Origin of the sequence: Trichocoleus sp. DQ-U1, assembly GCF_039961925.1 — a bacterium.
Lineage (GTDB): Bacteria > Cyanobacteriota > Cyanobacteriia > Cyanobacteriales > FACHB-T130 > FACHB-T130.
The window spans coordinates 57,672-173,014 of record NZ_JAMPKB010000002.1 but is presented as its reverse complement, the minus strand read 5'-3'; the positions used below and the strand labels follow the sequence as shown (position 1 = coordinate 173,014).

Here is a 115,343-nt window from a genome sequence, read left to right as displayed (position 1 = left end):
GCGGATTCGACTCGGTAGCCTTTAAGCCCCATACTTTCTGCCAATTTGACAAAATCGGGATTGCTAAAGTGGACAAACGCAGATTCGCCAAAGTGATTGTGTTGCTTCCACTCAATCAAGCCATAGCCCCCATCATTAAAGATTAAGGTGACAAAAGCAGTGCCGACGCGAAGGGCAGTTTCTAATTCCTGGCAATTCATCATAAAGCCGCCATCACCCGTGACGGCGATGACTTTTTTCTGGGGATAAACTAACTTGGCGGCTAACGCACCGGGAATGGCAATACCCATTGCAGCAAAGCCATTAGAGATGATGCAGGTATTCGGGCGATCGCAGTGATAGTGACGGGCGATCCACATTTTGTGCGCCCCGACATCTGAAATCACAATATCTTCTGGCCCCATAACTTGCCGCAAGTCATAAATTATTTTCTGCGGCTTAATCGGAAACCCATCATCATTGGCATACTCTTCATAATCCGCCCGGATATCTGCCCGTAATTGCAAGGCATAAGGATCGGGTTTGCCTTGCCGGTCAGCTCGGTTTAAGATTTCCCGTAGCGAGTCGGAAATATCCCCCACTACTTCTACTAGGGGAATATAGCTACTATCAATTTCTGCTGGCGTATCTCCAATGTGGATAATCGGAATTTCTCCGAGGGGATTCCACTTTTTCGGGGAATATTCAATCAAGTCGTAACCAATTGCAATTACCAAATCCGTTTGGTCAAACGCACAGCTGATATGGTCTCGCTGTTGCAATCCTACCGACCACAAGGCGAGGGGATGGGTGTAGGGAATGACTCCTTTGCCCATAAAGGTATTCACTACTGGAATATTCAACTTCGTGGCAAATTCGGTCAGTGCAAGGCTAGCGTCTGCACGAATCGCCCCATTTCCCACCATAATCAAAGGATTTTTTGCCTGGGAAATGGCTTCAGATGCCTGTTCAAGGCTATGGAAGGCAGCAAAGGTTTTTTCCCCACAATTCTTGTGTAGGGGCTTGCCAGTGGCTGTCATTTCCGCAATGTTTTCCGGCAAATCGATGTGAACTGCCCCTGGTTTTTCGCTCTGAGCAATTTTAAACGCTTTGCGGATAATTTCCGGTGTGTTGCTGGGACGAACAATCTGAGTATTCCATTTGGTGACTGGCTCAAACATCGCCACCAAATCCAGATATTGGTGGGATTCGATGTGCATCCGGTCTGTGCCGACCTGTCCGGTAATTGCCACCAGTGGCGCACCATCCAGGTTCGCATCGGCAACGCCAGTCATCAGGTTGGTGGCACCTGGTCCCAGCGTGGAGAGGCACACTCCGGCTTTTCCGGTCAGGCGTCCGTAGAGATCCGCCATGAAGGCAGCACCTTGTTCGTGGCGAGTAGTAATAAATTTAATCGAAGAGGTTTTTAGGGCTTCCAATATGTCTAGATTTTCTTCGCCAGGAAGCCCGAAAATGTATTCGACTCCTTCATTTTCCAGACATTTAACTAATAGTTCAGCAGTATTCATTTTTCTTACTCCCCTCTGTATGCTCTTGGCATCTGTAGTGGTTCGTTTCTGTGTAGGGGCCAGATGCGTGAATTGCCCCTATTTAGCCCAATACGGGCGGACAGCTGTGCGCCCGTATTGACATCCCCATCCCACTTGTGGGATGGGATTTAATTCATCGTTGGAATGCACCACCGCTTATTTCACCCACACGGTTTTGATGTTGACAAACTCGTGAATTCCCTCTTTGCTTAACTCGCGTCCGTATCCGGAACGCTTGATACCACCAAAGGGAAGACGCGGATCGGATTTAACCATGCCGTTAATAAACACGGCACCCGCTTCGAGTTCTTCAATCAAGCGATCGCGTTCTGCCTCTACTTGAGTCCAAGCACTAGCACCCAGTCCAAAGGGCGAGGCATTGGCAAGCGCGATCGCGGCGTTGATATCTGGCACTCGGAATAGCAGCGCTACGGGACCAAAAAATTCCTCCGCTTCGGCTGGGCTACCGGCTGGGATATCTGTCAAAATTGTGGGCAGATAAAAGTTACCCGGACGGTCAGATAAGGGCTGTCCACCTGTGAGAACTTTTGCTCCTAGTTTGGCGCTTTCCTGAACTTGCCAATCCAAATCTTTGAGAAGAGATGGGGTTGCTAGTGGTCCTATATCGGTTTCCGGATGCATCGGATCGCCGATTTTGAGTGCCTCAAACTTCTCAATCAGACCTTTTTCAAATTGGTCTGCGATCGCATCCACGACAATGAACCGTTTCGCAGCAATGCATGATTGACCGTTATTCAGCATTCTGGCACTCACTGCTGTCGCAATGGCTGCATCCAAATCGGCGCTTTCTAGGACAATATACGGGTCGCTTCCCCCCAATTCCAGAACGGTTTTCTTAATTTGTTTCCCGGCGGTGGCGGCGAGGCTCATCCCGGCAGGTTCGCTTCCGGTCAAGGTTGCGGCTTTCACTCGCTCGTCTGTTACAATTGCAGCGACTTTATCTGCTCCCACTAGCAAGGTTTGAAAGACACCTTCTGGGAATCCTGCTTTGTGGAAAATCTCCTCCAGAGCCAATGCACACTGAGGCACGTTAGAGGCGTGCTTGAGTAACCCGACATTTCCCGCCATCAGCGCTGGTGCGGCAAACCGAAACACTTGCCAGAAGGGGAAATTCCAAGGCATGACTGCCAAGATGACGCCTAAAGGCTGATAGCGCACAAAGCTGTGGCTGGCGTCGGTTTGGGCTGGAACATCCGCGAGGAATTCGGGGGCGCGTTCGGCGTAGAAGCGACAGACGAGGGCGCATTTTTCCACTTCTGCGATCGCTGATTTTAAAGTTTTCCCCATTTCTAGGGTCATGATTTTGCCAAAGCGTTCGCGATCGCTCTCTAAAATCTCAGCAGCGGCATTCAGCCAATCTGCCCTTTTTTGCATGGGTGTCTGCCGATACTGTTTAAAGCTTGATTGCGCTAGTGCTAGCTTCGTTTCAATCTCCGTATCTGTTAGTGCCTCAAACGTTTGAAGCGTTTCCCCAGTTGCTGGGTTAATCGTGGCTATACCCATTGCTTCAACCTCCAATGCCTAATTAGATCGGGGTAGCCCTCAAATCGTGAAGGCTGATTCACCCCATTCATCAACCCGCGCTTTTCTCAAATGCGAACTCCTAGCCGCATCTAAAACGGCATCTACTCTATAGGTCGCATCTGCTTAAAGTTAGTTTCCAGACGCAATTCCTCGCGTCTTATTGCTCCGGTTAATCCCGGGCTAACTCCGGATGATGTGGTACGACTACCAGTCTGCTATCTTGCTACTCCCGAAGATTTCTATTCTAGGTTGCCCTCTAGCCTATGTTTAGTAAGTGCTAAGCATACTTACAAGAATTGTATTTTCTTAACAAATTCTTTAGGTTATTGTAAATTTTATGTACAATAGCAATGTCAATGATAATAAGGCTCCTACTAACTTGGCTCGTCTTTTCCTCTAGCTCGAGCATCGGCTCTCCAACTTAGTAGGTTACACGCGAGCCATTCCATTGCAAGCGCTTCGCCACCGCTTAAGGAGTGCCTCGTCCACTCTTCTGGTGAGGGTGACTGCCAGTCTAGAAATTAGCTGGAAAAAGAGGATGGATGATTTGGAACTTTCCCACCGTACCCGTCAAAATTTTTTGAGCAGTAGCAATCAGTGTCTTACTGCCAAGTTGCCTGTGGTATTGGCAGTCGATGACGATGAAGACAACTTATTATTGCTTGCTTACGTTTTAGAGCCGTTAAATTGCTCAATCATCACAGCAATTGACGGTCATAGTGCTTTTGAAAAGGCACGAACCGAACAGCCAAACCTGATTTTGCTGGATATTATGTTGCCTGACTTAGATGGTCTTCAAATTGTCCGTCAACTCAGGGAAGATCCTGAAACCCGGACAATTCCTGTTATCGCCGTCACGGCGCTGGCAAGGGCGGAAGACAGAGATCGCATTCTCACGGCAGGCTGCAATGACTATATTAGCAAGCCTTACTTGCTGGAGGATCTAGAGGCTGTTGTCCGGCGCAACCTGAGATGGAATCCGTCTCAGGTCGATTCGGTGGAATTCAGTCTGGATTGCGCGTCGTAGGGGTTGCGGCTAAAATCGCAACGGTACTGGTACGACTTGTTTTTAGGGCGGAGTCGATCATCAGATCGATGACTGGGACTTTCACCACTTCCTCAATTAGCTGTTTAAGTTGCAGTTGTAGGACGTGGTTTATATTCTCTCGAACTCTCTGTGCCAGCCTTTGCTGACCGCTTTGTGCCAGAAGTTGTTCGGGTCGAGTAATAGAATCTTCGATAAGAATCGCAATTTTGTCACCCATAAATTGGCAAGTCACCTGACCAGGCTGGTGACTTAGTTGGGCGTGGTAGAAAGCCCGAATTTCCTGTGACAGGGTTCGTTCTAATTCACCACGAGTGGGTTTGATTGTGTCCTGCATAGCGATCGCTCTCAGGAAAGGTAAATTCTTTCACCTTTTTTATTAGACTGTAACAGTGCGAGCAATTTTCCGGACATCTCCTAAAGATAGATATCCACAACATTGGAAAATTTCAATATTTAGTATCTTGACAAGGTTAGTTGTTAAGCGCTAAATCCCTGATGAGGGTAGAGAGTGCCAATCTTACAAAGTAGGGATAGGGTTCAATTCCCCCAAGTATCCGAAACGGTTTTCAATATATTTGTGATGCTTTGCAGCTAACCAAGAAACGCCAAATGTATTCAAAAATTTAGTTTTTCAACGATTCTTAGCACAGAAGTGTGTATATATCTAGTGCTAAAAGTAACAATGAATATTAATGTTTAAGTTGTGCAGTTTTTTAACTAATTTTTTATAGAATCAGGGGACAAGCAACATCACCACTAGCTTGCTGTGTTCTCTTGCCAAGATGAACTTAAAAGATCAACCTAGTGGGGAAGCTACGAGCCAATCGATTCCAAGCGCCAAAAAATGCCGCCTGGGGAATGCCTCGTAATACCGTTTCACTTTTCCCGCAGCCGATCCCTAAACCCTTGTAAAACAAGGGGCAAACAGGGAATCATTTGTGTACCGTCAATCAAGTGAATGGGTATAACTTGGGCAATCCCTCGGTTGTCCACTTCTGGAGAGGATAGCTTCGTATTTTGATGAGTTCCCCCGAACAACGCTTAGATCTGCACTCTTTCTCAAAACCTGCCTCCCAGGCAAATATCGAATCGCCTCTCATTTTGGTTGTAGAAGACAATGAAGACAACTTGCTACTCATGAGCGAAGTGCTACTCGCTCTTGATTGCTCATTTATTACGACAAAGGAGGGTCGGGCAGCTTTATTTATGGCGCAACATTATCAGCCAAAGCTGATTTTGCTAGATATTCTCCTACCTGACATTCACGGCGTAGAAGTTGTGCGTTCTCTGAAACAGAATCCCCAAACAATGAAGATCCCCGTTGTTGCTGTGACGGCTTTGGCAAGAACAGAAGACAGGGAAGGTCTTTTGTTTGCAGGCTGCAATGACTACATTAGCAAGCCTTATGTCATTGATGAGTTAGAAGCTCTCATTGACCGCTATCTCAATTAATTTAAATGAATAATTCTAGGCTTATAGATTGAGTCATCAATTGATAAATGGTTATTTGGTAGTTGTTATAGAAATGGGATGCCGCGATCGCACAAGGGTCAGAAATACTTTAAAAACTGACAAAAGGTTGTTGAGTCGTGCAAACCATCCACATAAATCTATGCTGTGTTAGATGCTTAGCCGAAGTGAGGGATTAATTGCGAACTTTAGGAGCGTTGGCTAAGACAGCAATCGTACCAGTCCGACCTGTGTCTAGTTTGGCATCGCTGAGTAGGTCAATCACAGATACGCCAACCACTTCCTCAATAAGCGCTTTCAGTTGTGGCTCAAGTGCTTTTTCTAAATCTGTCCTTACTTGCTCAGCTAACTCTTCTTGACCGCTATTTGCTAGAAGTTGCTCTGGTGCCGTAATGGCATTTTCTAGAATAATCGCAATTTTTTCCTCAAAAATTTGACAGGTAATTTGACTAGGTTGATGCCCCAGTTGATCTCGGTACAAAGCTTGGATGCGCTGCGATAGAGTTCTTTCTAGCTGCCCACGAGTAGGAGAAGAGGTGTCCATAGTTTAAAAATTTCAAAATAATTCTATCATTAGATAGATGATAAATCTATCTGGTTGCTCTGTCAAAATCTTTAAACAAGGACTCCCTACAAAAGAGTGAAATGAAGACGAGACAGCTACTAAAATTACTCGGCTATTTGGGGATAGATGAGAATTTTGTAAGTTTCGGGGGTAGGTGCGATCGCTTGTTCCACAGCAGCGGCTAAATTTTGCAAGGGATAGCGATCGCTAATTAAGGCTTCCACATCAATTCGCTGGTTAAATACAATATCTGCTGCTAGATTTTGTATCCGGTATGAAGAACTATAGCTACCCATTAAATCAATTTCTCGGCGGTAGAGAATATTTGGATTAATCGGGATTTCTACTTCATCAGGAAACTCAGCAAAAAACAAAATTTTACCGCCCCGACGGGTACAATCAAGGGCTTGGAAAAAAGCTTTGTCACTGGGAACGGCAAGTAAAGTCGTATCCACTCCCAATCCGCCAGTAAGGGCTTTAATTTTAGTTGATAAATCTGGGTCGCGGGGATCGAATGCAGCTTCTGCCCCCACACTCAAAGCTTTCTCGATTCGAGAAGGAATTAAGTCGGTCGCGATCGCTCTGGCTCCGAAATACTTCACCAGCATGATAAACATTAGCCCAATTGGGCCAGCACCTGTAATCAAAACGGTTTGACCAGGAGCAACTTGGGCTTTTTTAACTGCTTTTAGACAGCAATTTGTCGGCTCCACAAAACTCGCTTGCTCAAAGCTGACATTATCCGGAATGGGAATTAATCCGCCGCTGCGGACAATGTGACCGGGCACTTTCACATAATCTGCAAAACCGCCGCCGCTGGGAGTAAATCCAGCCGTGGTCGTGACGTTTTTGTAAACATCGCACATCGAGAAGTTGTCGTTAAGGCAATAGTCGCAGCGCATACAAGGAATATGGTGCATGACCACAACTCGTTGCCCAATCTGCCAGCCAGTCACTTCGCTTCCCACAGAAGTAATTACTCCAGCAGTTTCATGACCAAAAATGCGCGGTGGCTGGTAGAGAGGATAGCGAATTTTCTTGATGTCAGACTGACACAATCCCACAACCTTTACTTGTACCAAGACTTCATCGGGTGCAATTTCCGGCGTCGGCACTTCTTCGTAACTGAGCTGATTGACGCCTCTGAATACTTGTGCTTTCATGCTTTTCCTTAAACGATGGACTTTATACTTTCGATAGCCGATTGTTTATAGCTAATTGTCTATTGTTCGCGATCGATTGTCTATTCTGAAACGGAATTGCTGATGAATGAATTAATAGAAGTAGATGTCTTGGTTGTGGGAGGCGGAACGGGAGGAACCGCAGCTGCGATACAAGCTGCCCGTCGCGGTGCCAAGACAATGCTGGTGAGTGAATTTACCTGGCTGGGGGGAATGCTCACCTCAGCGGGGGTTGCTGCCCCGGATGGTAATGAACTTGCTGCCTTTCAGACGGGGCTTTGGGGTGAGTTTTTAGGGGAATTGCGTTCTCGGCAAATGGGAGGCTTAAACAATAGTTGGGTGAGTCTGTTTAGTTACGATCCCCGGATTGGTGCCCAAATATTTGCTGATTGGGTACAAGAATTGCCAAATCTAGACTGGGTTGCGGGGCAAGTGCCCTTAGAGGTTTTGCGAACAGGCGATCGCATCCTTGGGGTTCGATTTGCCGATTTCACCGTTCAATCCAAAATCACCCTAGATGGCACCGAACTGGGAGACTTGTTGCCTCTAGCATCTGTGCCGTACCGCTGGGGATGGGAATTGCAATCGGAGTTTGGCGAACCTAGTGCGCCTGTTTCTCACAATGAATTGACTCAGCGATACCCAGTCCAAGCTCCCACCTGGGTGGCAATTCTGCAAGATTTTGGTGAGGAAGCAAGTGCGCCGGAAATTCCCCCTCCTCCTTCATCTTTTATCCTTCCTCCTTCATCCTTCCAAGGTAGCTGGGATCGCTACGGTTGGGAGCAGTTTCTCAATTATGGGCGTTTACCGGGGAATCTTTTCATGATCAATTGGCCCCTATGCGGCAATGACTATGGGGAAGGAGTGGGGCGTCTGATAGAGTCGGAGGCGGCGTGGCATCAATTTCTTCAAGAGAGTCTGTGGCACACTCAAAGCTTTGTCCGCTTTATTCAAACTAAGCTGGGGCGGCGTTACGGCTTAGCGACTCAAATCTTTCCCTCACGCTTGACTCCCAAACTCAATCAAAACTCAATCAAAACTCAAAACGCTCTCGGTGGAGGTGGTTATGCCCTACACCCTTACTATCGGGAAAGTAGACGCCTTGTGGGACTGGCGACCGTGCGAGAGCAGGATATCTTGCCAGTGGCGGGGGGAAAGGTTGCACCCCTACCTGTGGATACGGCTGGGGAGGTGAATGCGATCGCCTTCGGCAACTACCCCAACGACCACCATTACCCTAACTACAACTTTCTTGTTAAACCAAAATCAATTCGCTGGGGTGGACGCTGGACTGGCACTCCTTTCACCCTTCCCTACACTTGTCTAATTCCAGAGTCTGTGGATGGACTGCTGGTTTGCGAAAAAAATATCTCCGTCTCCCATATTGCCAACGGTTCCACCCGGTTACAGCCCATCGTCATGAATATTGGTCAGGCGGCGGGAATGGCGGCGGCGCTTTGCGTGCAGCGAAGTTGTCAACCCAGAGATTTACCTGTCCGAGTCCTGCAAGAAGCATTGTTACAAGATGAGCGATCGCCAGCAGCAATTTTCCCTCTGTTCAATTTACCGCGCGATCGCGCCGACTGGCTGCACAGGCAACGAGATTACTTGGATCGCCCTGACACCTATCCCTTCAATGGCAACTGCCCTTACCTGGAACCCCAGACGCCACAGGATTCAAAATATGTGGAAGTTCCCTCACCCTTTACGAAACACAGCGATGGGGAAGCGGTTGGCGGAAGCATTGAAAAATCCGCTTCAAACTCAGCACTCTTCTGTGGAGTGTTCCATCGCCATGCCGAGCAAGATTACACCTTCACTGTAAAGGAGCCAGCTGCTGGGGAAGAGCAAACCTGGATAGCGATCGCCTTGCGCCCAGAAGTAGACGGAGAACTCCAAACCTGCCTCGATCGGCAGATGCTCTCTGTGTGCGGATATCTCAATCAATCGGGCAAATGGTTGATTGTGGAAAAAATTATTGCTCCTGGGAGCGATCGCACTCATTTTTGAGCCTTAGGCATCGTACCTCTAACCTTAAACAAAAGCAGAACTCAATCGGAACCGACTAAGCTCTAACCGAAATTTTTCCTGGTTAACGATCAAGAACTCCGTATCAGGGACTATAACCCTGACACGGACATCTGCTATGCGCCCTTACACCTCTATCATGTTGTTGAGCTTACTATCAATCTCTTCAGGTAATTTCTTAGGGATCGAGTCCGCCTCTGCCAAGCAACTGCCATCCACGTCTTCCGAGCTAGCCGTATCGCTGAAACGTGGGAACGAACCGTCTCCGGATAAAGGAACCGGACGCCGAGATGCGTTTTCGCCCGAATATATCTCTATCGTCTAGAATTATCCTCTATTTAGCCAAATCTGAACAAGTCATCGATCCGCTTTTCACCTTGCGACTGAGGTCGATGAAAGCTCATTTGAAGGCAGCAAACTAAGCTCTAGCAGGTTTGTGCCAGTGTACTTGGGGCACTATTTGTCTAATTTTGCCTGTCACGGAGAATTTATTCCCTGACAAAAGCTATATATTAGGCCGTCCTTTTCTATAATTAGAGATTATTTACGTTCATGCTATCGGGGTGCTTAGAGTTCAATAGTTTCAGCGAGTGAATTGAACTCACTGCAAATGTGGAAACATAAGCTTTTCACCATTTTCACCAAGGAACCAGTGTTTTGTCCCCTTGCGATGCGATCACCCCTGATATGAGCAACGACCTGGATCTGATCAAAAGCCTTAGCCCCGGTGCGATGGATCAGATCATGTTTTATCTGGCCTTTAGTGCGATGAGAACCGGCGGGCACCGACACGGAGCCTTCCTGGATGCTGCTGCCACGGCAGCAAAGTGCGCGATTTACATGACTTATTTGGAGCAGGGTCAAAATATCCGGATGACGGGGCACCTGCACCACATTGAGCCGAAGCGAGTCAAAGTCATCGTCGAGGAAGTTCGGCAAGCGCTGACCGAAGGGAAACTGCTGAAGATGCTGGGTTCCCAAGAACCTCGGTATTTAATTCAGTTTCCCTATGTTTGGATGGAGCAGTTTCCGTGGCAACCGGGGCGATCGCGCATCTATAGCACCAACCTGACCGCTGACGAAAAGCGATACCTTGAGGAAAAACTGCCAAATAATCTGCCGGATGCCCAGCTAATCAACGCTTTTCAGTTTCTAGAATTAATTGAATTTCTCCACAGTCGTTCCCAGGAAGACTTGCCAGAAGAACGCCGCATTCCTCTAAGCGAAGCATTCGCCGAACACATCAAGCGGCGCTTAATCTATTCCGGCACGGTAACGCGAATTGATTCTCCTTGGGGATTGCCCTTCTACGCCCTCACTCGCGCTTCCTACTCACCCGCTGAGGACGAAGAACGCACTTATATCATGATTGAGGATACTGCCCGCTACTTCCGACTGATGAAAGATTGGGCAGACCGACAGCTAAATGTGATGCGGATACTAGAGGAACTCGATATTCCACCGGATCGCATTGAGGCAGCCATGCAAGAACTGGATATGGTCATCCGGGATTGGGCAGATAAATATCACCGCGCCGACGGTCAGCCAGTGCTTCTACAAATGGTTTTTGGCCCAAAAGAAGAATAAAACACTTAACTCACATTTTCGTTGAGCAGGGTGGGCAATGCCCACCCTGCTTCAGTTAGAAGCTACATCGGTAAAACTTTTGCCTGAAATCGGGGAAAAATTAACTTAGCCTTGTGTAGGCATTGCCCCAATAGTTTGATGCTGAATGCGGGGTTCTACAAACAAATTTGAAATGAGTATTGCTGCTAAATTGACCCACATTTGTATAAAGTTTTCACTCCTCATGCAAAAACACAATCGGGATCATTCGCACACTGCATAGCCAAACAGTTTAGTGTAACAATTTTTACAAACTTACTTTGAAATCTTTTATAGGACTAATTAAGAAGATTGTAAAAATAGGCGTTATAAAACTGCATGACCGGCAAAAAGAATCTTATTGTTATCGGCAACGGTATGGTAGGACACAAGTTTCTAGAACTGATGATCGCTAAAGGAGCGACGCAGGAATGGAACTTGATCGCATTTTGCGAAGAGCCTCGTGTTGCTTACGATCGGGTTAATTTGAGTGGTTTCTTTTCAGGCAAAACTGCGGCAGATTTATCGTTAGTTCAACCGGGTTTGTACCAAGAAAATGGAGTTGAAATCCATATCGGTGATAAGGCAGTTGCGATTAACCGGGAAGAAAAAACAGTTACATCAGCGAATGGGATAACAATTGCCTATGACAAAATTGTTCTAGCAACAGGCTCCTATCCTTTTGTACCGCCAATTAAAGGGAATGATGCGAAAGGTAATTTTGTCTACCGGACAATAGATGACCTTGAGGCAATGTCATCCTATGCGAAAAATTGCCAAACTGGTGTCGTTGTTGGGGGTGGATTATTAGGTTTGGAATGTGCGAACGCTCTCAAAAATATGGGTTTAAAAACCCATGTTGTTGAGTTCGCACCCAGATTAATGCCACTACAAATTGATGATGTCGGTGGCAACATCCTTCGCAACAAGATAGAAGAACTTGGGGTTTCAATTCATACCAGTAAATCTACAACAGAAATTGTCAGCATTGATGGCAAGGTTGCTAAAATGACCTTTGCTGATGGTGAAGAGTTAGAGACAGATATGATTGTCTTTTCTGCGGGAATTCGTCCTCGCGATGAAATCGCGAGAGGATGTGGATTAGCAGTAGGCGATCGCGGCGGGATCGTTATCAACGATTCTTGCCAAACTTCAGATCCAAATATTTATGCTATTGGAGAATGCGCCCTTTATCAAAATCGAATTTACGGCTTAGTCGCTCCTGGCTATACAATGGCAAGCGTAGCGGCAGATATCCTGAGCAAAACAGGGACGAGCAGCTTTACCGGCGCGGATATGTCCACCAAGCTCAAACTGTTGGGAGTGGATGTTGCCAGTTTCGGGGATGCCTTTGCCAAATCTCCCGGCGCTAAAGAAATTTCCGTTACTGATACCATCCAAGGTGTTTACAAAAAACTGGTTTTAAATGAAGATGGTAGCCATCTTTTAGGTGGAATTCTGGTAGGAGATGCTTCAGCTTACGGTACGCTGCTGCAATTTGTGCAGAATGCGATCGCGCTCCCGCCTCATCCAGAAGATTTGCTGATGCCACCCCGCGAAGGCAAGTCTGCCACAGTCGGTATGGGTGTGGAGAGTTTACCAGATACTGCCCAAATTTGCTCTTGCAATAATGTTAGCAAAGAGCAAATTTGTAGTGCCATCCAAGAAGGGCAACTCACTGATATTGCCAGTGTAAAGAAATGCACCCAAGCCGGCACAGGTTGCGGCGGTTGCGTGCCACTGGTAACTGATATCCTCAAAGCTGAGATGAAGAAAGCGGGGATAGAGGTAAAAAATCATCTCTGCGAACACTTCGCCTATTCCCGTCAGGAACTTTATCACTTGGTGCGTTCTCAAAAAATCCTGACTTTTGAAGATTTAATTCAAAAACATGGAAAAGGGAAGGGGTGTGAAATTTGTAAGCCTGCTGTAGCTTCTATTCTCGCTTCAACGTGGAACGAGTATATTTTAGAAATGCCGCATGTGGGGTTGCAGGATACCAATGATTATTACCTGGCAAACATTCAGAAGGATGGAACTTATTCAGTAATCCCCAGAGTTCCCGGTGGTGAACTAACACCAGATCAGCTGATTGTGTTGGGAGAAGTTGCTAAAGATTTTGGTCTTTATACCAAAATTACAGGTGGACAACGGATCGATTTATTAGGTGCGCGGGTAGATCAATTACCCCAAATTTGGCAGCGACTGATAGATGCTGGATTTGAATCGGGACACGCTTATGGGAAGGCACTCCGCACGGTCAAATCTTGTGTAGGTAGCACCTGGTGCCGCTTTGGGGTTCAGGATTCAACCACTTTGGCGATTGAGATCGAACTGCGATATCGAGGCTTGCGATTGCCCCACAAATTAAAATCAGCTGTATCGGGTTGTACCCGCGAATGTGCCGAGGCTCAAAGCAAGGACTTTGGCATTATCGCAACTGAAAATGGCTGGAATTTATATGTATGTGGCAACGGAGGAATGAAGCCACAACACGCAGTTTTGTTAGCAACAGATATTGACAAGGAAACGCTGATTAAATATTTGGATCGGTTCTTGATGTTCTATATTCGCACCGCGAATCGACTAGAACGCACTGCAACTTGGTTCAATAAGCTGGAAGGAGGCATCGAGTACCTGAAGCAGGTAGTTATTGAAGATTCTCTGGGCATTTGTGCTGAATTAGAATCAGAAATGCAGCATCTTGTCAATACCTATCAGTGTGAGTGGAAAGCCACAATTGAAGATCCAGAAAAAGTGAAGCGATTCCGTCACTTTGTCAATTCTGACCAACCCGATCCTGGTTTAGTTCATGTAGAGGAACGGGGGCAAAAACGTCCAGCTTATGACCACGAGAAGGTTTTAGTTGGTATTTCCGAATAAGCTGACTGTTGCTCTGGTGCATTACCTACAGTTTAAAAAAACTGATGTTATTTCAAGTAGGAAAAACATACACACGCTATCAAATTCATTCTGCATTGGGTGGAGAACTCCAAACTTATCTTCCTCAGCGTGCTGGAAAGATTGTGTGTGGATGTTTTAAGCCTACCCTGGACTCAAAAGCTCCTGATGAAGTTTTGGTAGAAGATTCACCAAAAGTAAAACAGAAAGCTGAGATACTCTGCCAACAAGGAGGTGCTATTCCAGTGTTCCTCAAGCTACATCGAGCTAGGTGGAAGTATATAGGAATGTTTCGTGTCAAGAAACATTCCGTTGACCTAGAAGAAATTAGGCGTAAGCAGCAGGAATCAGGCAGAAATAACATTGCAGCCGTGCTGTATTTGGAACCTGTGTTAAGCGAACTATGCAGTACGGTTAAAATAACCAAAGAGCGAGTTTTTGAGTTAGTTTGACTTGCTGCAATGTGTTGAATTTTTCAAGCTAGGCTACACCAATCCGTTAATCAATAGGAAAAGAAAATGGTTCAAGCATTACCGATTCGTCAGACAATTTCTACATGGGTTGATATTTGTCCGCTGTCAGTGATCGCGCCCAACACTGGAGTTTGCGCTTTAGTTGAAGATCAACAGGTGGCAATTTTCCGTGTGGGACAAGAAACTGATGTATTTGCGCTAGGCAATTACGATCCCTTTAGTAAAGCCTTTGTCCTATCGCGGGGAATTTTAGGCGATCGCAATGGCATTCCCAAAGTTGCATCCCCCATCTACAAGCAAAATTTTAACTTGCTCACCGGAGAATGCTTAGACGATGAAACCGTAAGCGTTCCTACTTTTCCTGTAAGAGTGGTGGAAGATAAAGTGCAGGTAGCTATTAGCGAATAACTACTGCTACATTTCATCAAAGAACCCGGTTTCAGAAGAGAAACCGGGTTCTTTAATAGGGATACTACTATATATACAGCTAATGAAAAGGAGTTCTCCTATGCAGCCTACGGTAACTAATGGAGTGCGTTGGGCTACTACAGATATCAACCTCTTACCTGAAAACGAAGGCACGCGCTATGAGATTATTGATGGAGAGTTGTTTATGACCAGAGCGCCCCACTGGAAGCATCAACGCACCTGCTTCAACATCTGTTGAGAAGTCGATGCTTGGTCTGTTTTTAGTGGTTTAGGGCAAGCCAGCATCACTCCGGGTGTGCTATTCAGCGAATCAGATAACGTCATACCAGATGTAGTGTGGGCTAGTAACGGAAGATTAGCTGTATTGCTAGACGAGGCGGGACATCTAACAGGCGCACCAGAATTAGTGGTGGAAGTGTTATCACCTGGTATAGAGAATGAACGCCAAGATAGAGAACCTAAACTCAAACTTTACGCATCACGGGGAGTCCAAGAGTATTGGATTGCTGATTGGCGCTTGCAACAAGTTGAAATCTACCACCGCGAAAATGCGACGCTAAAATTGATAGCAACGCTACTAAATAATGATGAGTTAAGTTCACCTCTATTGCCAGATTTTACCTGCACTGTGGCTCGGTTTTTTGTGTAGGAAAGTGGTAGGGAAAAAGGCGATCTCCACTAGCTGTGCTTACTTTTAGAAGCTGTTTTAAAAGTCTAATAAGTTGTTATTTTGCATCCTGAGTGGAGTGAAGCGCAACGCTCAAGGCGCGATTGCTTCCCTCATTCAGTGTCCCCACCCACCCCTAAAAAAATACATCTAGCCAGAGCAAAATTACTGGCTGACAACGGGGTCAAGATGCGATCGCACCCCATCTCACTCCATCAGCAAAGTGCGATCGCACTCAACTCGGACTAAGTCTTCAGACTGATGTAGAGCTGCAATAAAATTTCAACACTTATGGCATAACTAACAGAAAAAATCTGTAGTTATGAAATCTTATTTGTGCCTTATAACCGGAGGAAAAACAATGTTTTCAAATCAACCGAAGCACGTTGATGCCGTAGGCGCTGACAACACTGGCAGTGGGTTTCTCACCCCTGATGCTGGCCCCGATACCGCACGCGCCGATTATTCTGAGGGATCGGATCTGAATGACGCAAGTCATGATTATGACAACCTTGATGAACCTGTTCCTGGTACCTCTGTTGAGGAGTCTAGGGGTAACGTTGTCGATCGTCAAATGAGAATTATTGGACGCACTTCAGGATGACATCGCAAGTGTCATTCAAAAAATCAAAATCGGGATGACAGGATTTGAACCTGCGACCCCCTCGTCCCGAACGAGGTGCGCTACCAAGCTGCGCTACATCCCGTTGTCATAAGTGACAAACTAGATCCACAATATCACGCCAAATCCCAAATCACCAACCCACTCCACCAGAAATTAATTCACTGAGTCCGTTGCTTGCTACGATAAACTCTGTATGACTGAAAGTGGAAAAAGCGGGTTGTGGCTGTTAAACCAGATTGGTTGCGCGTCAAAGCGCCTCAGTGGGAGCGAGTCGGTAGTGTTAAAGAAATTTTGCGGGATTTGGGGCTGAATACCGTTTGTGAGGAAGCCTCTTGCCCCAACATCGGCGAGTGTTTCCAAGCCGGTACAGCGACATTCTTAATTATGGGGCCAGCCTGCACGCGGGCTTGCCCCTATTGCGATATCGACTTTGAGAAAAAGCCCAAAGCGCTTGACCCCACGGAACCAGAAAACTTGGCGGAGGCAGTTAGACGACTCCGACTCAATCATGTCGTAATTACCTCCGTGAACCGGGATGACTTGCCGGATGGCGGTGCGTCTCAGTTTGTCCGCTGCATTCAAGCGGTACGCGCCACCTCACCAAAGACGACAATTGAGGTATTGATTCCTGACTTGTGCGGCAACTGGGGGGCACTCGAAACAATCCTCCAGGCAGCGCCGGAAGTACTAAACCACAATACAGAAACGGTTCCCAGTCTTTACCGGCGGGTGCGTCCTCAAGGGAATTATCAGCGATCGCTCGAACTACTACATCGAACCCGCGAGTTAGCCCCTTGGGTTTACACAAAATCTGGTTTGATGGTAGGGCTGGGAGAAACTGACGCCGAAATCCGGCAGGTAATGCAAGATTTACGAGATGTCGATTGCGATATTTTGACGATTGGGCAATATCTCCAACCCTCCCAAAAACATTTGAAAGTCGATGGCTTTGTCACACCTGCTCAGTTTGATGCTTGGAGACAGTTTGGCGAGTCGCTGGGTTTCCTGCAAATCGTCTCCTCTCCCCTGACTCGGAGTTCTTATCATGCCGAACAGGTGCGGGAATTGATGGAACGCTATCCTCGATTCAAGAGTTATGAGTGACCAGAACTCCTCTAACTCAATCAAAACGATTCCCTTGAGGGAAGCGAAAGGTCAAAACTCAAAACTCACCATAGCGATTCTTGGATCGGGCGCTTGGGGTACGACCCTTGCCTCTCTCGCATCTCAGAACGGTCATCACGTCCGTGTGTGGTCGCGTCAGTCTTCCCTATGCTTAGAGGCGGTTCTAGAGAATGCTGAAATTGTTTTATCCGCCATCTCGATGAAAGGTGTCGGCGAGGTTGCGGCGAATGTACAAAAGGCTGTCTCTTCTAAGCCAATTTTCGTCACCGCTACCAAAGGATTAGATCCTGTCACTACCTGCACCCCTTCACAAATATGGCAGGCGGCATTTCCGACTCGCCCAGTGGTCGTTCTATCGGGGCCAAATCTTGCTAAAGAAATTCAACAAGGATTGCCAGCTGCTACGGTGGTAGCCAGCCGGGATGCTGCCGCTGCCTCGTCGGTGCAAGCGGTGTTTTCGTCCCCCAGTTTTCGGGTTTATACCAATGCTGATCCTTTGGGAGTGGAACTCGGCGGAACGCTAAAAAACGTGATGGCGATCGCTGCCGGTACTTGTGATGGGTTGCAATTGGGAACGAATGCCAAAGCCGCTTTGTTAACCCGTGGTCTTACTGAAATCATCCGCATCGGCAACTGCTGGGGGGCACAACCTGAAACGTTTTATGGATTGTCAGGACTTGGTGACTTACTCGCCACCTGCAACAGCAGTCTCAGTCGCAATTATCAGGTTGGTTACAGGTTGGCTCAAGGTAAGACACTCTCCGAAGTTTTAACCGAGCTGGAAGGAACCGCTGAAGGGGTCAACACCGCTTCCGTGCTGATTCAACGAGCGGATCGAGAAGAAATTTCAGTTCCGATTTCTTACCAAGTCTATCGCTTGCTCAAAGGGGAAGTTACCCCACTCGCAGCAGTTGAAGCACTCATGCTAAGAGACAGCAAACCTGAGTATAGCTAGGTTTTAGCCCTTAAAACCATCTATAGGGAACTCTTTGAGCCAATATTCTTTCTTAACCCTAGGGATTTTTCAGGAAATCCTTCAATTGGTGATGTAGATTAACTTGGCCTTTGACCCAAATCACTACTCTAAGATTGAGCGCTGCCTATACTACCCAAAGATAGAAATCTGAATCCTACTAGAGACAGGTTTTTCTGAATGTCACGTCGTCCCTACCTGCATAACCATCGATATCGATGAATTCAGTAAGTGTCATGCAGCTAGATGTAACAGAAAGTAACAGAAAGGTAAGCATTAGCTGTTTCGTCCTGGAGGGTGGGAATTCTAGCAATAAGTAGTGAAGTGATTAATTGAAAGACTATTCCGGACGCAATTGAGAGATCCCTATGCCAGCCACTCCTTTTTATGCAGAGACAGATACAGAATTTGACTCCGAGTTGCCAGATTACAACTTTGGGTCTGCCGTGTTGAACGACGATGCTCGACCCCCGGTGGATGATCTCGATAGCCCTGAGATGGAAGGTCTAGATGCAGAGTACGGGCGACTCGGCGAGGCATCTCTACGGGCAACTGCCAGCCGTCGTACTACCGATCTGGTTCGGTTATATCTTCAGGAAATTGGCCGGGTTCGGTTACTAGGGCGAGATGAGGAAGTCTCGGAAGCTCAAAAAGTCCAGCGTCATATGCGGTTGCTGGAGCTGAGAAATGATACTGCCAACCAGGCAGATCCAGTGATTCAGCCGTATGTGCATCTGATTGAAGTACACGATCGTCTAGCATCTCAGTTGGGGCACCGTCCTTCTTTGGAACGGTGGGCGACGGAAGCGGGTATTGAGCTGAGCAACCTGAAGCCTACATTAGCTGCTGGGAAGCGTCGCTGGGCAGAAGTAGCAGGTCTGGCAGTTGAAGAGCTAGAGCGGATTCAGGCCACTGGCATTCGCGCCAAAGAACACATGATCAAGGCCAACCTGCGTCTAGTGGTTTCTGTGGCGAAGAAGTATCAAAATCGCGGACTGGAATTGTTGGATTTAGTCCAGGAAGGAACCCTTGGGCTAGAACGGGCGGTTGAGAAGTTCGATCCGACCAAAGGTTATCGGTTTAGCACCTATGCTTACTGGTGGATTCGCCAAGGAATTACCAGAGCGATCGCAACTCAAAGTCGTACTATCCGCCTGCCGGTTCACATCACCGAAAAGCTCAACAAAATTAAGAAAGCTCAGCGCAAAATTTCTCAAGAAAAAGGTCGCACGGCAAGCATTGAGGATATCGGCGTTGAGTTAGAAATGACACCGGAGCAGGTACGGGAAGTTTTACTTCGGGTGCCTCGTTCTGTCTCTTTAGAAATTAAAGTAGGAAAGGAGAAAGACACAGAATTAGGCGACTTGCTGGAAACAGACAGCATATCTCCCGAAGAAGTGTTAATGCGAGAAGCTTTACACCGAGATTTGCAGCAGCTGCTTGCCGATCTCACCAGCCGCGAGCGAGATGTGATTCGGATGCGGTTTGGCTTAGGAGATGGTCATCCTTACTCCTTGGCAGAAATTGGTCGCGCTCTGGATTTATCTAGAGAACGAGTTCGTCAAATTGAAGCCAAAGCTTTACAAAAGTTGCGGCAACCCAAGCGCCGCAACCGTGTACGCGACTATCTGGAGTCCTTGGGCTAAGAAATAGTAATTTCATTTTCACAACTGCCCAATACTAATTTCTCAAAACCCCCCTTTTTAAGGAGGGTTTTGTGATTTCAAATATAGAAAGTCAGGGAGCGGCAAGCAGTGGTAAAAAGCGGTAAATACTGCACCCAGCAGGGACAAGGCATAAAACTAGATCCCACAAGTAACAACTGACACTCACAGCAGTGGTCAAAAGGAAAAAAGAAAAAAGCAAAAGATATAATTCTTAACTTATCTTGCTTCCTTTTTCCAGTTGCTTTCCCTATTTCTTCGCCTTGTTTCTTATTAAATATTATTCTCAATAAGCTTCGATTGTTGCAAATATTCTAGGAATTCGCTATTCTTCTCAATAGGGCTACTTTCTTGAGAAGGTCAACATGTCTTTCTACACAGCAACCTCACTCAAGGCTGAACTGAACGAGCGGGGCTGGCGTTTAACTCCCCAACGGGAAACCATCCTGAATGTCTTTCAACATCTTCCCAGAGGTCAGCATCTTAGTGCTGAAGACCTCCACGAGTTGTTGCACAGTGAAGGTGAGGACATAAGCTTATCCACCATTTACCGAACCTTAAAGTTAATGGCTCGGCTAGGCATTTTGCGCGAACTTGAACTAGCGGAAGGACATAAGCATTACGAACTCAATCAACCTTACCCGCATCACCATCACCATTTGATATGTGTTCGGTGTAACAAGACGATTGAATTCAAAAATGACTCGATTTTGAAAACCGGCACCCGAACAGCCAGAAAAGAAGGGTATCACCTGCTTGACTGTCAGATGACAATTCACGCTATCTGTCCGACTTGTCAGCGGGCCTTACTACCTATTTAAAAAGCGATCGAGTAGGGTTAGGGCGGGATGCACCACTTCCACCATAGCGATTAGCTAGTAGTATAGCTAATCGCTAATTGCTATGTTTGTTTAAAAACGTCCCTTGACGATGTCATCAGCGCTGAGACCATAAGCACGTTGGGCAGCTTCAACTGCTGCTTTGGTTTGCGCCTCGAAAACCCCATTTAAGGGTCCGCGATAAAAGCCGTTTTCTTTCAGACGCTTTTGTAAAGACAATACATTAAAGCGATCGCTTGTATTTTCCAGAGCCAATATAGTATCGGGTCTAGCGATTCCATCAGCTGTTAAACCTTGCGATTTCTGAAACTGAATCACGGCGTCTTTGGTGTCTTGATCGAAGTAGCCAGTCATGGCACCTTGAAAAATTCCCATCTGCCGCAACCGTCGCTGGAGTTCTACCACCTCCCGGTTGTTACTGCCTAACTGTAGGATCTGTCCGCTAGAAGCTGTATTAAAGCGATCTCTTGTATTTTTCAGAGCCAATATAGTATTGGGTCTAGCGATTCCATCAGCTGTTAAACCTTGCGATTTCTGAAACTGAATTACGGCATCTTTGGTGTCTTGATCAAAGTAGCCAGTCATGGCCCCTTGCAAAATTCCCAGTTTCCGCAACCGTCGCTGGAGTTCTACCACCTCCCGGTTGTTACTGCCTAATTGTAGGATCTGCCCACTAGAAGTGATATTTTTAGGCGGAGTCCGATCCTCTCCACCTCCCACACCTATCAAAGCTGCCTGGGTATCCGAACCGACAATGCCATCTACTGGCATTCCCGCCGCTTGCTGAAATCGGTTAACGGCTGCTTTTGTGATCGGGCCATAATAGCCAGTGATATTTGCTTGAAAATAGCCCTGTTTTTGCAACCGTTGCTGGAGGGATACTACCTCCGGACCGCTGTCTCCTTCCTGTAGGACTCCACTCCTCGGACGTTGGCTGACCTGAGAAGCCTTGCTGACCGGCTGAGTACGTTGCCTGACAGACTGGAAACGTGGGCGGCTGACCTGTCTGACCTGCCGAGATTGGCTGGCCTGCGCCTGGATTGGCTTGCCTCGCTTCTTCTGTAAGGCGGCTTCGGTTCGCGGCCCCACAATGCCATCCGGTTCCAGCCCATTAGCTTTCTGGAATTGGATCACAGCTTCCGTTGTAATCGGGCCAAAATTGCCTGTGATACCTGCTTTGAAATAGCCTAGCTGCTGCAAGCGCTGCTGGAGAGTGGCTACCTCCGCGCCGGTGTTTCCTGGCTCAAGTATTGCTAAAGCTTGAGACATTCCCAAGAGGCTCAGTGAGACAAAAAGCGATAGCAGAGACAAACTCGCTCTAGTAGACAGCTTTTGGCGGTTCAGTCCTTCAAAAATTTTTTGGCTATTCCAGACTATAGGAAACTCGCTGTTCGTAGATGCTTCGTAGGCCAGGGCAAGATGCAGGTAGGCAAGGGTTTCCATAATTTTACTGGCAAACTCTTGATAGACAGTTTAAGAAGGTCAATTTCATCAACTAGCTATACCATACCAGTGCCTAGGGGCGATATACCACCCGTGCATCTAGTCCGCGCGATCGCAGTAGCTCGGAGCGGCTTTCGGCAAGCTGCCGATTGGAAAATGCCCCTGCATTTACATAGGAACCTCGTTTCGATTTCGGCCCCAGATCCGCATTCGGTACATAGCGGAGGACTTTATTCAATGTTGTGTAATTCCCTGGTACGACTACCACGTAGCGATTCTCAGCAAAATTAATTCCTAATTCCTGTAGGGTTCGTGCATCTGCAATGCCGTCAGGGTATAAACGCCGAGCTTGCTGGAACCGCCTGACAGCTTGCTGGGTATTAAAACCATAAACCCCATCAATGCGACCAGGGTTGAAGCCTTGATCGCTCAATCGCCGTTGGAGATCCTCGACCTCGGAACCGCGATCGCCAGGTTGGAGACTTCTACGACTCCTGTCGTTCCGGTTGCTGTAGTCACTTAGTTGTTGACTTGGACGACCGGCAACGTAGTCGTCTAGTGCCCGCAGCGTTTCTGAATTAATCGTCCCGCTGGGGGATAAACCTACAGTTGTCTGGAACTCCCTGAGAGCTTGCGCCGTATTTCGACCAAATACTCCATCAATACGACCGGGGTTGAATCCTGCCTGTGCTAACTGTTCTTGGACAAGCCTAATGTCTGAATAGGTATTTTCTGAATAGGTATTTTCTGAATAGATATCTTCTGGATAGATATTTTCTGCTCTCAGTGTAGGGATGTTGGGAGCAGACAGTGTAGGGTCGTCCGGAAGCGAGTCCAGAGTTCTGTCCGGGGGTGGCAGCGTAAACGGGTCATTGTTGAAGCTTTGGCTTATAGTCGGTCTAACTTGATTAAATAATTCTGCCCTGGTTCCTCGACCGACAATCCCATCTGGTGTGAGCCGATTGGCTTGTTGGAATCGAATCACCGCATTTCTAGTTTGCGAGCCAAATTTGCCAGTGGCGGGTACATCAAAACCCCGCGTCTGTAACTGCTGTTGTAATGCGCGTACCTCAGAACCGCGAGCGCCTTGTTTCAGCGTTCTCTGTGCTAACGCCTGAGAAGCGATTCCGAGCATGGCTAAGGCAACGGCAATCGATAGAAAATGAATCGTTGCGTGGCTAGAAAGCTTTTTCCAATTCAATCCGATCGGAAATTCCTGGTTGTCCCCGACCGGAGAAACACCGACTTCTTGTACAGGTGTTTCGTACACTAAGGCTAGATGAAGATAGGCAAGGGTTTCCATTACTTTTTACAGCATAGATTTTAACGCCAGTCTAGCCGATTGATTGCATCAAATCGCACTCTCTATCGACGATATACCACTCGTGCATTCAGTCCTTGCGATCGCAACATCTCTGACTGACGTTCTGCCCCAGACTCAGTGGCAAATGCTCCTGCCTGAATATTTGAATCGCTACTGGAAGTATCCAGATAAGCATTCGGCACATACTGGCGCACTTGGCGCAGCGTTTCGGTAGTCTCAGCCATTACGATCACCGAGTAAGGAGAATTTGAAGTCGCAAGATACCCGACAGCAAACCAGGTTTCCCGCCCCATAATGCCGTCAATTTTTAAACCCCTCGCCACTTGAAAGCGCTTCACAGCTTGCTCTGTTTTCCAGCCAAATTTTCCATCAATAGAACCCGGATCAAAACCAGCCGCTTTCAGCCTTTGCTGAGCTTCGGTGACTTCCCGACCGCGATCGCCCAGTCGCAACCCGCGCTTACCAATGTTCATTGCACTCGTCTGCGGAGTGTTGTGCGACTTTTTACTTTTCTTGCTTTTGCTCTCCAGATATCGCTTTAATGCTTCTAGGGTCTCTGAACCCGCGATGCCGTCAGCATCTAAGTCACTGATCGCTTGGAAACGCCTCACCGCTGCCTCGGTCAACTTGCCGTAGTATCCAGTGACAGGTCCCTTATAGTAGTTGGCTGCCATCAAGTTTGTTTGCAAAGCCGTCACTTCAGCACCCCTATCCTCTATCTGTATTGCGCTAGCACTGTGGAGCAAACTGAGGAAAGCTAGATTTAGAGCCAGCGATAGTAGATAGCTTGTCGCGGTGCTAGAAAGCTTTTGCCGATTGAGATCCTTAAAAAGTTCTAACTTTTCTAGAACTGGAAAAGCCAGAGGATCTGTCGTTTCCTCGTAAGCTACTGCTACATAAAGATAGGCAAGCGTCTCCATTCTTGTCCTGCAAAACTCTTAGCAGCTAATCCACTCACTGAAGTTTTCAGCGAAGGTTTAACTGCTATTTTTGGCTTATTTTACGTTATTTTCACGTTTTTTGTTTACTAACTACAGAGAGAATACTTTAAGCTAGATGGTTTCTAGGTCTTGTTTTTGAGAAACTCTAGACGTTTTCAGCGATTAAACTAAACCTTAGCATCAAAAATTAAGGCAACTATCACCGCTACACCAGTAATGCCTAAAGCTACGAGCGGGTGTTGACCTTGACTTACAGCAAAAGAAGTAACGATACCAGCACCCAATGCCGCGATAACGGCAGATCCTAATAAATCTTGATGAGAGTTTTTATTGAACATTGTTGCGCTCCAGCAGCCAAGTTAAAAATAGCTGTGACTTACAGTTTTACAACCTACCACCAGACTTTAGTAGGTTGAAAAGTTGCTGGAATATTGCAATTAAGATTTAAATTAAGCTAATTTTCTTAACACGTCCCAAGGTTACAGAAACGGGGGAACTCTATGCTTGTACTGCAATCCCCCGCACTGAAATCTCTGTCAGATTTCGCCTATTGCTGTTGTTCTGTCTCAACTCGCTCAATGTTACCGGCTTTGATCCAGCCTTGTTGTTCGCCCTCTTCCAGACGGATCTGTTGCCATCTTTTATCATCGCTTTCTTTGATGACTACAATCCGCTGATTGTATCCGACCCCACCGACGCGGTTGGCTTCCAAAGTTGGTGCCTCTCGTAAGCTTAAACCTTCGCGCCAGGTAACGCGAGCGGTATACGCTCCAGGTTCTAGCACTTTAGCAGGAGCAGTGCTGGGCGTCGGCGTTGGGTTGGGTTGAGCGGAGGACGCCGATGTTGTCTTGACAGCGCCAGGAGAAGCTTTGGCTTTTACCTCTGGTTTATCATTTGCATAAACCGGCTTGGGCGGAGGAGCCGACAGTTTAGTTAAGAAGTAATAGGCGGTAGCACCACCACCCACAGCGAGGAGGACGATCGCTAGGAAGAAACCAATTATAAATTTTGCTAAACCCGACCAACTCATGCTTGTGATTCCGGTTGTTGCAGCTGATGAAAGCGACTACTCAAAGGGCTGTGTCTCGATGCCATACGGGCTTTACCGGCGGCTGCCCAATCTTGCAAAAACTGGATTTGCTCTTGGGCAGTCCGAGCTAAGGGCACAATCTGACTGGCGGCTTCTAAAATATCATCGGTAGTAAAGTCTCGATTCTGGCTAAAGCCAATGTGCATCGCTTCTATCAAGGTTTGCTCAATTTCTGCCCCAGAAAAATCGGGGGTTTCGTATGCGACCCGATCGAGATCGTAACTACTCAAGTTGTGAGGCCGCAGCCTGGATAAGTGTACCGCAAAAATGGCGCGGCGTTCCTCTTGTTCGGGCAAACCCACAAAAAAGATTTCATCAAATCTACCTTTGCGAAGCATTTCCGGAGGTAAAGCTTGAATATTGTTAGCAGTCGCCACGACGAATACAGGTGAAGTTTTTTCTGCCAGCCAAGTAATAAAGGTACCAAAGACGCGGCTGGTTGTTCCGGCATCGCTTTTGCCATCAATACCAGAGAAAGCTTTGTCAATTTCATCGATCCACAGCACGCAAGGAGCTAAAGCTTCTGCTAGTTGAATCATTTGCCGGGTGCGAGATTCCGATTCTCCCACCAATCCTCCAAAAAGACGCCCTACATCTAAGCGTAATAAAGGTAAGTGCCAGTGATGGGCGATCGCTTTTGCCGTCAGCGATTTTCCGGTTCCCTGAATTCCTACTAGGAGTAACCCTCTGGGATAAGGTAGACCATATTGCCTTGCGCGTTCTGAAAAGGAACCACCACGCCGTAGCAGCCAGTCTTTTAGGTTATCTAAGCCGCCAATATCAGAAATTTTCTCGCTACTCGAATAAAACTCTAATATTTGCGTCTGGCGAATGGTTTGACGCTTTTCTTCCAGCACCAGTTCCACGTCCTCAGGGCGCAATTCGCCGTGAGTCGCGATCGCGCGTGCCAAGACACGACGAATCCGTTCCATCGATAGCCCTTGGCAGGAACGCACCAGTTCATCCAAAATTTTGCTGGTGAGGGATTTACCTGTGGTACCGAGTAAGCGTTCCACTTCTGTCTTGATCTCAGCTGGCGCTGGCAACGGAAACTCCAGGATGGTTAAGACTTCACTCAAGTCCGTTGGAATGGCAATTTGCGGCGCGACGATGACAATATTTTTCGGCTGGGATTTCAGACGCCGTGACAGATTCCTCAGCTTGCGATAAACTGATATATCTTCTAAAAAACGGGAAAAATCCCGCAAAATAAAGATTCCTGGGGCAGATGCTGCCACTTTTTCTACAAATTCTAATGCTTGAACCGGATTGCGTCGTCCAAAACCGGCATCGTTGGGGTTGCCCTGATAGCCATCGACAAAATCCCAGATATAGACTGGGCGATCGCCTAACCGTTGAGCTACCTGCGCGATCGCTACTTCTACTCTCTCCTCTTCGGGAGTTGGAATATAAATTAATGGATATCGGGCGCGTAGCAGCAGTTCAAACTCTTCACTGAAGCTCATAGCTGTTAATAGGATGTCAGTTGGTAGAAGACTTGCGGTTGTCGCGTCTCCAGGTCAGTGGTCAGTTGGTAGGGCGCGAACAAAAATCTTGGCAACCCAAAACTCTCTCCATTTAACCCGCCCGTACAATCATTGTTGCTTGATTAGTTGCCAACTACTTGTAAAAACCAAGAAAAAGCATCTCGCCTTACGGTTCAGTTAGTATACGCAAGGGCGATGCTTGTTCCCTTAACTTGTTTGTTTCTTGCCGCTGACGCTAACCACTGACCGCTGACTATTTCGGAAATTGTTTTTTGAGTGCTTTTAAAGCTTCCCATCGGCGGTCAGATAAACTGTCCGAGCCATTCGTATTTGCTGGTTGAATCCCCGAACAATCTTTGTCACAAAGCTGCCTTGGGGGAATCGCCAAACACATTTGTTCGTATAGCCAAACATCAGGCTGAAAATGACCCTGCGGCGGCAGCATTTCCAACAAATCTTCGAGTGGTGTTTCTCGTTCTACAGGCCCTGTGTCTGGTTGATCAGCCCCTTCATCTAACCAAATCATTTCTGATGTGTTGATAGCTAGACGGTGATTATACTGTTGCAAGCAACGATGGCAAGTGAGAGTGACAATTGCTTCTGCTTTCACAGAAACATCCAGATAATTTCCTTGATGGGAAACTTTCATCTGTCCGCGCACGGGCGTCAAAGTTTCCAGCTCTGGTAAAAACTCATCAATTTGAATGACTTCTGAGCGCTCTGGCGCTTTCAGAAGCCCAGGAATATAAATCGCCTTCATAATGCTTCAGCCATCCTTCCAACCCGATTAAAAAAGGAAAATAAAAAATAAAAAATTATTTCTCATTTTCCTTTTTTAACTCTTAATTTTTTAATCGTACAACCAGACGCCGGTCTGGTTCTTGACCCCGACTATAGGTTTCTAAGTCGTCGCACTCTTGGAAAAAAGTATGAACTTGACGCCGCTCCGCTGAAGACAAGGATTTTATTTCAAATTCTTGTCCAGAAGAGCGAACTTGCTGAGCGGCATCCTCAGCAAGTTCCTGGAGTTCCGCTTGACGCCGAGCGCGATAGCCATCAAGTTCAATGGTGTAAGCTGTCTGCTCCTCACGCTCTTGACCCAAGTTCAAAATGGCATTGGCAAGGTACTGGATGGCATCGAGAGTCGCACCTTCAGAACCTACTAAGGCTTGAATTTGTGCGGATGTTAGTTTGGTTTCGTCGATTGTCAACCAGTAAGTTTCTAATTCTGCTTGGGAGGAGTCGCTGCTTTGTGGAATCGTTTGGATTGCGGTTTCTTTAACGCCGGTAGGAAATTTGGCTAGTTGCAGGAGTTGCTCTAGCCACTGCTGACCCCGCTGCATTCTGCGATCGCTCATAGCTAACTCGAAGCCTTTTTCTTAGAACGACCTGGTTCAAAGGGAAGTGCTTCTCTTTCCTTTGCTTTCGTTTCTTTTTCTTGAACTTCTACCATTTTCTGAAGGTTTTCTGGTAGGGGTTCGCGCGACAAAATAAACGTCTGAGCAGTTTGGAAAATGTTAGCAATGACCATGTACATCAACACCCCTGCTGGCAGCGGGAAGAACAAAAACATCCCAGAAAAGAGGATTGGGGTAATTTTGTTGACCGTAGCCTGCTGAGCGTTTGCATCGCTGGAATCGTTCTGTCCGGAGAGAACCTGGTTGAGATACAAACTGATGCCAAAGAATAGCACCATGCCGATGATATCCCAGTGAATGGTTCCGTCTTCATCAAAAGCGCCCACACGACCTAACGCATCAATAAAGAGAAATCCTTTATCTGCCGCTAGTCCTGGAACTGTTCCCTGAACTGTGACTTCCCCAGGCTGAAGAGCTTCCACGGTGCCATCTTCATTCACCTGTACCCGTTCTTCGCCTTTAGTGGCCTTCCAGCGGGGAATCAGCTTGGTTTCAGGATAGTCGGCGAGGAGTTCCCGAAGGGGTTTGCCCTCCACGGTTTGAAATTCAATTTTAGCTTTTTCCCCAACCGTCAGGCGGTTCCCTCCCGGCAGCAGTGCCGCAATCGGGGCATGAACGCCATCTGAAAAGTAAATGTTTTGTGGCGCTGTCACGAAAGCTTGCGGCTGAATCCGTTCAATTTGTTCTTGAGGAAAGATTTGCAAATTGACCGTGTAGTTCACATCCGAGAATGGCGATCCCCGCAAGGTGGCAAACAATGCAAAGAGAATCGGCATTTGCAGCAACACGGGGAAGCACCCGGCTAAGGGATTGCCAAATTCTTTGAACAGCTTGCTCATTTCCTCCTGCTGTTTTGCAGGATCGTCCTTGTAAAGCTTCTGAATTTCTTCTTGTCGCTTTTTCATCAGCGGTTGGGAAACTTTCATCCGCCGCATATTGCGAATGGAGCCAGCACTCAGGGGATAGAGAGCAAAGCGAATTACAAGTGTCAGCGCCACGATGGCGAGACCATAGCTAGGCACAATCCCGTAGAAGAAATCCAGGATTGGCAGCATGACATTATTGGAGAGAAACCCGATACCAAAGTCCATTCGTTCTGAGTTAGAGGGGGCGCTAGTAGCTTGTGGAGAATCTTAATCTAAGTTATCTAATGTTTGTGATTTTTGGGTTATAAAACACACAAAAGCCAGGGTAGAGTCGCTGGGGAATTTTAGATAAGCAATTGACAATTCAATTCGAGCATCTAAAATTTCTTGACTTTTGAGGCAATTCTATCGACTCGCGGAACCATCCGCTGGTTTGCCGGTTCTGGCTGCCATTTTCTCGTTGATGTAGTCATAAATTTCCCGGAATCGAGGTAAGGCTCTGAGTTCCAGGCGACTGCCATCTCGAAGAGTGACTACCATATCGCCCCAGAGACCAATTCCACGGGGAACCTTCACGACATTAACAATTTCTGAGTAGATAATGTCGGTGCGATCGCGTCCCATCCAACCACCCGTTACCGAGATACGACGAGTTGTAATCCGGTAGCGCAACCAAAGCGCTCTCACAATTGCCCCTACCGTCAGAGGTATACAGATGACTGTAAATCCCAGCAGGATATTAATAATCAAATCACCTATGTGGGGACCGCCTTCATAGAAGGTTTCCTCTTTGATGCCCATTGAGTACCTCTGCTTCTGCCAACAACTGCTCTAATTCTCGCAAAATTTGACCATAATCGCACTCCACTGCTATGGGTCGCACAACGATGACCAACCGCCAGCCAGGTGCAATGCGAGGTAACATCTGACGAATCGCTGCCCGAATCCGTCGCTTGATCCGGTTCCGGATGACTGCTCGCTTGCTGACTTTTTGGCTGATGGAGATGCCGATGCGGGTTGGCATCACTTCAGCAGTTTTCATGCCCTTCGCGCCGCTTGATTGCCTCAACGCTCTTAAAGCAAAGTGAGGGGCATTGCGACGCAGACCGCTCTGGTACACAGCGGTAAAATCTTGCCGGTGCCTGAGTCGATTTGCTCTGGATAATGCCACTAGAAACTCCGCCCTCCTGGGTGGCTTAAAAGAAGGATGAAGGCGAAATCAATTCATCCTTCATCCTTCTTTTGTTTCTAAACGGAAAGGCGATAACGTCCCTTTTTTCGGCGAGCTTTGATGACAGCCTGACCATTTTTGGTACGCATCCGTGCTCGAAAACCAGATGTTCTTTTTTGCTTACGATTAGTGCCGCCCAGAGTGCGCTGAGTCATCGGTTTTTACTCCAGATTTAGAATCGCCGCTATAGAAAAAGTCACGATTCTCCAGCATAGCATCACATTGCGCTCCTTTTACAAGCGCCCCTTGGCTGCACAGAAGCGGACGTGGACTGTGCCTTAATTAATACTCAAAATCCAGGTACCGAGATAACGGGGCAACGGTACGTCGCCGGGAGTAAGAATCGCACCCGTGAAATAATAAGTTCCACCAAAAGGCGGGTTTTTCACGTTAGACAAGATTAAATCTACGCTGTTACCAGCAGCCACTGGCTCCTGCATATAAATCAGAAGCTTGTAATTTTCTTTGTCCCAGACAACCTCTTTGAGGGGCAGCTTTTTCCCTTTGACACGGACTTCAACGTTTTTCGTGTCAAACTTGCCCTTATAGTAATCGGGATAAGTGATGACAAACTGAGCTGCCCCTAATTCCATTTTTTTGGCGGGAATCTTGAGCCGGTAGCGATCCCAAGCATCCGATTGACCGCCAAAATCTAACCGATAGCTCAGCTGATTTTGCCGTTCAACACCGCTAAAAATGGTTAAACCGGGTAGACTCTGTGCTTGGGTAAGGCTGGCAAAGCCCGTTAGCACGCAACCCGTCGCCGCTAGGGCAGAAATTAGGCGTCGCTTAGAGGATTTTGTTGACAACATAGGCTCTTGTATCTCAACTGTAGAGAATGGGCTAGAGAGTGGGCTTCGTTACTAAACTTTACTATTTTTGACTCAAGCGGGGATGTAGCCGCCCCGAATGAATCCTCCCCCGTGACGCGGGAAGCGAGAAGAAAGTGCCCCCAGATGCAAGCTTGGTGAGCTTTTGAGTCGAGCGATCGCTCAGGTTAGGGCAATGGAACCAGACCGGCTCATAAAGACAGTTGATTTTAAACTAGTTGCCGCTCGGCGCGATCGCGCTGCTCGGCATTTTTTATGTACTAATGTATATCATTATGTATTTTTTTGGTTATTTATTGAATAAATTTGAAAAAATCAGCCGGAAACAAACCCTTCAATTAATCTGAATTGACGCCAGAGATTATAGGCACCAGAGGGTTTAAGAGAAAGCTTTTTATCATTGGTTAAAGCTTTGAAAACGGGTTCTAGGTGATATCGTCTTAGGACGTGCGTGAGTGTGGAACTCTAAATTCATAAAACAAAGTTAAAGATACGGATCGGAATTTAGAAATCCGCCTAGGATGCAAAAGGATAGGATGCAGAAGGGTTTCGTAGAATTGATTGGGAGAGTTCATGAGAATTGCGGTTGCAAAGGAAGTTGAAGTTGGCGAACGTCGTGTGGCACTGGTGCCTGACACTGTAGGCAGGTTAGTAAAACAGGGTCTAGAAGTGTGGGTAGAGGCGGGTGCTGGTGAGCAAGCATTTTTCTTTGATGACGCCTATAAAGCAGCTGGTGCAACGATTGTCTCGGATACAGGTGCTTTGTGGCGCGAGGCGGATGTTTTATTAAAAGTTAATCCGCCGAAAGAGCATGAAATTCATCAGCTCAAGGAAGGAGGCGTGTTGATTGGGTTTCTAAATCCTTTGGGAAATCCAAACCTAATCCAGCGTTTAGCCGAGCGCCGAGTCACCGCCTTCAGTATGGAATTGATCCCCCGCACCAGTCGGGCGCAGAGCATGGATGCTTTGTCTTCTCAGGCGGGAGTGGCTGGATACAAGGCGGTACTGATTGCAGCGGCGGCTGTGCCGAAGTTCTTCCCGATGTTGACGACAGCAGCTGGGACAATTGCACCGGCAAAAGTATTTATCATGGGTGCAGGAGTAGCGGGACTGCAAGCGATCGCTACTGCTAGACGCCTAGGTGCCATCGTAGAAGCCTTTGATATTCGTCCTGCCGTGAAAGAAGAGGTGCAAAGCCTAGGGGCGAAATTTATCGAAGTGCAGCTGAATGAAGAAACTGTGGCAGCGGGCGGCTACGCGAAAGAAGTTTCTGAAGCCTCTAAGCAACGCACCCAGGAAGTCCTCACCGAGCATGTCAAGCAAGCCGATGTCGTCATTACCACAGCTCAGGTTCCGGGCAGAAAAGCGCCCATCCTGGTGACTGAGGAAATGGTAGCCCAGATGAAACCGGGTGCGGTCATTGTCGATTTGGCAGCTGAGCAAGGCGGCAACTGCGCCTGCACGGAACCTGGCAAGGATGTCCAGCGCAACGGAGTCACGATTATTGGCCCGATGAATTTACCTGCGTCTATGCCGGTTCACGCCAGTCAAATGTATGCCAAGAATGTTTTGACTTTGGTGCAATACCTGATTAAAGAGAGTGCATTGCAGCTGAATTTTGAGGATGACATCATTAGTAGTACCTGCGTCTCTAATAACGGTGAGATTCTCAATCAACGAGTCCGGGATGGTTTGACTCAGGTAAAGATTAACGCCTAGAAAAATGGTGGAGGAAACCCATTTTCTCTCTAGAAAACGGGTTTCTTAGCTATCAAATTAGGTATCCAATTTGAAGATTGTCGGTGGGCAGTGTCCACCTTGACCGCTGAATCAAGAAGGAGTATTGAGCTGAATGACAGAAACCTTAATTGGCGCTTTGTTTGTATTTGTATTAGCGTCTTTTATCGGATTTGAAGTAATTAACAAAGTGCCGCCGACACTCCATACTCCCCTCATGTCTGGGGCAAATGCAATTTCTGGAATTGCCGTGATCGGGGCGCTGATTGTCTGTGGACCGCGCGAGTCAAATCTCAGCGTCATTTTGGGCTTAATTGCCGTAGTGCTAGCAACCATCAACGTAGTAGGTGGTTTCTTAGTGACGGATCGGATGTTGCAAATGTTTAAGAAAAAGGTAAGCGGGTAATGGATAAGCTTTGAATTTTGAAAAGAAGAAATTTCTCACTCAAAATGCAAACCCGAACACTCAAAACTTTTCTGATTACCAATCACCAATTACCCATTACCGACGAACAAGTGATATGACGGAATTTCTGCCAACTGGGATACAGCTGACTTACTTAGTAGCAGCGTGTTTGTTTATTCTGGGATTGAAGAAGCTGGGTTCACCGGCGACAGCTCGCACAGGCAATCAGTGGGCAGCTGTCGGGATGCTACTGGCTATCGTGGCAACACTGCTAGATAGGCAGGTGTTGAACTACGAAATGATTTTGTTGGGTTTGCTGATTGGTTCAGTGTTGGGAGCGATCGCAGCCTATAAAGTAGAAATGACCGATATGCCCCAAATGGTGGGTCTACTCAACGGTTTGGGAGGCTTAGCTTCTGCCCTGGTCGCTGTAGGAGAATTTTGGCGGCTCTTGGGCACGCAGCAAGCAATTCCCTTCGACGCCAACCTCTCGATTATCAGTAGCGTATTTATCGGCGGCGTCACCTTCACTGGCAGTATGATGGCCTTTGCCAAATTGCAGGGACTCATTAGTGGTTCTCCCATTACTTTTCCCTTGCAACAACCCATCAACGCCCTCCTATTAGTAAGTTTTGTAGCAGCGAGTGCCTTCCTGCTAATTACCCCAGACAACTTACCTGTATTTCTAGCAATGGTAGGGATTTCCTTACTGCTGGGCGTGCTGTTCGTGATTCCGATTGGCGGCGGCGATATGCCTGTCGTAATTTCGCTGCTGAACTCGCTTTCTGGGGTCGCTGCGGCTGCTGCTGGTTTCGTGGTGATGAACAATATGCTGATCATCTCCGGAGCCTTGGTAGGCGCTTCAGGCTTAATCCTGACCGAAATCATGTGTAAGGCGATGAACCGTTCCCTTGCCAGCGTGCTGTTTGGTGCCTTCGGGAAAGCTGGGGCATCTGGTGGTACTGGTAGTGCAGAAGGGGGCGATAAAAATGTCCACAGCATCGATACCGAAGAAGGCGCGATGATGTTGGGCTATGCGCGTTCCGTCGTGATTGTTCCCGGCTATGGCATGGCAGTGGCTCAAGCACAACACGCTGTCCGCGAATTGGCTGACGGGCTAGAAAAACTAGGCGTTGAAGTGAAATATGCCATTCACCCAGTGGCGGGACGGATGCCAGGACACATGAACGTATTGCTAGCAGAGGCGAATGTGCCTTATCCGCAGCTATACGACATGGATGATATCAATCCGCAGTTAGAGCAGACGGATGTGGCGCTGGTGATTGGGGCGAATGATGTTGTGAATCCAGCGGCTCGTCACGATTCTGCTAGCCCGATTTACGGGATGCCGATTCTGGAAGTAGATAAGGCAAAACACACGATTGTGATTAAACGCGGGATGAGTGCGGGTTTTGCCGGTGTGGATAACGAGCTTTTCTACAAAGACAAAACGATGATGCTATTTGGCAGTGCGCGGGATGTCGTGGCGAAGCTGGTTGCTGAAGTGAAGCAGCTATAAACAAATTTTGAGTTTTAGATCATCACTCAAAATTGCGATCGCGATACGATACCAGTCTGCTTCAGGAGTTTAATACTCCTGAAGCTATCTTTTCTTTGGAATAAAAGATAGGTTAGGCTGGGCTTACCAGAGGCATCTGCTACATTCAGAAACCACGGCTATGTGATTTTGCATGAAAGCAGCATGAGACAATTCATCGCGGGTTTTACCGCCGCTTTAGTAGGTTTGGCGATCGCTTCGGTTGGTTCCGCTGTGGCTCGTGAACCTGGTATCTATTTTAGGAATTCCCGTGCGTTGTCAGACAAGGCAGATGCGATTGGGACTCCAAAGCCGATTTTAACCAGCCAAACCGCGTCCACCACTCCAAAACAACCAACAGAGGAACTTTCCGCACTTTTAGATACGGTGGTGGAGGGCAACAGCTCGTTTGCCCTCGATCTCTATAACCGTCTGCGGAAACAAGAAGGAAACCTATTCTTCTCCCCTTACAGCATTTCAACGGCACTCGCCATGACCTACGCTGGAGCTGGCGGACAAACGGCGACCGAGATGGCGAAAGTTCTCCACTTCACCTTAGAGCAAGAACGCCTACATCCGACTTTTGCCGCGCTCATGGCTGAGCTAAACGCCAGCGAACAGCAGGGATATCAAATTGCAGTTGCGAATCGGCTTTGGGGTCAAAAGGGCTATGGCTTTAGCGATCGCTTTTTGAAAACTACCCAAAACGACTACGGCGGGGGACTCCAAGAGGTGGACTTTGCCGGTGCGACTGAACAGACTCGCCGCACGATCAACAACTGGGTCGCAAAAAAAACTGAAGACAAAATTCAAGACCTGATTGCGCCAGGGACGATCTCTTCTAAGACCAAGCTGGTGCTGACAAATGCCATTTACTTTAAAGGTGCCTGGTTCAGCCCGTTCGATCGGCAAAAAACCAAAGATGAGCCGTTTTATGTCACTCCAACGCAGCAGGTTAGCGTGCCGATGATGTGCAAGACGGAGCAATACGGCTGGGCAGATATTGGCAGCTTGAAAGTGTTAGAGCTACCCTACGGTCAAGGCGAGGAGATATCCAAGGAATTATCGATGGTCATTCTCTTACCCAAGCAAGTGGATGGGTTGGCGAAGATGGAGCAGCAGCTGACGCCAAAAAACTTGGAACGGTGGCTATCGTCCCTCAAATACGAGCAGATGGTTGAAGTTTGGGTGCCTAAGTTCAACCTCACTTCAGAGTTTGACCTAAGCAAGGTACTGGCAAATATGGGGATGCCCGAAGCTTTCAGCGTTCAAGCTGACTTCTCGGCGATGACCGGCAAGAAAGGGTTGTTCATCTCCAAGGTGATTCACAAAGCCTTCGTGGAGGTAAATGAGGAGGGCACTGAGGCAGCTGCGTCTACAGGGGTTGGGATGACTAGGGGGGCAAACAAAGAGTTTCGAGCCGATCGCCCATTTGTGTTCCTGATTCGGGACAAGCAGTCGGGTAGCATTTTGTTCCTGGGTCGTGTGTTGAATCCGCTACAGTCAACAGCGGCTGTTGGGAAGTAAAGTTGATGCCGATCGCTTGGGAAATCGAGAAAATAGAAGATAGAGGGTTCCCAGCATTGATGCCTTTATCCTGAATTAGGAGTCTGCCAGCCGTGGTTGTACAAATATCTGATAGCACCTACGAAGTCAAGACCCAAGAAATTGCCAAACAACTGTTGGCAGCAACGAGAGAAAATCGCTCCTTTTTTGCCCAAATGCGCGACCAAATGCGCTGGGATGATAAATTACTTGCCTGGGCAATGGGCAACCCTGGTTTGCGGGTGCAGCTGTTTCGCTTCATTGACTGTCTGCCTGCGCTGCACAGTAAACCGGAAGTTGCTCGTCACTTGCAAGAGTACATGGCGGATGAGTCGGTTGAACTGCCGACGAGCCTGAAAGGGATGCTCAACTTTGCTTCTCCTGACTCGATGCCCGGTCAGGTAGCAGCGACAACGGTGAATACAGCAGTTGAAACCTTAGCGCATAAATATATCGCTGGGGAAAACATTAAACAGGTTATTAAGACGGTTGAGCGATTGCGTAAGGAGAAAATGGCTTTCACTATCGACCTGTTAGGGGAGGCGGTGATTACGGAAGCTGAGGCGCAATCGTATTTAGACAGATATTTAGAATTGATGCAGCAGCTAACGGACGCGGCGAAGACGTGGACGCGGGTGCCTGCAATTGACCAAGCAGATGGAGAAGAAATCCCCCAAATTCAAGTATCTGTCAAGCTGACAGCGTTTTATTCGCAGTTCGATCCGTTGGATGCGAAGGGAAGTGAGGAGCGAGTGAGCGATCGCATCCGGCTTCTATTACGTCGCGCCCAAGCCTTGGGGGCTGCTGTTCACTTTGATATGGAACAGTATGCCTACAAAGATTTGACGCTCTCCATCCTGAAACAGTTGTTGATGGAAGAGGAGTTCCGGAGTCGCACGGATCTCGGAATAACGCTGCAAGCTTATCTGCGCGACAGCGAACAAGATTTGCGCGGCTTGATTGACTGGGCGAAACAGCGTGGCTATCCTCTGACAGTGCGCTTGGTAAAAGGGGCGTACTGGGATCAAGAAACTATCAAGGCGATGCAGAAAGATTGGCCGGTGCCAGTTTACAGCGATAAAACTGCAACCGATGCCAATTTTGAGAAGATGACCCAGCTGTTGCTGGAAAATCATGAGTATTTGTACGCGGCAATTGGCAGTCATAACGTGCGATCGCAAGCACGGGCGATGGCGATCGCGGAAAGTTTGAAAATTCCCCGCCGTCGCTTTGAGATGCAAGTTTTGTACGGCATGGGGGATAAGCTGGCAAAAGCGCTCGTCGATAAAGGTTATCGGGTGCGGGTGTATTGTCCTTATGGGGATTTGCTACCGGGGATGGCTTATTTGATTCGCCGATTGCTGGAAAATACTGCCAATAGTTCGTTCTTGCGACAAAATCTGGAAGAGCGTCCGATTGAGGAATTGTTAGCGCCTCCCGTCGTAGAAAGTTCGGAGTCTTCAGTCAAAGCTCAAAACTCAAAACTCAAAACTCAAAACTTGCCTTTTCACAATGCAGCGGATACGGATTATGCAGAAGCTGAGGAAAGGAAGCGATCGCAACAAGCTTTGCAAACGGTACGCGAACAGTTAGGTAAAACCTATTTACCTCTGATTGACGGTGAATATGTAAACACATCCGACATCGTTGATTCAGTGAATCCTTCCAACCCCAGCGAGGTGGTTGGCAAAATCGGATTGATTAGCGTAGAACAAGCAGAACAGGCGATCCAAGCCGCAAAAGCAGCATTTGCCAGTTGGCGACAAACTCCAGTTCCAGAAAGGGCTGGAGTGTTGCGGAAAGCCGCAGATTTGATGGAAAAACGCCGCGCTGAATTATCCGCGTGCATGGTATTAGAAGTTGGGAAGCCAGTGCGGGAATGCGACGGTGAAGTTTCCGAGGCGATAGACTTCTGCCGTTACTACGCCGACGAAATGGAACGGCTGGATGCTGGGCACCATTATGACATCGCCGGGGAAACCAATCGCTATAACTATCAACCTCGAGGAATTTCCCTGATTATTTCCCCTTGGAATTTCCCCTTGGCGATTCCTACCGGCATGACAGTGGCGTCACTGGTTACTGGAAATTGTACGCTTCTCAAACCCGCTGAAGTTTCATCGGTGATTACAGCCAAACTCAGTGAAATTCTGGTAGAAGCAGGCATTCCTCGTGGGGTGTTCCAATACGTACCCGGAAAAGGTTCAACGGTTGGTGCTTATATGGTGAAGCATCCCGATGTCCACATGATTACTTTTACAGGTTCTCAGGAAGTCGGCTGTCGGATTTACGCCGATGCTGCGATTTTACAACCAGGGCAAAAACACCTGAAGCGGGTGATTGCCGAAATGGGTGGCAAGAATGCGATTATCGTCGATGAAAGTGCCGATCTCGATCAAGCTGTGCAAGGTGTGGTGCAGTCCGCCTTTGGTTACAGCGGACAGAAGTGTTCGGCGTGTTCTCGGGTAATTGTTCTAGAACCCATCTATGATGCTTTTGTAGAGCGTTTGGTGGAAGCAACGCGATCGCTCAATGTTGGCCCTGCGGAGGCACCCAGCACCCAAGTTGGCCCCGTGATTGATGCAAACGCACGCGATCGCATTTTGGAATATATCGAGAAAGGGCGTCAGGAAGCAAAAGTGGCGCTGGAAATGCCCGCACCTGACAACGGCTATTTTATTGGCCCGACGATTTTCTCAGAAGTCTCGCCAGAGGCGACGATTGCCCAAGAAGAAATTTTTGGTCCTGTCTTGGCAGTCATGCGGGTGAAGAATTTCAAGGAAGCGATCGCGGTTGGTAATAACACCAACTTCGCCTTGACTGGCGGTCTATATTCCCGTACACCTTCCCACATTCAACAAGCTGAAACCGAATTTGAAGTCGGCAACCTCTACATCAATCGCGGCATCACTGGCGCAATTGTAGCAAGACAACCCTTCGGCGGTTTCAAACTTTCTGGCGTCGGTTCTAAAGCAGGTGGCCCAGATTACTTGCTACAATTCCTCGAACCCCGCGTAGTGACAGAAAATATCCAACGCCAAGGATTTGCTCCGATTGAAGGAGTAGATTAGAAAGGCAAAAGTAAGAAGGCAAAAGTAAACAGAAAGAATTGTTTCTTTTACTTTTGTCTTTTTATTGGGGTAAGGTAATTGGGAGAAAATAATAGAGCGGTTCTCAATTTGATGCAATACAAAATGAGAAAGAAGTTAAAAGAACCTATCTGGATTCTGTGACCGATAAAGATAAAAGCACTAAGTTTAAGAATAGAAGTCTGCTAATTCTAGGAATCATTTGGCTGGTGGGGGCAGTTAGCGATCGCATTTGGTTTACGCTTGACCACTCCGTACCAGCTTGGGATCAGGCAGATTACTTGACGGGATCGTTGAACTACTGGAGGGCTTTGCAACAACCCCAGTGGTTTTCAGGCGAGTGGTGGACGAGTTTTTGGCTGTTGACCTCCAAAGTGCCGCCTTTTACCTACATTGCAGCTGCTATCGTCCAGCATCTCTTTGGGACGGGGGCGGATCAAGCCACGCTGGTTCTGTTGCTATTCAGTGCGATGCTTCTGGGTTCGGTTTATGGTTTGGGCGTCCAGCTATTTAGCATTGAAGTCGGTTTATGGGCGGCTGGGCTGTGCCAATTGTTACCGGGGATTTATCAATATCGCCTGGATTTTCTGCTGGATTATCCGCTGACCGCGGTTGTGACGTTGAGTTTCTTTTGCTTGACGGTTTGGCGGAATTGTCGAACCGCAGAGGCACAGAGGACGCAAAGAACAAGAGAATGGGTTTGGGCGGCGGCGTTTGGGCTTTCTTTGGGGCTGGCGCTGATGGTAAAGCAGACAGCGCTGTTCTTTCTGTTGACGCCGATTTTGTGGGTGGGGTTTGGGACGATTCGGCACCGGGCATGGGGACGCCTCGCGCAACTGGTTTCTGGGTTGCTGCTTTCGGTTTTGGTCTTTGGTCCTTGGTATCGCACCAATTGGCTGCTGATGCTGACGGCGGGAAAAAGGGCGACAGTGGATTCAGCGATCGCGGAGGGAGATCCCGCCCTCAATACTCTAGACGCTTGGACTTACTACTGGAAAATTCTTCCTTACCATGTGTCTTGGCCTTTGTTACTCATTCCAATTGTGGGATTGCTGATTTATTCAATTAAAAAAATAAAAACTCAACAAGAGAATTCTTCGACTTTTAATTTTTCATTTCTAAATTTTGATTCAATTGCTTGGCTTGCGGTATTTTGGCTGGGAGCTTATTTACTGGGTTCGCTGAATATTAATAAAGATTCTCGCTATGTCTTGCCTTACTTGCCAGTAGTGGCGCTGTTTTTGGCTTATGGTTTGACGCGCCAGACAGGACGCTGGAAACATCATATCCGTTGGGGAACCGTTGGTTTGGCGGTGCTGCTAATGTTTCTGAACCTGTTCCCCGTGGGAGGGATGTTTGCCAATTTCACGCAAGTCCTCAGTCCCTATGCCCAGCATCCCGTTTATCTGGGAGAAAAATGGCCTCATCAACAAGCGATCGCCCAAATTATTCAAACCGAACCTTATCTGCGTTCCACACTAGGAGTATTACCCTCAACCGCAAAAATTAACCAGCACAATTTCAATTATTACGGTGCGTTAGAAAATTTTCAGGTGTATGGGCGTCAGGTAGGAACCCGAAAGAAGTTTGTCCCTCAAGATGCGCGATCGCTTTCCTGGTTCCTCACGAAAAGTGGTAAGCAAGGATCGATTCCAGACGCGCAAGCAATCATCGTCCAAACTGTAGAACAAGGTTCGGATTTCCAATTGCAAAAGAGTTGGGATTTACCCGATGACAGCGTTTTGAAACTCTATCATCGCAAAACGCCACCCATCCAAGTACAACCCCTCACAGAACCCCGCACTCAAGTCAGCCTAGAACGGGTAAGTGTGCCTAATCAAGCCCCACCAGGGATTCCCGTACCGATTACCTACGAGTGGTCTGGTTCTTGGGAACAGTTGCAATCTGGGTTAGTGCTGCTGACTTGGCGAATGAGCGATCGCATTGTTGAAAATTCCACAGTTAACAATTCCAAAGTTGAAAATTCCAAATCTGAATGGCTGCACGATCACGGGATTGGCATGGGAGAATTGTATCCAAAAGTTCTTCCCTCTAAGCTTTCTGCGAATGGCTTTCGAGTTACCGAACAGATGGCGATGCTGCCGCCAGCAAATATATCGGCTGGAATTTACCGCCTAGAAGCGACTTACCTGAACCGGCAAACGGGTGAAACTTACCCGATACAGGTTCCCCCCGTGACACTGAAGATTGAACCCCTTGCCGCCGCCACACCCGCACCTGAATTGGATTTGCTGACTCAGTTGCGGACTCTAGCGGCTACCTTACCCCAAGGGACAGAAGCTCTAGAGTCGATATTTGAAGAAACTGGGCGCATCAACCAGTACGACCCGATTCAAGACTATCTGAATCAAACCTTGACGGCATTGGAATACCGACTGCAACGGGAACCGCAGAACCGGGATTGGGCATACACGCTGGCTTTGTCAAAGGCACTAAAGCGACAAGTCAAAGGTGCGATCGCTGCCTTAGAACGAGTCGTTGAGATCGACTCCCAAAATCCTTACGCTTATGCCTATCTCGCCTTTGTCCATCTGTACGATTGGCATCCCGCCGCCGCCCAGAAAGCTTTGAAACCGGCTCTTGCCATCAACCCGAACTTATCCGAACTTCAAGCCCTGAATGGCGTAGCAACGCTTCTGCAAGGCAATCTTGTCAAAGCTTGGCAAATTCTGAAAGAATTAAAAATTCCGAATTAGAAACAAAATTCTTGCTTTTGCCTTTTACTTTTTGCCTTCTTCAGAGATGTTTCATCAAAATTAGCTCCAACTGAGGAATGCCTATCGGCTTGCTGAGATAATCATTAGCACCAGCCTCTAGAAAACGGTCTCGATCTTCTGCCATTGTATTTACCGTCACCATTACCACTGGCAGTCTTTCCAGTTCCGGCTGCTGTTTTAAGTCTTTTAGTAAATCTAACCCGCTGTATCCACCGGGTAAATTTACATCCAACAAAATCAGATCGGGCTGGAAGTTTCGCACTCGCTGGAGGAAATCCGTCCCATTAAGCAAATGTTCGACGGTATGGCCTACGACTTGGAGATAGTCTTGCAACAGCAACCCACTATTTTCATCGTCTTCCACAATTAGAATTCGTCCTTTGCCAGGGATAGAAAAAGGGTTGGCGGCGGCTTTTAACTCGCCTTTTAACTCGCCATTGTTAACCCCAGAAGACAATAAAGAAGAATCGCCCCCCTCGCTTGGAAACTGATAGATGGAGACTGATTCATTGCTCATATCGGGCAGATATAGAGTAAACTCACTGCCTTTTCCTAGGGTTGAGGAAACCGTCACATCTCCACCATGAAGTCGGGCTAAACTGCGAGTCAGTGACAACCCCAAACCAGTGCCAGCAAACTGCCGGTTCAGTCCGCTGTCCAATTGGCGAAATGGCTCAAATAACAATGACAGCTTCTCAGGGGCAATACCAATGCCCGTATCCGCTACGGTAAACGCAATGCATCCAGGCTGCTTTTGCACAATTAGGGAAACTTGACCCGATGGTGTGAACTTAATTGCATTCGATAGCAGATTCAATAACATCTGCTTTAGACGTCGTTCATCGGCGACACAAACATCAATTTCTGGGTCAATTTGACTGGTGAGTTGTAGCCCTCGTTCGTAGGCTTGTTCCCTCATAATCGTAACGATGTATTCGCACAAATTCGGCACGATAATTGGCATCGGGCAGAGTTTCTCTTTGCCTGCTTCGACTTTAGAAAGGTCAAGAATATCGTTAATCAGCGATAGAAGATGTTCGCCACTGTTATTAATGCAGGTGACATACTCTTTCTGTTTCTCATTGATTGTGCCAAAAATTTCTTGCCGCAGGATGTGAGAGAGTCCTAAGATGGCGTTAAGGGGCGTTCGGAGTTCGTGGCTCATGGTGGCAAGGAATTCACTTTTTGCTCGACTTCCCGCTTCTGCCGCTTCCTTTGCTTCCCGCAGTTCGATTTCTTTGTTCATGCGATCGCTAATGTCATACACGACCGCTTGTAGCACTTTTCGGTTGTCCAGCTCGATTGCCGTTAGCGTCACCTCTGCCGGAAAATCTTTACCATCCAACTTCCGATGAATCCAATCAAAGCGACAGTTGCCTTCTGTTAGGGCAGTGGTAATGCGATCGCAAGCTAGACTCAGGGAATCTTGACCATCGGGCTGAGTTGGTGGTGAGAATGTGCTGGGATGTTTGCCGCAAAACTCTTCCAAGTCATTACAGCCAAATAGCTGTAGGGTGGCACTGTTGCAATCGAAAAATCCTTGTTCATCGAGTAGCATTACCGCCGCACTAGTTGATTCATAGAGCGTCCGGAACTTGGTTTCCGATTCCCGCAGTGCCTTTTCTGCTTGTTTGCGCTCGGTAATGTCTCGCGTCGTATTGACCGCCAGCAGGACTTTCCCCCTGTCATCGCGGATTGCCGCCCCATTGATACTCACCCACTTGCGCTCTCCATTGAGACCGTGTACCACCAGCTCCTGATCGGTAAAAACTTCCCCTTGAAGTGCCCTTGTTAGAGGTAACTCCGACCGACGAGGGCGGGAACCATCTGGGTTCCGGACTTTTAATTTAGTTAAAAAATTCTTGACGTGAGGCATAGAGCCTGGAGCGGAGGTAGGTGTAACACCATTCCCGACCAGACCATATATCTGCAATGCCGCCCGGTTTAACAGCACGATTTGACCATCGGGTTGAGTGACAGTAATTCCCTCTTGAATGGAATCAAGAATGGCTTCCAGCAGTGTTTTTTCCTGAGCGAGTTGCTGAGTGCGCTCCTGAACGAGGCTTTCTAGCTGTTCAAGCTCGTGGGCATTGTAGAGAGCGATCGCTGTCTGTCCAGCTAACTGTTGCAGCAGTTGGATTTCCCATTCTAAGAACGGCGGACGCGGCTTGATCGAGCCGACAACCAGATAGCCGTAGAATTGCTCTCTTACGAAGATAGGAGCCAAGAGCATCGTACTTGGTCTCGTTTCCGCGCAAAGCGCTTGGTAGGCTGGGGTCAACCAAAAGTCAGTAGTGTTTGCGATCGCTACCGGACGGTTTTCGAGCAACTCACTTCGCACCGTTTCCCAGCCTTCTACGGACAGGGTTGTCCCTTGTAGGGGCGATTGAGAAATCGGCTTTACGGCATCTGATAAATGGGGCCAATACTCCGCTTCAATGTAAACTCGGTTTGATTCCGACAAGTCTCGGACTACCATGCAGAAATCGCAGCTCATCGGGACTGCCGTCTGTCGGACAATTTCATCAACGACTGATTTTGGATCGAGATTAGAATTTAAGGCAGTCGTGATGCGGTTTACTAAGGCTTCTCGCTCCAGTTGTTGCTGCAAGGCTCGCTGGGTTTGTTGGAGTCGTATCTGCATCCGCTGACGCTCAATGGCATATCGCACGGTGCGGAGCAGCAGATGGCTGTCGGCATGACCTTTGACGAGATAGTCTTGCGCTCCTTCTTGTACAGCAGAAAGTGCGATCGCTTCATCGGCTAGCCCCGACATCACCACAATCGGCACTTCTGGTACAGCATTGCAGACTCGTCTGACGGTTTCTAAACCCTGAGCATCTGGCAGCGATAAATCTAACAAAATCACCCCGATCGATAGTGGGAGGCGATCGCCTTTCAGCTCAAAAGGTTGCTGGTTCGCTGGTTGGTTAAACCTTTCAATCTTCAACTTCTGAACGTTCAACCCTTCTGAACTGACGAGGCAATCCAGGGCTTCTGTGAGCGTTTGAACGTGGATCAGCGTTATCTGGGGAGCATTGACTTCCCGCAGCAGTTCCCGCACGAGACGGGCATCGCCAGGGTTATCCTCCACAAGCAATACGGCGATCGGTTCAGTCTGCATGGGTTGCACTCCAATTCTTTTACTGGAGGGTCTTCTTCCAGCATTTCCCCTCTCTTTCGGCAGCGTTACCATCTTTATGAGCTAAAACTTCCAGGGTTACTTTGAAAATTCTTAGGAACCAATCCACCTCTACTGGCTTGGTAATGTAATTGAGATGCTATGTATTGTAAATATTTTAATCTTTCATCAATGTTATCGGGATTACTTGCGGAGTCCCTCCAGTGTGCTGGTTTGGCTTGTTTTTTGCCCACACTCGATCAATATTTTTTTAGAATTCGTATCTACAAGCATGATGTCTGACCCTACCTACAGGGTGAATTTACTATACTTCGCCCCCTGAAATGCCACGTCTGAGAAGTTGGTTATGGCATCATCCCTCTGTACAGGCTTTCCGATTCGGGCGGCAATTTCTTAGGATTGGCGACAGTATCTTCTTGACCGAATAAATAACTCCTCGTAGTTGTTGATACGACTTTTAAAAAAATCTAAATCTTTAAAGATTGTAAAGCTAATAGCTGGTCATTTTTTTGCTTGAATAATTGCTAAAATTTATTTTTTTAAGAATTTCTAAATAAAAATAGATTTTGTATGTCTAATTTTTTTATTGAATTTTAAATTAGTGATATAGTAGCAATCTCATTTGAGCTGTAAGATGCTAGCACTTCAGATACCTGACTTCTTAGAGAAGTCGGGTATCTCGCCTTTAGAAACCATTTAGGCTGGCTATATATATTATTAAATTAAAAGAATTTTAGTTGACAAATGCACCTAAGCTAGGTTTATTTTTTAGCTAAAAAAACAGTAATTTGTCCTATATCTGAAGACTGATTTCTGATGAGGGATGTAATCAGAACTGGGATAGATGTGTAATAGAAAATATAAAACATCCTTAGAAGGCAAACAATAATTATGACTTGGTTAGAAAGGCAATTTGGACAACAGAAGACCAGCTCAGAAGGAGACAGCAAACATGACGCTCAGGCTGTCGAAGAACAAATGAGTCCAGGACTTACGGGTGAGTATGATTGGGAGTTGCGTGAGAAGGCTGGGATGCATAAACCTCCAACATTGCCAGAATACATGGGCTTTGAGGGGGAATACGATGCTAACGGATTAGCTAAGCGCGTTGCTGCTGCATTTGATCAAGAGCCGAACCTCAAAAATATTGACACTCTTGAAATCGCTCAAGACGGTGGCACGATTATCCTCACGGGTTCTGTACCCGATCAATCAATTTTGAGCCATGTCGAAGCGGTTGCTGCCAAAGTAGATGGCACCAAAGCAGTAGACCTTCACCAAGTGCAAATTAAAACCCACGAAGGTTCCGTCCGATAAAATTAGAAAGGTCTGCTGTTAGTGGGAGATAAAGATTGGCTCAGCTGCAACGATTAGCGATCGCTCCCTCTCAATTTCAAAACCAGCAAATTATCCTGACTGCCGAACAACAGCATTATCTCAGTCGGGTGTTGCGGTTGCGGGAGGGCGATCGCTTTATCGCAATGGATGGACAAGGGCACTGGTGGCTGGCGAAGCTGGAGGCGAATCAGGGGCAGCTTCTAGAGCCGATTTCCGTCCAAACTGAGTTGCCCTGCTCGATAACCCTAATGGTTGCGTTGCCAAAAAACGGCTTTGATGAAGTGGTGCGCTACAGTACCGAGCTAGGGGTGGTAGCGATCGCGCCCGTCGTGAGCGATCGCACCCTGCCCAATCCCAGTCCCCAGAAACTCGAACGCTGGCGGCGAATTGCCCAAGAAGCCGCAGAGCAATCAGAACGTCAAATCGTCCCCACAATTTTAGAACCCGTTTCCTTTTCTGCTGCTTTGTCTTCGCTCAAGAGTCATTGTTCTTCGATAAAAAACAAGGATAAAGACAAGAATTATATCTGCGTTGCTCGTGGAGATTCTCCCCATTTACTCGATTGCTTGATTCATCTATTCCCGCAAGAAACCTCTACCTCTCCCCCAACCCCTCCCCTTGTAGGGGAGGGGAGTCCGGCTCCCCTTTCCCTACAAGGGAAGGGCGCTGGGGAGTTAGGTTTTTCAGGTACAGCAGATGAACTGAAGAATCCAGGGCAAGGAACGATTGTCATCGCCATCGGGCCAGAGGGAGGCTGGACACCCGCAGAAGTTGAACAAGCGATCGCTGCTGACTTCCAACCCGTTTCTCTAGGGCGTCGTGTCCTGCGAGCCGTCACCGCCCCAATGGTCGCCTTATCTCTGGTAGCAGCAGCATGGGAATCAGAAATTAGAGAGATTTAAGCTACGGTTCAATGCACAATTAGAAATGAAGGATGCTTCAACTTTTAATTTTTAATTGTTATTTTTTTAATTACTGTAATGCTTGAACAACTTGCGGAAGCTTTCGAGCGCAAAGACTATAAAACCGTTGCCTGGTTACTCAACCATCTGGTAAAACAGATGCCGCAAAATCCTTTAGTACAGTTCTATGTGGGACGGCTGTACGAAGAAACGGGCAAGTTGGAGGCGGCAGAAAATGCCTATCGGCAGCTGTTACGGGAAACCACCAATCCCAAGATTATGACTCAAGCTCGTCAAGGATTGGGACGTATAGAAGCGATCGCCCAACAAAAAAGACGAGACGCGATCGCTCAAGCCACCGCCGCCCCAGAAGACACAGAAGCAGGCGTCTTAGTTCTAGAAGCCGTTAGCGCTGAAAAGAAACAGGTCGCCGCCCAACAGTTAGCTCGAATCGTGCAGATAGACCCTTACACCGCACGGCTACAACTTCCCAGTCGCGGCTGGCGGTTGTACCGAACTGGTCCGGTAGGAGAACTGCGATTCTACAGTCAACAGATGCAGCAAGCCGAAATTCCCAACTTCTGGGCAAACCTTGCAGATGTTCGGAAACTTAACGTTTTTCGCGTCAGCCATTTCCTTTCGGCTTCCCCACCTAGCGTCGTTTGCGAGAACGAACACGGTCAGACAGGTTCCCTGACCTTCAACTGGTCAGAAGTCAGACAACAAGTGCAAGGACTCTTACCAATCTTTGGCGAAGTCATCGACCAAGATGCTCGTCGCCAACTGCAATGGAAAACTCAAACCCAAGACTATGCCCAATTGATCGACTTGCATCTTCCTTCCAGACACAGTATTCTTCGCCTTTGCGATAGCAACTACCAGTTTGGGCAGGGGATTTCCTTCAATCCACAGCCGACTCAACCCAATCAGGCTACCAACCGCAGTCATTGGAACAATTTACTTCATTTTCTAGAAGGACATTTGGCTCAGACGCCGATTTGGGCAGATTTTACAGATTTTGCTCAAACTGCGCTAGATCGCACAGAAATGCTAAAAAGTCTCAAGTCTCATATCGACTTATTTCGGCGTGAAGAAACCCTCTGGGATCCAGCTTTCCAACTGTACAGTGGGCTGGTTTTCCTCAGAGGGTCAAAGAATTAAAAAGCAAATCAAAAATTAGACAACAAGCCTGCTAATTTTTAATTTTTAGTTTTTGATTATTTTTTCACCTGACGCGCCATGTCCATGAAGTTGCTCATGCTGGGACCGGGACGCCGACGAGTATTAGAGCTAGAAATTGGATTCAAGTATTTCGGAGCAAACGTGGTATCGGATTGGCTTTGACCCTTGCCGTTGATGGGTGCTGCTGGTTTCTCAGCAACTACTGCCTCAACACCTTCAGCCGTCTGAATTAGCTCTACTGGGGGCCGTTGAGCAATTTCTTTCGGTTCTGAGACTTCTTTAGAGTTTGATGAATTCTTGGATGCAGCCCCTACAAGTTCTGGGGTTGCTTGAGGCTTCGATGAATCTTTTTGTCCATTAGACGCAGATTTAGAAGCGGATGCAGATGCCTTCGCGGGTTCCGGCTTCTTCGATTCTGATGTTTGGGCTTTGACTGGTTCTGGCTTCTTCTGGCTCTCTTGTGCCGCTGGTTTTGCGTCTTTGGACTCTTCTAGCTCCATGTAGTATCCACCAGACTTCTTACGAGGAAGAGCAGCAGCCTCGTTTCCTTCAGATTTCTTAGAGCCAAAAATTCCACCAATGAAAGCGGTAATGCCGCCCAACAATTTTTTGATAAAACCAAACATTTAGTATTACTCCTGAGATTTAAATGACGATGTTGACTGATTCCCGAAACATTGGAGCAAGCTATTCTATTTTTGATGCAAGACTGGTATCGCCAAGGATAAGCTCAACTGCTCAGCTCAGAAAGCAGCCGCTTTACAATATGGACAAAGCGTTTCTACCGTTGCAATTTGCGATCCAGATCGGATTATGAAGTTTTACGGCGGACAAACGCAAGATTCCCAGATAGTTCTTTACAAAAATTTACAAATTTTGTTTTAGTAAGTACAGTTACCCAGCCAGTTAGCTCTGGAAAACGCTCTTTTGTTGCAAGAATTTACATTAATCTCAGATTTTAAGCCACAGCCACTCGACAGGCTGTCCTAAACCAACCCCAGCCGCGATCGCTCGTGTCTAAGCTGGGATTATATGAGATTAATTCCTGGCAAAATGAACAGTGCCCCTAAGCGCAATCCTGTATTGCTAATTCACGGCATCAACGATACGGCTGCTGTATTCCATAAAATGGCTCCTTACCTGGCACAGCAAGGCTGGTCTGTATACGACCTCAGCCTCACCCCCAATAATGGTGCGATGGGTCTGGACTCTCTAGCACAGCAGGTTGCTGATTACGTTGCCAAGACCTTTTCACCCGACCAACCATTTGATTTGGTCGGCTTCAGTATGGGAGGCATCGTTAGCCGCTACTACGTGCAGCGACTAGGGGGTATTAACCGGGTGCAGCGTTTTATTACCATATCAGCACCCAACCACGGAACGTGGGCGGGCTACTTTCACAATGGGATTGGCTGCGTTCAGATGCGCCCTGATAGCGCTTTTCTACAAGATTTGAATCGGGATGTGGCGATGCTGGAACAGGTGAATTTCACCTCGATCTGGACGCCTTTTGATTTAATCATTCTGCCACCGAATAGTTCGGAAATGCCCGTCGGTCAAAATCTACAGGTGCCAGTATTGCTGCACCCGTGGATGATTACAGATGCTAAGGGGGTTAAGGCTGTGGAGAAGGCACTTTTAGAACCACTGAAGCGCGATCGCGTAGCGTCTCCTAATGGGAATCGCCAATCTCGGCATACTCCCGAACCCCGAAAATTGCCTCGGCATGAGAGTAATATTTGAACTCCATCAAGTTATAAAACGGATCTTCGAGAAAGAAGGTACGATGTTCGGTGAGTTGACTGGGAAAGCGATGTTTCGGCTGCTGATAAAAGTGCAACTGTTGCTGTTGTGCCCGTTCTAGCAAGCTTTCCCAATCAGCCATTGATGTAAAAATCAGCCCAAAGTGCCGGGGATAAATTCCTCGTTGCGGGGTAATCGGTTCTTTGCTAACGTGACCTACCAGCTGATGACCGTAGAGATTCAGAATTAAGGCATCGCGGGTTTCACGTCCTACTTGGCAGCAGAGTCCATCGGCGTAGTACGCTTTGGCTTGGGCAACATCGGAGATGGGAAAAGCAAGATGAAATATGGTTGGATTCATCGGTAATATCTGAGTGCTGTGCTTTATTTGCGGCGCTTTCCTGGTGGCGCAAGCGCCGATTAAAGGTGATATTCGCTGTGATAGATACATCCTTCACCTGCGGTTCCTTTTTGCGCCTCTCTCACGAGCAAGAGTATTGTGAAAGAGTGTTATGAATTCAAGATTTTTACAGATGCTCTCTACAATTAATTCTGTCAATCCCTGGTTAGTTGCAGTGGGATTGAATACAGTTTTGTTAGCGATCGCCTATTTCGCCCCTAAAAAGTTACTGACCCCCGCCGGATTCCTCCACGCTTGGGCGCTGGGCGTCATTATCTGGGGTACCCTCGGCTGGCAGGGATATGTAGTCGTCATGTTTTATTTTCTGGTAGGCTCTGCCGTCACGCGCATTGGCATGGCTCAAAAAGAAGCCGAAGGAATTGCCGAGAAACGCTCTGGGGCGCGGGGACCGGAGAATGTCTGGGGTTCCGCTCTCACGGGCACTCTATGCGCCTTAGGAACGCTACTGGTGAGTTATTTAGAGCAACCCCAATGGGTGCCTTTCTTACTGCTGGGCTATGTAGCGAGTTTTAGCACTAAACTTTCGGATACCACCGCCAGCGAAGTCGGGAAAGCTTATGGTAAACGGACGTTTTTGATTACGACTTTACAACCTGTAGCTAGGGGAACAGAAGGGGCAGTCTCTTTAGAAGGGACAATCGCTGGAGTGGTGGCATCGGTTGCGATCGCTTGTGTTGGCTGGGGCGTTGGTGCGATCGATCTCATCGGGGTGGTTTGGTGCATAGTAGCAGCGTTTATTGCGACTAATTTAGAAAGTGTCATCGGTGCTACGCTGCAATCTCGCTACGGTTGGCTTACCAACGAAGTCGTGAATTTTCTCAATACATTCATTGGCGCGATCGCGGCAATTTTGTTTGCCTTAGCATGGCACTCGTTTAGTCTGACTACTACGGGAATTACTTGACTTGAAACTGCATGATTTTAAGTAGTCTTTAACTAGATGGCTGCTGACGTTGATAAAGCAACCAATACAACCCTTTTTTTTGCATTAATTCTAGATGAGTTCCTTGTTCGATTAGTACCCCTTTCTCTAGCACCAAAATCAAATCTGCCCGCTTGAGCGGCTCAAATCTGTGGGCAATCATAAAAACTGTACGGTTTTGGGAAATTGCCTGTAAATTTTGTAAAACTTGCTGCTCTGTTTCGCTATCTAAGGCGCTGGTTGCTTCGTCGAGAATTAAAATAGGAGCTTGAGATAAGAATAAACGAGCTAAGGCAATTCGCTGACGCTGACCGCCAGATAAAGCAGTGCCTCGTTCTCCAACATTATTCTCGTAACCGTGGCTGAGTTCGCTGATAAAGTCATCGGCGACGGCTAATCGTGCGGCTTCTACGACTTGTTCGGTACTAATATCTGAATTACCTAAAGTAATATTTTCTAAGATAGAACCGTTAAAAAGAAAATCTTCTTGGAGAACTACACTGATTTGTTGGCGCAAGGATGCTAAATCAGCACTTTTAATATCAAACCCATCAATAAAAATGCGACCTGATTCAACTGGGTAAAGTCGTTGCAAAAGCTTAGAAAGGGTACTTTTCCCAGAGCCACTTCGCCCGACAATGCCGACAAACATTCCCGGTTGAACGGTGAAGGTAATTCCTCGCAGGATTGGTTCTTGATTGGATTGATAGCGGAAGAAAACCCGATCGAAGGTAACTTTCCCTTTCAGAGTGGGAAGAACTAGACCCGATCCGGGTTCGGCTTCGGGGGCTACGTTGAGAATATCTCCAATTCGGTCTACAGAAAGTAACACTTGTTGGAGATTTTGCCACAATTGCACTAACCGTAAAAGTGGCCCAGTCATTCTTCCCGCCAGCATTTGAAAAGCAACTAGCTGACCAATTGTGAGCTGATGGTTGATGACTAGCGCAGCTCCAAACCAGAGAATGAGTAAGTTGGAAAAATTAGTCAGAAAGTCACCGATATTGTTACTAATATTGGAGGTGGTAGAAGCTTTAAAGCCGGTGCGGATGAAACGGGCAAATAAACCTTCCCAGCGATCGCGTGCGGTTCCTTCGGCTGCATGAGCCTTCACTGCATGGATTCCCGTCACCGTCTCTACAAGAAACGATTGGCTATCCGCACTGCGGTTAAAGGTTTCATTCAACCAGTTCCGGAGAATCGGCGTCGCCACCAATGTCAACATTGCAAATAGCGGAATCACTGCCAAGGCAACGAAGGTAAGCTTGACATTGTAATAAAACATCAGCGCCAGGTAGATAACAGCAAAGACGCTATCTAAGATGACAGTTAACGCCGTTCCGGTGAGAAATTGGCGAATATTTTCCAGTTCTTGTACTCGCGCTACCGTATCTCCAACGCGGCGAGACTCAAAATAAGCCAAAGGTAGCCGCATCAAGTGGCGAAACAATTGAGCGGATAAACTAAGGTCTAAGCGTCGTGCAGTGTGAGTAAAGATAAATAGCCGTAAGATACCCAGAATCGCCTCAAAGATAGCAACGCTCAAAAGCGCGATCGCCATCACGTCCAAAGTTGGCAGACTTTCCTGCACCATCACCTTGTCAATAATTACCTGAGTAATGATTGGCGTTGCTAAACCCAACAGCTGCAACGTGAAAGACGCAACCAGCACTTCTCCGAGTAAACCCCGGTAACGCCAAACTGCCGGTAAAAACCAACTAAGGTTAAATTTGTCTTGTTGCTGAATTAGTTCAACTTGCCACAGTTGCCCATCCCAAGCAGCTTCAAGTGAAGAAAGAGGAATACTTTCGCAAGTTTGGCTGGGGTTGAGGGGGTTAGCGATGATAATGCGATCGCCTTTTACCTCGTATACCACCACCCAATGTTCCTGGTTCCAATGCAGCAAAGCTGGAAAAGATAGCTGCTGCAATTCGCGCCCAGATACTACCAAGCATCGCAGATGTAGCCCTATTTTCTCACTGGCTTCTACAAGCTGTTTCGGGCGTTGTCCCCGCAACTGACGTTGTATCCACTCTAGAGAAGCTGGATTTTGTAAGTATTGCGCCACCATCGTTAAGCAAGCTGCCGCTGAGTTAAGGCTAGAAATAAACGGATAATTACTTACAGATATCCTGCGTTCGGTTTCTATCGTTGCCTCTTCGTAGTTAGACTTGACGCCGCTAGATTGCTTCCAGAAGCTATCCAGTTCTGGAGAGGAAGCTTCATGCCATAACGCAGTATCCCAGCGCACTACCACAACTTCTTTGCTAGAAGCGATCGCTTTGAATCCCAGAAATTGCTGCAAATCACCGAACCAATCTCCCTCGGTCAAAGTGGTTAGCGGTTTCGCCCCTCCTTCTTCCCGCAAACGCACTTTTCCAGACAGAATTAAAAACTGGTCGCCCGGACGATCTGTAGACCAAATTTTTTCCCCCAACTTGTAGGAACGAATTTCGGCTTGCGTTTGGAATTTCGCTTGCTGTTCTGATGTCAGCAAGCTCAGAGGTGGAATATTCCCAGGCAAAATTTTAGCGAGTTCAACACTACTCAACTGATTTGCAGTTTCACCGTTAAGTTTTGAATTTTCTGTGCTAGCCATTGCTCAAAAAGTTCATTCTGTAGTGCTTCCTTTAGCTGACTATCTTCTAACGAAGCTGGCAGGAATTTCTCAACTCGAAACAAAGCCCAACGTTCTTCGAGTTTTAATGGCTCTAATAACCGCCCTGGACTCGCGGTATCAATCGCGGCTCGGATTTGGTCTGGAAGCGTTCCTCGGCTGACTGGCCCCATCATTCCATTTACAATTCGATCGTCTGTGAGAGAATACTCTTGCGCTAATTGTTCAAAGCTGGCTCCCTCTTCAATTTGGCTATATAATTCTTCAGCTAATTCTTGTTGGGCTACCACAAGACGAGAGAGTACAACCCGATCCAGGAATAGCTTGCGTTCAATGAAATATTCTTGCAGTTTCGGCTCTGCAATCTGAGTTTTGAGCTTGGTGAGCTGAAAACCAGATTTTACCTGATTGTGGAATGTTTCGTAGTCGATTCCACTGCGAACAAGCCATTCTTGGAAACTCTTGGGATCTGCTAGATTTCGGTGCAACCGAAAATCAATCACTGCTTGCTCAATTGCCGCCAAGCTAATATCAAGTTTGAGTGTTTGCAGTTGTTGATTTATAACGTACTGACGGAGGATTTCTCCAATAAAGGAAGTGAGTTTACCAGAAGATCGCAGATATTTTAGAGCCTGTTCAAGTGAAATTGATTGGTCATTTACAAGCAGAAAATGTACAGATTCCATAAAATCAAGAATTGAGGGAATGTTTATCTTTTCTAAAATTATGAGTAATTATATACAGGAGAGATGTCCGCTCCACAAAAAGCTTTATCATAGACGCAATCTGCCGATTTTCTGTCTATGAGCTATTGCCTGAATTCAGGTTGCAACAAGCCTCAAAACCCTGTTGGCACAAACTTTTGTACAAGTTGCGGAACGAAGTTACTGCTCAAGGATCGATACCGCGCGATCGCGCCCATAGGGGAGGGTGGTTTTGGCAGAACTTTCTTGGCTGAAGATGCAGACAGGCTGAAAGCTGCTTGTGTAATTAAGCAATTTTTGCCAGTGCCAGAAATTCAAGGCAATTCAGCAGCAATGCAGAAGGCAACCCAGCTATTTGAGCAAGAAGCGAGGCAATTACTGCAACTGGGAGAACAACATCCACAAATTCCTAGTTTATTTGCCTATTTCGAGCAAGATAAACGCCTGTATCTGGTACAGCAATATATCGAGGGGCAGGAATTAGGTCAAAACTTGGAACTACAGCAAGCATTCACAGAAGAGCAAATTCGAGATTTATTAAATGATTTATTGCCGGTGTTGCAATTTGTCCACGAACATCAGGTGATTCACCGGGATATCAAGCCGACGAATATTATAAAACGTAAAAGAGATGGCAAATTCGTCCTAATTGATTTCGGCATTTCCAAGCAATTGACCGTTGGCACTGGTTTAACTAAAACAGGCACGAAAGCTGGCACAGAAGGCTACGCACCCATCGAGCAATTTCGCAGCGGTAAAGCTTATCCAGCCAGTGACTTATACAGTTTAGGCGTTACCTGCATTCATCTGCTGACAGCAACCGAACTTGATGAACTTTACGATCCATTAGAGGGCTGCTGGCTATGGAAAGAGCATCTGAGGGAAAAAGGGAAAAATGTCAGCAGCCAACTGAGTCAAGTTTTGGATAAGTTGCTGAAAGATTATGTGAAAGAACGCTATCAATCAGCCGCTGAAGTTTTGAAAGACTTAAATGCTGTATCTACCCCACCACCGCCAAAATCTCAGAATTGGAGATGTGTCCACACCCTCATAGGGCATTCAAGCTGGGTTCGTTCTATAGCTATCAGTCCGAATGGGCAGACTCTTGCCAGTGGCAGCAATGACAAAACCATTAAGCTGTGGCAGGTGGACAGTGGCAAGCTGATTCATACTCTCACCGGGCATTCAAGTTGGGTTCGTTCTATAGCTATCAGTCCAGATGGGCAGACTCTAGCTAGTGGTAGTGGAGACAGCACCATTAAACTGTGGCAGGTGGACAGTGGCAAGCTGATTCGCACTTTCACGGGGCATTCAAGGTGGGTTCATTCTGTTGTTTTTAGTCCGGATGGGCAGACTCTAGCTAGTGGTAGTGGGGACAAAACCATGAAGCTGTGGCAGGTGGGCAGTGGCAAGCTGATTCGCGATTTTACGGGGCACTTAGACTATATTTTTTCCGTTGCCTTTAGTCCGGACGGGCAAAGTCTTGCCAGTTGCAGTCAGGATTACACTATCAAGCTGTGGCCGGTGGGCAGTGGCAAGCTGATTCAGACTCTCACAGGGCATTTAAGCCGGGTTTATTCTGTTGCTTTTAGTCCGGATGGGCAGACTCTTGCCAGTGGTAGTGGAGATAAGACTATCAAGCTTTGGCACTTGGAGACTGGTAAGCTAATTCACAGCCTCACTGGATATTCAAATTCAATTTGTTCCGTCGCTTTTAGTCCGGATGGGCAGACTCTTGCCAGTGGTAGTGGAGACAACACCATTCAGAATTGGTCGATTGACAGTGGTAAGCTGATTCACACCCTCAGAGGGCATTCAAATTTGGTTTATTCAGTTGCTTTTAGCCCGGATGGGCAGACTTTAGTCAGTGGCAGCGAGGACAAGACTATCAAGATTTGGCGGTGCGATTAACTGGGCGAGAACTGATGTTAAGCGCGATCGCTTCTAGTCCATTCTTTGGGCATTAGATAAAATTGAGCTGCAACGTGAAGGCGAGATACTCGACTTTTTTAAAAAGTCGGGTATCTGAAACGCTACCACTCATAGAAAAACAAAACTTTCTAATTTTTACCAAGAACCACCTGTATATTTTTCAACAATTCCTCTGACGTGTAGGGCTTTGGTAAAAATGTTTTGACGTTATTACCAGCGATTTCAGTTATCTGGTAATTAGATGTAAGGCCGCTAACTGCAATAATCTTGACCTGTGGATTGATTTTTTGCAAAGCCCGGATAGTCGTTATACCATCCATAGCTGGCATCATCATATCGACTAATACAGCGTTAATATCTTGCTTGTGTTCTGCATATAGCACCAATGCCTCCACTCCATCAGTAGCGGTTAAAACCTTGTAATTATAGGTTTCTAGAGAAATTTTCGTAAGCTCTCGAATTGAATATTCATCATCAACAACGAGAATTAATTCTCCTTGTCCTCTAGGCAATTCATGAGGCAAGCTTTTCGTCTCATCTGGTATCGTTGCCTGCGTTACGGGTAAGTAAATATAAAACTGCGTTCCTTGCCCCACTTCGCTAAGTACCTGCACAAATCCACCGTGACTTTTAACGATACCCATCACCGTTGAAAGACCTAAGCCAGTACCTTGTCCTATCTCTTTTGTGGTGAAAAATGGCTCAAAGATTCTATCGATTATTTCCCTTGAGATTCCCATCCCTGTATCGGATACAGTAATGACAACGTAAGGGCCAACCTTAGCGTCAAGATTCATCCGGACATAGTGTTCATCAACCCATAGATTCCTGGCACCAAGCTCTAAAGTTCCCCCATTTGGCATGGCATCCCTAGCATTTACGCAGAGATTCATCAATACTTGGTGCAGCTGAGTTGCATCCCCAGAAATAGTCCAAAGATCGAGCATGGGGATATCGGTGCGGATTTCAATCGCTCTAGAAAACGTCTGTTTAACAATCTGCTCAATTTCTTTAATAATGTGCCTTACTTGCAAGGTGGTTCGCTTCCCTTCGACTCCTCGCACAAATGACAGCACTTGTTTAACGAGATCGGCACTTCGTTGAGTATTGGTTTCTAGTGTTTTTAGGATTCGCCGGCTCTGCTCATCTTGAAGTTTGTGTTCCAAGATTTGAACAGACATTAATACAGGCGCTAGGGCATTGTTGAGATCGTGGGCAATCCCGCTTGCCAGAGTGCCGATACTCTCCATGCGCTGTGCCCGAAGAAACTGGGCTTCGAGTTGTTTCCTCTCTGTAATATCGGTATTAACAGTTAAGATAAATTTGGGTTGTTCTTCTTCATCCCGAACGAGAGTCCAGCGACTTGCAACGATAATATTTTTCCCGTCTTTTGTGACTTGATGCAATTCACCCTGCCACTCGTTTTCTTGGGCAAGAATATTCTGATTTTTTTGGAGTTGTGGTGAAATTTCCTTGTATAAAAGTTGATTAGCATTCTTACCAAAAACTTCTTCTGTCTTCCATCCGTACAAACGTTCAGCCCCTTTGTTCCAAAATAGGATTTGGTTGTTCAGGTCTCGGACGAGAATTGCATCGGTTGTAATATCAAGCAAAGCCGCTTGTTCTTGGATTTTCCGATCTGCCTGTTTGCGCTCGGTGATGTCAAGGACAAAACCGACAACGTTTGGTTGAGATGGTTCCATCAGCGCTGCACCAATCATCACTGGAACGCGACGACCATCTTTGGAAATAAATTCTTTCTCGTAGGGAGTACAATTGCCAGAACTGAGGAATTGTGCGAGCGCGTCTTCGTCTAAATGGCGATATTCGGGCGGAGTAATTTCATGCCAACGCAAACCTCCCGTTGGCAGTTCCTCCCGCTCATATCCCACCATCTGTAGAAAGGCATCATTCGCTTCGGTAATATTGCCCCGAAAATCTGCGAAAATAATCCCAATGATATTCGATTCAACCAAGCATCTAAATCGAGCTTCGCTTTCCTGGAGCGCTATAAATGCTTGCTCTCGTTCTGCTTCTGCTTGTTTGCGTTCGCATATCTCCTGTTCTAAACGTATATTTTGGTCTATCAGTTTTTTGGTCAAGCAACGCAGGCGCAGGTGGATGCTGACACGGGCTAAAACTTCTTCATGCTGGAGCGGTTTAGTAATGTAATCTACCGCCCCAAGATTCAACCCTTTGACCTTATCCACTGTCTCACTCAGCGCGGTCATAAAAATTACGGGAATATCTTGAGTTACTTGATTCGCTTTTAGGCGGCGGCAAGTTTCAAACCCATCTATTCCGGGCATGAGTACATCTAACAAAATTAGGTCGGGTGAAGCATAATCGGCACTTTCAATTGCACTTTCGCCATCTTCAGCCACTAAAACTTGGAAGCCGGAATGAGCCAGGAAATCGAACAGCATTCCCAAATTGGTAGGAGTGTCATCAACGATTAAGATAACTCCTTTTTCAACCGTATCAACACTCATTCATACCTCTTAAATTCTTGAATAAACTATAAGACTTGTTTCTTTTTAAGACTTTAGCGAATTGACAAAATGGGTAGTATACGGCATCAACTGCCGATCCAAGGCCTCAAGGTAAGCGATCGCTCTACGACGCCTCTAAAATCGTCTTTCCTTGCCTAGATCGAGCAAGTCTGCGATTTCTTTGGCAGGCGGAGGGTACTCTTGACCTTGAATACGCCACTCATCAGTTGAACTAATTGACAGCGAATTGCCAATTTTAATCCCGTTCCTTTTGCATCCGGTGCAATACCAATTCCTCTATCTTCCACCTGAAACTGGGTTCTCTCCGTTTGGTAGCCCACTTTGAAAGTTATAACGCCGATTTCTGTAAACTTGACTGTATTGCGAAGTAAGTTAATTAAAACTTGCCGCAATTAGATCGCCTCGCGTCTGAGGATGGGTTTATAAACTTCCTTTAATCAAAAGGATTTACCAATTCCTAACCGCATTTTTAAAGGGTTCCTTTTTTTCCCTTCATCTGGACTGCAAGCAATCCACCTTTGTATAGATTTTAAGATATTTTTCCTTATTTAAAATTACACCAAATCGTCAAGAAGCGTAACGAATTTATAAATCTTTTAGCTTTTGATAACCGAAACTTTTGTTTGTATTCTTAGTATTAAAAATTTATTAAATTTTCAAGGTTTATTGCAAACGTCATATAACAAACAGTTTTAAACGATTCAACCAACCCAATTGGATAGACAAATGTGGCGGTTTTCTTTCTCCTCAGAGATAACGCCTCGCTGGATAATAAGCTTAGGAGGCGAAAAACGTCATGAAACTCACAATACTGGTTGCCGCCGCTTTATCGGTGCCGCTATCGCTGGCGACGCCCGTACAAGCGGCAAATATGGGGCACGTCAAACGATTGCTGGAAACGAAAGAATGCGTAGGGTGCGACCTTTCCGGTGCTGATTTAAGCGGTGCCGACTTGAGAGAAGCGAACCTGCAACGGGCTAACTTAAGGAAAGCCAACCTAACCGGAGCCAATCTGGCTGGTGCTAACTTATACGTAGCGGACTTAGATCGCGCCCAGCTCAGAAACGCTAACTTACAAAATGCCATCCTAAGATTTACGCGCTTAACGGATGCCAACTTAGAAGGTGCTGACCTGCAAAAAGCGACTTTGAGATTTGCAAACTTGACAGGTGCCAAGCTGAAAAATGCCAACTTGCTTGGGGCTGACTTAAACAGTGCTAATTTATACCAGACAGATATCCGATGAAGGATTCTGCCTGGTATCGTTATCCCCGATCATCCAGGTGCATTTGGAATTAAACGCGATCGCCTCTTTTAACTGCCGCACATCACCTGGCGCATAGTTCGCATATTCACAGGCAGTTCTAGCTGCATTGCCTGTTCGATGAAAATTGACGGCACTGGGATATTGGGCGTTGCTTTTACTGTATAGGTGAGCAAAGTACCATTCTCGTAATCTTGCAAACTTAAGTCAGCACAGAAATCGGTAAAAGTACCTTTTTCCAAGCGAAAATGAATTTCCTGCTGCACGATCTCAGATACCCTCAGGTAAGCCTCAACCTGAAGACTGAGAAACAGGAAAGTTTTCGTGGCAACTTGGTAAACACTCTTGGAACTCGTCCCTTCCGGTAAGCCAACAGGCGAGGAGACGTTGGAGTGCAGTACCTCAGAGTGAGTAACATCTGGGAAATATTGCACCCAACGGGGATAGTCTGTCACTTGTTGCCAAACGCGCGATCGCTCGATTGGCAAATACATTTGGGCAGTAACAGCACCCCCCCACGTAGAACGCAATTGCGTTTCTATCAAAATCTCACCTTGCAAAAGCGCCGTTGAGTATCTCTTGCTCAGCGACAAGTCTGAGGCGGCATCCATCGAGTCCGACGGAAAAAGTATACTCATACTGACTCAGCTACTCCTCAATCAATAGTAATTCGATGTCAAGCTAACACAGGTTGTCTCGGACGTGGAAGGCAAGGTATGTTGGCTAATCTCCTAATTTGATCCTACATCGCTGTTTCAGCAACTCAGTATGTAACAATGATGACCATAATTCCTCAAGCATGTCAGGAGCCAAGGAACGTGAGTTGCTCTCCCAACCCAGGCACCGCAATTTTGTTGTATCGCTGGCATTGCTTTAGTGATTACAGCGATTATCGTGGTGCTGAAAGGATCGGGCGTTCTGAAGCAGCTTCCTGACTACGTCATCTGGGCGTTAGTTCTCTTTACCTTGGTTGCTGGTATCCTCGGCGGCATTTGCAGCTTGGGCGGACGTAGCCGATGGCAATATTCTGTTTTAACCATTTATTTGGTCGAGTCTGTGAGCCAAACTCCTAACCCTGAAACCCTGATTTCTTCTATTTTTGCCAGTGTTGTAGGGCTGACAATTGCGGTGTATCTGTTGCGAGGATTTGGAATTCTCACGTTCATCCCTGGCGGCGTTATCTGGATATTAATTTTGCTTTCAATTGCGAGTGGGATTACTTACGGCGTTCAGCGCACTCGCCGATAATTGCTTTCTTTTTCAAAGTTTGTTAAGTCATTTAGTATCTTTAAATACATTTAATATCAACCTTCGGGGCGATTCGCTGGAATTGTCATGTTCGCTATTCTCCAAGAGAAATTAACAAGAATTAAAAAACAAATTTCAGGAGAAGTGAATGACCGCGACAAACCCAACTACACAGCCAAGTGTTTCCACAGTAGAACGCAGTATCTCAGCCGTTTTCAAAGAGCGCGAACAAATTGAGAAAGTGATTCACCGCTTGCTCGATCGGGGGATTTCCCGCGACGATATTTCAGTAATCGGCAAAAACTTTCATTCCGAAACTCGCATTGCTGGATTCATCACCAAAAAAGATGTGATTTTAGGCGGGCTGAGAAGCGGCGGCATCTTTGGTTCCTTGTTTGGTTCAGCCCTTGGCTTGCTGACTGGTGTGGGAGTGCTGTTCATTCCTTTTGTGGGTTCAGTCGTCGCGGCAGGACCCATTGGTGCGGCGTTGCTGGGTGCAGCAAGTGGTGCTTTAGCGGGTGCAGCGGGCGCTGGTTTAGTCTCTGCTTTGGTCGCTTTGGGAATGCCAGAAGACAAAGCTGCCATTTATCAAACTCGCGTCGAAACCGGAGATTTTCTGGTAGTTGTAGAAGTCTCTGCTAATCAATCCGGTGAAATTCAGCTGCTGCTAGAAAGTGCTGGTGGCGAAGAAGTGCATACCAGCGAAACCACATTACCCCGCAAACGCGCTGGGAAACTGGAAAGTCCTAGCGATTTGTCCCCGGAAGTTCGTTCTCACCTCTCAGAGGATGCTCAAAGGACATTTATCGCCAATTACAACAAAGCGCTAGAAGACTCTGGCGATGAATCCAAAGCCGAACATCATGCCTGGGATGTTGTTTCTGAACAATTTGAACAAGATGAACACGGCTTTTGGTCGAAGGCTAAAGCAAAGCTCTAGCAACTGGGCGGTTGAAAGTGCGTCTACACTACAAGAGAATTAACCTGCTGGCGTGGGTTTCAAAACTTTTGATTCGGCTTAAGGCGAGTGCCATTCAGCGATAGTCCTTGGCTCAAAACTTAAGTTTCTCGAAGATGAACAATGGGTTCTGCAAAAGCCGATGTAATTTCGATTACGTCGGCTTTTAGTATTATGTAGAGGCAAATGTTAAGGAGCGATAATGAAGAAGTATATATGTACAGTTTGCAACTACATCTACGACCCACAACAAGGCGACCCAGATAGCGGTATCCAACCGGGTACGGCATTTGAAGATATCCCGGAAGACTGGGTATGTCCTACGTGTGGAGCCACAAAAGGGGATTTTGAACCATACGACGGGTAGGGAGATGATATCGCATCTGTACGGAAAATATTCCGTAAAATCGGCAATAGCTTGATTGTGCAACCTTTAAAAGTAGTAGTGATTGGCGGTGGGGCAGCGGGGTTTTTTGGTGCAATTACCTGTGCCGAAACTTATCCCCAGGCGCAAGTAATTTTGTTAGAAGCAGGACGACAACCCTTATCTAAAGTTCGGATTTCTGGCGGCGGGCGATGCAATGTTACTCATGCTTGCTTTGACCCGGCTGGTTTAGTGCAATATTACCCCAGAGGCGGGAAAGCACTTCGGGGGGCTTTTAGTCGTTTCCAAGCTAAAGATACAGTCGTTTGGTTTAGCGATCGCGGCGTCCAATTGAAAACTGAACCGGATGGACGGATGTTTCCAATTACAGATAGTTCCGAAACTATTGTGGATTGTCTGTTTGAGGCAGCAAGGGCATCTGGAGTGCAGATTCGCAGGGGAACACCTGTTGATAAGATTTTCCGGCAAGTGACTTCATTGAATCAACCACTCGACACCGGCTTTGAGATCCAGTTGAAGTCAGGAGAGATCTTCAAGTGCGATCGCATTCTCCTCGCTACCGGCAGCAATCCCCAAGGCTACCGCTGGGCAAAAACTTTAGGACACACGATTGAACCACCCGTTCCCTCTCTATTCACCTTTACGATTTCCGACCCCCGGTTGCAAGATTTAGCCGGAGTCAGCGTGGAAAGTGCGCGGCTGCGTTTAGGTGTCGGTAAAACTCAGTTAGAACAAATCGGACCATTACTGATTACCCACTGGGGTTTGAGTGGCCCTGCTGCCTTGAAACTGTCGGCTTGGGCGGCTAGAATGCTGCACGATTGCAATTATCGAACGACGTTGCAAATTAATTGGCTACCCCAGTACAACCCGGAAAAGCTGCGGGAAATGCTTTTGGCGGTCAAGTCCCAATTGCCCCAACGCGCCATTTCTACCAATTGTCCGCTGCCCTTACCTCGACGCCTCTGGCAGAGTTTAATTGCTGCTGTGGGGATTAGTGGGGAACAGCGTTGGGCGGAATTATCTAATAAAGTTCTCAATCAGCTAATTCAAGAACTTTCCGAGGGTAAGTACCAAATTCAGGGGAAGGGTGTCTTTAAGGAAGAATTCGTTACCTGTGGCGGCGTCAACTTAAAGGAAGTGAACTTTAAGACAATGGAAAGCCGCATCTGTCCGGGGCTGTACTTTGCCGGAGAAATCCTCGATATTGACGGCGTCACGGGTGGCTTTAACTTTCAGAGTGCCTGGACGACTGCTTACTTAGCGGGTCAGGCAATGGGCAACGAAGAAATTAAAAATTAAAAATTAAAAATTAAAAACCCAAAAATTTAATTTTTAATTGTGTCTTGGCGGTGCGAATACTTGATGAATCTCTTGTATAGCTGCCAATTCATTTACAGTTGTCCATGAATATGCCGATGAAATTTCACGAAATTGTCGAAAAACTGGGTACTACTGCCGCCTGCAATAGTTTGACCTCAAATACAGATTGCAACCCGGAAATTACGGGAGTAGCACCCGTCGATGAGGCTGCCATTGGCACACTCAGCTACATAGAGGGCGCGAAATTTGCGGCTTTTGTGGGAAAAACCTTTGCCAGTGCCTTAATTTTACCGCCGGATGAAAAGCTACAAGCACAAGCATCTGAGCGGGGAATTGCCTGGATTGCGGTATCCGATCCGCGATTAATGTTTGCCGCCGCGATCGCTCTTTTCTATAAACCCTTCCGTCCAGCGCCTGGAATCCATCCCACCGCAGTCATTCATCCCGACGCCAAAATTGGTCAAGATGTTTACATCGGCGCTCATGCAGTCATTGAGGCGGGTACAGAGATTGGAAATGCTGTCATCATTCACCCGAATGTAGTCATCTATCCAAACGTGCAGATAGGCGATCGCACGGTATTACACGCTAATTGTTCCATTCACGAACGCACCCGGATCGGCGCAGATTGCGTCATTCATAGCGGTGCCGTCCTCGGTGCGGAAGGCTTTGGGTTTGTCCCCACCCCGACTGGCTGGTTCAAAATGGAGCAGTCTGGCTACACTGTTCTGGAAGATGGCGTCGAAGTGGGTTGCAATAGCACCATTGACCGCCCCGCTGTGGGAGAAACCCGCGTTGCCCACAACACCAAAATTGATAACTTGGTGCATATCGGTCACGGCTGTAAGGTAGGCTCTAACTGCGCCTTAGCCGGACAGGTGGGGATGGCAGGGGGCGTTACCGTCGGCAATCGCGTGCTGTTAGCCGGACAGGTAGGGATTGCCAATCAAGCACATATTGGAGATGGCGCGATCGCGACCGCCAAAGCAGGCATCCACAATGATATTGAACCTGGTGCCATTGTTACTGGCGTCCCAGCAATTCCCCACAAAGTATTCCTAAAAGCAGCAGCCATCTACCATCGTCTTCCAGAGATGTATCAAACTCTCAGGCAGCTACAACGACACCTAGGAGACAAGAAATAAAATTTACAGAAATGTATATACGGCTTTAGCCGTATATATTCATCTCCTGTAAAAGGCTTTTTCTATCTCTTGAGTGATAACAAACACAAGCAGGAGTTTCCAGCTATAGAGGGATTTGGATTCTCTTGATACTCGTATAAATTAAGAGTAACAAAAGAGGAGATTCACCCATGAAAAATTCAAACTTGTCTAAACTAATGAGTGCTGGTGTTCTTGCAGCTAGCGTCGCTCTGGTTCCCATGACCCTACCTGCTTCTGCCCAGACTGATACGACTACATCTCCCGGTACCACCAATACAGCTCCTAGCCAAGGCGTAGACAATACAAATACAAATACTGAAGGCGATCGCGGTTTTGATTGGGGTTGGTTAGGATTGTTGGGCTTAGCTGGTTTGGCAGGTCTTGCCGGTCGTAAGAATCACGAAACGACCGCTTACCGCGACCCCAACGAAGTCGGTTCCTCTACTTATCGCCGCTAAAGCTGATTGACAGCTTGTTCGTAGACATTTATTGTCTGTCCGTCACTTTTAAAACCAATTTGCTGGATGTCGTCCTGTTGGAAATCCATCGATTGGAAACATAAGAACAGGAGATTTAAACATGAAAAATTCAAACTTGTCCAAATTGGTGAGTGCTGGTGTTCTTGCAGCTAGCGTCGCTTTGGTTCCCATGACCCTACCTGCTTCCGCCCAGACCGATAATTCAGCTCCCGGTACCACCAATACAGCTCCCGACACCACCACCACTGCTCCGAGTCAAGGCGTAAACAACGCCGATTATGAAGGCGATCGCGATTCTAATTGGGGTTGGTTAGGACTGCTGGGTTTAGCTGGTTTAGCTGGTTTAGCTGGTCGTAAACACGACGACCGTGTAGCTTACCGTGACCCAAATGAAGCCACTTCTTCTACTTATCGTCGGTAAAGTACAACACAAGTTTCGCCGTAGTTACGTAACATTGACAACTACGTTTTAGAAACAACTTTAAGAATTCCTGGTGGAGACAAACATCCATCAGGAATTTTGTTATTTATATTTTTTGCTAATCTAGCAATCCTCTTGAATGTGCATGAGCCAATCGGGAATACTGACAAGAACTTATTGCCGATGCTCTATGACCAGCTTGCACAAATGATGTTGATTTTCATGGCTTTGCTGAGTTATTAGCCGCTTTAGGATGCTGCCTGCAATTCATTGAGACGTACCAAAACCTCGCTACTGTGAATTGCAGGATTGATCCCTGTAAATGTCTCGCGTAGCACTCCCTGTGGATCGACAATGAAGGTATGGCGCATGGAGACAAATCCAATCCAAGAACCGTAAGCTTTGCTCACCTTGCCATCTGTATCAGCCAGCAGTGGAAACTTCAGCTTTTCTGAATCGCAGAACTTGGCATGAGAATCAACAGAATCAGCACTGACGCCAATAATTTGAGTATTTTTATCCAGGTATTTCGGCAAGTCTTGCTGAAATCTGCGGGCTTCTAGAGTGCAACCAGAGGTGAAGTCTTGGGGATAAAAGTAGAGAACCACCCATTTACCCCGGTAATCGGAGAGGGAGACTTCGCCATCGCCGGTATTTGTTGGCAGGGTAAACTCTGGAGCCGATTGATTTACTGCGGGCAGCTTGCCGCCGAGTGCAGCCGCTGATGGTGTAATGCTTAACCAGGTGATGAGGGCGAAAAAACTTGCGAATAGAGTATTGAGGAAGATGCGACGAGAATTCATGATGAAAAGCGAAAACTGAACTTAACATAAGTTTACAGTTTTAATTCGCTCTCCACTTTTATCTGAATATTCCTGGTTAATGGGGGTCGCAGTCTGTCAGGCTTGCCGCGAAGGGTTCATTTACCATAGAGGCAAGGGTTGAGCGCATTGGGAATCAAACCATCAAAATTTTAATCAAGTAGAGGCGCAAAACTTTGCGCCTCTACTGCGAACTCAGGAAATGACTGTATTAGTCTTTTTGGAGTTCTTTTTTAGATTTGTAGTAAACCTTCGCCCCTGTATCCGTTACAAAATGACAGGAAGGGTTAGAGCGTAGGAAGGCTTGGAAAACTGACCGATTGGATTTTCGGTAGTAATTGCCCAAAATAGGTTTAATCGCCTCAGTTGCTGTCTTCAGGTGGTAGTGAGGAATGCTGAGGAATATGTGATGAGCTACATGGGTGCCAATATTATGGTGAATATTATTGATAAACCCATAATCGTGGTCAATCGTAGATAAGGCACCCTTGAGAAAATACCAGTCTTTGCCACGATACCAAGGAATATCCGGGTCGGTGTGGTGCAGAAATGTTACCAATGCTAGCCAGACGACAAAAACCTCGTAGGGGCCTACATAATATTTGACCAGCCACATCCAGCCCCACTGATAAGTTAACCAGCCTAAGCAACCCAGCATCAGCGTCCAGAGGGTGGCGCTAGTGATGACATCCCATTTTTCTGAGGGTCGAAACACAGGGTTACTGGGGAGAAAATGAGAACCAGGCTTTCCAGGAGTCCCTTTAAACAAGTACAACGGATAAGCCACCAGTAAGGCTAAGGCATTAAAGCGGACAAATTTTTCATACGCGGGCATCTCCCGATACTGGCTTTCTGTAACGGGATACCAGCTTTCATCCGTGTCAATGTTGCCGGTATTTTTGTGGTGAGTTCGGTGGCTGATACGCCACCCATGATACGGCACGAGGATGGGAATGTGTGCCAAATGCCCAATCAGGTTATTTATCCATTTTTTTCTGGAAAAAGAACCGTGACCGCAGTCGTGTCCGACGACAAACAACGCCCAGAACATTGTTCCCTGCGCCAACCAAAATACAGGCCAAACCCACCAGGAATCCAGATAGCTAGCGATCGCGTAGAGGATGCCGATTATCCCTACATCCACTAGAAAATAGAACAGCGATCGCTTGGTGGAGGGCACAAAGCACTCTGGGGGAATGGCGGCTTTCAAGTCTTGAAGGGTAAAGGGGGGTTCTGAGTCACCCAAATATAATTCTTCTTCGACAGGATTATTTAACTCTATGAGCTTAGATTGCACAAAGTTTCCAATTTTACGTAACTGTAGACCAAAAGGCATTATTCTACAGCCGCGCCATCAGTGCAATTAACGCTATAAAGACTGATTAGTCAAGAGTATGGCTGTTGTTTACTTACCAAATTTATTCTGCGGAAAATGCGGTTGCTCATGTAGCATTTAGTATGGTATGGAACAAATACACTTGGATGCAGCCCTTGATTGAGGAACTAGCTTGAACGGGTTCGCAACTACGGCAAGTCGGGCAACCAATCGGCTCCCTCCGGCATGGAGAGTTTTCGGGAACCGATCGCGATTGACAGGTTAAACAGTCATTCAACAAAAAGAAACTGGTTAAATCCGGAAAAATCTACGGAAAAATCTTACCTTAGGGTGTAGTAAGACCCGTCTTGCCAGAAAAGCCGTGTCCTCTCCAAAATCAATTGCTTATAAGATCGGGCGATTAATCATGTGGAAACCCTCTCAAAGCCGTACCACCCTGATTGTTCTATCCAGCTCCCTGGCGTTTGGGATTCTTGGCTGTAATAACGATGCAGCAAGCCCTCCTAGCCCACCGGCAGCCTCAGCCTCAGCGACGCCTGCTGCTAGCGCAAGTCCCGTGGCAGCTGTTGCCAATTCTGCTGCTACTCAACCGGCTAAATCTGCCTCAACAGCTAAGCCAAAAGCATCAACGGCGACTAAAAAAACACCCGTTAACCAATCGATCAAGACTGGCCCTGACACTTATAACGAAGCGATAGATACTGCCCTTGGCGCGATCGCGATTAGTGAATCTGCCAAAAGCCGAGATGATTGGCAATTAGTTGCCAGCCGGTGGCAAGAGGCAATTGAATTAATGAAAGCTGTGCCAACTTCTAGCCGCAACCATGCGATCGCTCAAAAGAAGCTGCCTCAATACCAGCGCTTTCTAGCCTCGGCTCAGAAACAAGCGGCTCCTCCGCCCAAGCCCAAACCCATTGGACCTGCAATCGTTAACAAACCCTTTTTCACGGTTCCCATCAAACGCCGACAAGGTGACACAATTCCTGTTGTTGACGTGACATTTGATGGCAAAAAGAAATATGAAATGTTTCTGGATACAGGGGCAAGTAAAACGTTGATCACCCGACAGATGGCTTATGACCTAAAGGTGAAACCTGTAGGAATGGCGAACGTGAAGACGGCGAATGGAGTAGCTGGAATATACTTTGGGTTTGTTAATTCGATGCAATTGGGTGGAAATCTCGTCAAAGATGTGCTGGTTGGAATCGGACAACCCGACTTGGACATTGGACTGCTAGGACATGACTTCTATGACGGCTATGACATCACCATTAAAAAAGATGTGGTGGAGTTTCGTCGCCAGCGCTGAAGAACGAGCGCGATTTTCAATTGGTTACAGTGGATTTTGACCTCTTCCTACCCCTCCCCCTATAAGGCTACGGTGTACGGACAAAGCGCTCTCAGACCTAACCCCCAACCCCTTCCTTTGTAGGGAAGGGGAGCAGTATTCAAAGTCGCTCTCCGTGTCGGAGATGGGTTTAGGGAGAGGTCAGCCGACTTGTGTGTACACCGTAGCCTTATAGGGGAGAAAGCTAGATTTTCTGGCTTCTCTGTCCGAAAAGCGGACGCTTGGGGCGTCACCGTGCCGTTTAGGTAGCGATCGCACTGATTGATATTTATTCTAGGAATCACTCTGGAAAAGCTTCGGAACGGGTGCCAAAGTCATAGAGTGGTTAAGTGGGTTATCAAAACTGGCTATGCCAACACTGACACCAGACCAGCGCAATTACTACTACCTCTTAGAAGCGGAACGAACTGGCATTCACAAGCCGATTCTGGCAGCGCTTTATCAAGTGCTATCTTCACCGCAGTTTTCGGACGGAGAAAAGGGACTGGGCATCTCCCCAGCGAATCGCATTCCCCTACAGGAGGTGGATTCTTTTCCCAAACAAGTGCAATATGCTGCCAATACTATCCGCAGTTTAAGTAACAATCTGGTCGCTCAGGGGTGGAAAGGAGCGGATCTGTGGGACGTACAAAAAGGGCGCTACAGCGATCGCTTTATTCAAGCTGTGGCTGATGGTTATGCACCGCCAGCAAGCGAACCGACAGCAGCGCGGTTGGAAGCCAGCGATGCCAAGGCGTTACTGCAAGCGTACCTAAAAGACATCGAAACCGATTTCAGTGCGGAAGGCTTGCCCCACAATCTTGCCTACCTGGATAAGGCGCTACTGACCCTAGTGGAGCGAGTTCCAGAATACTATACTGGCTTGCCTCACCAACGGGATGCTGCCCTGGAAGTGGTGCGGATGTGGCGTCAGATGGATACAGAAGAAGCCGCGATCGCGTCTTTGCTGTCTCCTGGCACTGTCATTGGCGATAACTTCGAGGAATCCCAGATGGATGTTCCTCTCAAGCAATTTATCCAGCGAATTTCTCCCAATTACTCCGGTTATCCCTATCAGCGAGAAGCCCTGCTGCGGCTAGCCCAGCTGTGGCGTCAGCTAGAATCGCGGGAAGTTGCGATCGCTTCTTTGAAAAACAACACCTCCGCCGATACAGGGATTAAAATTGTCGATCCGGCCCTGATTGCCTTTATCCAGCGCATTCCGCAGTATTATCAAGCTTCAGGCAACCAACGCAACGCGCTAACTGAATTAGTTCGGATCTGGCGAAAGTTGGACTCTCGCGCTTCCGCGCTGGCATCATTGGGAATCGACCCTCTACTGCTGAGTGGCACGACAAGCGATCGCACCAGGTTATCGAATCTTGCTGCCCAACTAGATCGAGAATTGCTGAATTTTGTTCGGCGTCTGCCGATTGAATATAAAGAAATCGACCACCAACGAGAAGCTTTAATCCGCCTGGTTCAACTTTGGCGCGATTTGGCAACCAGAGATCAAGCCATTCGCTCCTTATTTGAGGATCTCAAACGCATGAATCAGGCACGGAAAGATTCTCCGGACGCCGCACCCAAGCCTGTCCCAATCGCTGTCGCCAAGCGTCCCGACAGGTGGACGCTAAGGAATATTCAGCTGTCTGCCCCCATCGTTCCGGATGGCAACTTTACCTGGGCAGAAGCTACCCACGGCGGCACCCGGATGCCTCCTAACCAGGCGACGCTGGATGCCATGATCCGGATTGCGAGACTCGCACAAAGGGCACGCGATCGCATTGGGCGACCCTTCATCATTACTAGCTGGTATCGACCTCCAGCGATCAATCGTGCAGTTGGTGGGGCAAGATACAGCCGTCATATTGTTGGAGATGCGATAGACTTTCTCTGCGAAGGTCTTTCTGGCGATCAACTTTACTGGTCTCTCGACCCTTGGTGGCCCGGTGGTTTGGGTCGTTACACCAGCTTTCCGAACCTGTGTCATCTTGATGCGCGAAGCTATCGGGCACGCTGGCGAAACTAAAGTGAGGCACAGACGTACACAAATGCTCCTTTTTCCATCAATGGTGAGGGGTTAGGGTTAGCTGACAAATCTTTCCGTATAGGTTGGGTTTCACGCTGTTGAACCCAACCGCAGCCAGTGTTTCGTTGGCTCCGTGCGGGAATGAAACCCAACCTTGTATTTGTACTTCCGCAAGGAAACTCCAAAATATTTGGCTTTTTCAACCCTACCAATCTTTATCCGGTTTCCGGAGGAGAAAACAAAAATTTAATCTACGGTTTGCCTATCGGGATATGAAGGTATACAATAAAAACATTCTGCTAGAATCATGTCCATAGTAAAAACATTTCTATACCTATAGATAGATGAGCGATCGCATTGGACACTTAAAACACACCTGGGTACAATCTCATAATCCTTCACATCCAGCATTGAGATTGCAACAACAACAAACAGAGCCGATGTTCTACTATTTTGCTTACGGTTCTTGTATGTGCCCGGTCGATTTAAAGCGTACATTCGGCGAGAACACTCATAGTTACGTGATTGGTGCTGCCACACTGAAAGGATATCGGCTAGGATTTTATCGTCGCTCAGCGCTTCGCAACTGTGGTGTTTTAGATATGGTTAAAGATCCATCAGCCTCAGTCGAAGGAGTTCTGTATCGATTACCGTGGAGATTGAGCGATCGCTTGGATGAACGGGAAGAAGTCCCTCAAGGCGGTTATCGCCAGGAAATGGTCAACGTTTCCTGCCAAGATCGGACATATACCAACGTTCGTACCTACGTTGTCGTTAACAAATTAGCAGAAGAACTCGCCCCCAACGACTGGTACTTCAACGTTGTCCTGCGCGGTGCCTTAACCTGCGGGCTTCCAGAACAGTATTGCTGGCAACTGTTTAACCATATGCATCAGTTACAACAGCGCCACTGGGTCTCATCAGTCTCTACGGTTCGTTTAGTTAGCGGTAATTGATCGTTCGTCATTCGTCATTAATGATTCGTTTTTGGTCAGCAATTCTGAGCAAACACCCAAAAGCTCATGACAACTGACAATTCCCCCCTATTTATTATTTATTAAAATACTTGTAGGGTAGTTAATTTTTACCCTCATCCTAGGTATTGCTAGGCTTAAAATGTAAACATACATTTTTTGTAAATTCTTGGTGTATGTTTACAAAAGCAAAATTTCTAGCCACATTCTTAGTAATATTTATTATTTTATCTGTTGTTCATGTTTATTCCAAAAATACTTCAACGATTCCTCAAGTTCAAGCACAAAAAATAATAAGCAGAGAAAATACAGCTAATAATTTATGCGATTGCCAAAGCCAAGAATGCCAATTCAGCATAGAATTTATCAGAACGGATCATCAAGGAAATACAAAGGCTAAAGGGGCAAATTATGTTCTTATTTTTGATCCAAAATCTCCGAAACTAGATTTTAAGGTTAGTCTTGCTTTAGCCCATGAAATTTATGCTAAAGATGCTAAAGGAAGATTCCGCAAAGAATATGTTCCAAAACAGTTTCATGAAATTATAGCCGATGATAATGCAAAACTAAATGGCAAAAAACCGATTGCAGCCATTAACGGGGATTATATAGATCCTGAGAATAAACCCCAAGGCTTGAACATTTCGAGGGGGGTAGAATATTCGGGTTTATTTAAAGATAAGCGGTCTTCCTTTGGAATTTCAGAAGGTACAAAAGCGCGAAAAGCGACAATCCAGATTGGGAAAAGAAACGAGCAAAATTTAAACTATAACTTAGTAGGAGGAAATGGAAGATTTTATAAAGATGGAATATTTAAAGATATTTGTAATGACTTGGGAGAATATGCCTGTAAACACGAAACCAGCCGCTCAATGGCAGCGATTACTTCCAAAGGCTATGTAATTTTATTGGTTAACAACGTCGAAACCGATGGGCCATTATATCCAGATAAGTTTGATGATGTTCTGAAAGGAATTTCTAAAAATCACTGTTTAGGAAATATTCAGGAAGCGATGTTATTTGATGGTGGTTTTTCAACAGCTTTTTACTATAATAACAAAATCTATGTAGAAAACTCTAATCCAATTGGTTCAGTTTTCTTAATTTATAAAACCGAGTAAAACTATATTAAGCTACTTTTATATTTATAAGTCTCAAGTTTCATCTGCATTTTCTATACAGTCTTCACAGTGATATTTTTTAGGTTACACTTTGCAAGCGGCGTTTAGGTTTATGCAACCGAGTTTACCTCTCATCGAGTATATTGCTATACTCTATTAATTTACTTAAGTTTACTTTTTATCTCAGACAGAGACTTTTCAGTCTCTTTGATTTTTGCTTCCTTTTTTAATTTTTCTAATTTCTCATCCAAAATAATTTCTATTCCTTTTTTTAGACTACTAAAATGATTCAAGCAATCTTCTTCACTTAACTCATGAATTCCTTTACTTAGAATTGAATAAATAATTGTATTTTTAACTAATGATTCAGGCAGAATATCTTTTAGTAGACCGATTTTTTCATTAACCCGACTACTGTTGTAAAATTCTTCGTTCCATGTATCTATTTTTTTAGCTTCTTGATGAGCTTCTTCGACTAAATTTTCAAATATTCTTCTTAAATAAACAAAAGAGCCAATACCGATTTTATGACTGACAAGCCCAATAGCCCTACTGAATTCCTTATATTTTGTTTCACCTAATACTTTTCTATACTTTCCTATCTCGGTCATATTCAAATCTGCGATTGAAGGATATTGACCAATTTTTTGAATTGTACCGTTATATATTTTAAAACAAAAGTGCATTTTGTGGTTACCATTTCTAGCGCAGCAAAAATTTAAATTAAATATTCTATTATTCATTTTCAATTCTTGTAAAGGGTTTGATTTAGAATTTTGGAATTTATTAATAGTAGGATTTGTTTTATCTTTAATCGTTTTTTGTAAATACCCTAATACAGGCTCCTTAATGCCAAGCAACTTTTTGAAAGTGCTGTATTTTTCACACTTTGGGCAGAATGCATCAATTGAACCTTTAAAATTTTCAATTTCCTTAATTAGTTCCGAATTAGAATCAGCTTCAAAAGAAGCATAAAGTGGAATTTCTAAAAAAAACTCTATGGGAGAAGGAAACTTTTTGTTTAAATTTGCCATCTTGGATATCTCCTTAATAATAAAACTTAAAGAAAAACAGTATGCTCCTAAGCTATAGAAATCCTATTTGAGTTGTGAATGGATAGGCGTTTATATACCCAACTTTTTGGAGAAGTTAGGTATCTCGCTTTCATGAATCATTTAGGACTGCTCTAGTATGTTAGGTGAAAGCTTATGTGTTACATAATAACTACCATATCACCTGATTAGCCTACAGTCACGCCTTCAATTTTTGCATCTGATTCGTCATACAGCGTCCGTAGTTTTTCTAATTTCTCCTCATTAGGTTGCCAGAAACCGCGACCATTTGCTTCTATCATTCTGGCGACAATATTGCGGAAGGCTTCGGGATTTGCCTCGCGCAATTTATTCGCCATTTCTGCATCTAAAGCATAGGTATCTACTGCTTGGTCGTAAACCCAATCATCGGTAAAATCAACAGTACCACCCCAACCAATTAACGCTGTCATGCGTTGGGAGATTTCGTAAGCACCACCTGAACCTTGATTCGCCATTGCTTCTGCCCATTTGGGGTTTAGCAATTTGGTACGGTACTCCATCCTCAGCAAGTCGTCTAAATTGCGGGGGGTGGTGTCCTTGGAGAAGCTTTCGACGAAGCTGGCGTTAACTTTTTTACCGCGTTGTTTTTCTGCGGCTTTTTTCAAGCCGCCAGTGTTGGCGTAATATTCTTGAATATCGGTGAGACCGTATTCAACCGAGTCGATTTCTTGGACAATGCGATCGCTTGTTTGCAACAACTGCGTCAGCACTTCCGGTCTAGCTTGTCCTTTGTCTTTTCTACCGTAGCTGAAGACATTGCGATCGCGCCAAGTATCGCCCAATTCATCGCCAGATTCCCAGTTACCATCAGTTACGCGATCGTTCACTAACGAACCAAAATCACCGGCGGGGTTAGAGAATAATCGCGCTGAGGCATTTTCTACACCTTGAGATTTCAATGCTAAAGCGTGTTTGCGGATAAAGTTTTGGTCTTCCGGTTCCTCAGCATCAGCGGCGCGTTGAAACAAATCATCCAACAATTCAATAATGTTGATAAAGGTATCGCGGAAAATTCCCGAAAGATTCCCTAACACATCAATACGCGGATGACCAACTTCTGCTAAGGGTTTTAATTCATAACGGACAATTCTTCCCGTACCTTCCTTAACAGGTTCAGCACCCACTAATTCCAGCAAAATTCCCAGAGATTCGCCCTTCGTTTTAATCGCATCCAATCCCCATAACATCACTGCCACAGTTTCCGGATAAGAACCCTGTTCCTTAAGATGTTGGGCGATAATCTTTCTAGCAACTTCTCGACCCCTTTCGTAAGCGGCTGGGGAAGGCATCCGATAGGGATCTAAAGCATGAATATTCCTGCCTGTTGGCAACACACCAGCACCATCCCGCAACAAATCACCACCCGGCGCAGGCAGAATATATTCACCATTAAGTCCCCGCAACAGATTCGTGAGTTCATCGCTGTTTTGTAGTAATAAATCACGTATTTTTATCGCTTCATCTATTAACTCTGGAAGATTAGGATTGATGCGAAATTTAACATTAGGATATGTTTTGTTTAAGGATTCCCAGTGTGCTGATAGTGCTGCCTGGTTGTCTGCGCCTTTAGCAACTGCCTCAATAATGTCTTTTGGCAATTCAAAATAAGCATCAAAATAGCTAATTAGTCCTTCTGGAGTTGGTGGTTCCCCCAGCGTATGCAAACCAGATGAAAAAAGACGATTTTCTAGAACTTGCAGATATTCGTACAGTTTTACTAAGTAAGAATTAAAAACATCTGTACTGAACATTCTGGCATTCTCAGGCGAGAAGTCAATACCTAAGCGTTTAGCATCCTCAAAAGGACAATCTGCATCCAAACCCGTATCGACAATCTTTTTACAAATTGCTTCCTTGAGGGCGTAATTTTTTTGCGGATCTTCCCGATACTCCGAAATCAAATCGCGCAACGACACCAATTCTTTGTACAATCCAGCACGACCATAAGGCGGCACATTATGGGAAATCAGTACCCCGTAGCCACGACGCTTTGCCAACATTGATTCAGAAGGATTGTTCGCCGCATAGATATATAGATTGGGGATATTTCCTAGCAGAATATCTGACCAAGAATAGCCCGTATTACCCAGCGGAGATCCGGGCAACCATTCAACCGTTCCGTGCATTCCGAAGTGAACGACAGCATCAGCTTGAAAGTCGTTTTGCAACCATTTATAGAAAGCGGCATACTGAGGGTGAGGTGTTAAATCGCGCTCAAACATTAGCCGCATCGGGTCGCCGGAAATTCCCAAGGGTGGCTGTACGCCTATCCAAATATTTCCTAGTTGTATCCCTCCAATTTGAAATTCATCTCCATAAGTTTTGATGCCAGTTCCAGCGAGGGATTTCCACTGTTTTTCGATGCGAGTCGTTAGCAAATATCCCAGCCAATTTTCTAAGGTTTTAGCGTTAACGCTTGTACTTCCCTGAACTCCGCCGTCAACGGAGGTGAATGATCTTGCCCCCTCCCCGTTCACGAGGGTTGGGGTGGGGTTCTCATCCGCTTCTTTCACCAGGCGAATTAATTCTTCCCCATCTTCCGGTAATTTTCCGACGTTGTAGCCTTGGTCTTTGAGGGCGTGAAGGAATTTAATAAGACTTCGAGGTACATTCAATAAAGCCGCTGTCCCCGTCGCCCCATATCCAGGCGGAAAACCATATAAAATCACGGCAATTTTACGTTCAGCAATTGGTTTTTGGCGTAGGGCAATCCATTTTTTCGACCTTCCTGTTAAACGCTGAACTCGTTCTGGAATTAAGTAAATATCTTCTCCCACCAAACCGCCGAGGGGAACAGGATCGATTGCCCCATCCAGTTCTGGCAAAGCATATAAAACAACACTTTGTAACCCGCCAACACCCTGCCGCGTCCAAGAATGGATATCTTGAATTAGTAGCGGTGCAGCGACGATATAGGGTACATTCTTGGCAGTTAGAATGCGTTTGGCTACTTCCACTTGTCGCCCTGCTTCCATTGACCCGGCAGGGCCACCGACGAGGGGAAAGCCAATCGTAGAGACAATTGCATCTACTGGAACCGCATCTTCAGACAGAGATGGAGTTTCAAGATTACCGAGTTGTCGCTGTTGCATTTCGTAGTTTGTTGTCATCCAATCCCGCACCGCCACATGACCTTCGACGCCGTTGATAAAGATTGGCAAAGGTATCAACCCAGCTTTCTCAAAGTGGCGAATGAGTTGGGGAATGTAAGGCTGTTTGGTGATAACGTGCTTGCGATAAAGCAGAATGCCGACAACTGGGGATTGGAAATTGGGAATTGGAAATTGGGAATTGGAAATTGGTGAATTCTCTTTGTTTTTATCTTCTCCTTTGCGAAGCTGTCGATACCATCCCAAATATGCCCTTGGAGATTCAAAAAAGCCTTGATAATCGGGATGCAGCAATCCCATATTTGGAGTTTCAACTGGCGGTGGAATTTCTCCTACCTTTAACTGCAAATATTTCTCTGCCAGCGTCCAGAACATCGACGCGACATTTTCTGTTCCACCAGCGTTCCAATAACCGTAAATAATTAGCCAGTTGCGTAAGTCTTGCACTTTTTGCACTGGCACAAATTTTAATAATTTTGGCCCAACTTTTAAAAAGCTAATATAACCGGCAAGTTTGTCTTCTTCTCGCCCGTTGCTGAATTTGTCGAGAATAAATTTAACTGGCTTGGGCATTCCCTTGGGTTTGTCGCCAATTTTGAACGCGCCTATCTGAGTGAGGCTCATCAATTCCAAGGCTGACTCGAAAACGAGGCGAATCGGAATATTTTGCACCCTTTGGCGCAACCACATGACTTGGTCGTAATCAAATAGCAGACTGCCGAAAAAGACATCTGCCCCTTGGAGTGCGGCTTCTACGGCTTCTGGTTCTGTGGTGAGGGCGCGATCGCTAAACACCCGAATATCCAACTCCGGACACCTAGCCTGAGCCAAATGAGCTGCCTTCCGGTACAAGTCAGCGTTGAATGATTCAAACCCAGCAATTAGAACAATGCGTTTCATGCCCAGAGAGATTAAAGGTTCCTACTTTCGATCTTAAGCAGGAACCTTGGGGATGGGACGCCTAAGCCCACCCCGACCTCAGATTGCTTTTAGTAACTCGCCCTGAGCATCCCGCTGAAGATATTAAAGTTCTTATCAATCAAACCGATTAAACTCTGAGCATTAGAGAGCGATCGCGGTGGGTTAGAAATCAGCGTATCTAAGGCAATCAAGCGATTAAAATCAACTTTGATGTCACCAGTCCGCTCGGTTTTCCCATCGCTTTCGTAAAACTTGACCCCCGCCTTCTTGTGCATAATCTCGATTAACTCCTGCGCCATGATGCCATAGCCAATCGTGGTGGGATGAATGCCATCCAAAGAGAATAAGCCGCCTTGAGTGCGACCTGTTGCATCAGATTTAAAAAAGCGGGAATCTGGTACAGGTGAAAGTGCCTGAAGCTCAGGTGGCAACTCGTACTGACCACCCACTTCATCCCACCAAGTCGGTCTGGCTTCCGGGTCTTGGATATAGCGCCTGGATGCCAAGCGATCCAACAAGCCAGCCATTTCAAACAGATACCAATCTCTGCCTTCCTGTCGAGCCTGACGCACCGCATCGGTTATAGAGTCGTTGTACTGGTCAATGGCACTATCGATTGCTCGTGCTTCTTCCTCTAGCAAGTAGGGATGCTTATTCGGATCGAAGTCTTCTTCGGTAAGCCAAGGCAAGGAGTAGTAAGGGAAGTATCGAGATCCCGGCTTAGCTTTTTTCCCTTCATTGTCTTTATTGATACCACGGGCAAAAGGAAGGATGGTGATGTGAGGAACCGTTGCCAAGATTATATGGCGAGCGCGGATTTGCTTAACTTCCTCAACCAGCTTGTCCAGTTCAGCCTTAAAGTGAATTGGACGCCAGACAGTATAGCGATCGTTGACCGCCATATCGTCATAACCTTCAGCAGTCCAAGCCGCCTTAAATGTCAGAATACTACCCAGCGCATTGTTGCCACCGATGATAACAAGCAGCGTTTCAATGCCGTTACCATCGCCAGTTTCTTGCATCCCCTCAGCACCTAGTGCTGCCGCCGCTTGCAGTGGTGTCAGCGCGTTGCCTTGTGCATCCCGCGCCGAATTCAAAACTCGGATAGCAGCGCGTTCGTTATGGTACTCAACAACCTGCCGGAGATAATCGTCTTTGGGCGGATTTTTCCGAATGATGTCTAGGCAAATGTCCGCAGTACGCGACAGGGTATTCCGCAAATCCCAACCATAGACCGCCAGGTTGTGATTAATCCCGCGTTGAATTGGGAAGCGGGAGCCTGCGTCACGTTCCCAATAATCCTCTATATCGTCCATGTAGTGGCGTATAAACAACAGCGCTGGAGCGAAATCCAACCAGTTGATATCACCAAACTCCCGATCGAGTTGTCGAGCCAGATGTTCTAGGTTCAGCGGAAACCCGTCTCCTGGCCCGTCGTAGGTGGGATAACGCATCTGGTTAGACCAGCCCATTTCCTTGGCAATCATCATCGGATAGGAGAGGCTAGTATTGAAGATTGCCCCACTTTGAAAGCCGTGAGAGAGAGAGTCCCCAATCGTGACCAGCCGATGCTTAGGAGTTCCTTGTCTACTCACTTCAACGGCAATACCCAGGCTGGGATCTGTAATGGGTTTTCGCGCCTGTGCCTGAATAATTACATCGTCTGGCGTGCGATCGCGCATTCGATTTCCAGAGTCTGCCATAAAGTCTCCTTATTAAAAAAAGCGAACATTCGTTACCAGATGCTCCACAACCGATGAGATAAAATCCGGAATTTGTGTTAAATCAGCAGCGGTTTCAAATTAGCCGGTAGAATCTCTAAGACGATAAGATTCAATTAAATATTGTAGCAATTTGTAACAATATTTAAATCTTTTATTTGAAAACTGGACAGAAGATTAGGTAGAGGTTTTACTATAAAAGCTACCTCAAGTTCAAGGAAATTTAATTTTATAAAAAAGCCAGATAATTAATTAACTATTAATTATCATAAGTTAGAGGATTGATTTTAGGCATAATGTATTTTCCAATAATGTAATTATTAGAATTAAATAAGAAGATAGACAGAAGATGGAAATAATAACTAAAGTTATATTGTCGAAACTTATTAAGCATTAAGTTATAAAATGCAACTATATCGCACAAGCAGTGTAACTCTCATTGGCTGCGTTCTTTTGTAGCGTTAAAATAGCACAAAAGCTAGACTTGCTCGATGGCTTTTTTTTTGGCTAGTTAACAGAAAAGTTAGCAATATTGAATTCAGGTGGAATCTATGGCTTTTAATATCAGTGCGCTGAAATTACCCACACTCAAAATAGGCTCTAATGGAGCAGCAGTCAGTTCTTGGCAAAGCTTTTTAAAAGAGGCTGGTTATCCGATAGGAACCGTTGATGGAGACTTTGGCAAGATTAGCGATACAGCTACCCGTAGTTATCAGCAAAGAAATAACTTGCCGGTTAATGGAGTTGTGGATAATACCACCTACACCAAAGCTTTGAGCGACGGTTTTCTTTATAAAGTTCCCAATCTTACGGCGGCAATGTTGCTTGCTTATCTGCGCTTTGGCGAGGCAGAGGTTAAAGATTTACAAAAGAGCTTGAATACAATATTGGTTCCCGACTTAACCGTAGATGGAGACTTTGGAGCGAGAAGTAGCCAAGGGTTAGCCCAAGCTTATCTCCAAAGAGATGTGCGCTTGCGTGATGAATTGGAAAATCTACTTTCTGCAACGACTAAGCAGAAATTAGGCGCAGATTTTATCCCAGCAATGGATATCCTCAACGCCTATGCCAAAAGAATCCGATTTCGCTTGAGTGGTCCGCATTGGTATGACAACTTTCCGACTAGCCGCTCGATTTCTGATTTAGCTTCGCCTTTCCGAGAAAAGGTAGCAGCTTTTCAAAAAGCTTTAATTGATGCGGGTGCCCAAACCATTATTGCCGCTACCTATCGACCTCCACAAAGAGCTTATATGATGCACTATTCGGCTCGGATTAGTCGAGGAGAAATCAGAGCAGAAAATGTACCAAATATGGCGGGAGTTGACATTGAATGGGTACATTATACGAACGCTGTAGCTGTGCAAGCTGCACAACTGATGGTAGATGAATTCGGGATTGGGGGGAATCCGGTGGCTCTAAGATCTCGCCATACTGAAAGGCTAGCCATCGATTGGAACATTACCTGGGAAGGAATTCTAAAAATAAAAAAGAGAGATGGCACCCTGGTGAATATTGGCGCTCCCACGAATGGTGCCAACAATACGGCTCTCTATAGTGTGGGTGCATCCTATGGCGTATTTAAGCTAGCAAATGACCCGCCCCACTGGTCAGTTGATGGTCGCTAAGGCTGAGGAGTTTTTTGAGTTAAGATTTTGAGTTTAGATTGTAGAGACGCGATTTATTGCGTCTCTATTTATCGATAGTTCAGAAATTTAGATTGGGCAACAGTAAAGCAAAATGGTATGAAAACAAAAGGTAAACTTTGCTGATTGCCGAACATCTACCCAACTGAGAGCTATGCAAGTTCAAAGATTTGACCTTAGCGCGGTTATCATCCGCACTACTGCGATCGCTCTACTGGCATTAATTGCTGGCTGTTCATCCGATCCCTATACAGAATCAGCACTCCAGCCAACCAAATCCTCGAATCGCGCCGCTACTACAGCAGAAGTGGGTTTAGCACGTCACTTGAAACGCACCAAAGCCAAATTTTACGGCGCATATTGGTGCCCTTTCTGCACAAAACAGAAAGAACTGTTTCCAAAAGAGGCGCTTGGCTATATAAACTACATCGAGTGCGATGCGGGCGGTAAAAATCCGCGTCCAGACCTCTGCACAAAGGCAAAGATCAAAGGCTTTCCCACTTGGGAAATTAAGGGGCGGCGTTACTCAGGTCTGCTTTCTTTAGAAGAACTCGCCGAGCTATCCGGGTATAAAGGCGATCGCAACTTCCAAAACCGAATTTGATCCGTGTTGCCAAACGCTTCGCTCAAACGAACAATGCTATGCCCCTCCGATGGTTCCCTCATTGTGGCTGCACAGCGGCTGGAGAGGAAATGGGTTGTGCTTGTCCGGCTTGTACGAGAGCTTGATAAATTGCAGCAGCTACCTCAGCACGAGTCGCCGCTTGATTCGGTTTGAGCAAGTTTTGATTCGGGTAGTTAATGACAAGACCGGCGGCTGTAGACGCTGCGACACCTTGGGTCGCGTACTTAGGAATCTCCTTGGCGTCTTGATAAGTCTGCAAAGCTTGAGCCGGATTGGACGGTGGTTTCAGCCCTAAGCCGCTAGCAAGCGCAACCAAAACTTGCGCTCTCGGAATTTCTTGGTTTGGGAGAAACCGATTTCCCGGATATCCTTTCAAAAAACCCGTTGCTACAGCCTGCTTGATTCCAGCTTCAGCCCAGTACCCAGCGGGGACATCTTGAAAGTTTGAAGCATTCTGAGCCGGTTTTTGACTAAAAGCTTTTCGCAACGGAGCCGTAAATTCCGCTCTCGTGATCGGTTGATCGGGGCGAAAAGTGCCATCGGTGAAACCCGCGAGGATGTTGCGTTCAACCAGCGCTTGAATGTAAGGACGCGCCCAGTAATTGTCGGGGATATCGGAAAAGTTGATCGGTTTAGCTGGGGCGGAAGGCGTGGGTACGGGTACGGGAACAACCGCCGCTGGCGCAGAAGGCGCAGGCGCGGGTACTGTGGCGGGGGCGACTGACGGCGCTGGCGCGGAAGGCGCGGGTACGGGTACGGGAATAATCGGGACGCTTCCCGATACCGTGTTTGGATCGTCCGGTATGAGTAGCGTTGAGTTTGGGTCGCTCGGTGAAGCAGAAGGTGCCGGAACCGTTTGCTGGGTGGGCGATTCTCCGGGTATCACCGTTGGTAGCGGCGCTGCTGGCTTTGGACTCGCCGTGGTGTCAGGAGTCGGCAATCCGGTCAAATTCAACCCTGGCTCCCTTCTACCAATTGACCAGAAGAAAATCGTGCCAATCACGCCGAAGGCAACAACAATGCCAATCAACTCATCAAAGCCAAGCCGAGAGGAACGTGGATCGGGGGGAGGTGATGTCATTTACCTGAGTTCATGCAGCAAGTAGCTTATACCCTAAAATGCCTAGCTAAGTCATCCTTCTTAAAGCAAGAATTAAAAATTTTTAGAGGACAGAGTATGAAACTTGTTTTAATTGAAAGTCCTGGCAAACGGCAGAAATGGCAGAAAAGCCTTGGTTCTGGCTACCGAGTGATGGCAAGCATGGGTCATGTTGTTGAGCTAGCGAAAGACGGGGAAGATGCACTGGGGTTTGACCTATCAGGCGATCGCGTTACTTGTCGATTTGTCCCCCGTGGCGACCGAGGCAAAAAGGTTCTCACAGAATTAAAACAAGCCGTCAAATCAGCAACCGAAGTCATATTTGCGACAGACCCAGACCGCGAAGGGGAGGTCATTTCTTGGCATCTGGCACGAGAACTCAAGGTAAAAAATCCCCGGCGAGTAGTGACGAGCGAAATTACAGAAACTGCGATTAAAAAAGCAGTGAGCAAACCCCGTCCCCTCGACCAGAACCTCGTAGATGCAGCTCTTCTGAGGACGTGTCTCGACAAGCTGGTTGGCTTCAGAGGCTCCCCTCTGGTTTGGTCGCTCAAAAACGGAGCCAAGTCAGTCGGTCGGGTTCAAAGCGCGACCTTGCACCTATTATGCGATCGCGAGAGAGCAATTACAGCCTTTGTCCCTGAAGATTACTGGTCTGTTTACGTTGACTACGCCGAGGGTTTTCGAGCCTTTTATGCCGGACAAGTGAATCGTTCCGATGAGCCTGAAGTAGAGGAAACCGATGATTCTGAGTCTCCTGACAGCAAAAAAGCTGCTGAAGGAACCAGAGTGACAACACAAACTCAAGCGGATCAACTGGTAGCGACGGCGAAGATTCATCCTCATCAGGTAGTCAGCACCCAAGGTAAAGTGAGTTTCAAAAAACCACCCGCCGCATTTACCACCAGTTCCCTTCAGCAGGCAGCAGGAGCGCGTCTAAAGCTGAATCCAGAGAAAACAATGCAAGTGGCGCAAAAGCTGTACGAGCAAGGATACATCACCTATATGCGTACAGATAGCCCAACTTTATCTGAGGAGTTTTGCGCTTCGGTGCGGAAGTATCTGGAGCAAAATGACCCAGAGAATGTCCCCCAAAAGACGACTGTTCGTAAAAGTGCAGCGCTGTCCCAGGAGGCGCACGAGGCAATTCGACCGACAGAGATTACCCGGCTACCATCCGTCATTAAAGCAGAGTTAACACCCGAAGAAGCTGGATTGTATGATTTGATATGGCGACGCGCGATCGCTTCTCTGTGTCAATCAGCGCGACTCTTGAAGACGAGAATTATCACAAAATCTGGTAGCGTAACTTGGCAAGCTTTGGGTCAGGTGCTACAGTTTGAGGGCTATCTGCGCTACTGGCGGGACATTGGCTCAGACCAAGTGTTGCCGACGCTGAAAGAGGGGCAATCGCTTACCTGTACCCAAGCGGGTGCCGATCAGAAGCAGACAATGCCACCACCCCGCTATTCTGAGTCTAAGTTGATTCAGGTGATGGAGAAACAGGGGATTGGGCGTCCTAGCACCTATGCTCCGACGGTAAAGACTTTGAAAGAGCGGGAGTATGTGGTTCTGAAGAAGGCGTTGCTCGTTCCGACCCAGCTAGGGATGGAAGTTGATGAGTTTTTGGGTCGGGTGTTGCCTGAGCTGATTCGTGCAGATTTCACGGCAAAGATGGAGCGGGAATTGGATGCGATCGCTCACGGTAAGCTGGACTGGCAAAAGTATTTGACTAGCTGGAACCGCGACTATTTTGCCCCAGCACTCAAGAAAGCCGGGGCAAAAATTCCCGTTTCTATGCCGACTGTAACGAATCCAAGCCGAGTTAAGGTCACTCCACCTGTTTGTGAACCCCCGGATACTCGCACCGATACTAGCACGGAGACTCGGTCTGAACTTACTAATATTCGGTGTCCGAAATGCAAACATCCAATGACGAGGGTTTACTCGAAGTCTAAAAAACTTCAAACAGACCATTTTTTGAGCTGTGATGAGCGCAATAATGGCTGCGGTGCTGTAATGTTTTTTAACGTATCCACGCTAGAGTATGAATTGCCTGACGCTAAGCGTAAAAATCCGCCGCGTTCTGACAAGCCTTCTCAGCATTCTTGTCCGATTTGTGGCACTCCCCTAGAGCGCTACAAGTACAGCAAAAATGGTCAAGATAAGGCGATGTTGCGTTGTTCTAACCCGAAAACCAAACAAAATAAATGCAAAGAGGTAGCCTTCTTTGAGAGTAAAAAAGGTAACTGGTGGTCGCCAAAATTTGGCGAGCTTGAAGCGGAGTAATTCAGTAAGAATGCGTAGGTACACCTGTGGCTTGGTTTCTTGATTTACAAAGCGCCTAATTGAAGGACGTTGTTTGCTTGATGGTTTAAGGGTCTGGCGTGTACGCAATCATTATCAAGTTTTAACTAAAAAATAAACGCCAAGTCAGTCCCCCAATTCCTCAACTTGAATTGCATTCTCTTGGCGATCTATTTCAAACTACAGCACAACTATTCACAAAGATCAGCGGCATTTCAACACTTTGGTAGTTGCCCTTATACATAGCTGGAAATAAAATGGCTGTGTATAAGCATACTTTGGGTAAGATTCAGTGGTTAAGGGCACCACATTTATTTAAAAATTTTTATTATACAAGATAATAAATAGAGCTAAATTTAAATTGATAGCAAACCTTATTTTTGCTGCAACGCTTAATAAATTTGAAAAGTATTTTTGTTGTTTTTACCATTGTTTTAATAATAAAGTTAAAACAAAAGGAACTCACCTAGTCTTTTATAGATTATAAAATCAAAACTAAAATAAATACACTCTTCTACCTTTTCAAATTGAATCAAATTTAAATTGTAAAAAATTGAAACCTGTAGTTCCAGCGTACTTGCGATTCTAAATTACCAATTTTAAATACTCTAAGTTTTACTGTGCCTGGGTTTTAACCCCTAAAATTTTTTTTAACCACGATCCCTTAGCTTTATACCCTGTACCCAAGGCTTGGCAGAGAACTCAAAAAAATCAAGTCATTATAACATAAAATTTCAACTACAAGAAAATTTGTTAAAATAGTTAACTTGCTTCAAGGGACTGAAATTGCTATTATTTAAATTCCTGATTTTGCCTATCTCCGTGCAGCCTACAAAGCTTTCGCCCAAGCTGAGAATATGAAGCTGGGTGTACCCACTCGTGTGAAAATAAACAGCAAACTTCCACAGGTTTAAATTGAGTGGATATACAACTACACTAAAGCGGAATAACTTGGTATCATAACCCTTTGAACCAGGAACGTCACTAGCGTCAGGTTGAGGAATGAAGTCTGATAAATCATTGATAAACAACAAAATTAAGCGGCAACTGCAACAAACACCAGTGGCGATTATCGGAATGGGTTGCATTTTTCCGCAAGCCAGGACTCTAGAAGAGTATTGGGAAAATATCATTACAAAAACCGATTGTATCTCTGATGTTCCTCCCTCACGCTGGCGGATTGAGGACTACTACGATCCAGATCCCAAGGCACCGGATAAGACTTATTGCAAACGAGGCGGATTCATCCCGGATATTGATTTTGATCCGATGGAATTTGGTCTGCCTCCCAATATTCTAGAGGTGACAGATGTCGCCCAAATGCTCTCGTTGGTAGTTGCCAAACAGGCAATGGAAGACGCTGGTTACGGTGAATCCAGAGATTTTAATCGGAAAGGCACAGGCGTCATTCTGGGCGTAGGGGGCGGGCAGAAACTAATTACGCCGCTAACTGCCCGTTTGCAATATCCCGTTTGGGAGAAGGTTCTTAAAAACAGTGGTGTATCTGACGAAGATACCCAAAAGATTATTGAGAAGATAAAACTTGCCTATATCGGCTGGGAGGAAAATTCTTTTCCGGGCATGTTGGGGAACGTGATTGCCGGACGAATTGCCAACCGCCTAGATTTAGGAGGAATTAACTGTGTTGTAGATGCAGCCTGTGCCGGGTCATTAAGCGCCCTGCGGATGGCTTTGAGTGAATTGACCGAGTATCGTAGCGACATGATGATCGCGGGCGGTGTGGATGCCGACAATTCGATCTTCATGTATATGTGCTTTAGTAAAACGCCTGCCTTTTCTAAAGAAGGGAATTCTCGTCCCTTCGATATAAATTCCGACGGGATGCTGTTGGGTGAAGGCATGGGAATGATGGTTCTCAAGCGGCTTGAAGATGCCGAACGAGATGGCGATCGCATTTATGCCGTCATCAAGGGAATGGGCACCTCCAGCGATGGCAAATCTAAGAGCATTTATGCTCCTCGTTCGGAAGGGCAAGCCGTAGCGTTGCGTCGAGCTTATGAAGATGCTGGATTTGCACCCTCAACAGTCGGTCTGATTGAAGCTCATGGTACAGGAACCGTCGCTGGCGATCCGACAGAGTTTGCAGGCTTAAATGAAGTTTTTAGCCAAAACAACTCCCAAAAACAACATATTGCCTTGGGGAGCGTTAAGTCTCAGATTGGACATACCAAAGCAACAGCAGGTGCAGCCAGCCTGATCAAAACGGCTTTGGCTTTGCACCATAAGATATTACCCCCAACGATTAATGTCACCCAACCCAACCCTAAACTTAAAATAGAAGACTCACCCTTCTATTTGAATACCGAAACCAGACCCTGGCTTGGCATTGATGATGAAACGCCAAGAAGAGCAGGGGTCAGCGCGTTTGGCTTTGGAGGCACGAATTATCATGTCGTCCTCGAAGAATATCAAAGGGAACATCAACAGGCTTATCGTTTACACAGTACGCCAGCGACCATCCTGCTGGATGCTCCAACAGTAGGAGAATTATTGGCGAAGTGTGAAACCCTAGAGTCGCAATTAGCAAGCGATCGCGGCACACAACATTACACAGAACTTGTCAGCGCTGCGAGTTTAAAAATTCCCGTTGCCTCAGCCAGAGTGGGATTTGTCGCCACCTCTGCCGCAGAAGCCCGTGAATTATTGCAGATTACGATTGACTTACTGAAAAACAAACAGCAAGCCCAATCGTGGGAGCATCCCAAAGGAATCTATTACCGCAAAACTAGCCTGAACCCCCAAGGGAAGGTAGTGGCGCTGTTTTCGGGGCAAGGTTCGCAGTATTTGGAGATGGGTAAGGAACTTGTCCTTAACTTCCCTCAGCTTCGCCAAGCTTACAGCGATATGGACAAATACCTGGGCAAGAATGGGTTGCCACCCATTTCCCAAGTCGTTTTCCCGTGTCCTGTTTTTGACAACGCCCAAAAGGATGCCCAAATTGCGGCATTACAACAGACCGAAAATGCCCAACCCGCAATTGGTGCCTTGAGTTTTGGTCTCTACAAGATTATAGAAGAGGCAGGGTTCAAGCCTGATTATGTGGCAGGGCACAGCTTCGGGGAACTGACAGCACTATGGGCGGCGGGCGTTCTGAATGACGAAGATTACTTTTTCCTCGTCAAAGCCAGAGGTCAAGCAATGGCATTCCCCGACGATCCAAAAGTTGATACCGGCATGATGCTGGCGGTGAAAGGGGATATTTATAAAGTCAAAGAAGTTGTCGAGAATTTCCCCAAAATCACCATTGCCAACTGGAACTCTAACAATCAGGTGGTATTAGCGGGGGCGAAGGGAGAAATCGCCAAAGTCCAGCAGAAATTGGAGCAGCTTGGGTATTCGGTTGTTTTACTACCCGTTTCCGCAGCTTTCCATTCACCGTTTGTCGCTCACGCTCAAAAACGGTTTGCAGAGGTGCTGGATCGCGTTACTTTTAATCAGCCGAAAATCCCGGTATACTCCAATACAACCGGAAATCTTTATCCAGACAATTCCCATACCATCGGACAAACCTTAGCTGCACATATTGTCAATCCTGTGCATTTTAAGCAGGAAGTTGAAAATATTTACGCAGCCGGGGGATATTTCTTTGTCGAAATTGGTCCCAGGAATATCCTGACCAATCTGGTGAAGAATATCCTCGAAGATCGACCCCATTTAGCGATCGCCTTGAATGCCAGTAGCAAAGGAGATAGCCAGCGCCAGTTGTGCGAAGCCTTTGTTCAGTTGCGCGTGGCTGGCTTGTCTTTACAAAACCTCGATCCTTACCTAGTTAAACCAAAAACATCCAATTCTCAGCAAAAGAAGAGATTGAATGTCCCTTTAAACGGCGCTAACTATGTCAGTGAGAAAACCAAAGCTGCTTTTGAACAAGCTTTGCAAAACGGACACCAAATCAAGGGAAATCTAGAAAGGGAAAACAGGAATGGGAAATCGACACAGGAGCCGAAGAAATCTTTAGCCCCGAAACCAACACCACACATCGCCCCAATCCCTAGCCCTCAACCCGTAATTCCCGTACCCGTAATTCCCCAAGTCAAAATGCCAGAGCCAATACCAGTTCCACCCGCAACCAAATCAGAGGCGCAACCAATGCCACAATCTTCTGTAAATAATCAGGGTCTTCTAGAAAGTTTAGAGCGCAACATGATGCGCTTTCACGAACATCAAGCTGCCAGCCAGCAAGTTCACGAACAATACCTGAAAAATCAGTTGGAATATTCCCAAAGATTTTTCCAGCTCATGCAGCAACATTATTCCCTTTTGGGTGCTGGTAACGGTGCCAATGGGTCAGTTGTGAATGGTCAGGCGTCACTAGCGCCCGTTCGGAACTTGGAACAAGGGCAAAACGGACAAGGAACCTCTGACAAACTACAGTACTCGGTTGTTGCCCCCACTACCCCGGCTGTCGTGCCGATGCCGGAACTGACGATTTCTGGGCTAGCTGCCCCAGATGCCGTCCCTACAGCGCCAGTATCCCAACCTGTTTCCAGCAATGGTTCGCAGCCAGCCCAGGCTCTCCAAGTAGAGACAAGTCTGCAAAATCAAATCGCTCAAGCAGAGCAGGTAGAAGTTGCGCCATCGGTCATCGAAACAACCTCTAGCTCATCTGTAACAGCGCCAGCGGTAGATTTGACCCCCCTGATCGAATCCCTTTTAGAAGTAGTCAGCGAGAAGACTGGCTACCCCACGGAAATGCTAGAGCTTTCAATGGATATGGAAGCGGATTTGGGGATTGACTCGATAAAGCGGGTGGAAATCTTAGGAGCAATGCAGGAGTTATTCCCTGATTTGCCGCCGGTGAATCCAGAACAGCTAGCCGAACTCCGCACCCTCGCTCAAATTGTTGAATATATGGGCAACAAAGCGCCATCAACAGAGGTTGAAGTTTCTGCTCCAACGGCAGCAGTTTCAGCAAAGGCAGAAAACGGATTTGTCTCCCAGGAGAAGGCGAATGCTCTGATCCAATCCCTGTTAGAAGTAGTCAGTGAGAAGACTGGCTACCCCACGGAAATGCTAGAGCTTTCGATGGACATGGAAGCAGATTTGGGGATTGACTCGATCAAGCGGGTGGAAATCTTGGGAGCAATGCAGGAGTTATTCCCTGATTTGCCGCCGGTGAATCCAGAACAGCTAGCCGAACTCCGCACCCTTGCTCAAATTGTTGAATATATGAGCCAGGAATCGCGGGTGGCTGAAAAAAAAACTTAACCCCAGAATCGCAGCAAGTTGAAGCTGAAGCTGAAGCTGAACACAAGATTCAACGCGGTCGGGCGAGGCTCCAACCTCTAAGTGAGGCAGATTATCTGGATTTCACCTTGCCCGACCATCACATTTGTTTGCTGACCGATGACGGTAGCCCTGCCAGTATCAGATTGGTCAAGTCTCTTTCAGACCGAGGGTGGAAAGTGGTTGTATTAAGTTTCCCCGAATCTGTTATTGCCCAACGGCTACCGTTACCGGGAGGAATTAACCGTGTGGTGCTGGCAGATTTGAGCGAGGAGCATTTGAAACAACAGCTGATGGCGATCGCGCAAAACTACGGCTCCATTGGCGCGTTCGTTCATCTGCATCCCTCAATTCAAGAAAGTCTTGGGCAGGAATCGGAAAGAGCCATCCTCAAGCATATTTTTCTGATTGCTAAGCACCTCAAAAAATCCCTGAATGAAGCAGCACGTCAAGGACGCAGTTGTTTCCTCACCGTGAGCCGCCTGGATGGGCAATTCGGTTTAAGTCGCAAAACAGAGTTTAGCGCCATTGGTGGGGGGCTGTTCGGCTTGACGAAAACCCTCAACCTGGAATGGGAACGGGTGTTTTGTCGCGCCATCGATTTGAGTCCCGCTTTCGATGAAGAATTTGTCGCCCAATCGATTGTCGCAGAACTTCACGACCCCAATCGGTTGATTACCGAAGTCGGGTACAGTTCCCAGGGGAGAACCACCCTGGTAGCCGAGATGTGTAGGGTTAAGAAGAACGCTCGCGGCACAACACATCAAATTACTCCATCCTCGGTGTTTCTCGTCAGCGGCGGTGGACGCGGGATTACTTCCCAGTGTGTCATCAAGCTAGCGCAACGCTACCGATGCAAATTTATCCTCCTCGGTCGCTCAAGCATCAATCCAGAGCCAGCATGGGCAAAAGGCTGTGTTGATGAATTTGATTTGAAAAAGCGGATTATGGCAGATATTACTGCACGAGGAGAGAAACCCACCCCAATCAAAGTCCAAAAGACACTGAAGGGGATTTTAGCCCAACGAGAAATCGCCCAAACGCTGGAAGCGATTGAGCAAGCGGGTGGGAAAGCAGAATATCTCAGCGCCGACATTACCGATGCGATCGCTTTAAAGGAAAAACTAGCAGATGCCGTCCAGCGTTTCGGAGCGATCTCCGGAATTCTTCATGGCGCTGGCAATTTGGCAGATAAATTGATTGAGAATAAATCCGAACAGGATTTTGAAGCCGTTTATACTGCCAAAGTCAAAGGATTGGAAAATCTGCTGAGTTGTGTCAATCCGAATCAAATCAAGCATTTGGTGTTGTTCGCTTCAGCGGCTGGGTTTTACGGGAATATTGGTCAATCGGATTATGCGATCGCCAATGAGATTCTCAATAAATTTGCCCATCACTTTAAGCGCCTCCATCCCGAATGTCACGTAGCTTCCTTTAATTGGGGACCTTGGGATGGCGGGATGGTTACGCCTGAGTTAAAACAGATTTTTGCCGAACGCAAGGTTGAGGTAATTCCCGTTGAAGTGGGCACTCAGATGCTAGTTGACGAACTAGATTTTGGCGAACGGGAAACGGTACAAGTCTTAGTGGGGAGTCCTCTGGTAGTCGTGTCTGGAGAGTTAGATTCAGAACTCCGGACTTACCAAATTCATCGAAAATTAAACCTGAAAGCAAACTCCTTTTTGCAAGATCATGCGATTGGTGGTCAAGCAGTATTACCAACCGTTTGTGGTTCGGTATGGCTTGCCAATGTTAGCGAACAGCTATATCCTGGCTACAAGTTTTTTAGCTGCGAAAACTTCAAGGTCTTAAAAGGCATTGTTTTCGATGAAACATTGGCAAGCGAATACATCTTGGAAGTGAAGGAAGTCAATAAATCCCAGAACGAGCAGCTCGAACTCGCAGCGACAATATGGAGTGAAGCGGAACCCGGAAAACGCCGCTATCATTACAACGGGCAGGTGAAACTCCTGAAAGAAATTCCGGAAGCTCCCACTTATGAATTTGATGCAACTCAAAGTCAAGAGTTTGCGTTCCTATCGCCTTATCAGGATGGCACCTTGTTTCATGGCCCTAGTTTTAAAGGGGTCAAACAAGTTTTAAATATTACGCCAGAAACCTTGACGATGGAATGTGTTTTACCCCAAATCACTGAAGAACAGCGGGGACAGTTTCCGGCACAGGCATTCGATTTTGTCGCCAAAGATGTGCAATTTCAGTGCATGTTGATTTGGGTAAGGCATTTTTATCAGGCGGCTAGTCTCCCTTTACGCTGCCAGAAAGGAGAGCATTTCCAAATGATTCCCTTGGGTAAACCATTTTACGTGTCGATGGATGTCATTTCTAGCAATGAAACTAAGTTAGTGGCGAATATTACTTCCCACGATATCCAAGGAAAAGTTTACTCGCGAGTATTTGGGGCAGAAGTGACGATTAGCAAACAGCTAAATCGTCTATTCTTTAACTCTGAAAAAGTAGGAGTTAAGTGATGGCAAGTTAAGAAACCATTCAGCGTGCTGTAGTAGCGCTCGCTGCTACAGCACGCTGGCTAGAGTCTATTTAAAATAAAGTCGTTTTTGATTAAATCTTTTAGGAATATTGAATGGAAAAAATTGCAATCATCGGTTTATCTAGCTTATTACCAGGTGCAGAAAGTCCTGAGCAATATTGGCAGAATTTAATTGCTAAAAAAGATTTTAAAAGCTTAGCAACAGTCGAACAAATGGGAGTAGACCCCCAAAAGTTTTATTCGACAGATAAAGGGAAGCTAGATAAATACTATTGTTTAAAGGGAGGGTATATTCGAGATTTTCAGTTAGATCCCAGCGAGTATCAGATGCCTCCTGAGTTACTGAAAAACTTAGATGAAATTTATCAATGGTCTTTATACGTCTCAAAAGAAGCTTTAAAAGATAGCGGTTATTTAGGAAATCCATCAGTTCTGGAAAAGTGCGGCGTGATTCTGGGGAATCTTTCTTTTCCTACCCGCTTTTCCCATCGTTTTTTTGCACCAATCTATCAAAAGTTTCTTGATTCAGCCCTTCAGCAACTTTTAAAAGAAGAATCTTTCCAACTAAAAAAACCACCTTCTGATGGATCTCTTTTAAATGGAATGTTAGCTGGGTATCCGGCAGCAGTCATTGCTCAAGCGCTGTCTTTATCTGGAATTAATTTATCTCTGGATGCAGCCTGTGCGACATCGCTGTATGCAGTTAAATTAGCTTGTCACTATCTGTTATCCGGCAAAGCTGACCTGATGTTAGCGGGTGCGGTGAGTTGCGCCGATCCGTTCTTCATCAATATGGGATTTTCTATTTTCCACGCTTATCCAGAAGATGGGATATCGCGTCCTTTTGATAAGTCATCCGGAGGACTCGTAGCTGGAGAAGGAGCCGGAATGGTTGTCCTGAAACGATATAGCAATGCGCTGCGAGATGGCGATCGCATCTACGCCACAATCTGCGGTGTTGGCTTATCGAATGACGGGAAAGGGAAATTCGTCCTCAGTCCCAATCCCAAAGGGCAAATCTTAGCCTTTGAACGGGCATATACCGAAGCAGGAATTCATCCCAACAGTATCGATTACATTGAGTGTCATGCCACGGGGACTCCGGTCGGAGATATCACCGAACTCAACTCGATGGAGACCTTCTTCGGTCAGTCTCAAACGGTGCCTCTGATTGGTTCTGTCAAATCCAATTTTGGTCACTTGTTGACGGCTGCGGGGATCGCAGGTCTCATCAAAGTGATTTTGAGCATGGGTGAAGAGGTCATCCCGGCGACAATCGACGTAATTGACCCCCTCCGTTCAGAAAAAGGCGCGATCGCTGCTGAGCAGATGGTTACTTCCCCGACACCCTGGCCTCAAAAACAACCGACAAAACGCGCCGCCATCAATGCTTTTGGTTTTGGTGGTACTAATGCTCATTTGATTTTAGAATCTTCAGAGGCAACGGCGGGAGAAGGTGAGGATTCCCAATCCCCAATTCCCAATCCTCAACTCAACACTCAACACTCAACACTCAACACTCAACACTCATTAGCGATCGTCGGCATGGATGCCTTCTTTGGCTCCTGTAAAAGTTTAGATGCCTTCGAGCGCACAATTTATGAGGGAACGCAGCATTTTATCCCTCTTCCGCCTCAGCGTTGGCAAGGTATCGAAGAGCAACCCCAATTACTCAAAGACTATGGCTTGGCAAATGGCGAAGCGCCTCTAGGAGCCTACATCCAAGATTTTGAACTCGATTTTCTCAATTTCAAAATCCCGCCCCGCGACGAAGATCAACTAATTCCTCAACAGCTATTGATGCTAAAGGTGGCGGACAACGCCATCAAAGATGCAAAACTAGCGCAAGGGGGAAATGTCGCCGTGATTGTGGCGATGGGGACAGAACTCTCCTTGCACCAGTATCGCGGTCGATGCGATTTATCTTGGCAAATCAAAGAGAGCTTGCAACAAGCAAATATTTCTTTGTCTCCCGAAAAACTTGCCGAACTGGAAACTATTGCCAAAGATAGCTTGCATCCTCCGGCGCAAGTCAACCGATACACTAGCTTCATCGGCAATGTGATGGCTAGTCGCATTTCCGCCCAGTGGGATTTCACTGGTCCCTCCTTCACCATTTCTGCCGAAGAAAATTCGGTTTTTAAAGCTTTAGAAGTCGCTCAACTCCTGCTCTCTAATGGAGAAGTTGATGCTGTTGTCGTCGGTGCGGTCGATCTCTCTGGGGGATTGGAAAACGTATTATTCCGCCAGCAGTTAGCACCGATTAATCAAGGGATTCCTACCTTAAGCTTTGATGAAAACGCGAATGGCTGGATGGTCGGTGAAGGTTCAGGTGCCGTAGTTTTAAAGCAGCACGAAGCAGCTAAACAAGAGCAAGACCGAATTTATGCCGTTATTGATGCCATCAGCTTAATTCAGGATAATGCTCATCATCAATCGACGAGCGATCGCATACTCACACAAGCTTGTCAGCAGGCGTTCGATTTAGCAGGTATTCACCCTACAGACATCGGGTATCTGGAAGTTTTTGGCAGTGGCGTCGCCTCAGAAGATGAAGCCGAAATCAAAGGTTTACTCTCTGCCTATCAAACTTCCCAAGCGAGTTTGAGTTGTTGCCTGGGAAGTGTCAAAGCCAACATTGGTCATACTTATACCGCTTCCGGGATGGCGAGTTTAATCAAAACTGTCCTCTGCCTGTATCATCGGTATATTCCTGCGACTCCCCAGTGGTCTAGCCCGAAACTGCCTCAGATGTGGCAAGGAAGTCCCTTCTACGTCGCCACCGAATCGAGAACTTGGTTCTTAGAACCCGAAGCGTCGAAAAGAGTGGCTGCAATTAACGGCTTAGGCATAGATGGCACTTATTCTCACATCATCCTCTCGGAAGAATTGAGCCAAAAAGAGCGTCCCAGCAAGTATCTGGAACAAACGCCCTTCTATCTATTTCCCCTCACCGCTAATCATCAATCTGCGTTGCTCGAACAGTTGCATTCGCTCCAAAATCTGATTGAAACGGGTGACGATCTATCCGTTGCAGCAACACAGACCTTTACGGCTTTTAGGCAATCGCCCCAGGCGACTTATACCCTAGCGATTGTCGGTTCTCATAAACAGGAAATCCTGCGGGAAATCCACTTAGCGATCGCAGGTATCAAAAAAAGCTTTGAAACGGGCGGAGAATGGAAAACACCGCTTGGCAGTTATTTCACACCGAAACCTTTAGGAAATGAGGGTAAAGTTGCCTTTGTTTACCCTGGTATGGCTAGTTCTGGTCTGGGGCTGGGACGGGACATTTTCCAGCTATTTCCTAAAGTTTACGATAGCTTCTCGGCTCTGACTCCCTATCCAGGTCAGGTCATGCACGAGAAACTTCATTATCCCAAAAGTTTAGAAAAACTTTCCAGTCAAGCACAAGCAGAGAAACAGGCAGAATTTTTGGGTGACGGAGTAGCAATGTGCCAAACCGGAATCAGTTTGGCAGTGCTATATAGCCTGATTCTCAGACAGTATTTCCAAGTCCAACCCCAAGTTGCATTTGGGTATAGCTTGGGTGAAGCTAGCAGTATGCTGTTTGCCCTTGACATTTGGCGCGATGATGGGAAATTAAGCGAAGCTTTAGTGTCCTCTCCTCTATTTAGAACTCATTTATGTGGCCCCTGTTTAGCCGGACGTAGGTTTTGGGGTTTGCCAGAAAGCGATCGCTCGGAAAAATTTTGGATTTCCTATGTTCTCAAAGCGCCCGTATCGACAGTTAAGGAAGTCCTAAAGCAGGAAGAACGTGTTTATCTTTCCTTTATCAATACTCCAGAAGAAGTAGTAATTGGTGGAGATCCGCAAGCTTGCTTAAGAGTGATTGAAACTCTCAAGTGCAAATATTTCCCCATCAATTTTGACAGTGTATTGCACTGCGAACCAACAAATACTGAGTATGAGGGATTGGTTGAATTACACACAATTCCCATCCAAAATGTACCCGATATTCAGTTTTATTCTGGAGTAAATTACGCTCCGATTAAGCTAGATACTAATTCTCTGGCCCATAACGCCGCCAAAATCTGCTGTATAACGGTTGATTTCCCTAGAATTATTCATCGTGTCTACGAAGATGGTGTCAGAATCTTTATTGAGGTAGGCGCAGGAAACAACTGTTCTCGATGGATTAGCGAAACGCTTAAGCAACAAGAGCATATTGCCATATCCATCAATACCAAAGGCGTTGATGACCATACTGGAGTGGTCAGGGTTTTAGCAAAACTTGTGAGTCACGGCGTCTCTGTGGATTTGTCCCCACTTTATTCTCAAGTGCCAGAAAAATCTATCCAACGTCAATCAATTGTTAAAAAAGTTACTTTGGGTGGAAGACGAATTTATTCTAAAATATTGACCGCTGAAAATTGTGAGATTTTCCGAAAAGAGATAATAAGAGGTAATAAAGCAAAAGCCATGACAATAGCAAAAGAACCCCAACAGACAACTAATCATCAAAACCAAATGATGAAGATATTTCAGCTACAAATAGCTGTAGCCGAACAATTATTGAATCAAAATATATCAGCTCAGAGCAATGGTCAGATAGCCCCTGCAACTTCAGATCCTCAGCGCAATAGTTACACAAAGCCTTCTAATATTGTTTGGGATGAAGCAGATTTACTAGAATTTGCTGAAGGGAAAATTTCCCGTGTCTTCGGTAAAGACTATGAAATTATCGATTCCTATTCCCGGCGAGTGCGGCTGCCAGTCCCTCCCTATCTCTTAGTGAGCAGGGTTACTAAACTTGAGGGAGAAAAAAATAGCTTCAAACCCTCTTCAATCACAACCGAATACGATATTCCTAAGAATGCTTGGTACGCTGTTGATGGTCAAGCTCCTTGGGCAATCAGCGTAGAATCAGGTCAATGCGATTTATTATTAATCAGCTACCTAGGAATTGATTTTGAGAATAAAGGCGACCTAGTTTATCGCTTGCTTGATTGCACCCTGACGTTTCTGGATGATTTACCCAAAGAAGGACAAACCCTGCGTTATGACATCCGCATCAATTCTTTTGTGCGAAGCGGAGATAACCTACTATTTTTCTTTAGTTACGAGTGCTTTGTTGGGGATAAAATGATCCTCAAAATGGACGGAGGCTGTGCCGGATTCTTTTCCGACGAACAACTCGAAAATGGTAAGGGAATTATTGTTTCCGATAAAGAACTTGAAGCGCGAAGCAAGATTCCAAAGCAAAAGTTTGAGCCTCTGCTAATCTGTCAAAAATCAAGGCTAGATGAGTCAGATATGTTATCCCTCACCGAGGGTAATATTGCTGCCTGCTTAGGAGACCATTATTGGCAAGATGGCTTAAATCCCTCCCTGCGCTTGCCCCCGAAGGCAATGCTCATGATCGACCGCATCACATCAGTAGAACCGACAGGAGGGGCTTGGGGTTTAGGTCTAATTATCGGCGAAAAATTTCTTGACCCAGATCATTGGTATTTCCCCTGCCACTTCAAAGACGATCAGGTGATGGCTGGTTCCCTGATGGCAGAAGGGTGCGGTCAACTCTTGCAATTCTATCTTCTCTATTTAGGATTGCAAACCTACACGGTTGATGCTAGATTTCAACCGATTCCCGGTTTGCCACAGGTCGTCCGTTGTCGCGGACAGGTGACTCCCATTTCGGGCAAATTAATCTATCGGATGGAAATCACTGAAATTGGCATTACACCAAAACCTTATGCAAAATGTAATGTTGAAGTCATCCTGAACGGCAAAATTGTTGTTCACTTCCAAGACCTGGGCTTGCAGCTATCTGAAAAGAATCCTAATCATTCAATTTCTGTTGAACAAGCGATAAACAACTCTCAACAAAAGGCAGGATTAGCCCGAAAACCAGCCTTATTAAATGAAGATCAAGTCAACGAATTTTGTCTGGGTTCGGTTGCTAAGTGTTTTGGCCCAGAATTCGAGATTTATGACACAGGTGGCGTCAAAGCTTCGCGAATGCCCAATACTCATCTCAATTTGGTGCATCGCGTTTTGGAAGTGAATGGTAAGCGCCATGAACTAACAAAAAATTCCAGTATTGTTACTGAATACGACGTTCCCACAGAGCCTTGGTATTATCGCCAAAACTCCTCTCCGACAATACCGTACTCAATTTTAATGGAGATAGCTCTGCAACCCTGTGGTTTTCTCTCTGCTTATTTAGGAACTACTTTGTTGTATCCAAATCAAGACTTGTACTTCCGCAATCTTGATGGACAGGGTCGCCTTCTCAAGGATATAGATATTCGAGGAAAGACGATTACGAATACAGCCCGGTTACTGTCTTCATCCAATATCCAGGGAGTGATTATTCAGAGTTTTGATTTTCAAATGGTTTGCGATGGCGAACCGTTTTATGAAGGAACTGCCGCATTTGGTCATTTTAGCCCCCAATCTTTAGCAAATCAGGTAGGACTGGATCGCGGTAAGGATGTTCCACCCTGGTACGAAACTGAAAATACCACCGGACTCGCGAAAGCAAAAATCGACTTAAGGAGTCCAGAAAGTAGAGCCAAGTTTTATCGCCTTAATCAGGCTCGACCCCATTATCGGCTTGCTCAGTATCAGTTAGACCTCCTGAATGAAGTACGCATTATTCAAGGAGGAGGGAACTATCAGCAAGGCTACATCTATGCCCGAAAAGAGGTAAAGCCGAATGACTGGTATTTCAAGTGTCATTTTTACCTTGACCCGGTCATGCCTGGTTCATTAGGAATTGAGGGGATTTTGCAAGCGATGCAAGTCTATGCCTTGCAGAACGATCTTGGTAAACAATTCAAATCTCCCCGTTTTGTCCAAGCCATCGACCATCTAATCGTTTGGAAATATCGCGGACAAATTCCTCATGGTCATACCGAGATGTATTTAGAGGTTCATATTTCCAAAGTGGATATTACTCCAAACAAAGTCACCTTAATCGGTGATGCCAGTTTGTGGAAACCCAACCTGAGAATCTATGAAGTTAAAGACATCGCTCTTTGTTTAGTTGAGTCTGATTAAAATCTATCAAACTCACACTATGGTTCAGTTAGTACTGTTGGTGAATTAAGAACCTAACCCCCAGCCCCCTTCCCTAGTAGGGAAGGGGAGTCCGGAAGCCCCTCTTCTCCTAGGGGAGGGATTTGGGGAGTCAACCCAACCGACAATCTACAATCTGTTATTGGCTTGAATTGGAAAAAGAAACTATGTTGGCAATACCTTTAACGCAAAACAAAAATGGTCTTCGTTTCTCAGGAAATCCGAACAATCAAAATCCAGTCTGGCAGGGTTCTTTAAATTCTGTAGCTTTTGATGAAGAAGGTATCAAGACTAAACTGCTGAATTTAGATAAACCCTGTTACATCGTTAGCAAGCAAGGCCAAATTGGGGTCACGAACGAAGGTTATTTAGGGGATGCTAATAACGGCAAAACTGAATCCGTGGAAACTTTGACAGCAGTGCCACCGCTAGTTCCGCAACAGTTGGGAGACCCCAGTTTCCTGACTTTTCACGGGGTAAAATATGCTTATAGTACGGGGTCAATGGCGAATGGCATTGCCTCCGAAGAAATGGTAATTGCCCTTGGTAAAGAGAAAATTCTCAGTGCCTTTGGTGCCGCGGGGTTAGTTCCTTCTCGCATTGAAACTGCTATTCACCGCATTCAGCAAGCACTTCCAGAAGGGCCTTATGCATTTAATTTGATCCACAGTCCTAGCGAAGCTGCAATCGAGCGGGGTGCAATCAATTTATATCTCAAATACGGCGTCACTACCGTTGAGGCTTCCGCATTTCTGGATTTGACACCCAACATTGTTTATTATCGGGCAGCGGGACTTAGCCTCAATTCAGCGAATCAAATCGAGATCAAAAACAAAATAATTGCCAAAGTTTCTAGGACAGAAGTTGCAACTAAATTTTTGCAACCAGCCCCAACTAAAATGCTCAAGCAATTGGTCGCTCAAGGACTGATTACTGAGTTACAAGCTTCCTTGGCTGAAAAAATTCCAATGGCTGACGATATTACTGTAGAAGCCGATTCTGGCGGTCATACAGATAATCGTCCCTTAGTTTGTCTCTTACCTTCGATTCTGACTCTTAGGGATGAAATTCAGGAAAAATATGGTTACGAACAACCTGTCAGAGTTGGAGCGGCTGGAGGAATTGGTACACCGCAGTCAGCATTAGGGGCATTTATGATGGGAGCCGCTTATGTGGTGACAGGCTCCATTAACCAATCCTGTCTTGAAGCTGGAGCTTCTACTCATACCAAAAACTTGCTAGCTCAAGCGGCTATGGCTGATGTGAGTATGGCACCAGCGGCGGATATGTTTGAAATGGGGGTGAAATTGCAAGTCCTGAAACGTGGCAGTCTCTTCCCAATGCGGGCGCAAAAACTCTTTGATTTCTACAAGAACTATGACTCAATTGAAGAAATTCCGGTTGTGGAAAGAGAGAAATTAGAAAAAGAAATCTTCAGGAAGAGTCTAGAGTCGGTTTGGGAAGATACGGTTGCTTATTTTTCTCAACGCGACCCGGATCAAATAACCAGAGCAGATAACAATCCTAAACGTAAAATGGCTCTGATTTTCCGCTCCTATTTGGGCTTGTCCTCCCGTTGGTCTAATGCGGGTGAGAAAGGTCGTGAAATGGATTATCAAATCTGGTGTGGCCCCTCAATGGGATCGTTTAATGAATGGGTGAAGGGTTCTTATCTGGCTCAAGCGAATAATCGTCGTGTAGTTGATGTTGCCGATCACATAATGATTGGTGCTGGCTTTTTGTACCGGCTGCAAAACTTGAAACTACAGGGGTTATCGATGCCTGCACAATACTGGAACTATTGTCCAAAACCTCTTTTTTAGGATAGTCTAAACATTTTTGGTACCAGGGGCTGGCATTTTAAAGAACTTTGCCGTAAAAAGCCTCTGGGCTGTCTCTATCGGTATGCCTTAAACTGTGGAGGCAAGCGATCGCGTATGGGCGTTTTGATTAAGACGCTTTTGAGTGAGTCTGCGCGATCGCTTTTGTCACTCCCAAGAACTCGCGCAAAGTCGCTGAAGCATCGTCCTGTCGCCATACAGCCGCCATTGGGACAGTTGGTGTTGGTTCAGCGATGTTTTTGTATAAGACACCCTTGCGTTGAAGATTTTGGACATTAGCAGGGAGCAAGGCAACTCCAACCCCACCAGCGACTAAGCCGAGTATTGTTAGCATCAGCGTTCCTTCTTGGATGACAACGGGGGAAATACCCGATTGTTGGCACAGATGTTCGAGCTGTTCAGATAAGACTGGAGAGAATTGACGAGAAGGAAGGATGAACACTTCCTGTGCCAGTGCTTTTAAGGAAACTTGAGGTTGGCTCGCCAGTGGATGAGTCTCTGGTAAAGCGACAATTAAAGACTCATGGCAAATCGTCATCCAGGCTAAATCAACTTCTTCTTGCATCCAGGACGGCAAATGGAAAAAGCCAACATCCAGATGGCGATCGCGCAGTGCTTGCATTTGGATGGAAGTTGCTAACTCTCGCCAGACGAGTTCCACAAGCGGAAAACGTTCAAGATAAACTCGCAGAATATCTGGCAAAAAGCTGTTTGCCACTGAGCTAGTAAAGCCGATTACCAATCGCCCGATTTCTCCCCGACTAGCACGCTGCACCATGTTGACCGCACGATCTACGCTAGCGATCGCGCTTCGAGCTTCGTCTAAAAAGACTTTTCCTGCTAGGGTTAACTGGAGCGGTCGCTGGGTGCGATCGAACAGCTGCACTCCCAGATCGTCTTCGAGATCGTGAATTTGTTTGCTCAAGGGAGGTTGCGCGATATGCAGACGAGCAGCAGCACGAGAGAAGTTTAACTCCTCTGCAACCGCGATGAAGTAATGCAAATGCCGAAGCTCCATTCGTTCTTCACCACTATGTCTTTGCCCTAATCTTGGCAAGATAGGAATGCAAATGTCAAATTAATATCAGTTTTTAAACACTATATCTTTGCAATATAGTTGCCTAGTCAAGAAAGTATTAGACATCTAGTAAACCCTTCGTTAATCTAGATGAAAAGACGTTATCAACCTCAACACATCTAAGTTAATAGATAGTGTTGTAAATAGGTATAGGGAGCCATTATTTTATGAAGAAGATCGAGCGTGTTGCCATTGTGGGGGGAACGCACGGAAACGAACTCACCGGAATTTACTTAGTGAAGAAATTTGAGCGATCGCCCAACTTGATTCAGCGACCTAGCTTTGAAAGTCTTACCTTGTTAGCGAATCCCAAAGCCTATGAAATTGGGAAACGGTATGTTGATACCGACCTTAATCGCTGTTTTCTTCGCCAGGATTTGGAGAATTCGAGCCTTTCTAGTTACGAAGCGCAACGAGCCAAGGAGATTTATGGAAAATTTGGCTCTGGGGGGAGCCATCAGGCAGATTTGGTTGTTGATTTACACAGCAGTACAGCAAACATGGAGCTAACAATTATTCTCGCTAGTAAGCATCCTTTTAACCTTCAGCTAGCCGCTTATCTCACATCTTTTCATTCAAAAGTGAAGGTACTTTACTCGACAACCAGAAATCAAGGCACCCCTCATCTGGACTCAATTTGTGAATTCGGCTGCACAGTTGAAGTCGGTGCGGTGGCTCAAGGGGTATTGGATGCAACTTTATTTCAGCAAACGGAGGAACTCGTCCACGCAATTTTAGACTACACGGAAGCCTATAACCAGGGAACGCCACCTCCTGTAAGAGATACCCTTACCGTTTATCACAGCATCCAGACAATAGACTATCCCAGGAATGAGTTTGGAGAAATTCAGGCAATGATTCATCCCCAGCTTCAATTTAGAGATTATGAAGCGCTTCATCCCGGCGATCTCATGTTTTTAACGTTTGATGGTCAAGCGATCGCTTATGAAGGTGAAGCAACAGTTTATCCAGTCTTTATCAATGAAGCAGCCTACTATGAAAAAGGAGTTGCCATGTGTTTGACTGAAAAGCAGCAAGTCACCATTTAGCAAAAGTCTCAAGTGTCGAATTCAGATTCAATCATTTCTAACTCTTCGTCAGTTAAAAAATATCGCGAACTTGGAATTGTGGATTTTATTGATTAACAAAAATAAAAAGTAAATCGGTAATTCAAAAACACAAAGGAGTCATAAATGAAGGCGCAGCAGGCAGAACTTTACCAAAGTATTCAAGAATTCCCCCTTGACGATCCGGAGTCTGCTTTTCCCTTTAGTCAAAGGTTAGCAAGAGAAAACGGTTGGACAGTTCAATATACTCAGCGTGCCATTAACGAATACAAAAAATTTATCTTTCTTGCTGTTGTAATTGGGCATCCTGTCACGCCTTCCGAGCAAGTAGATCGAGTTTGGCATTTGCACTTAACTTACACTCATTCCTACTGGGATGAGTTTTGTAACAAAGTTTTAAAAAAACCATTGCACCATCACCCAACGAAGGGCGGTTCCAGCGAACAGGATAATTTTTACAGGTGCTATAACGAGACGCTGATTAGCTACGAAAAACTCTTTGGACAGCAACCTCCTAGCGATATCTGGTCGCCACCCGATACCCGATTTGGGAAAGACATCCAGTGCAAACAAGTCAACACTCATCGGTATTGGCTCGTACCCAAACCATCTTTTACTCTGGCTTGGTTGCCCTCTATTGATCTCCCTCGCTTGCCTTTGGGGCAATTCCTAGCGATCGCTCTATTGTCCTTTATATTAGTTCTAACTATCAGCAGCTCTACGCTACTGATAGCAGGGATTTCTACCCAGGCAACTCACTCTACAAGCTCTGAATTAGCACTGGCTCAAACAAGCGAAAATTCTCCGCTACCTCGCAAGACTCCAACTCCAACTCCTAAGAACAAAGATCGTCCTACTTCGGAAAAATCTTCAGGATCGTTTTGGTGGTGGCTACCAATATTCCTCATTTTTTCCCTGTTCGGAAGTCGCGGCAATAACAGTGGTGGTGGTAGTAGTGGTAGTAATGATAGTACGAACAACGGCTGCGGCTGTGGCTGTATGTGATCGGGCATCTGCTCAAGACTAGACAAGAGATATACAACTAGAGAAACCCTGTCCAAAACCCTTGAGTGGGCGTCATTTTTGGCGTTACCTTCAGCAATCAGATATCACCAGGATGGATTTCTGATTGATCAGTGCAAACCCCAAAAATCTTCTAACAGCGACTGTTCTCGTAATTCTTAATTGCTTTTTACTTGGCTACCGTGACTGCGAGGATCATCCTGACTAACTTTGGCGGGTGTAATGGGTGATTGGAAGGCAGAAACCTGTCCCCCAGCTTGGGCGTAAGGCAGAGGTACAGAAGCAACAAGGGCGTCAATGTTTGCCTGCATGACGGGACGAGGCACCTCACCAATCGTTTGAGCGATCGCGTCTCCGTTATTGCCGAAATAGACAAAATGGGGAATCCCATCAACGCGGTAGCGCGTCATCTCTGGCAACCACTTATTGTTATCCACATTTAGCATGACAAAATTCATCGAATCAGCATACTGCTCTTTCAGTTCGCCCAGATCCTTTGCCATTGCCTGACAGCTGGTACACCAGTTCGCATAAAATTCCATCAACGTCGGCTTGCCATTGCTCAAAGCCACTTCTAACGGTGTAGATTGCTCAGCTTGGGTGTCCAGGGAAACTGAACTTGTCTCAGTTTGCAGTCCCAAGAATAGGAAAACGCTGAGGACAATCGCTACTAAAGCAATCAAGAAGTTTGTGACACGTTTCGCGCCGGTTCCTAGCGACGGCGGCTGGGAGGTTGCAGTTGATTCAGGTGAATTCACAGCCATCGAAGATTTTTTCACGATTGTTATAGATGAGCTACCTTTAGTGTACCAACTCCCTCCAGAGCTACCTTTGCCGTGAAAAAACGAGTAACGTTGACTTTTCCCAAACGAGCGATTCAGATGCCAGTGACTTATCGACTGGCGAAGGATTTTAATGTAGCGGCGAATATTATTCGTGCCCAAGTGGCACCCAATCAAATTGGGAAGCTAGTGGTGGAACTTTTGGGCGATATTGATGCAATAGATGCGGGAATCGAATGGATGCGATCGCAAGATATTAGCGTTTCTTTTGCCAGTCGCGAGATCGCGATCGATGAAGACGTTTGCGTTCACTGCGGGTTATGCACTGGCGTTTGCCCCACAGAAGCTTTGACTCTGGAACCGCAGACATTTCGGCTTAATTTTACGCGATCGCGCTGTATTGTCTGCGAACAGTGCATTCCCACCTGTCCCGTAGAGGCAATTTCTACTAATTTTTGAATTGAAAATGCCTCTTTTTGGCGAATTGAGTCCAAGACTAGGCGATCGCATAATTGTAGTAACCGCACCGCTCTTGAATGGCAGCGATCGCATCGAGGATCGTGCTAAGAGCAACGCTATTCTCCGATTTTAAGAGCATCTGGCGCAGATAAGGTAATGCTCCAGCGCTGCCGATTTTCCCCAAACTATAGGCAGCCTTCTCCCGAACGCTAACGTCTTCGTGGTTAACAGCTTGCCTGAGCGCCCCTACAGCCGACGGGCTATTGATTTGACCTAATGCCCAAGCAGCACTCCCTCGAACGCTAGCGTCTGGGTGGTTGAGAGCTTGTCGCAGTGCTGCTACCGCCGCTGGAGTGCCGATTTGACCTAATGCCCAAGCAGCGCTTCCACCCACAGTCGCGTCTTCATCGTTCAACGCCCCCAACAGCCCCACCACCGCAGCCGGAGAACCGATTTCCCCTAAAGCCTCCGCAGCCTTCTCGCGCACCCGATAGTCGGTATCGTGCAAAGCCTCCAGCAGCCCGGTTACGGCAATCTGGCAGCCAGTGCTACCTAAAGCAGAGGCAGCATTTTCGCGCACCCGATAGTCTGTATCGTGCAAAGCTTCTAGAAGTCCCGCTACCGCCGCCGGGGAGCCTATTTTTTCTAACGCAGCGGCAGCACTTTGACGAACTCCAAAGTCTTCATCATGTAACGCTTGTCGCAGTCCGACAACGCTGACTTCACTGCCGATTTTCCCTAAAGCCTCAGCAGCTTTTTCTCGAACATCAAAGTTTGGATGGTTTAAAGCTTTCAGTAGCGCCGCTACGCCTTCCTCCTTGCCCATAGAACCCAGGGCATAGGCAGCCATCCAACCCACCCACGAATCATCATCGTCCAAAGCTTCTAAAAGGCCAGCGACCGCCGCTTGGGCAGGTGCAGGATCGATGCCCTTTCTGCCGATTTTCCTTAAAGCATAGGCAGCACCCCTGCGAACATAAAAGTCACGATCCTTTAAAGCTTCTAGCAACCCTGACATTGCCGCCGGAGAACCGACTAAACCTAACCCATAGGCAGCACAACTGCGAACCTCATAATCTTCATCTTTCAGCGCCTTCAGCAGCCCCGATACTGCCAACGGATTGCGGGTAAGGCCTAAGCCGAATGCAGCCCTCTCGCGCACCCGATAGTCTCGATCCTGCAACACTTCCAGTAGTGTCGCCACCGCCTCCTCGCTGCCAATTTTTCCTAAAGCATAGGCAGCTCTTCGGCGAACATCAAAGTCATCATCGTTCAACGCTTGCCGTAGCGCCATCACCGTTTCTTGCGTGCCAATCGAACCTAATGCTTCGGCTGCTTTTTGACGCACCCGATAGTTTTCATCATTTAACGCTTGCAGTAGTGCTGATACCGCCTGCTGAGTGGGAATTTGACCTAAAGCATAGGCAGCATTGTAACGCACCCGAAAATCTGCATCGTTCAAAGCTTCCAGTAGCGCCGACACTGCTTCTTCGGTGGGGGTTTGACCTAAAGCGTAGGCAGCTCTCCCACGCACATCAAAGTCCTCATCGTTCAATGCTTGCCGCAGCACCCCTACGGCTGCCTGGGTACCAATCGCGCCTAAGGCATAAGCTGCACTCTCGCGCACCTGAAAATCTTCATCGTTCAACGCTTGCCGCAGTCCCATCACTGCGGCATCGGTGCCGATAGAACCTAATCCATAAGCTGCACTCAAGCGAACACCAGAGTCGTCATCGTTCAATACTTCCAGCAGCGCTGTCACGACTGCATCGGTGCCGATGGAAGCTAAGCCATAAGCTGCACTTTCACGCACCTTAGCGTCAGGGTGGTGAAGCGCTGGGAGTAGGCTGGGGATTGCACTATCAGAGCCAGTGATGCCTAAAAGTTGAAATTTCAACTCTTGAGGAACTTCTAGAGAAGCAACTAAACCGACGGTTGCGGCTTGAAACTCCGGTTTAACGGCTCCTGCCATCTGTGCGCCTAACCTCAAATCCACTTCTAAGGCTAACTTCACGACTCGCACTACCTGAGCTTTTTCCTCCAAGCGCTGTAACATCTGCACTATGGGGTCTGTCCATTTTAGATAATTTAAATACTCCTGCTTGAGCTGGTCATCACTCAGTGAGAGTACCTGTTGGAGGAGGTTTTCGGCGGTGTAAGATTCCTGAATCGGTTGGTGATGCAATTCCATCTAGTTGCCTTCTCACATTTGAATCAATGGGTGCTTGAGCAAACCGTCTAGGCTACGTCCGACTCAGCAAAAAAATATATGACTTTGATTTTAACGAACGACGACGGAATAGACGCTCCTGGAATCCGAGCGCTGCACAAGGCGATGAATGGCAAGGGGGTGATTGTGGCTCCTAAAGACCATTTATCCGGATGCGGTCATCAGGTGACGACGACTCAAGCGATTCATGTCCGGCGTCGCTCGGATTTTGAATATGCGATCGCGGGTACTCCCGCTGATTGCGTTCGCATTGCACTTACGCATCTTTGCCCTACTGTCAAGTTTGTCCTTTCTGGCATCAACGCCGGTGGCAACTTAGGAGCCGATGTTTACATTTCAGGGACTGTCGCCGCTGTGCGCGAAGCAGCCTTTCATGGCATTCCGGGGATTGCCGTTTCCCACTATCGCAAAGGCAAACTGAATGTCGATTGGGATGTGGCGGCGAGGTGGACGGCTGGAATTTTAGCCGATCTACTCAACCGTACCATTGAACCGGGAACGTTTTGGAATGTGAATTTGCCGCATTTGTTACCCGGAGATCCCGATCCGGAAGTGGTGTTTTGCGAACCTTCTCGGCAACCCTTGCCAGTTAACTATCGCGTTGAAGGCGATAATTTTTACTACGTCGGAGAATATGCCAAACGCGATCGCACTCCTGGTAGCGATGTTGATGTCTGCTTTTCTGGCAAAATCGCCGTAACTCAGCTGCGACTTTAAAAAAGGTGAGGTAAGATACCGCTCCCATAAGAGTTAGCGAAAATCCCTTAATGCAGTCCCTTCGTGTAAGATAGCCAAGGTTAAATTGAACTCAATAGTGGTGGAACCATCCGAAGCACAATACCTAATTCTCAACGCCTTAGATACCTTAGAGCTACTTAGCAATGCGGTGTATGATGAAGACACAGGAATTTGGGTAATTGAAACCCCTAGCAATGTCTTACCCTATGCTCGACTCCTGCAAAATAGCGATATTGTTCCTATCAAATGGGTATCGGAACGATGACAAAACCTACTGAGATTGAAAAGCAACAGTATGCAAGAATAAAAGAACTTTTTGCTTTATCTCGACAGCGCTACTTGGATGCAGGAGGCGATCCTCGAAAGCGCCCAAGTGGTCTTAAAGGTGATGATTACTTGACCGATGAAGAAAGGCAAGAACTATTTGCGATTGCTCGCGGTGGAGTTAAAATCATCGGGGACGAAGTTCACTGTGAAGGGCGGTCTTGGAAAATATCCGCAAAAGATATAAATAATTAGAATTAATCAAAATGCGAATTTTAATCATGGGCGGAACCCGTTTTATCGGGGTTTATCTAACAAAAATTTTGGCGGAACAAGGACATGAAGTGGTGCTGTTCAATCGGGGAAATAAACCAGCGCCCGTTGAAGGTATCAAACAAATTCAGGGCGATCGCACGGATGCTTCGCAACTAAAAGAAAAGTTATCTCAAGAAAAATTTGACGCAATTTTTGATAATAATGGTCGGGAATTGAGCGACACCCAACCTTTAGTAGAAATTTTTAAGGATCGGGTGCAGCATTTTATCTACATGAGTTCTGCGGGTGTGTATCAAAAGTCAGATCAGATGCCTCATGTAGAAGGGGATGCCGTCGATCCAAAAAGTCGTCACAAAGGTAAGCATGAAACGGAAGCTTACCTAGCACAGCAGAAAGTGCCTTTTACGTCGATTCGTCCTACCTATATTTACGGCCCTCAGAATTATAACGATCTGGAAGCTTGGTTTTTCGACCGGATTGTGCGCGATCGCCCAATTCTGATGCCCGGACATGGCTTCCATCTCACCCAACTCGGTCATGTGAAAGACTTAGCGGTAGCAATGGCAGCAGTGCTGGGCAATTCTCAGGCAGTGGGACAGATTTATAATGTGTCGGGCGATCGCTATGTTACTTTTGATGGTCTAGCGCGTGCTTGTGCGATTGCAGCCGGGAAGTCCCCTGAGAATTTACAAATTCTCCACTACGAACCCAAAAAGTTTGACTTTGGCAAACGCAAAGCTTTTCCTTTCCGACTTCAGCACTTCTTCGCCTCAGTAAATAAAGCCAAGGCTGAACTAGGATGGCAACCAGAATATGACTTAATTTCTGGGCTGAAAAACTCGTTCCAGAAAGATTATCTTGCCTCTGGTCGGAACAAAGCCGAGATAGATTTCTCAATTGATAACGAAATTCTAGAAGCAGGCTAAATCAACTACCAAGACACGAAGACATGAAGACACGAAGACACGAAAGAGCGATTAGTCGTTGTAGAGATACGATGAATCGTATCTCTACTAGCTAACCGCTGAGGGTTGCTCGCTTTTTTGGGGGAGAAGGTAAATAACTCCAGAAATCAAAGTAAAAGCAACGGAAATCCAGAAAGCAATTATGGCGGGAATTTCCCAAGAGACAGGCAGTGGTGCGATCAAAAGCGCGATCGCAATAATTTGACTGACTGTTTTTAACTTGCCCCAAATATTCGCTCCACTAATGGTCGTTTTGTTAACGCGCCAACCCGCGATCGCTAACTCTCTTGCCAAAATTAGAAATACGCCCCATGCCGGTACTTGACCGAGTTGAATGAGCGGCAATAGGGGAGCCAACACCAGTAATTTATCAACTAACGGGTCAAGAAATTTACCCAAATCTGTAACTTGATTCAATTTACGAGCCAAGTAGCCATCCAACCAATCGGTAGCCGCCGCAACCAGAAAAATTACCAATCCCACAGTGCGAGTTTCCGTTGTTGGGGTGTCCAGGCAATAAAGCAGAACTGGCAACGCCAGTAAGCGAGATAAAGTAATCCAGTTGGGTAGCGTCATAACAAGCATCGATCTGATAAGTTAAAAAGACTGTAGACTCCGGACGGTTTCGCGTCCAGAGTCTACAGCCTGAAATTCTAAGTTTACAGTTAGCGATTCGCGATTCGCTTTTTAACAAGCACCTTTCTTCTTCACAACTGCCATCACCGTCTTGAAAATCAAGCTGAGGTCGTAAGCAACAGACCACTTTTGCTGGTAATCAATATCCATGCGGACGATGTCTTCAAAGTCTTGGACGCTAGAACGACCGTTCGCTTGCCACTCGCCAGTAATTCCCGGCTTAACATTCAATCTTTCCCAGTGATGAGCATCGTAGCGCATGACTTCATCAACGGTCGGCGGACGGGTTCCTACTAAGCTCATGTCTCCCATTAGAACGTTCCAAAACTGCGGGAATTCATCTAAGCTGGTGCGACGTAAGAACTTACCGATGCGGGTAATTCGGGGGTCATTTTCGTTTTTAAAAATATGCCCTTTCGCTTGGTTATCGACCAGATGCTTGAGCTTCTCTGCACCAACAACCATCGAACGGAATTTCCAGATGCGGAACTTGCGTCCATTCAAACCGCAGCGAATCTGACTGTAAAAGACAGGACCTGGGTTATCCAGTTGCATTGCGATCGCAACTGGAATTGTAATTGTCGCTGCGATCGCTAACCCCACGACGCCTCCCAAGATATCAATCAGGCGCTTCTCTTTGCTAGTGACAGATGGATGACAGCTTGGCTTTGCAACATCAACCAGGTAGATTTCATCAAACGCCGACGAAGCAACGTCGAGGGATTCGGGGAGGTGGGAAGTAGTAATCACTGTTTTTAAGTTGGCTTCTAGAATCAGGTTGCTCTTATGTCAATATAGGCAACACCCCTTATAGATGAATCGTTGAAAGCCCTTACTTTACCGAATCTTTAAGGGAATCGGTATTTTTTTAAGTTTTGTTAGAAGTACGGTTGACAAGCTACAGATTTCAATTATTTAATCCTCTGCCTGTAGGAGGATTGAAAATGGATAATTCTTTTTACCTGAAAGTACGTCGTTACGCGTCTCTTGCGGGTCAGAACTTACCCGGCAAGGATTGAGAAGGATAATTTTTCACCTTGAAGTACTCCTCCCCAGTCTTTTGCAAACAAAGATTTTTCCCGATTTTCCTCCGCACGTAGGGGGAATTGCGGAGGGATGTTCTTGTGACTGAATACAAGCAGTCTCGGATCTCATCGCTAAACTGTTGCCGGTACTAACAAGTCAAAAACTAATGGTTCTTCTAGTTTTTGATAAGTGCTTGTCAGGATAGTGTTTAAATAGCGAAGATAGCGATCGCCCTGCTGAGCATTCAGTCGATACATCTGGGTCGCTTCTTTCTCAAAAAGTGGAGCCTCTGCGATCGCTTGATAGTCAGGATTTTGCTCGGAGGTGGAACTCAGCAGTCCAAACTCGGCTTCCGACGGCACGATACCCGCAGGCAGCTTTCCTTCCAAAAGCGCCATGACGCGAGAATAACAAACCCGCGTATTAATGCCGCGATACTCTAATAACTGCATAATTTCATTCAGCGGCAGCGGTTCTTCCGGTAAAGCGCGTAAAAGTTCCAAAAGCAGAAAATAATCGCTGTACTGCTGCGTTTGTTGCTCCAACAGTTGAGGATACAGCGGTAACGTAGCCAAACCGTAAGCCACTGGACTACAGTTTAGGGTTGAGTCGTTTGCCCCAGTATCTCGAATCAGGACTGCTTTTGGGAGTTTTTGTCGCAGCCATTGAGCGATTTCTCCGACGGCTGCGGTTCCGCCAGTACAGATAATTTGATGAATTCCCGATGCGGGTATCCCTGCCTGAGTTAGCAGCGCATTCAATTCTTGATTCAGTTTTTCAAGAAACGGTTTGAACACGCGGTTTTCTAAATCTCGGCGTGTCACCAAACAGGACTTTCCGCCCAATTCCACGGTATAGCTGTCTTGCTGTTGCAGAATTCGTTTGACAGAATTGGCAGCTTCCAGAAGCGCTTGTCCCAGGGGAGAACTTTGCAATAACGATGCCAAGCGATCGCGCGTCGCTAAATCGGGTTCCCCGGCTTTGGGAAGGCTCAAGGATGAAGAATGCAGGATGAAGG

General features: G+C 46.6%; 90 protein-coding genes, 1 tRNA gene and 1 pseudogene (2 of these 92 cut by a window edge). 53 read left to right on the top strand and 39 right to left on the bottom strand.

Annotated features, from left to right (window positions below; genetic code table 11):
* On the bottom strand, nt 1–1,508 hold the 5' portion of the coding sequence (locus NDI34_RS01740) for an acetolactate synthase large subunit (RefSeq protein ID WP_190439625.1). 136 nt of this gene lie to the left of the window's left edge; only the first 1,508 of its 1,644 coding nucleotides appear in the window; the start codon lies at nt 1,506–1,508; its stop codon lies beyond the left edge, outside the window.
* Between the two features lie 177 nt (nt 1,509–1,685).
* A complete protein-coding gene (locus NDI34_RS01735; protein ID WP_348231663.1) occupies nt 1,686–3,053 on the bottom strand; it encodes an NAD-dependent succinate-semialdehyde dehydrogenase in 1,368 nt (455 codons plus the stop codon).
* A gap of 559 nt (nt 3,054–3,612) precedes the next feature.
* Here NDI34_RS01735 and NDI34_RS01730 point away from each other — a divergent pair.
* Nucleotides 3,613–4,101, top strand: coding sequence for a response regulator (locus tag NDI34_RS01730; RefSeq protein ID WP_190412700.1), 489 nt, complete (start codon nt 3,613–3,615; stop codon nt 4,099–4,101).
* Here the strand turns inward: NDI34_RS01730 and NDI34_RS01725 are convergent.
* Nucleotides 4,079–4,456, bottom strand: a complete 378-nt coding sequence (locus tag NDI34_RS01725) for a DUF2294 domain-containing protein (RefSeq protein ID WP_190536260.1) — start codon at nt 4,454–4,456, stop codon at nt 4,079–4,081. The genes NDI34_RS01730 and NDI34_RS01725 overlap by 23 nt on opposite strands.
* A 686-nt stretch (nt 4,457–5,142) precedes the next feature.
* On the opposite strand from NDI34_RS01725, the gene NDI34_RS01720 reads away from it, so the two are divergent.
* A complete protein-coding gene (locus tag NDI34_RS01720) occupies nt 5,143–5,574 on the top strand; it encodes a response regulator (protein WP_348231662.1) in 432 nt (143 codons plus the stop codon).
* 193 nt (nt 5,575–5,767) lie between these two features.
* Here NDI34_RS01720 and NDI34_RS01715 read toward each other — a convergent pair whose 3' ends face one another.
* Both NDI34_RS01715 and NDI34_RS01710 read right to left on the bottom strand, forming a co-directional pair.
* Nucleotides 5,768–6,136: a DUF2294 domain-containing protein gene (locus NDI34_RS01715; protein ID WP_348231661.1), complete on the bottom strand. Its 369-nt coding sequence runs from the start codon at nt 6,134–6,136 to the stop codon at nt 5,768–5,770.
* A gap of 125 nt (nt 6,137–6,261) precedes the next feature.
* Nucleotides 6,262–7,320: a zinc-dependent dehydrogenase gene (locus NDI34_RS01710; RefSeq protein WP_348231660.1), complete on the bottom strand. Its 1,059-nt coding sequence runs from the start codon at nt 7,318–7,320 to the stop codon at nt 6,262–6,264.
* Between the two features lie 99 nt (nt 7,321–7,419).
* Between NDI34_RS01710 and NDI34_RS01705 the strand changes: the two genes are divergently transcribed.
* The 9 genes and pseudogenes from NDI34_RS01705 to NDI34_RS01665 all read left to right on the top strand — a co-directional run bounded on the left by NDI34_RS01705 (nt 7,420) and on the right by NDI34_RS01665 (nt 16,045).
* Nucleotides 7,420–9,348, top strand: a complete 1,929-nt coding sequence (locus tag NDI34_RS01705; protein WP_348231676.1) for an FAD-dependent oxidoreductase — start codon at nt 7,420–7,422, stop codon at nt 9,346–9,348.
* A 136-nt stretch (nt 9,349–9,484) separates the two neighbouring features.
* Complete coding sequence (locus tag NDI34_RS01700) at nt 9,485–9,691, top strand: hypothetical protein (protein WP_190412706.1); 207 nt, start codon at nt 9,485–9,487, stop codon at nt 9,689–9,691.
* 362 nt (nt 9,692–10,053) lie between these two features.
* Nucleotides 10,054–10,953: a heterocyst differentiation master regulator HetR gene (gene hetR, locus NDI34_RS01695; RefSeq protein ID WP_190412890.1), complete on the top strand. Its 900-nt coding sequence runs from the start codon at nt 10,054–10,056 to the stop codon at nt 10,951–10,953.
* Nucleotides 10,954–11,310: 357 nt separating this feature from the next.
* The gene (nirB, locus tag NDI34_RS01690) at nt 11,311–13,854 is read left to right on the top strand and encodes a nitrite reductase large subunit NirB (RefSeq protein ID WP_348231659.1); all 2,544 of its coding nucleotides are present in this window, start codon (nt 11,311–11,313) and stop codon (nt 13,852–13,854) included.
* Nucleotides 13,855–13,898: 44 nt separating this feature from the next.
* Nucleotides 13,899–14,324 (top strand): hypothetical protein, encoded by a 426-nt coding sequence (locus tag NDI34_RS01685; protein ID WP_348231658.1) that lies wholly within the window; start codon nt 13,899–13,901, stop codon nt 14,322–14,324.
* A gap of 66 nt (nt 14,325–14,390) precedes the next feature.
* On the top strand, nt 14,391–14,753 hold the full coding sequence (gene nirD / locus NDI34_RS01680) for a nitrite reductase small subunit NirD (protein WP_348231657.1): 363 nt from the start codon (nt 14,391–14,393) through the stop codon (nt 14,751–14,753).
* Nucleotides 14,754–14,853: 100 nt separating this feature from the next.
* Nucleotides 14,854–15,423, top strand: a pseudogene (locus NDI34_RS01675) (Uma2 family endonuclease).
* Between the two features lie 138 nt (nt 15,424–15,561).
* Nucleotides 15,562–15,690 (top strand): hypothetical protein, encoded by a 129-nt coding sequence (locus NDI34_RS01670; RefSeq protein WP_348231656.1) that lies wholly within the window; start codon nt 15,562–15,564, stop codon nt 15,688–15,690.
* 112 nt (nt 15,691–15,802) lie between these two features.
* Nucleotides 15,803–16,045 (top strand): hypothetical protein, encoded by a 243-nt coding sequence (locus tag NDI34_RS01665; RefSeq protein WP_348231655.1) that lies wholly within the window; start codon nt 15,803–15,805, stop codon nt 16,043–16,045.
* Nucleotides 16,046–16,074: 29 nt separating this feature from the next.
* On the opposite strand, the gene NDI34_RS01660 is transcribed toward NDI34_RS01665, so the two are convergent.
* Nucleotides 16,075–16,148 (bottom strand) — tRNA-Pro (locus NDI34_RS01660).
* A gap of 137 nt (nt 16,149–16,285) precedes the next feature.
* On the opposite strand from NDI34_RS01660, the gene lipA reads away from it, so the two are divergent.
* From lipA to NDI34_RS01640, 4 genes are all read left to right on the top strand, one after another.
* The gene (gene lipA / locus NDI34_RS01655; protein ID WP_348231654.1) at nt 16,286–17,170 is read left to right on the top strand and encodes a lipoyl synthase; all 885 of its coding nucleotides are present in this window, start codon (nt 16,286–16,288) and stop codon (nt 17,168–17,170) included.
* Nucleotides 17,163–18,146 (top strand): NAD(P)H-dependent glycerol-3-phosphate dehydrogenase, encoded by a 984-nt coding sequence (locus tag NDI34_RS01650; protein ID WP_348231653.1) that lies wholly within the window; start codon nt 17,163–17,165, stop codon nt 18,144–18,146. The genes lipA and NDI34_RS01650 overlap by 8 nt, the downstream gene beginning before the upstream one ends.
* Before the next feature lie 386 nt (nt 18,147–18,532).
* On the top strand, nt 18,533–19,810 hold the full coding sequence (gene sigC / locus NDI34_RS01645) for an RNA polymerase sigma factor SigC (protein ID WP_190439649.1): 1,278 nt from the start codon (nt 18,533–18,535) through the stop codon (nt 19,808–19,810).
* 383 nt (nt 19,811–20,193) lie between these two features.
* Nucleotides 20,194–20,649, top strand: a complete 456-nt coding sequence (locus NDI34_RS01640; protein WP_190412715.1) for a transcriptional repressor — start codon at nt 20,194–20,196, stop codon at nt 20,647–20,649.
* A gap of 90 nt (nt 20,650–20,739) precedes the next feature.
* On the opposite strand, the gene NDI34_RS01635 is transcribed toward NDI34_RS01640, so the two are convergent.
* The 13 genes from NDI34_RS01635 to NDI34_RS01575 form a co-directional block, all read right to left on the bottom strand.
* Nucleotides 20,740–22,110, bottom strand: a complete 1,371-nt coding sequence (locus NDI34_RS01635; protein ID WP_348231652.1) for a peptidoglycan-binding protein — start codon at nt 22,108–22,110, stop codon at nt 20,740–20,742.
* A 73-nt stretch (nt 22,111–22,183) separates the two neighbouring features.
* Nucleotides 22,184–23,413, bottom strand: a complete 1,230-nt coding sequence (locus NDI34_RS01630) for a peptidoglycan-binding protein (protein ID WP_348231651.1) — start codon at nt 23,411–23,413, stop codon at nt 22,184–22,186.
* Between the two features lie 62 nt (nt 23,414–23,475).
* Complete coding sequence (locus NDI34_RS01625) at nt 23,476–24,354, bottom strand: peptidoglycan-binding protein (protein ID WP_348231650.1); 879 nt, start codon at nt 24,352–24,354, stop codon at nt 23,476–23,478.
* 188 nt (nt 24,355–24,542) lie between these two features.
* The gene (locus NDI34_RS01620) at nt 24,543–24,713 is read right to left on the bottom strand and encodes a hypothetical protein (protein ID WP_190412719.1); all 171 of its coding nucleotides are present in this window, start codon (nt 24,711–24,713) and stop codon (nt 24,543–24,545) included.
* 209 nt (nt 24,714–24,922) lie between these two features.
* Nucleotides 24,923–25,405, bottom strand: coding sequence for an SH3 domain-containing protein (locus NDI34_RS01615; protein ID WP_190412720.1), 483 nt, complete (start codon nt 25,403–25,405; stop codon nt 24,923–24,925).
* Nucleotides 25,402–26,931: an AAA family ATPase gene (locus NDI34_RS01610; protein ID WP_348231649.1), complete on the bottom strand. Its 1,530-nt coding sequence runs from the start codon at nt 26,929–26,931 to the stop codon at nt 25,402–25,404. Before NDI34_RS01610 ends, NDI34_RS01615 begins: the two co-directional genes overlap by 4 nt.
* Nucleotides 26,932–27,205: 274 nt before the next feature.
* Nucleotides 27,206–27,712, bottom strand: a complete 507-nt coding sequence (locus NDI34_RS01605) for a YceD family protein (protein ID WP_348231648.1) — start codon at nt 27,710–27,712, stop codon at nt 27,206–27,208.
* Between the two features lie 82 nt (nt 27,713–27,794).
* Nucleotides 27,795–28,310 carry a R3H domain-containing nucleic acid-binding protein gene (locus NDI34_RS01600; protein WP_190412723.1) on the bottom strand — a complete coding sequence of 172 codons (516 nt, stop codon included), beginning with the start codon at nt 28,308–28,310 and terminating at the stop codon, nt 27,795–27,797.
* 2 nt (nt 28,311–28,312) lie between these two features.
* Complete coding sequence (gene yidC, locus NDI34_RS01595) at nt 28,313–29,461, bottom strand: membrane protein insertase YidC (protein WP_348231647.1); 1,149 nt, start codon at nt 29,459–29,461, stop codon at nt 28,313–28,315.
* Between the two features lie 180 nt (nt 29,462–29,641).
* A complete protein-coding gene (locus tag NDI34_RS01590; protein WP_190412725.1) occupies nt 29,642–30,037 on the bottom strand; it encodes a PH domain-containing protein in 396 nt (131 codons plus the stop codon).
* On the bottom strand, nt 30,009–30,407 hold the full coding sequence (gene rnpA, locus NDI34_RS01585) for a ribonuclease P protein component (RefSeq protein WP_190412726.1): 399 nt from the start codon (nt 30,405–30,407) through the stop codon (nt 30,009–30,011). The genes NDI34_RS01590 and rnpA overlap by 29 nt, the downstream gene beginning before the upstream one ends.
* A 77-nt stretch (nt 30,408–30,484) precedes the next feature.
* Nucleotides 30,485–30,622, bottom strand: a complete 138-nt coding sequence (rpmH, locus tag NDI34_RS01580) for a 50S ribosomal protein L34 (protein ID WP_190412727.1) — start codon at nt 30,620–30,622, stop codon at nt 30,485–30,487.
* A gap of 123 nt (nt 30,623–30,745) precedes the next feature.
* The gene (locus tag NDI34_RS01575) at nt 30,746–31,279 is read right to left on the bottom strand and encodes a DUF2808 domain-containing protein (protein WP_190536249.1); all 534 of its coding nucleotides are present in this window, start codon (nt 31,277–31,279) and stop codon (nt 30,746–30,748) included.
* 591 nt (nt 31,280–31,870) lie between these two features.
* Between NDI34_RS01575 and NDI34_RS01570 the strand changes: the two genes are divergently transcribed.
* The 6 genes from NDI34_RS01570 (at nt 31,871) to NDI34_RS01545 (ending at nt 42,328) form a co-directional block, all read left to right on the top strand.
* Nucleotides 31,871–33,016 carry a Re/Si-specific NAD(P)(+) transhydrogenase subunit alpha gene (locus NDI34_RS01570; RefSeq protein ID WP_190439674.1) on the top strand — a complete coding sequence of 382 codons (1,146 nt, stop codon included), beginning with the start codon at nt 31,871–31,873 and terminating at the stop codon, nt 33,014–33,016.
* Nucleotides 33,017–33,149: 133 nt separating this feature from the next.
* Nucleotides 33,150–33,440: an NAD(P) transhydrogenase subunit alpha gene (locus NDI34_RS01565; RefSeq protein ID WP_190412730.1), complete on the top strand. Its 291-nt coding sequence runs from the start codon at nt 33,150–33,152 to the stop codon at nt 33,438–33,440.
* A 115-nt stretch (nt 33,441–33,555) separates the two neighbouring features.
* A complete protein-coding gene (locus NDI34_RS01560; RefSeq protein ID WP_190412731.1) occupies nt 33,556–34,959 on the top strand; it encodes an NAD(P)(+) transhydrogenase (Re/Si-specific) subunit beta in 1,404 nt (467 codons plus the stop codon).
* A gap of 183 nt (nt 34,960–35,142) precedes the next feature.
* Nucleotides 35,143–36,504: a serpin family protein gene (locus NDI34_RS01555; protein WP_348231646.1), complete on the top strand. Its 1,362-nt coding sequence runs from the start codon at nt 35,143–35,145 to the stop codon at nt 36,502–36,504.
* 92 nt (nt 36,505–36,596) lie between these two features.
* Nucleotides 36,597–39,593 carry an L-glutamate gamma-semialdehyde dehydrogenase gene (pruA, locus tag NDI34_RS01550; protein ID WP_348231645.1) on the top strand — a complete coding sequence of 999 codons (2,997 nt, stop codon included), beginning with the start codon at nt 36,597–36,599 and terminating at the stop codon, nt 39,591–39,593.
* 158 nt (nt 39,594–39,751) lie between these two features.
* On the top strand, nt 39,752–42,328 hold the full coding sequence (locus NDI34_RS01545; protein WP_348231644.1) for a glycosyltransferase family 39 protein: 2,577 nt from the start codon (nt 39,752–39,754) through the stop codon (nt 42,326–42,328).
* Nucleotides 42,329–42,368: 40 nt separating this feature from the next.
* Here NDI34_RS01545 and NDI34_RS01540 read toward each other — a convergent pair whose 3' ends face one another.
* Nucleotides 42,369–45,473, bottom strand: a complete 3,105-nt coding sequence (locus NDI34_RS01540) for a response regulator (RefSeq protein WP_348231643.1) — start codon at nt 45,471–45,473, stop codon at nt 42,369–42,371.
* A 909-nt stretch (nt 45,474–46,382) separates the two neighbouring features.
* Between NDI34_RS01540 and NDI34_RS01535 the strand changes: the two genes are divergently transcribed.
* From NDI34_RS01535 to NDI34_RS01525, 3 genes are all read left to right on the top strand, one after another.
* Nucleotides 46,383–46,808 carry a BON domain-containing protein gene (locus tag NDI34_RS01535; RefSeq protein ID WP_190428993.1) on the top strand — a complete coding sequence of 142 codons (426 nt, stop codon included), beginning with the start codon at nt 46,383–46,385 and terminating at the stop codon, nt 46,806–46,808.
* A gap of 35 nt (nt 46,809–46,843) precedes the next feature.
* On the top strand, nt 46,844–47,731 hold the full coding sequence (locus NDI34_RS01530; RefSeq protein WP_348231642.1) for an RsmE family RNA methyltransferase: 888 nt from the start codon (nt 46,844–46,846) through the stop codon (nt 47,729–47,731).
* Between the two features lie 78 nt (nt 47,732–47,809).
* On the top strand, nt 47,810–48,892 hold the full coding sequence (locus tag NDI34_RS01525) for a tetratricopeptide repeat protein (RefSeq protein ID WP_348231641.1): 1,083 nt from the start codon (nt 47,810–47,812) through the stop codon (nt 48,890–48,892).
* A gap of 56 nt (nt 48,893–48,948) precedes the next feature.
* Here the strand turns inward: NDI34_RS01525 and NDI34_RS01520 are convergent, their stop codons facing one another.
* Nucleotides 48,949–49,539: a hypothetical protein gene (locus tag NDI34_RS01520; protein ID WP_190412739.1), complete on the bottom strand. Its 591-nt coding sequence runs from the start codon at nt 49,537–49,539 to the stop codon at nt 48,949–48,951.
* A gap of 427 nt (nt 49,540–49,966) precedes the next feature.
* Between NDI34_RS01520 and NDI34_RS01515 the strand changes: the two genes are divergently transcribed.
* Nucleotides 49,967–50,656 (top strand): triacylglycerol lipase, encoded by a 690-nt coding sequence (locus tag NDI34_RS01515; RefSeq protein WP_348231640.1) that lies wholly within the window; start codon nt 49,967–49,969, stop codon nt 50,654–50,656.
* Here the strand turns inward: NDI34_RS01515 and NDI34_RS01510 are convergent.
* The gene (locus NDI34_RS01510) at nt 50,586–51,017 is read right to left on the bottom strand and encodes a VOC family protein (protein ID WP_348231638.1); all 432 of its coding nucleotides are present in this window, start codon (nt 51,015–51,017) and stop codon (nt 50,586–50,588) included. The two genes, NDI34_RS01515 and NDI34_RS01510, sit on opposite strands and share 71 nt — an antisense overlap.
* A gap of 172 nt (nt 51,018–51,189) precedes the next feature.
* On the opposite strand from NDI34_RS01510, the gene NDI34_RS01505 reads away from it, so the two are divergent.
* Nucleotides 51,190–51,981, top strand: coding sequence for a TIGR00297 family protein (locus NDI34_RS01505; RefSeq protein ID WP_348231675.1), 792 nt, complete (start codon nt 51,190–51,192; stop codon nt 51,979–51,981).
* Nucleotides 51,982–52,009: 28 nt separating this feature from the next.
* Here the strand turns inward: NDI34_RS01505 and NDI34_RS01500 are convergent, their stop codons facing one another.
* Together NDI34_RS01500 and NDI34_RS01495 are read right to left on the bottom strand one after the other, a co-directional pair.
* Nucleotides 52,010–54,598, bottom strand: coding sequence for a type I secretion system permease/ATPase (locus NDI34_RS01500; RefSeq protein ID WP_348231637.1), 2,589 nt, complete (start codon nt 54,596–54,598; stop codon nt 52,010–52,012).
* Nucleotides 54,547–55,302, bottom strand: a complete 756-nt coding sequence (locus tag NDI34_RS01495) for a peptidylprolyl isomerase (RefSeq protein WP_348231636.1) — start codon at nt 55,300–55,302, stop codon at nt 54,547–54,549. The genes NDI34_RS01500 and NDI34_RS01495 overlap by 52 nt, the downstream gene beginning before the upstream one ends.
* 117 nt (nt 55,303–55,419) lie before the next feature.
* Between NDI34_RS01495 and NDI34_RS01490 the strand changes: the two genes are divergently transcribed.
* Nucleotides 55,420–57,231 carry a serine/threonine-protein kinase gene (locus tag NDI34_RS01490; RefSeq protein ID WP_348231635.1) on the top strand — a complete coding sequence of 604 codons (1,812 nt, stop codon included), beginning with the start codon at nt 55,420–55,422 and terminating at the stop codon, nt 57,229–57,231.
* 149 nt (nt 57,232–57,380) lie between these two features.
* Here the strand turns inward: NDI34_RS01490 and NDI34_RS01485 are convergent, their stop codons facing one another.
* The gene (locus tag NDI34_RS01485; RefSeq protein WP_348231634.1) at nt 57,381–59,744 is read right to left on the bottom strand and encodes a response regulator; all 2,364 of its coding nucleotides are present in this window, start codon (nt 59,742–59,744) and stop codon (nt 57,381–57,383) included.
* 155 nt (nt 59,745–59,899) lie between these two features.
* Entirely contained in the window at nt 59,900–60,157 is a 258-nt protein-coding gene (locus NDI34_RS01480; protein WP_348231633.1) for an ATP-binding protein, read from the bottom strand.
* 404 nt (nt 60,158–60,561) lie between these two features.
* On the opposite strand from NDI34_RS01480, the gene NDI34_RS01475 reads away from it, so the two are divergent.
* Nucleotides 60,562–61,011 carry a pentapeptide repeat-containing protein gene (locus NDI34_RS01475; protein ID WP_190987063.1) on the top strand — a complete coding sequence of 150 codons (450 nt, stop codon included), beginning with the start codon at nt 60,562–60,564 and terminating at the stop codon, nt 61,009–61,011.
* A gap of 68 nt (nt 61,012–61,079) precedes the next feature.
* Here NDI34_RS01475 and NDI34_RS01470 read toward each other — a convergent pair whose 3' ends face one another.
* Nucleotides 61,080–61,667 (bottom strand): SRPBCC family protein, encoded by a 588-nt coding sequence (locus NDI34_RS01470; protein WP_348231632.1) that lies wholly within the window; start codon nt 61,665–61,667, stop codon nt 61,080–61,082.
* A 418-nt stretch (nt 61,668–62,085) separates the two neighbouring features.
* Here NDI34_RS01470 and NDI34_RS01465 point away from each other — a divergent pair, with 418 nt between their 5' ends.
* The 7 genes from NDI34_RS01465 (at nt 62,086) to NDI34_RS01435 (ending at nt 67,009) form a co-directional block, all read left to right on the top strand.
* Nucleotides 62,086–62,277: a hypothetical protein gene (locus NDI34_RS01465; RefSeq protein ID WP_190412750.1), complete on the top strand. Its 192-nt coding sequence runs from the start codon at nt 62,086–62,088 to the stop codon at nt 62,275–62,277.
* Between the two features lie 148 nt (nt 62,278–62,425).
* Nucleotides 62,426–63,217, top strand: coding sequence for a ChaB family protein (locus NDI34_RS01460; RefSeq protein WP_348231631.1), 792 nt, complete (start codon nt 62,426–62,428; stop codon nt 63,215–63,217).
* Nucleotides 63,218–63,437: 220 nt separating this feature from the next.
* A complete protein-coding gene (gene rd / locus NDI34_RS01455) occupies nt 63,438–63,602 on the top strand; it encodes a rubredoxin (RefSeq protein WP_190536233.1) in 165 nt (54 codons plus the stop codon).
* Between the two features lie 51 nt (nt 63,603–63,653).
* Nucleotides 63,654–64,922: an NAD(P)/FAD-dependent oxidoreductase gene (locus NDI34_RS01450; protein WP_348231630.1), complete on the top strand. Its 1,269-nt coding sequence runs from the start codon at nt 63,654–63,656 to the stop codon at nt 64,920–64,922.
* 116 nt (nt 64,923–65,038) lie between these two features.
* Complete coding sequence (gene lpxD / locus NDI34_RS01445) at nt 65,039–66,088, top strand: UDP-3-O-(3-hydroxymyristoyl)glucosamine N-acyltransferase (RefSeq protein WP_190527882.1); 1,050 nt, start codon at nt 65,039–65,041, stop codon at nt 66,086–66,088.
* A 170-nt stretch (nt 66,089–66,258) separates the two neighbouring features.
* Nucleotides 66,259–66,567, top strand: coding sequence for a WGxxGxxG family protein (locus NDI34_RS01440; protein WP_190412755.1), 309 nt, complete (start codon nt 66,259–66,261; stop codon nt 66,565–66,567).
* A 121-nt stretch (nt 66,568–66,688) separates the two neighbouring features.
* Nucleotides 66,689–67,009 (top strand): WGxxGxxG family protein, encoded by a 321-nt coding sequence (locus tag NDI34_RS01435; protein ID WP_190412756.1) that lies wholly within the window; start codon nt 66,689–66,691, stop codon nt 67,007–67,009.
* Between the two features lie 248 nt (nt 67,010–67,257).
* On the opposite strand, the gene NDI34_RS01430 is transcribed toward NDI34_RS01435, so the two are convergent.
* Complete coding sequence (locus NDI34_RS01430) at nt 67,258–67,812, bottom strand: peroxiredoxin (RefSeq protein WP_348231628.1); 555 nt, start codon at nt 67,810–67,812, stop codon at nt 67,258–67,260.
* Nucleotides 67,813–68,041: 229 nt separating this feature from the next.
* Nucleotides 68,042–69,127, bottom strand: a complete 1,086-nt coding sequence (locus tag NDI34_RS01425) for a fatty acid desaturase (RefSeq protein WP_348231627.1) — start codon at nt 69,125–69,127, stop codon at nt 68,042–68,044.
* A 445-nt stretch (nt 69,128–69,572) separates the two neighbouring features.
* Between NDI34_RS01425 and NDI34_RS01420 the strand changes: the two genes are divergently transcribed.
* The 4 genes from NDI34_RS01420 (at nt 69,573) to NDI34_RS01405 (ending at nt 74,620) form a co-directional block, all read left to right on the top strand.
* Complete coding sequence (locus NDI34_RS01420; RefSeq protein ID WP_348231626.1) at nt 69,573–70,475, top strand: retropepsin-like aspartic protease; 903 nt, start codon at nt 69,573–69,575, stop codon at nt 70,473–70,475.
* A gap of 388 nt (nt 70,476–70,863) precedes the next feature.
* A complete protein-coding gene (locus NDI34_RS01415; RefSeq protein ID WP_190687036.1) occupies nt 70,864–72,525 on the top strand; it encodes a D-Ala-D-Ala carboxypeptidase family metallohydrolase in 1,662 nt (553 codons plus the stop codon).
* Nucleotides 72,526–72,869: 344 nt separating this feature from the next.
* On the top strand, nt 72,870–73,481 hold the full coding sequence (locus NDI34_RS01410) for a gamma-glutamylcyclotransferase (RefSeq protein ID WP_348231625.1): 612 nt from the start codon (nt 72,870–72,872) through the stop codon (nt 73,479–73,481).
* Between the two features lie 194 nt (nt 73,482–73,675).
* Entirely contained in the window at nt 73,676–74,620 is a 945-nt protein-coding gene (locus NDI34_RS01405) for a phosphodiester glycosidase family protein (RefSeq protein WP_348231624.1), read from the top strand.
* 161 nt (nt 74,621–74,781) lie between these two features.
* Here the strand turns inward: NDI34_RS01405 and NDI34_RS01400 are convergent, their stop codons facing one another.
* The 3 genes from NDI34_RS01400 to NDI34_RS01390 form a co-directional block, all read right to left on the bottom strand.
* The gene (locus tag NDI34_RS01400) at nt 74,782–75,654 is read right to left on the bottom strand and encodes a short-chain dehydrogenase (RefSeq protein WP_348231622.1); all 873 of its coding nucleotides are present in this window, start codon (nt 75,652–75,654) and stop codon (nt 74,782–74,784) included.
* A 206-nt stretch (nt 75,655–75,860) separates the two neighbouring features.
* Nucleotides 75,861–79,724 (bottom strand): magnesium chelatase subunit H, encoded by a 3,864-nt coding sequence (gene bchH / locus NDI34_RS01395; protein WP_348231620.1) that lies wholly within the window; start codon nt 79,722–79,724, stop codon nt 75,861–75,863.
* A gap of 89 nt (nt 79,725–79,813) precedes the next feature.
* Nucleotides 79,814–81,448, bottom strand: a complete 1,635-nt coding sequence (locus tag NDI34_RS01390) for a hypothetical protein (RefSeq protein WP_348231619.1) — start codon at nt 81,446–81,448, stop codon at nt 79,814–79,816.
* Nucleotides 81,449–82,017: 569 nt separating this feature from the next.
* Between NDI34_RS01390 and NDI34_RS01385 the strand changes: the two genes are divergently transcribed.
* Nucleotides 82,018–83,091, top strand: a complete 1,074-nt coding sequence (locus tag NDI34_RS01385) for a peptidoglycan-binding protein (RefSeq protein WP_190527867.1) — start codon at nt 82,018–82,020, stop codon at nt 83,089–83,091.
* 172 nt (nt 83,092–83,263) lie between these two features.
* Nucleotides 83,264–83,713: a hypothetical protein gene (locus NDI34_RS01380; RefSeq protein ID WP_190412768.1), complete on the top strand. Its 450-nt coding sequence runs from the start codon at nt 83,264–83,266 to the stop codon at nt 83,711–83,713.
* A gap of 58 nt (nt 83,714–83,771) precedes the next feature.
* Here NDI34_RS01380 and NDI34_RS01375 read toward each other — a convergent pair whose 3' ends face one another.
* Nucleotides 83,772–84,815, bottom strand: coding sequence for an S-layer homology domain-containing protein (locus tag NDI34_RS01375; protein ID WP_348231618.1), 1,044 nt, complete (start codon nt 84,813–84,815; stop codon nt 83,772–83,774).
* Between the two features lie 96 nt (nt 84,816–84,911).
* On the opposite strand from NDI34_RS01375, the gene topA reads away from it, so the two are divergent.
* The 5 genes from topA (at nt 84,912) to NDI34_RS01350 (ending at nt 103,763) form a co-directional block, all read left to right on the top strand.
* Nucleotides 84,912–87,122: a type I DNA topoisomerase gene (topA, locus tag NDI34_RS01370; protein ID WP_348231617.1), complete on the top strand. Its 2,211-nt coding sequence runs from the start codon at nt 84,912–84,914 to the stop codon at nt 87,120–87,122.
* A gap of 1,020 nt (nt 87,123–88,142) precedes the next feature.
* The gene (locus tag NDI34_RS01365) at nt 88,143–92,369 is read left to right on the top strand and encodes a beta-ketoacyl synthase N-terminal-like domain-containing protein (protein WP_348231616.1); all 4,227 of its coding nucleotides are present in this window, start codon (nt 88,143–88,145) and stop codon (nt 92,367–92,369) included.
* Between the two features lie 107 nt (nt 92,370–92,476).
* A complete protein-coding gene (locus NDI34_RS01360; RefSeq protein WP_199304836.1) occupies nt 92,477–94,876 on the top strand; it encodes an SDR family NAD(P)-dependent oxidoreductase in 2,400 nt (799 codons plus the stop codon).
* A gap of 113 nt (nt 94,877–94,989) precedes the next feature.
* Complete coding sequence (locus tag NDI34_RS01355) at nt 94,990–101,922, top strand: PfaB family protein (protein ID WP_348231614.1); 6,933 nt, start codon at nt 94,990–94,992, stop codon at nt 101,920–101,922.
* Between the two features lie 185 nt (nt 101,923–102,107).
* Nucleotides 102,108–103,763, top strand: coding sequence for a PfaD family polyunsaturated fatty acid/polyketide biosynthesis protein (locus NDI34_RS01350; protein ID WP_190687012.1), 1,656 nt, complete (start codon nt 102,108–102,110; stop codon nt 103,761–103,763).
* Nucleotides 103,764–103,890: 127 nt separating this feature from the next.
* Here the strand turns inward: NDI34_RS01350 and NDI34_RS01345 are convergent, their stop codons facing one another.
* Nucleotides 103,891–104,799, bottom strand: coding sequence for a LysR substrate-binding domain-containing protein (locus NDI34_RS01345; protein ID WP_348231613.1), 909 nt, complete (start codon nt 104,797–104,799; stop codon nt 103,891–103,893).
* A 227-nt stretch (nt 104,800–105,026) separates the two neighbouring features.
* Here NDI34_RS01345 and NDI34_RS01340 point away from each other — a divergent pair, with 227 nt between their 5' ends.
* Both NDI34_RS01340 and NDI34_RS01335 read left to right on the top strand, forming a co-directional pair.
* On the top strand, nt 105,027–105,908 hold the full coding sequence (locus tag NDI34_RS01340) for an aspartoacylase (protein ID WP_348231612.1): 882 nt from the start codon (nt 105,027–105,029) through the stop codon (nt 105,906–105,908).
* A 144-nt stretch (nt 105,909–106,052) separates the two neighbouring features.
* Nucleotides 106,053–106,931: a hypothetical protein gene (locus NDI34_RS01335; RefSeq protein WP_190412775.1), complete on the top strand. Its 879-nt coding sequence runs from the start codon at nt 106,053–106,055 to the stop codon at nt 106,929–106,931.
* Between the two features lie 176 nt (nt 106,932–107,107).
* On the opposite strand, the gene NDI34_RS01330 is transcribed toward NDI34_RS01335, so the two are convergent.
* A complete protein-coding gene (locus tag NDI34_RS01330; RefSeq protein ID WP_348231611.1) occupies nt 107,108–107,713 on the bottom strand; it encodes a thioredoxin family protein in 606 nt (201 codons plus the stop codon).
* Nucleotides 107,714–107,785: 72 nt separating this feature from the next.
* On the opposite strand from NDI34_RS01330, the gene NDI34_RS01325 reads away from it, so the two are divergent.
* A complete protein-coding gene (locus NDI34_RS01325; RefSeq protein ID WP_190412776.1) occupies nt 107,786–108,190 on the top strand; it encodes an NIL domain-containing protein in 405 nt (134 codons plus the stop codon).
* Nucleotides 108,191–108,227: 37 nt separating this feature from the next.
* Here NDI34_RS01325 and NDI34_RS01320 read toward each other — a convergent pair whose 3' ends face one another.
* Nucleotides 108,228–110,381: a HEAT repeat domain-containing protein gene (locus NDI34_RS01320; protein ID WP_348231609.1), complete on the bottom strand. Its 2,154-nt coding sequence runs from the start codon at nt 110,379–110,381 to the stop codon at nt 108,228–108,230.
* A gap of 78 nt (nt 110,382–110,459) precedes the next feature.
* Between NDI34_RS01320 and surE the strand changes: the two genes are divergently transcribed.
* From surE to NDI34_RS01300, 4 genes are all read left to right on the top strand, one after another.
* Nucleotides 110,460–111,137 (top strand): 5'/3'-nucleotidase SurE, encoded by a 678-nt coding sequence (gene surE / locus NDI34_RS01315; protein WP_190429682.1) that lies wholly within the window; start codon nt 110,460–110,462, stop codon nt 111,135–111,137.
* Nucleotides 111,138–111,234: 97 nt separating this feature from the next.
* Nucleotides 111,235–111,423, top strand: a complete 189-nt coding sequence (locus NDI34_RS01310; protein ID WP_242030430.1) for a hypothetical protein — start codon at nt 111,235–111,237, stop codon at nt 111,421–111,423.
* Nucleotides 111,405–111,677, top strand: a complete 273-nt coding sequence (locus NDI34_RS01305; RefSeq protein WP_348231608.1) for a hypothetical protein — start codon at nt 111,405–111,407, stop codon at nt 111,675–111,677. The genes NDI34_RS01310 and NDI34_RS01305 overlap by 19 nt, the downstream gene beginning before the upstream one ends.
* Nucleotides 111,678–111,688: 11 nt before the next feature.
* Nucleotides 111,689–112,624 carry an NAD-dependent epimerase/dehydratase family protein gene (locus tag NDI34_RS01300; RefSeq protein WP_190677646.1) on the top strand — a complete coding sequence of 312 codons (936 nt, stop codon included), beginning with the start codon at nt 111,689–111,691 and terminating at the stop codon, nt 112,622–112,624.
* Between the two features lie 87 nt (nt 112,625–112,711).
* Here the strand turns inward: NDI34_RS01300 and pgsA are convergent, their stop codons facing one another.
* The 3 genes from pgsA to NDI34_RS01285 form a co-directional block, all read right to left on the bottom strand.
* Nucleotides 112,712–113,239 (bottom strand): CDP-diacylglycerol--glycerol-3-phosphate 3-phosphatidyltransferase, encoded by a 528-nt coding sequence (gene pgsA, locus NDI34_RS01295; protein ID WP_348231607.1) that lies wholly within the window; start codon nt 113,237–113,239, stop codon nt 112,712–112,714.
* Nucleotides 113,240–113,350: 111 nt separating this feature from the next.
* Nucleotides 113,351–113,989 (bottom strand): sugar transferase, encoded by a 639-nt coding sequence (locus NDI34_RS01290; RefSeq protein WP_347276560.1) that lies wholly within the window; start codon nt 113,987–113,989, stop codon nt 113,351–113,353.
* Nucleotides 113,990–114,456: 467 nt separating this feature from the next.
* Nucleotides 114,457–115,343 carry the end of a hypothetical protein gene (locus tag NDI34_RS01285; RefSeq protein WP_190527844.1) on the bottom strand. Its footprint extends 1,030 nt past the window's final position, so only the last 887 of its 1,917 coding nucleotides appear in the window; its start codon lies beyond the right edge, outside the window; it ends in the stop codon at nt 114,457–114,459.

What these genes read in the sequence shown, in the direction of transcription:
- NDI34_RS01735 (WP_348231663.1), bottom strand. Translation starts at nt 3,053, where the DNA reads ATGGGTATAGCCACGATTAACCCAGCAACTGGGGAAACGCTTCAAACG.
- NDI34_RS01730 (WP_190412700.1), top strand. Translation starts at nt 3,613, where the DNA reads ATGGATGATTTGGAACTTTCCCACCGTACCCGTCAAAATTTTTTGAGC.
- NDI34_RS01725 (WP_190536260.1), bottom strand. Translation starts at nt 4,456, where the DNA reads ATGCAGGACACAATCAAACCCACTCGTGGTGAATTAGAACGAACCCTG.
- NDI34_RS01720 (WP_348231662.1), top strand. Translation starts at nt 5,143, where the DNA reads ATGAGTTCCCCCGAACAACGCTTAGATCTGCACTCTTTCTCAAAACCT.
- NDI34_RS01715 (WP_348231661.1), bottom strand. Translation starts at nt 6,136, where the DNA reads ATGGACACCTCTTCTCCTACTCGTGGGCAGCTAGAAAGAACTCTATCG.
- NDI34_RS01710 (WP_348231660.1), bottom strand. Translation starts at nt 7,320, where the DNA reads ATGAAAGCACAAGTATTCAGAGGCGTCAATCAGCTCAGTTACGAAGAA.
- NDI34_RS01700 (WP_190412706.1), top strand. Translation starts at nt 9,485, where the DNA reads ATGCGCCCTTACACCTCTATCATGTTGTTGAGCTTACTATCAATCTCT.
- hetR (WP_190412890.1), top strand. Translation starts at nt 10,054, where the DNA reads ATGAGCAACGACCTGGATCTGATCAAAAGCCTTAGCCCCGGTGCGATG.
- nirB (WP_348231659.1), top strand. Translation starts at nt 11,311, where the DNA reads ATGACCGGCAAAAAGAATCTTATTGTTATCGGCAACGGTATGGTAGGA.
- NDI34_RS01685 (WP_348231658.1), top strand. Translation starts at nt 13,899, where the DNA reads ATGTTATTTCAAGTAGGAAAAACATACACACGCTATCAAATTCATTCT.
- nirD (WP_348231657.1), top strand. Translation starts at nt 14,391, where the DNA reads ATGGTTCAAGCATTACCGATTCGTCAGACAATTTCTACATGGGTTGAT.
- NDI34_RS01665 (WP_348231655.1), top strand. Translation starts at nt 15,803, where the DNA reads ATGTTTTCAAATCAACCGAAGCACGTTGATGCCGTAGGCGCTGACAAC.
- NDI34_RS01650 (WP_348231653.1), top strand. Translation starts at nt 17,163, where the DNA reads ATGAGTGACCAGAACTCCTCTAACTCAATCAAAACGATTCCCTTGAGG.
- sigC (WP_190439649.1), top strand. Translation starts at nt 18,533, where the DNA reads ATGCCAGCCACTCCTTTTTATGCAGAGACAGATACAGAATTTGACTCC.
- NDI34_RS01640 (WP_190412715.1), top strand. Translation starts at nt 20,194, where the DNA reads ATGTCTTTCTACACAGCAACCTCACTCAAGGCTGAACTGAACGAGCGG.
- NDI34_RS01635 (WP_348231652.1), bottom strand. Translation starts at nt 22,110, where the DNA reads ATGGAAACCCTTGCCTACCTGCATCTTGCCCTGGCCTACGAAGCATCT.
- NDI34_RS01630 (WP_348231651.1), bottom strand. Translation starts at nt 23,413, where the DNA reads ATGGAAACCCTTGCCTATCTTCATCTAGCCTTAGTGTACGAAACACCT.
- NDI34_RS01625 (WP_348231650.1), bottom strand. Translation starts at nt 24,354, where the DNA reads ATGGAGACGCTTGCCTATCTTTATGTAGCAGTAGCTTACGAGGAAACG.
- NDI34_RS01620 (WP_190412719.1), bottom strand. Translation starts at nt 24,713, where the DNA reads ATGTTCAATAAAAACTCTCATCAAGATTTATTAGGATCTGCCGTTATC.
- NDI34_RS01615 (WP_190412720.1), bottom strand. Translation starts at nt 25,405, where the DNA reads ATGAGTTGGTCGGGTTTAGCAAAATTTATAATTGGTTTCTTCCTAGCG.
- NDI34_RS01610 (WP_348231649.1), bottom strand. Translation starts at nt 26,931, where the DNA reads ATGAGCTTCAGTGAAGAGTTTGAACTGCTGCTACGCGCCCGATATCCA.
- NDI34_RS01605 (WP_348231648.1), bottom strand. Translation starts at nt 27,712, where the DNA reads ATGAAGGCGATTTATATTCCTGGGCTTCTGAAAGCGCCAGAGCGCTCA.
- NDI34_RS01600 (WP_190412723.1), bottom strand. Translation starts at nt 28,310, where the DNA reads ATGAGCGATCGCAGAATGCAGCGGGGTCAGCAGTGGCTAGAGCAACTC.
- yidC (WP_348231647.1), bottom strand. Translation starts at nt 29,461, where the DNA reads ATGGACTTTGGTATCGGGTTTCTCTCCAATAATGTCATGCTGCCAATC.
- NDI34_RS01590 (WP_190412725.1), bottom strand. Translation starts at nt 30,037, where the DNA reads ATGGGCATCAAAGAGGAAACCTTCTATGAAGGCGGTCCCCACATAGGT.
- rpmH (WP_190412727.1), bottom strand. Translation starts at nt 30,622, where the DNA reads ATGACTCAGCGCACTCTGGGCGGCACTAATCGTAAGCAAAAAAGAACA.
- NDI34_RS01575 (WP_190536249.1), bottom strand. Translation starts at nt 31,279, where the DNA reads ATGTTGTCAACAAAATCCTCTAAGCGACGCCTAATTTCTGCCCTAGCG.
- NDI34_RS01570 (WP_190439674.1), top strand. Translation starts at nt 31,871, where the DNA reads ATGAGAATTGCGGTTGCAAAGGAAGTTGAAGTTGGCGAACGTCGTGTG.
- NDI34_RS01565 (WP_190412730.1), top strand. Translation starts at nt 33,150, where the DNA reads ATGACAGAAACCTTAATTGGCGCTTTGTTTGTATTTGTATTAGCGTCT.
- NDI34_RS01560 (WP_190412731.1), top strand. Translation starts at nt 33,556, where the DNA reads ATGACGGAATTTCTGCCAACTGGGATACAGCTGACTTACTTAGTAGCA.
- NDI34_RS01555 (WP_348231646.1), top strand. Translation starts at nt 35,143, where the DNA reads ATGAGACAATTCATCGCGGGTTTTACCGCCGCTTTAGTAGGTTTGGCG.
- NDI34_RS01540 (WP_348231643.1), bottom strand. Translation starts at nt 45,473, where the DNA reads ATGCAGACTGAACCGATCGCCGTATTGCTTGTGGAGGATAACCCTGGC.
- NDI34_RS01535 (WP_190428993.1), top strand. Translation starts at nt 46,383, where the DNA reads ATGACTTGGTTAGAAAGGCAATTTGGACAACAGAAGACCAGCTCAGAA.
- NDI34_RS01525 (WP_348231641.1), top strand. Translation starts at nt 47,810, where the DNA reads ATGCTTGAACAACTTGCGGAAGCTTTCGAGCGCAAAGACTATAAAACC.
- NDI34_RS01520 (WP_190412739.1), bottom strand. Translation starts at nt 49,539, where the DNA reads ATGTTTGGTTTTATCAAAAAATTGTTGGGCGGCATTACCGCTTTCATT.
- NDI34_RS01515 (WP_348231640.1), top strand. Translation starts at nt 49,967, where the DNA reads ATGAACAGTGCCCCTAAGCGCAATCCTGTATTGCTAATTCACGGCATC.
- NDI34_RS01510 (WP_348231638.1), bottom strand. Translation starts at nt 51,017, where the DNA reads ATGAATCCAACCATATTTCATCTTGCTTTTCCCATCTCCGATGTTGCC.
- NDI34_RS01505 (WP_348231675.1), top strand. Translation starts at nt 51,190, where the DNA reads ATGCTCTCTACAATTAATTCTGTCAATCCCTGGTTAGTTGCAGTGGGA.
- NDI34_RS01500 (WP_348231637.1), bottom strand. Translation starts at nt 54,598, where the DNA reads ATGGCTAGCACAGAAAATTCAAAACTTAACGGTGAAACTGCAAATCAG.
- NDI34_RS01495 (WP_348231636.1), bottom strand. Translation starts at nt 55,302, where the DNA reads ATGGAATCTGTACATTTTCTGCTTGTAAATGACCAATCAATTTCACTT.
- NDI34_RS01490 (WP_348231635.1), top strand. Translation starts at nt 55,420, where the DNA reads ATGAGCTATTGCCTGAATTCAGGTTGCAACAAGCCTCAAAACCCTGTT.
- NDI34_RS01485 (WP_348231634.1), bottom strand. Translation starts at nt 59,744, where the DNA reads ATGAGTGTTGATACGGTTGAAAAAGGAGTTATCTTAATCGTTGATGAC.
- NDI34_RS01475 (WP_190987063.1), top strand. Translation starts at nt 60,562, where the DNA reads ATGAAACTCACAATACTGGTTGCCGCCGCTTTATCGGTGCCGCTATCG.
- NDI34_RS01470 (WP_348231632.1), bottom strand. Translation starts at nt 61,667, where the DNA reads ATGAGTATACTTTTTCCGTCGGACTCGATGGATGCCGCCTCAGACTTG.
- NDI34_RS01460 (WP_348231631.1), top strand. Translation starts at nt 62,426, where the DNA reads ATGACCGCGACAAACCCAACTACACAGCCAAGTGTTTCCACAGTAGAA.
- rd (WP_190536233.1), top strand. Translation starts at nt 63,438, where the DNA reads ATGAAGAAGTATATATGTACAGTTTGCAACTACATCTACGACCCACAA.
- lpxD (WP_190527882.1), top strand. Translation starts at nt 65,039, where the DNA reads ATGAAATTTCACGAAATTGTCGAAAAACTGGGTACTACTGCCGCCTGC.
- NDI34_RS01440 (WP_190412755.1), top strand. Translation starts at nt 66,259, where the DNA reads ATGAAAAATTCAAACTTGTCTAAACTAATGAGTGCTGGTGTTCTTGCA.
- NDI34_RS01435 (WP_190412756.1), top strand. Translation starts at nt 66,689, where the DNA reads ATGAAAAATTCAAACTTGTCCAAATTGGTGAGTGCTGGTGTTCTTGCA.
- NDI34_RS01430 (WP_348231628.1), bottom strand. Translation starts at nt 67,812, where the DNA reads ATGAATTCTCGTCGCATCTTCCTCAATACTCTATTCGCAAGTTTTTTC.
- NDI34_RS01420 (WP_348231626.1), top strand. Translation starts at nt 69,573, where the DNA reads ATGTGGAAACCCTCTCAAAGCCGTACCACCCTGATTGTTCTATCCAGC.
- NDI34_RS01415 (WP_190687036.1), top strand. Translation starts at nt 70,864, where the DNA reads ATGCCAACACTGACACCAGACCAGCGCAATTACTACTACCTCTTAGAA.
- NDI34_RS01410 (WP_348231625.1), top strand. Translation starts at nt 72,870, where the DNA reads ATGAGCGATCGCATTGGACACTTAAAACACACCTGGGTACAATCTCAT.
- NDI34_RS01405 (WP_348231624.1), top strand. Translation starts at nt 73,676, where the DNA reads ATGTTTACAAAAGCAAAATTTCTAGCCACATTCTTAGTAATATTTATT.
- NDI34_RS01400 (WP_348231622.1), bottom strand. Translation starts at nt 75,654, where the DNA reads ATGGCAAATTTAAACAAAAAGTTTCCTTCTCCCATAGAGTTTTTTTTA.
- bchH (WP_348231620.1), bottom strand. Translation starts at nt 79,724, where the DNA reads ATGAAACGCATTGTTCTAATTGCTGGGTTTGAATCATTCAACGCTGAC.
- NDI34_RS01390 (WP_348231619.1), bottom strand. Translation starts at nt 81,448, where the DNA reads ATGGCAGACTCTGGAAATCGAATGCGCGATCGCACGCCAGACGATGTA.
- NDI34_RS01385 (WP_190527867.1), top strand. Translation starts at nt 82,018, where the DNA reads ATGGCTTTTAATATCAGTGCGCTGAAATTACCCACACTCAAAATAGGC.
- NDI34_RS01380 (WP_190412768.1), top strand. Translation starts at nt 83,264, where the DNA reads ATGCAAGTTCAAAGATTTGACCTTAGCGCGGTTATCATCCGCACTACT.
- NDI34_RS01375 (WP_348231618.1), bottom strand. Translation starts at nt 84,815, where the DNA reads ATGACATCACCTCCCCCCGATCCACGTTCCTCTCGGCTTGGCTTTGAT.
- topA (WP_348231617.1), top strand. Translation starts at nt 84,912, where the DNA reads ATGAAACTTGTTTTAATTGAAAGTCCTGGCAAACGGCAGAAATGGCAG.
- NDI34_RS01365 (WP_348231616.1), top strand. Translation starts at nt 88,143, where the DNA reads ATGAAGTCTGATAAATCATTGATAAACAACAAAATTAAGCGGCAACTG.
- NDI34_RS01355 (WP_348231614.1), top strand. Translation starts at nt 94,990, where the DNA reads ATGGAAAAAATTGCAATCATCGGTTTATCTAGCTTATTACCAGGTGCA.
- NDI34_RS01350 (WP_190687012.1), top strand. Translation starts at nt 102,108, where the DNA reads ATGTTGGCAATACCTTTAACGCAAAACAAAAATGGTCTTCGTTTCTCA.
- NDI34_RS01345 (WP_348231613.1), bottom strand. Translation starts at nt 104,799, where the DNA reads ATGGAGCTTCGGCATTTGCATTACTTCATCGCGGTTGCAGAGGAGTTA.
- NDI34_RS01340 (WP_348231612.1), top strand. Translation starts at nt 105,027, where the DNA reads ATGAAGAAGATCGAGCGTGTTGCCATTGTGGGGGGAACGCACGGAAAC.
- NDI34_RS01335 (WP_190412775.1), top strand. Translation starts at nt 106,053, where the DNA reads ATGAAGGCGCAGCAGGCAGAACTTTACCAAAGTATTCAAGAATTCCCC.
- NDI34_RS01330 (WP_348231611.1), bottom strand. Translation starts at nt 107,713, where the DNA reads ATGGCTGTGAATTCACCTGAATCAACTGCAACCTCCCAGCCGCCGTCG.
- NDI34_RS01320 (WP_348231609.1), bottom strand. Translation starts at nt 110,381, where the DNA reads ATGGAATTGCATCACCAACCGATTCAGGAATCTTACACCGCCGAAAAC.
- surE (WP_190429682.1), top strand. Translation starts at nt 110,460, where the DNA reads ATGACTTTGATTTTAACGAACGACGACGGAATAGACGCTCCTGGAATC.
- NDI34_RS01305 (WP_348231608.1), top strand. Translation starts at nt 111,405, where the DNA reads ATGGGTATCGGAACGATGACAAAACCTACTGAGATTGAAAAGCAACAG.
- NDI34_RS01300 (WP_190677646.1), top strand. Translation starts at nt 111,689, where the DNA reads ATGCGAATTTTAATCATGGGCGGAACCCGTTTTATCGGGGTTTATCTA.
- pgsA (WP_348231607.1), bottom strand. Translation starts at nt 113,239, where the DNA reads ATGACGCTACCCAACTGGATTACTTTATCTCGCTTACTGGCGTTGCCA.